The 113697-nt window shown below is 68.6% G+C and carries 101 protein-coding genes, 1 tRNA gene and 1 pseudogene; 49 read left to right on the top strand and 54 right to left on the bottom strand.

All coding sequences use genetic code 11. The annotated features are described in order from the left end of the window. Positions 1-79: 79 nt before the first annotated feature. Entirely contained in the window at positions 80-919 is an 840-nt protein-coding gene (locus KF889_19330; protein MBX3501599.1) for an alpha/beta hydrolase, read from the bottom strand. 12 nt (positions 920-931) lie between these two features. Continuing rightward, positions 932-1705 carry a hypothetical protein gene (locus KF889_19325; protein ID MBX3501598.1) on the bottom strand — a complete coding sequence of 258 codons (774 nt, stop codon included), beginning with the start codon at positions 1703-1705 and terminating at the stop codon, positions 932-934. 181 nt (positions 1706-1886) lie between these two features. Between KF889_19325 and gatC the strand changes: the two genes are divergently transcribed. Continuing rightward, positions 1887-2204 carry an Asp-tRNA(Asn)/Glu-tRNA(Gln) amidotransferase subunit GatC gene (gene gatC, locus KF889_19320; GenBank protein MBX3501597.1) on the top strand — a complete coding sequence of 106 codons (318 nt, stop codon included), beginning with the start codon at positions 1887-1889 and terminating at the stop codon, positions 2202-2204. A 3-nt stretch (positions 2205-2207) separates the two neighbouring features. Further along, positions 2208-3677, top strand: a complete 1470-nt coding sequence (gene gatA, locus KF889_19315) for an Asp-tRNA(Asn)/Glu-tRNA(Gln) amidotransferase subunit GatA (protein ID MBX3501596.1) — start codon at positions 2208-2210, stop codon at positions 3675-3677. 91 nt (positions 3678-3768) lie between these two features. Here gatA and KF889_19310 read toward each other — a convergent pair whose 3' ends face one another. Then, positions 3769-4050, bottom strand: coding sequence for a GIY-YIG nuclease family protein (locus KF889_19310; GenBank protein ID MBX3501595.1), 282 nt, complete (start codon positions 4048-4050; stop codon positions 3769-3771). Positions 4051-4310: 260 nt separating this feature from the next. Here KF889_19310 and gatB point away from each other — a divergent pair, with 260 nt between their 5' ends. Beyond that, complete coding sequence (gene gatB / locus KF889_19305) at positions 4311-5759, top strand: Asp-tRNA(Asn)/Glu-tRNA(Gln) amidotransferase subunit GatB (GenBank protein MBX3501594.1); 1449 nt, start codon at positions 4311-4313, stop codon at positions 5757-5759. Positions 5760-5866: 107 nt separating this feature from the next. Beyond that, complete coding sequence (locus KF889_19300; GenBank protein MBX3501593.1) at positions 5867-6343, top strand: hypothetical protein; 477 nt, start codon at positions 5867-5869, stop codon at positions 6341-6343. On the opposite strand, the gene KF889_19295 is transcribed toward KF889_19300, so the two are convergent. The 3 genes from KF889_19295 to KF889_19285 form a co-directional block, all read right to left on the bottom strand. Continuing rightward, on the bottom strand, positions 6340-6684 hold the full coding sequence (locus KF889_19295; GenBank protein ID MBX3501592.1) for a hypothetical protein: 345 nt from the start codon (positions 6682-6684) through the stop codon (positions 6340-6342). The two genes, KF889_19300 and KF889_19295, sit on opposite strands and share 4 nt — an antisense overlap. Before the next feature lie 18 nt (positions 6685-6702). Beyond that, positions 6703-7263: a DNA-binding protein gene (locus KF889_19290; GenBank protein MBX3501591.1), complete on the bottom strand. Its 561-nt coding sequence runs from the start codon at positions 7261-7263 to the stop codon at positions 6703-6705. A gap of 408 nt (positions 7264-7671) precedes the next feature. Beyond that, positions 7672-8724, bottom strand: a complete 1053-nt coding sequence (locus tag KF889_19285; protein ID MBX3501590.1) for a GTP-binding protein — start codon at positions 8722-8724, stop codon at positions 7672-7674. 183 nt (positions 8725-8907) lie between these two features. Here KF889_19285 and KF889_19280 point away from each other — a divergent pair, with 183 nt between their 5' ends. Next, positions 8908-9999, top strand: coding sequence for a cyclase family protein (locus KF889_19280; GenBank protein ID MBX3501589.1), 1092 nt, complete (start codon positions 8908-8910; stop codon positions 9997-9999). Between the two features lie 276 nt (positions 10000-10275). Here the strand turns inward: KF889_19280 and KF889_19275 are convergent, their stop codons facing one another. Then, entirely contained in the window at positions 10276-10770 is a 495-nt protein-coding gene (locus KF889_19275) for a DNA starvation/stationary phase protection protein (protein MBX3501588.1), read from the bottom strand. 169 nt (positions 10771-10939) lie between these two features. On the opposite strand from KF889_19275, the gene KF889_19270 reads away from it, so the two are divergent. The 5 genes from KF889_19270 (at position 10940) to KF889_19250 (ending at position 14619) form a co-directional block, all read left to right on the top strand. After that, on the top strand, positions 10940-11779 hold the full coding sequence (locus KF889_19270) for an amidohydrolase (GenBank protein ID MBX3501587.1): 840 nt from the start codon (positions 10940-10942) through the stop codon (positions 11777-11779). Further along, positions 11776-12237, top strand: a complete 462-nt coding sequence (locus KF889_19265; protein MBX3501586.1) for a hypothetical protein — start codon at positions 11776-11778, stop codon at positions 12235-12237. Before KF889_19270 ends, KF889_19265 begins: the two co-directional genes overlap by 4 nt. Beyond that, the gene (locus tag KF889_19260) at positions 12234-13430 is read left to right on the top strand and encodes a hypothetical protein (GenBank protein ID MBX3501585.1); all 1197 of its coding nucleotides are present in this window, start codon (positions 12234-12236) and stop codon (positions 13428-13430) included. The genes KF889_19265 and KF889_19260 overlap by 4 nt, the downstream gene beginning before the upstream one ends. A gap of 143 nt (positions 13431-13573) precedes the next feature. After that, a complete protein-coding gene (locus KF889_19255) occupies positions 13574-14191 on the top strand; it encodes a glutathione S-transferase N-terminal domain-containing protein (protein ID MBX3501584.1) in 618 nt (205 codons plus the stop codon). After that, positions 14188-14619, top strand: coding sequence for a DUF3574 domain-containing protein (locus tag KF889_19250; GenBank protein ID MBX3501583.1), 432 nt, complete (start codon positions 14188-14190; stop codon positions 14617-14619). Before KF889_19255 ends, KF889_19250 begins: the two co-directional genes overlap by 4 nt. A 31-nt stretch (positions 14620-14650) precedes the next feature. On the opposite strand, the gene KF889_19245 is transcribed toward KF889_19250, so the two are convergent. Beyond that, positions 14651-15055 carry a hypothetical protein gene (locus tag KF889_19245; protein MBX3501582.1) on the bottom strand — a complete coding sequence of 135 codons (405 nt, stop codon included), beginning with the start codon at positions 15053-15055 and terminating at the stop codon, positions 14651-14653. 123 nt (positions 15056-15178) lie between these two features. Between KF889_19245 and KF889_19240 the strand changes: the two genes are divergently transcribed. After that, a complete protein-coding gene (locus KF889_19240) occupies positions 15179-15952 on the top strand; it encodes a hypothetical protein (GenBank protein MBX3501581.1) in 774 nt (257 codons plus the stop codon). A gap of 39 nt (positions 15953-15991) precedes the next feature. On the opposite strand, the gene KF889_19235 is transcribed toward KF889_19240, so the two are convergent. After that, on the bottom strand, positions 15992-17008 hold the full coding sequence (locus KF889_19235; GenBank protein ID MBX3501580.1) for an AraC family transcriptional regulator: 1017 nt from the start codon (positions 17006-17008) through the stop codon (positions 15992-15994). A gap of 133 nt (positions 17009-17141) precedes the next feature. Here KF889_19235 and KF889_19230 point away from each other — a divergent pair, with 133 nt between their 5' ends. After that, positions 17142-17426, top strand: coding sequence for a DUF4242 domain-containing protein (locus tag KF889_19230; protein MBX3501579.1), 285 nt, complete (start codon positions 17142-17144; stop codon positions 17424-17426). Between the two features lie 64 nt (positions 17427-17490). Here KF889_19230 and KF889_19225 read toward each other — a convergent pair whose 3' ends face one another. The 3 genes from KF889_19225 to KF889_19215 all read right to left on the bottom strand — a co-directional run bounded on the left by KF889_19225 (position 17491) and on the right by KF889_19215 (position 18839). Continuing rightward, entirely contained in the window at positions 17491-18066 is a 576-nt protein-coding gene (locus tag KF889_19225; GenBank protein ID MBX3501578.1) for a hypothetical protein, read from the bottom strand. Positions 18067-18182: 116 nt separating this feature from the next. Beyond that, a tRNA-Ser gene (locus tag KF889_19220) sits at positions 18183-18276 on the bottom strand. A 125-nt stretch (positions 18277-18401) separates the two neighbouring features. Then, complete coding sequence (locus tag KF889_19215) at positions 18402-18839, bottom strand: MarR family transcriptional regulator (protein ID MBX3501577.1); 438 nt, start codon at positions 18837-18839, stop codon at positions 18402-18404. Between the two features lie 48 nt (positions 18840-18887). Here KF889_19215 and KF889_19210 point away from each other — a divergent pair, with 48 nt between their 5' ends. Beyond that, the gene (locus tag KF889_19210) at positions 18888-19310 is read left to right on the top strand and encodes a VOC family protein (protein ID MBX3501576.1); all 423 of its coding nucleotides are present in this window, start codon (positions 18888-18890) and stop codon (positions 19308-19310) included. A gap of 107 nt (positions 19311-19417) precedes the next feature. On the opposite strand, the gene KF889_19205 is transcribed toward KF889_19210, so the two are convergent. The 5 genes from KF889_19205 to KF889_19185 all read right to left on the bottom strand — a co-directional run bounded on the left by KF889_19205 (position 19418) and on the right by KF889_19185 (position 25705). Next, positions 19418-20740, bottom strand: coding sequence for an Hsp70 family protein (locus KF889_19205; protein ID MBX3501575.1), 1323 nt, complete (start codon positions 20738-20740; stop codon positions 19418-19420). 182 nt (positions 20741-20922) lie between these two features. Further along, entirely contained in the window at positions 20923-22449 is a 1527-nt protein-coding gene (locus KF889_19200) for a caspase family protein (GenBank protein MBX3501574.1), read from the bottom strand. A gap of 44 nt (positions 22450-22493) precedes the next feature. Continuing rightward, positions 22494-23915, bottom strand: a complete 1422-nt coding sequence (locus KF889_19195; GenBank protein MBX3501573.1) for a TRAP transporter large permease subunit — start codon at positions 23913-23915, stop codon at positions 22494-22496. Beyond that, entirely contained in the window at positions 23912-24478 is a 567-nt protein-coding gene (locus KF889_19190; protein ID MBX3501572.1) for a TRAP transporter small permease subunit, read from the bottom strand. The genes KF889_19195 and KF889_19190 overlap by 4 nt, the downstream gene beginning before the upstream one ends. A 123-nt stretch (positions 24479-24601) precedes the next feature. Then, positions 24602-25705 (bottom strand): TRAP transporter substrate-binding protein, encoded by a 1104-nt coding sequence (locus KF889_19185; protein MBX3501571.1) that lies wholly within the window; start codon positions 25703-25705, stop codon positions 24602-24604. 196 nt (positions 25706-25901) lie between these two features. Between KF889_19185 and KF889_19180 the strand changes: the two genes are divergently transcribed. From KF889_19180 to KF889_19155, 6 genes are all read left to right on the top strand, one after another. Further along, positions 25902-26843, top strand: a complete 942-nt coding sequence (locus KF889_19180) for an LLM class F420-dependent oxidoreductase (protein MBX3501570.1) — start codon at positions 25902-25904, stop codon at positions 26841-26843. A gap of 193 nt (positions 26844-27036) precedes the next feature. Beyond that, positions 27037-28281, top strand: coding sequence for an ABC transporter substrate-binding protein (locus KF889_19175; protein ID MBX3501569.1), 1245 nt, complete (start codon positions 27037-27039; stop codon positions 28279-28281). Between the two features lie 167 nt (positions 28282-28448). Further along, positions 28449-29342 (top strand): branched-chain amino acid ABC transporter permease, encoded by an 894-nt coding sequence (locus KF889_19170; GenBank protein ID MBX3501568.1) that lies wholly within the window; start codon positions 28449-28451, stop codon positions 29340-29342. 13 nt (positions 29343-29355) lie between these two features. Further along, positions 29356-30783 carry a branched-chain amino acid ABC transporter permease gene (locus tag KF889_19165; protein ID MBX3501567.1) on the top strand — a complete coding sequence of 476 codons (1428 nt, stop codon included), beginning with the start codon at positions 29356-29358 and terminating at the stop codon, positions 30781-30783. Positions 30784-30787: 4 nt separating this feature from the next. Beyond that, a complete protein-coding gene (locus KF889_19160) occupies positions 30788-31525 on the top strand; it encodes an ABC transporter ATP-binding protein (GenBank protein ID MBX3501566.1) in 738 nt (245 codons plus the stop codon). Then, positions 31522-32229 carry an ABC transporter ATP-binding protein gene (locus tag KF889_19155; GenBank protein MBX3501565.1) on the top strand — a complete coding sequence of 236 codons (708 nt, stop codon included), beginning with the start codon at positions 31522-31524 and terminating at the stop codon, positions 32227-32229. The genes KF889_19160 and KF889_19155 overlap by 4 nt, the downstream gene beginning before the upstream one ends. Before the next feature lie 135 nt (positions 32230-32364). Here the strand turns inward: KF889_19155 and KF889_19150 are convergent, their stop codons facing one another. Both KF889_19150 and KF889_19145 read right to left on the bottom strand, forming a co-directional pair. Then, positions 32365-32961, bottom strand: a complete 597-nt coding sequence (locus KF889_19150) for an alkylhydroperoxidase domain protein (GenBank protein MBX3501564.1) — start codon at positions 32959-32961, stop codon at positions 32365-32367. Positions 32962-32975: 14 nt separating this feature from the next. Next, positions 32976-33581, bottom strand: coding sequence for a CMD domain protein (locus tag KF889_19145; protein MBX3501563.1), 606 nt, complete (start codon positions 33579-33581; stop codon positions 32976-32978). Between the two features lie 482 nt (positions 33582-34063). On the opposite strand from KF889_19145, the gene KF889_19140 reads away from it, so the two are divergent. The 3 genes from KF889_19140 (at position 34064) to KF889_19130 (ending at position 43976) form a co-directional block, all read left to right on the top strand. Further along, on the top strand, positions 34064-41218 hold the full coding sequence (locus KF889_19140; protein ID MBX3501562.1) for a filamentous hemagglutinin N-terminal domain-containing protein: 7155 nt from the start codon (positions 34064-34066) through the stop codon (positions 41216-41218). Between the two features lie 97 nt (positions 41219-41315). Beyond that, positions 41316-42035: a hypothetical protein gene (locus tag KF889_19135; GenBank protein ID MBX3501561.1), complete on the top strand. Its 720-nt coding sequence runs from the start codon at positions 41316-41318 to the stop codon at positions 42033-42035. 312 nt (positions 42036-42347) lie between these two features. Next, positions 42348-43976 (top strand): ShlB/FhaC/HecB family hemolysin secretion/activation protein, encoded by a 1629-nt coding sequence (locus KF889_19130; protein ID MBX3501560.1) that lies wholly within the window; start codon positions 42348-42350, stop codon positions 43974-43976. 135 nt (positions 43977-44111) lie between these two features. Here the strand turns inward: KF889_19130 and KF889_19125 are convergent, their stop codons facing one another. Then, a complete protein-coding gene (locus KF889_19125; protein MBX3501559.1) occupies positions 44112-45146 on the bottom strand; it encodes a putative FMN-dependent luciferase-like monooxygenase in 1035 nt (344 codons plus the stop codon). 45 nt (positions 45147-45191) lie between these two features. Next, entirely contained in the window at positions 45192-45575 is a 384-nt protein-coding gene (locus KF889_19120; GenBank protein ID MBX3501558.1) for a hypothetical protein, read from the bottom strand. Positions 45576-45645: 70 nt separating this feature from the next. Between KF889_19120 and KF889_19115 the strand changes: the two genes are divergently transcribed. After that, a complete protein-coding gene (locus KF889_19115; protein ID MBX3501557.1) occupies positions 45646-46185 on the top strand; it encodes a TetR family transcriptional regulator in 540 nt (179 codons plus the stop codon). A 96-nt stretch (positions 46186-46281) separates the two neighbouring features. Here the strand turns inward: KF889_19115 and KF889_19110 are convergent. Further along, positions 46282-47038 (bottom strand): annotated as a pseudogene (locus tag KF889_19110) (SDR family oxidoreductase). A 78-nt stretch (positions 47039-47116) separates the two neighbouring features. On the opposite strand from KF889_19110, the gene KF889_19105 reads away from it, so the two are divergent. After that, positions 47117-47542: a hypothetical protein gene (locus tag KF889_19105; protein ID MBX3501556.1), complete on the top strand. Its 426-nt coding sequence runs from the start codon at positions 47117-47119 to the stop codon at positions 47540-47542. 40 nt (positions 47543-47582) lie between these two features. Here the strand turns inward: KF889_19105 and KF889_19100 are convergent, their stop codons facing one another. The 3 genes from KF889_19100 to KF889_19090 form a co-directional block, all read right to left on the bottom strand. Further along, a complete protein-coding gene (locus KF889_19100) occupies positions 47583-48374 on the bottom strand; it encodes a carbohydrate ABC transporter permease (protein ID MBX3501555.1) in 792 nt (263 codons plus the stop codon). Between the two features lie 22 nt (positions 48375-48396). Then, a complete protein-coding gene (locus tag KF889_19095) occupies positions 48397-49275 on the bottom strand; it encodes a sugar ABC transporter permease (GenBank protein ID MBX3501554.1) in 879 nt (292 codons plus the stop codon). A gap of 136 nt (positions 49276-49411) precedes the next feature. Further along, complete coding sequence (locus KF889_19090) at positions 49412-50755, bottom strand: extracellular solute-binding protein (protein MBX3501553.1); 1344 nt, start codon at positions 50753-50755, stop codon at positions 49412-49414. Between the two features lie 102 nt (positions 50756-50857). Here KF889_19090 and KF889_19085 point away from each other — a divergent pair, with 102 nt between their 5' ends. Continuing rightward, entirely contained in the window at positions 50858-51739 is an 882-nt protein-coding gene (locus tag KF889_19085; GenBank protein MBX3501552.1) for a polysaccharide deacetylase family protein, read from the top strand. Between the two features lie 151 nt (positions 51740-51890). Beyond that, positions 51891-52829 carry a polysaccharide deacetylase family protein gene (locus KF889_19080; GenBank protein MBX3501551.1) on the top strand — a complete coding sequence of 313 codons (939 nt, stop codon included), beginning with the start codon at positions 51891-51893 and terminating at the stop codon, positions 52827-52829. Positions 52830-52943: 114 nt separating this feature from the next. On the opposite strand, the gene KF889_19075 is transcribed toward KF889_19080, so the two are convergent. Next, a complete protein-coding gene (locus tag KF889_19075) occupies positions 52944-53408 on the bottom strand; it encodes a peptidoglycan-binding protein (protein ID MBX3501550.1) in 465 nt (154 codons plus the stop codon). 309 nt (positions 53409-53717) lie between these two features. On the opposite strand from KF889_19075, the gene KF889_19070 reads away from it, so the two are divergent. Beyond that, complete coding sequence (locus KF889_19070) at positions 53718-54869, top strand: helix-turn-helix transcriptional regulator (protein MBX3501549.1); 1152 nt, start codon at positions 53718-53720, stop codon at positions 54867-54869. 124 nt (positions 54870-54993) lie between these two features. Here the strand turns inward: KF889_19070 and KF889_19065 are convergent, their stop codons facing one another. Beyond that, complete coding sequence (locus KF889_19065) at positions 54994-56028, bottom strand: hypothetical protein (protein MBX3501548.1); 1035 nt, start codon at positions 56026-56028, stop codon at positions 54994-54996. Positions 56029-56290: 262 nt separating this feature from the next. Further along, entirely contained in the window at positions 56291-57046 is a 756-nt protein-coding gene (locus KF889_19060) for an MBL fold metallo-hydrolase (GenBank protein MBX3501547.1), read from the bottom strand. 86 nt (positions 57047-57132) lie between these two features. On the opposite strand from KF889_19060, the gene KF889_19055 reads away from it, so the two are divergent. From KF889_19055 to KF889_19035, 5 genes are all read left to right on the top strand, one after another. Continuing rightward, the gene (locus tag KF889_19055) at positions 57133-57711 is read left to right on the top strand and encodes a TetR/AcrR family transcriptional regulator (protein MBX3501546.1); all 579 of its coding nucleotides are present in this window, start codon (positions 57133-57135) and stop codon (positions 57709-57711) included. Positions 57712-57872: 161 nt separating this feature from the next. Next, positions 57873-58403 carry a terminase small subunit gene (locus tag KF889_19050; GenBank protein MBX3501545.1) on the top strand — a complete coding sequence of 177 codons (531 nt, stop codon included), beginning with the start codon at positions 57873-57875 and terminating at the stop codon, positions 58401-58403. A 31-nt stretch (positions 58404-58434) separates the two neighbouring features. Continuing rightward, positions 58435-59169 carry a glutathione S-transferase family protein gene (locus KF889_19045; protein MBX3501544.1) on the top strand — a complete coding sequence of 245 codons (735 nt, stop codon included), beginning with the start codon at positions 58435-58437 and terminating at the stop codon, positions 59167-59169. Positions 59170-59256: 87 nt separating this feature from the next. Then, a complete protein-coding gene (locus tag KF889_19040; GenBank protein ID MBX3501543.1) occupies positions 59257-60441 on the top strand; it encodes an LLM class flavin-dependent oxidoreductase in 1185 nt (394 codons plus the stop codon). Positions 60442-60571: 130 nt separating this feature from the next. Beyond that, positions 60572-61549 (top strand): ABC transporter substrate-binding protein, encoded by a 978-nt coding sequence (locus KF889_19035; protein MBX3501542.1) that lies wholly within the window; start codon positions 60572-60574, stop codon positions 61547-61549. Between the two features lie 67 nt (positions 61550-61616). Here KF889_19035 and KF889_19030 read toward each other — a convergent pair whose 3' ends face one another. The 7 genes from KF889_19030 to KF889_19000 all read right to left on the bottom strand — a co-directional run bounded on the left by KF889_19030 (position 61617) and on the right by KF889_19000 (position 71073). Further along, positions 61617-63404, bottom strand: coding sequence for a peptide ABC transporter substrate-binding protein (locus KF889_19030; protein ID MBX3501541.1), 1788 nt, complete (start codon positions 63402-63404; stop codon positions 61617-61619). Between the two features lie 137 nt (positions 63405-63541). After that, entirely contained in the window at positions 63542-64714 is a 1173-nt protein-coding gene (locus KF889_19025) for a tetratricopeptide repeat protein (GenBank protein ID MBX3501540.1), read from the bottom strand. Then, complete coding sequence (locus tag KF889_19020) at positions 64711-65958, bottom strand: tetratricopeptide repeat protein (protein MBX3501539.1); 1248 nt, start codon at positions 65956-65958, stop codon at positions 64711-64713. Before KF889_19020 ends, KF889_19025 begins: the two co-directional genes overlap by 4 nt. Before the next feature lie 49 nt (positions 65959-66007). Beyond that, a complete protein-coding gene (locus KF889_19015; GenBank protein MBX3501538.1) occupies positions 66008-67312 on the bottom strand; it encodes an NtaA/DmoA family FMN-dependent monooxygenase in 1305 nt (434 codons plus the stop codon). 78 nt (positions 67313-67390) lie between these two features. Next, entirely contained in the window at positions 67391-68785 is a 1395-nt protein-coding gene (lpdA, locus tag KF889_19010; GenBank protein MBX3501537.1) for a dihydrolipoyl dehydrogenase, read from the bottom strand. A 1-nt stretch (position 68786) separates the two neighbouring features. After that, on the bottom strand, positions 68787-70052 hold the full coding sequence (locus KF889_19005; GenBank protein MBX3501536.1) for a 2-oxo acid dehydrogenase subunit E2: 1266 nt from the start codon (positions 70050-70052) through the stop codon (positions 68787-68789). A 232-nt stretch (positions 70053-70284) separates the two neighbouring features. After that, the gene (locus KF889_19000) at positions 70285-71073 is read right to left on the bottom strand and encodes an IclR family transcriptional regulator (GenBank protein ID MBX3501535.1); all 789 of its coding nucleotides are present in this window, start codon (positions 71071-71073) and stop codon (positions 70285-70287) included. A 261-nt stretch (positions 71074-71334) separates the two neighbouring features. Between KF889_19000 and KF889_18995 the strand changes: the two genes are divergently transcribed. Then, positions 71335-72717, top strand: a complete 1383-nt coding sequence (locus tag KF889_18995; protein MBX3501534.1) for an aminotransferase class III-fold pyridoxal phosphate-dependent enzyme — start codon at positions 71335-71337, stop codon at positions 72715-72717. Positions 72718-72753: 36 nt separating this feature from the next. On the opposite strand, the gene KF889_18990 is transcribed toward KF889_18995, so the two are convergent. The 6 genes from KF889_18990 to KF889_18965 form a co-directional block, all read right to left on the bottom strand. Further along, on the bottom strand, positions 72754-73767 hold the full coding sequence (locus KF889_18990) for an alpha-ketoacid dehydrogenase subunit beta (protein ID MBX3501533.1): 1014 nt from the start codon (positions 73765-73767) through the stop codon (positions 72754-72756). Positions 73768-73924: 157 nt separating this feature from the next. Further along, positions 73925-75157 (bottom strand): 3-methyl-2-oxobutanoate dehydrogenase (2-methylpropanoyl-transferring) subunit alpha, encoded by a 1233-nt coding sequence (locus KF889_18985; GenBank protein MBX3501532.1) that lies wholly within the window; start codon positions 75155-75157, stop codon positions 73925-73927. A gap of 327 nt (positions 75158-75484) precedes the next feature. Further along, complete coding sequence (locus KF889_18980) at positions 75485-76360, bottom strand: carboxylating nicotinate-nucleotide diphosphorylase (GenBank protein MBX3501531.1); 876 nt, start codon at positions 76358-76360, stop codon at positions 75485-75487. Positions 76361-76363: 3 nt separating this feature from the next. Continuing rightward, the gene (locus tag KF889_18975; GenBank protein ID MBX3501530.1) at positions 76364-77914 is read right to left on the bottom strand and encodes an L-aspartate oxidase; all 1551 of its coding nucleotides are present in this window, start codon (positions 77912-77914) and stop codon (positions 76364-76366) included. Between the two features lie 185 nt (positions 77915-78099). Further along, the gene (gene nadA, locus KF889_18970; protein MBX3501529.1) at positions 78100-79074 is read right to left on the bottom strand and encodes a quinolinate synthase NadA; all 975 of its coding nucleotides are present in this window, start codon (positions 79072-79074) and stop codon (positions 78100-78102) included. Between the two features lie 98 nt (positions 79075-79172). After that, positions 79173-80132 (bottom strand): hypothetical protein, encoded by a 960-nt coding sequence (locus KF889_18965; protein ID MBX3501528.1) that lies wholly within the window; start codon positions 80130-80132, stop codon positions 79173-79175. A gap of 207 nt (positions 80133-80339) precedes the next feature. Between KF889_18965 and KF889_18960 the strand changes: the two genes are divergently transcribed. Continuing rightward, positions 80340-81326 carry a 2-dehydropantoate 2-reductase gene (locus KF889_18960; GenBank protein MBX3501527.1) on the top strand — a complete coding sequence of 329 codons (987 nt, stop codon included), beginning with the start codon at positions 80340-80342 and terminating at the stop codon, positions 81324-81326. 140 nt (positions 81327-81466) lie between these two features. Here KF889_18960 and KF889_18955 read toward each other — a convergent pair whose 3' ends face one another. The 5 genes from KF889_18955 to KF889_18935 all read right to left on the bottom strand — a co-directional run bounded on the left by KF889_18955 (position 81467) and on the right by KF889_18935 (position 89716). Continuing rightward, positions 81467-82462, bottom strand: coding sequence for a hypothetical protein (locus KF889_18955; protein ID MBX3501526.1), 996 nt, complete (start codon positions 82460-82462; stop codon positions 81467-81469). 16 nt (positions 82463-82478) lie between these two features. After that, positions 82479-84143 (bottom strand): hydantoinase B/oxoprolinase family protein, encoded by a 1665-nt coding sequence (locus KF889_18950; GenBank protein ID MBX3501525.1) that lies wholly within the window; start codon positions 84141-84143, stop codon positions 82479-82481. A gap of 163 nt (positions 84144-84306) precedes the next feature. Beyond that, entirely contained in the window at positions 84307-86373 is a 2067-nt protein-coding gene (locus tag KF889_18945) for a hydantoinase/oxoprolinase family protein (protein ID MBX3501524.1), read from the bottom strand. Between the two features lie 147 nt (positions 86374-86520). Continuing rightward, a complete protein-coding gene (locus KF889_18940) occupies positions 86521-88842 on the bottom strand; it encodes a xanthine dehydrogenase family protein (protein ID MBX3501523.1) in 2322 nt (773 codons plus the stop codon). Positions 88843-88978: 136 nt separating this feature from the next. Continuing rightward, positions 88979-89716 carry a GntR family transcriptional regulator gene (locus tag KF889_18935; protein ID MBX3501522.1) on the bottom strand — a complete coding sequence of 246 codons (738 nt, stop codon included), beginning with the start codon at positions 89714-89716 and terminating at the stop codon, positions 88979-88981. Between the two features lie 219 nt (positions 89717-89935). Here KF889_18935 and KF889_18930 point away from each other — a divergent pair, with 219 nt between their 5' ends. The 5 genes from KF889_18930 to KF889_18910 all read left to right on the top strand — a co-directional run bounded on the left by KF889_18930 (position 89936) and on the right by KF889_18910 (position 94601). Further along, on the top strand, positions 89936-90985 hold the full coding sequence (locus KF889_18930) for an ABC transporter substrate-binding protein (GenBank protein MBX3501521.1): 1050 nt from the start codon (positions 89936-89938) through the stop codon (positions 90983-90985). A 10-nt stretch (positions 90986-90995) separates the two neighbouring features. Next, on the top strand, positions 90996-92066 hold the full coding sequence (locus tag KF889_18925; protein ID MBX3501520.1) for an ABC transporter ATP-binding protein: 1071 nt from the start codon (positions 90996-90998) through the stop codon (positions 92064-92066). Then, on the top strand, positions 92063-92899 hold the full coding sequence (locus KF889_18920; GenBank protein ID MBX3501519.1) for an ABC transporter permease: 837 nt from the start codon (positions 92063-92065) through the stop codon (positions 92897-92899). The genes KF889_18925 and KF889_18920 overlap by 4 nt, the downstream gene beginning before the upstream one ends. A gap of 62 nt (positions 92900-92961) precedes the next feature. Further along, the gene (locus KF889_18915; protein MBX3501518.1) at positions 92962-93696 is read left to right on the top strand and encodes an ABC transporter permease; all 735 of its coding nucleotides are present in this window, start codon (positions 92962-92964) and stop codon (positions 93694-93696) included. Further along, complete coding sequence (locus KF889_18910; protein MBX3501517.1) at positions 93696-94601, top strand: allantoinase PuuE; 906 nt, start codon at positions 93696-93698, stop codon at positions 94599-94601. Before KF889_18915 ends, KF889_18910 begins: the two co-directional genes overlap by 1 nt. An 85-nt stretch (positions 94602-94686) precedes the next feature. On the opposite strand, the gene KF889_18905 is transcribed toward KF889_18910, so the two are convergent. Continuing rightward, positions 94687-95430 carry an aspartate/glutamate racemase family protein gene (locus tag KF889_18905; GenBank protein MBX3501516.1) on the bottom strand — a complete coding sequence of 248 codons (744 nt, stop codon included), beginning with the start codon at positions 95428-95430 and terminating at the stop codon, positions 94687-94689. 105 nt (positions 95431-95535) lie between these two features. On the opposite strand from KF889_18905, the gene KF889_18900 reads away from it, so the two are divergent. From KF889_18900 to KF889_18880, 5 genes are all read left to right on the top strand, one after another. Continuing rightward, the gene (locus KF889_18900) at positions 95536-96789 is read left to right on the top strand and encodes an amino acid ABC transporter substrate-binding protein (GenBank protein MBX3501515.1); all 1254 of its coding nucleotides are present in this window, start codon (positions 95536-95538) and stop codon (positions 96787-96789) included. 103 nt (positions 96790-96892) lie between these two features. Further along, entirely contained in the window at positions 96893-97765 is an 873-nt protein-coding gene (locus tag KF889_18895; GenBank protein ID MBX3501514.1) for a branched-chain amino acid ABC transporter permease, read from the top strand. Between the two features lie 64 nt (positions 97766-97829). Next, positions 97830-98780 (top strand): branched-chain amino acid ABC transporter permease, encoded by a 951-nt coding sequence (locus KF889_18890; GenBank protein ID MBX3501513.1) that lies wholly within the window; start codon positions 97830-97832, stop codon positions 98778-98780. Further along, positions 98777-99505 carry an ABC transporter ATP-binding protein gene (locus KF889_18885; GenBank protein MBX3501512.1) on the top strand — a complete coding sequence of 243 codons (729 nt, stop codon included), beginning with the start codon at positions 98777-98779 and terminating at the stop codon, positions 99503-99505. Before KF889_18890 ends, KF889_18885 begins: the two co-directional genes overlap by 4 nt. After that, positions 99423-100229 (top strand): ABC transporter ATP-binding protein, encoded by an 807-nt coding sequence (locus tag KF889_18880; GenBank protein ID MBX3501511.1) that lies wholly within the window; start codon positions 99423-99425, stop codon positions 100227-100229. The genes KF889_18885 and KF889_18880 overlap by 83 nt, the downstream gene beginning before the upstream one ends. Before the next feature lie 65 nt (positions 100230-100294). On the opposite strand, the gene KF889_18875 is transcribed toward KF889_18880, so the two are convergent. Continuing rightward, positions 100295-101062, bottom strand: a complete 768-nt coding sequence (locus KF889_18875) for an SDR family oxidoreductase (GenBank protein ID MBX3501510.1) — start codon at positions 101060-101062, stop codon at positions 100295-100297. A gap of 73 nt (positions 101063-101135) precedes the next feature. Here KF889_18875 and KF889_18870 point away from each other — a divergent pair, with 73 nt between their 5' ends. Then, positions 101136-101927: a hypothetical protein gene (locus KF889_18870; protein MBX3501509.1), complete on the top strand. Its 792-nt coding sequence runs from the start codon at positions 101136-101138 to the stop codon at positions 101925-101927. Here the strand turns inward: KF889_18870 and KF889_18865 are convergent. Continuing rightward, positions 101911-102864: an LLM class F420-dependent oxidoreductase gene (locus tag KF889_18865; protein ID MBX3501508.1), complete on the bottom strand. Its 954-nt coding sequence runs from the start codon at positions 102862-102864 to the stop codon at positions 101911-101913. The two genes, KF889_18870 and KF889_18865, sit on opposite strands and share 17 nt — an antisense overlap. A gap of 142 nt (positions 102865-103006) precedes the next feature. Continuing rightward, entirely contained in the window at positions 103007-103528 is a 522-nt protein-coding gene (locus KF889_18860; GenBank protein MBX3501507.1) for a hypothetical protein, read from the bottom strand. A 97-nt stretch (positions 103529-103625) separates the two neighbouring features. On the opposite strand from KF889_18860, the gene ppc reads away from it, so the two are divergent. Beyond that, positions 103626-106382, top strand: a complete 2757-nt coding sequence (gene ppc / locus KF889_18855) for a phosphoenolpyruvate carboxylase (protein ID MBX3501506.1) — start codon at positions 103626-103628, stop codon at positions 106380-106382. 26 nt (positions 106383-106408) lie between these two features. Here the strand turns inward: ppc and KF889_18850 are convergent, their stop codons facing one another. The 4 genes from KF889_18850 to KF889_18835 form a co-directional block, all read right to left on the bottom strand. After that, complete coding sequence (locus tag KF889_18850; protein MBX3501505.1) at positions 106409-107440, bottom strand: Gfo/Idh/MocA family oxidoreductase; 1032 nt, start codon at positions 107438-107440, stop codon at positions 106409-106411. A gap of 3 nt (positions 107441-107443) precedes the next feature. Further along, positions 107444-108532, bottom strand: coding sequence for an aromatic ring-hydroxylating dioxygenase subunit alpha (locus KF889_18845; GenBank protein ID MBX3501504.1), 1089 nt, complete (start codon positions 108530-108532; stop codon positions 107444-107446). Between the two features lie 4 nt (positions 108533-108536). Beyond that, complete coding sequence (locus KF889_18840) at positions 108537-109427, bottom strand: NAD(P)-dependent oxidoreductase (protein MBX3501503.1); 891 nt, start codon at positions 109425-109427, stop codon at positions 108537-108539. Between the two features lie 133 nt (positions 109428-109560). Further along, complete coding sequence (locus KF889_18835; GenBank protein ID MBX3501502.1) at positions 109561-110655, bottom strand: LLM class flavin-dependent oxidoreductase; 1095 nt, start codon at positions 110653-110655, stop codon at positions 109561-109563. Between the two features lie 106 nt (positions 110656-110761). Here KF889_18835 and KF889_18830 point away from each other — a divergent pair, with 106 nt between their 5' ends. The 3 genes from KF889_18830 (at position 110762) to KF889_18820 (ending at position 113680) form a co-directional block, all read left to right on the top strand. Beyond that, entirely contained in the window at positions 110762-112072 is a 1311-nt protein-coding gene (locus KF889_18830; protein MBX3501501.1) for a CapA family protein, read from the top strand. 45 nt (positions 112073-112117) lie between these two features. Beyond that, positions 112118-113092: an aldo/keto reductase gene (locus tag KF889_18825; protein ID MBX3501500.1), complete on the top strand. Its 975-nt coding sequence runs from the start codon at positions 112118-112120 to the stop codon at positions 113090-113092. A 75-nt stretch (positions 113093-113167) separates the two neighbouring features. After that, a complete protein-coding gene (locus KF889_18820) occupies positions 113168-113680 on the top strand; it encodes a hypothetical protein (GenBank protein ID MBX3501499.1) in 513 nt (170 codons plus the stop codon). Positions 113681-113697 lie beyond the last annotated feature (17 nt).

Raw genomic sequence — 113697 nt, 5'->3', positions numbered from 1 at the left:
TGGTGCGAGCGGGCACACTGCCGGCGAATGCCCGCGATATCGCAAGGTCCTTCGCTGCGCTCAGGACGACGGCGGGTGTTCAACGCCGCAGCATCGAGGCGCGCCAGGCGCGGCGGCGGTCGAGGTCGCTGAGCTCGATGTCCGGCGGGTTCACGGCGCGGCCGATCCAGTCCTCGACCATGCCCGCGACATCGGCCCAGCCCGGCTGGCCGAGCACCCAGTGGCCCTGGTTGGGGAACTCCTGGTGGACCGCGACATGGGCATAGCGGCGGGCCACGACGCGGGCGATCACCGGCGGCAGGAAGCGGTCGCGGCCGGCGCCGATCACCAGCATCGGCGTGGTGATGTCGCCGGGATCGACATGCGCGGCGCGGCCGGCCTTGTCGAGGAAGGGATAGGCGATCTCGAACAGCGCGCGGCCCGAATCGTGGACCAGGCGCGCGAACTCGCGGCCGGCCTCGAGCTTGTCGGAATAGGTGTTGAAGAAGCCGTGCATCGCCGTGGCGAAGGCCGGGCGGTGCGGCGAGCGCCACCAGCCCCAGCGCGTCTGGCTGCGGATCAGCGGCCGCCAGGCGCTGGGCCGGCGCAGGCCGAGCGCCGCCGGCGGGGTCGGGCAGAGCAGCACGCTGGCGGCGCACAGGCCGCGCGCCGCGAGGATCTGCGCCAGCAGCCCGCCCATGCCATGGCCGACGATCACCGGCGGCGCCGGCAGATGGCGCAGCCGCGTCTCGAGGTCGGCGGCATAGTCGAGCAGCGAGGTGGTGCCCAACCCGGCGGCCGGCTCGAGCGGGGCGTTCTCGTGATGGCGCAGCGGCGGCACGACCACGTGCCAGCCACGCTGCTCGAAATGGCCACGCCAGTGGCGCCACGCGTGCGGCGTGGCCCACATGCCGTGGATCAGGAACAGCAGGCGGCTCATGGACCCTATATGCTACTTGAATTCCTCGAATCCAGCCGGCACGGCGATGAAGGTGTCGAGACGGCGTTCGCTCTTGCCGGTCCTGCAGTCGATGGATTCGTGCTCGATGGCGACGCCATAGGGACCGTTGTCGCCGAGATCGACCAGCGCGGCCTCGGACGAGACCGAGATTCGCTCCAGCCCCATGGCGCGGCCGGCAGCGCAGCCCTGGCCGGTCTGCTGCGTCGGCAGGGAGAGGAAGGTCTGGACCTTGCCGCTCGCGAGGTCGATGGCGCGATAGCCGCGGTAGGTCAGGCCGCGCTCGATCGTCGTCTCCCCGAACACCAGCGACATGCCGCCACCCGGCCGCACGATCACCGCCGGCTCGTCCAGCTTGTTGCTGTGCAGCAGACGCGACGGCGGCGGGTCGACCGCGAGGTCGAGCATGTGCACCATGTGCTTCGGCGGGCCGCCCTTGTCGCGGTCGGCCGGCGCGCCGAGCAGGCCGACGATCAGTCGATGGCGATCGAGCTTGCAGGAGAACTCGACCTTGACCTCCTCGGCCGGACCCTGCTTGCGCAGCCAGAAGGTGAACGACTCGGCCTGGCCGGCATCGACACCGGTCAACCGCTTGGCGCAGCCGATCGGCCGCGGCGTCGGGCCGTGCTTGGGCGTGGGCGGCTGCGGCGCGGGAGCAGCCTGGACCGGGGTGGCAGCGGTCTGCGAGCGGGCCTGCGCCGGGATCGACGACAGGCCGAGCGCAAGCGCGATCGCCAGAGGCAGGCAGGTCCGGAAAATGGGCGACATGAGGGCCTGTGCAAGAGTTCAACTTTTGATGCAATTTTACGCTCTAACCCATCGCGATGTAAGAGAGAAATTGCCCCAAACTGAAGTGTCCCGGGAGCCTGGCCGCGGCCTGCGGCGCGGCTGGACGGATGGCATCAAAACCGCTAGGTGCAGGCCGTCCCGTTCTGGCGGAGTTAAGCGCATGTCGATCGATGCGGCGACCGTGGCGAAGATCGCCCGGCTGGCCCGGCTCAAGGTCCCGGAGGAAGAGCAGGCGCGCCTGGCCGGCGAGCTCAGCGGCATCCTGAGCTGGATCGAGCAACTCAATGAGGTCGACACCGCCAATGTCGAGCCGCTGGCCAGCGTCTCGGACGTCACCCTGCCGATGCGCCCGGACGCCATCACCGATGGCGGCATCGCCGCCAGGGTGCTGGCCAACGCCCCGGGCGGCGCGGTCTATCTCGACCCGGCCGACCCCAACGCCGGCGGCTTCTTCACTGTGCCCAAGGTCGTGGAGTAGGCGATGACCGCGCTCACCGACCTCTCCATTGCCGAGATGGGCACCGCGCTCGCCAGGGGCGAGACGACCTCCGTCGCGCTCGCCGAGGCCTTCATCGCGCAGGCCCAGAAGCACCGCCGCCTGAACGCCTACGTCGTCGAGACCCCCGACCGTGCGATCGAGATGGCGAAGGCCTCCGACGCCCGCCGCGCCCGCGGCGAGGTGGGCCTGCTCGAGGGCATTCCGCTGGCCATCAAGGACCTGTTCTGCACCGAGGGCGTGCAGACCACGGCCGGCTCGAAGATCCTCGAGGGCTTCAAGCCGACCTACGAATCGACGATCACGGCCAACCTGTGGAAGGCCGGCGCCACCATGCTGGGCAAGACCAACATGGACGAGTTCGCCATGGGCTCGTCGAACATGACCAGCTATTTCGGCGGCGTCGAGAACCCGTGGAAGCGCAAGGGCGAGAACCGGCCGTTGGTGCCGGGCGGCAGCTCGGGCGGCTCGGCCGCGGTGATCGCAGCCCGCATGGCGCCGGGCTCGACCGGCACCGACACGGGTGGCTCCATTCGTCAGCCCGCCAGCTTCTGCGGCATCGTCGGCATCAAGCCGACCTATGGCCGCTGCTCGCGCTGGGGCGTGGTGGCCTTCGCCAGCTCGCTCGACCAGGCCGGGCCGTTCGCCCATACGGTGAAGGACACGGCGCTGCTGCTGCAGGCGATGGCCGGGCACGATCCCAAGGACTCGACCTCGGCGCCGCTGCCGGTGCCGGACTTCGCCGCCGCCTGCACCGGCGACGTCAGGGGCATGCGCATCGGCATCCCGCGCGAGTACCGCATGGACGGCATGTCGGACGAGATCGAGGGGCTGTGGGCGCGCGGCATCGACATGCTGAAGGCGGCCGGCGCCACGACCGTCGACATCTCCCTGCCGCACACCAAGTACGCGCTGGCGACCTACTACATCATCGCGCCGGCCGAGGCGTCGTCGAACCTGGCGCGCTATGACGGCGTGCGCTTCGGCCTGCGCGTGCCGGGCGGGAATCTCCCCGAGATGTACGAGAACACCCGCGCCGCCGGCTTCGGCGCCGAGGTGCGCCGCCGCGTGCTGATCGGCACCTACGTGCTGTCGGCCGGCTACTACGACGCCTACTACAAGAAGGCGCAGCGCGTGCGCGCGCTGATCGCGCGCGACTTCAGGCAGGCCTTCGAGACATGCGACGCGATCCTGACGCCGACCGCGCCGAATGCCGCCTTCGCCTCGGGCGAGAAGATGGACGATCCGGTGACGATGTACCTCAACGACGTCTTCACCGTGCCGACCTCGATGGCCGGCCTGCCGGGCATCTCGGTGCCGGTCGGGCTCGACAAGGACGGCCTGCCGCTCGGCCTGCAGCTGATCGGCCGCGCCTTCGACGAGGAGACGGTGTTCCGCGCCGCCAGCGCGCTGGAGCAGGCGGCGAAGTTCACGGCACGGCCGGCGGGATTCTGACACTCCGTCGTCCTGAGCATAGCGAAGGACCTCGCGGTGGATCATTCCGATCACCTGCGGGTCCGTGAAACCGCCGGATCCTTCGCTGCGCTCAGGATGACGCCGAGTGTGGATCGTTCATCGGCATCAGGTCGATCCACGTCGGATTTGCCTCGGCGACGAGCGCGTTCTTGCGCACGCGCTTCCAGCCCTTGAGCTCCTTCTCGCGAGCAATCGCCTCGTCGGCGCGGGCGTACTCCTCTACGTACGCGAGGTGGTGGGCCCGATACTTCTTCACGAAGGCCGATCCGATTCCGGTGCGATGTTCCCAGACTGGGCGCTCCACATGATTGGTCACGCCGATGTAGAGCACGCTGCGCGAGCGGTTGGACATGAAGTAGACGTGGTAGCGGCGTTCATTCACGGCGATGGCAAGTTACACCAATGTCGTCCTGAGCGGCAGCGAAGGACCCGGCGGTATTGCAGCCATACAAGACCGATCAATCGACCGCGGGGTCCTTCGCTGCGCTCAGGACGACAGCGTGCGTCACTTCCGCGGCAAAACACCCGAGAATCAGGACCTTCGCTTGAGGCGTGGACAGCCGGGCGGCGAGTCATTACCTGTGTCAGTCAGTGCTGACTGAAGGTCCTGACATGTCTCTGATCAAGGGTGAAACGGGCGATTGGGAAGTGGTCCTCGGGCTCGAGGTCCATGCCCAGGTCGTCTCCGAATCCAAGCTGTTCTCCGGCGCGCCCACCGCGTTCGGCGCCGAGCCCAACACCCAGGTGTCGCTGGTCGATGCCGCCATGCCGGGCATGCTGCCGGTGATCAACGCGCTGTGCGTCGAGCAGGCGGTGCGCACCGGGCTCGGGCTGAAGGCCAGGATCAACCTGCACTCGGTGTTCGACCGCAAGAACTACTTCTACGCCGACCTGCCCGCCGGCTACCAGATCTCGCAGTACAAGGATCCGATCGTCGGCGAGGGCGAGATCATCCTCGACCTCAAGGACGGCGCCACGCGAACGGTCGGCATCGAGCGCCTGCATCTCGAGCAGGACGCCGGCAAGAGCCTGCACGACCAGCATCCGACGCAGACCTGGGTCGACCTCAACCGCTCGGGCATCGCGCTGATGGAGATCGTGTCCAAGCCCGACATGCGCGACGCGGAGGAGGCGGCGGCGTACCTGACCAAGCTGCGCTCGATCCTGCGCTATCTCGGCACCTGCGACGGCAACATGGAGGAAGGCTCCATGCGCTGCGACGTCAACGTCTCGGTGCGCAGGCCGGGCGCGGCGCTGGGCACGCGCTGCGAGATCAAGAACGTCAACTCGATCCGCTTCGTGAAGCAGGCGATCGAGTACGAGGCGCGGCGCCAGATCGAGATCATCGAGGGCGGCGGCACGATCCGGCAGGAGACGCGCCTGTTCGACGCCAACAAGGGCGAGACGCGCTCGATGCGCTCGAAGGAAGACGCGCACGACTACCGCTACTTCCCCGATCCCGACCTGCTGCCGCTGGTGCTGCAGCCCGACTGGGTGGCGAAGATCAAGGCCTCGCTGCCCGAGCTGCCGGACGAGCGCAAGGCGCGTTACATCAAGGACTTTGGCCTGTCGGTCTACGACGCCGGCGTGCTGGTGGCCGAGAAGGAGACGGCGAATTTCTTCGAGGCCGTCGCCAAGGGCCGCGACGCCAAGCAGGCGGCCAACTGGGTGACCGGCGATCTCTTCGCCATGCTCAAGCGCCGCGGTGTGGGCATCGAGGACTCGCCGGTGAGCGCCGCCGCGCTGGGCAAGCTGGTCGACCTGATCGGCGACGGCACGATCTCCGGCCGCATCGCCAAGGACCTGTTCGTCGCCATGGAGGAGACCGGCAAGGACCCCGCCGTGCTGGTCGAGGAACGCGGGCTGAAGCAGGTCACCGACACCGGCGCGATCGACGCCGCAGTGAAGGCGATCGTCGAGGCCAATCCCGACAAGGTCGCGCAGTACCGCGAGAAGCCCTCGCTGTTCGGCTGGTTCGTCGGCCAGGTGATGAAATCGACCGGCGGCAAGGCCAACCCCAAGGCGGTCAACGAGGCGCTGAAGAAGCAGCTGGACGCTTGAGCTCTTCCCGTCATCCTGAGCGAAGCGAAGGATCTCCTCGAAACCGAGACTCCGCTTCAGGGAGATTCCTCGCTTCGCTCGGAATGACGCCTGGGTTGGGTCGTTAGATGGCCGTCAAGAGCCCCGCCATCCGCTACCTGCGCCTGGGCATCGGCGTCGTGATGGTCGCCGGCGCGGTCGTCTGGACCATCGATGTCTTCGGCTTCCCCGGCAAGCTGCGCCGCGGCGTCAACGAGGCGATCCGCAACACCGAGGGCGTGCTGCGCCTCGACACGGTGACGAACTTCGACTGGGACGAGGTCTCGGTGATCCCCGGCCACGGCGATCGCGAGAAGGCCAGCCAGTGCCTGGGAATCGCCGCCACCGACGAGGCGGTGACCGGCGAGGACATCGCCACCGTCGTCTTCGTGCGCGAGCGCGCGATCGCGCGCAGCTACCGCAGCCCGCGCCCGCCCTTCCTCTATCCGCTGGTGCCGTTCCAGCCCGGCCCGTGTCGCGTGAAGCGCGAGCACGCGCGCTTCAAGGTGACGCTCGATGCCGAGGGCCGCCACCTTCTCGTGCTGGTCGAACCGCCGGCACGTTAGTCCGGCAGCCGGTCGGGAAGCTCGTCGATCAGCCGCAGCGCCTCGCGGCCCATGGTGTCGCAGATGCGCATCGAGTCCTTGCGCGCCTCGATATCGCCCTTGCGGCGGATCTCCTGCAGCTCGGCGCGGCTCATGCCCACCTTGCCCTCGGCATGCGCGATGCCGCGCTCCAGCCTGCGCAGCTGCTCCGGGCTTGCCTTCACGCCGCAGGCGGGGATCGCATAGGAAATCGCGTAGAGCACGCCCAGCGTCATGCGCCAGTCGGTCTGTGCGGCGGCGGGGCGCATGGGGCCGGCGGCCAGCAGCGCGGCGAGAACAATGGCGGCGACGCGAAACGACATCGGCAACTCCAAGGCGATCTACGCATTCCGATAGAACATCATGCGCGCGCCGGGAAGCATCTGCGAGAGGATGTCGAAGTCGCCGATGTTCGCCGTCAGCAGCGTGAGGCCTTCCTTCAGCGCCTGCAGGAACAGGACACAGTCCTGAAGGGCATGCAAACTGTCGTCCTTGCTGTAGCCTTGCAGCCGACACAGGACACCCGACATCAGCGCCGCGCGACCGAGTACGTCGGCGTCGGGCGTGTGGACGCGATGCGGCCGCATCAGCTTGATCTGTGCGCCGACCGCCGCGACGGCGGTCCGCGGATCCGTCGGATCGAGCACGCCTACTGTGTGCATCAGTTCCTGGATGGCGACGGTCGAATGGTGGATGAAGCGCGCCGACATCACGTCGTCCAGCGTCGCCGGCGTGCGATCCTGCATCTGATCGATGTAGACGCAAGTGTCCAAGAGGAGTCGATGGCCGCCGGGCGCGCCAGTCCCGACGAATGGCAGCTGGCGATCGTCGCGCCGCCGCAACGACCCTTTGGCAATTCTTTGCGCCCATCGCCGCGCGGCGTCGAAATCGAGGTCGGCCACTCGGTAGCCGAGCTTCAACGTGGGGTCGACCGTGCCACGGGACTCGATGAACGCCTTCGGGAAGGGATCTTCCAGCGCGATCATCGCCAGGGCGTACTCGATCAGCCGGGTGTCGCTGTCGATGCCGCTCATCCGCTTGGCCTGCTGGACCAGGGCCGGACTCACGCGGCCGCTGATGCGCGCGCCCTTGCCCTCGAGCAGGCCCATTTCCGCCGCCTCCTGGAGGGTGCGATCGACCCTGGCGCGTTCCGCCGCCAGCGGATCCGGCCGCACGCGTTGCGCCCTGTATCCGGCGGATCTGCTTTGCCTGAGTCCGCCACGCGACCTGGCCATGCCAGCCACCCGTGTTCAACAAATTGCCGAGCTGTTGAACATACGTTAGCTGTCAGTCTTCAAGCGCGCTCGCCGTCACGCCATCTCCTTCATCTGCTGCCAGCTCGCCTCGACCGCCTCGCGTGACAGGTCGCGGGTGATGAAGACGATGCGCGAGCGGCGGTCGTCGTCGGGCCAGGCCGCGAGCGTCGTCGGCGGGTGGAAGGTGTTGTGCACGCCGTGGATCACCAGCGGCTGGCTCTCGCCGACCACGTTGAGCACGCCCTTCACGCGCAGCAGGCGGTCGGCCCAGTTGGCGCGCACCGCGGCGAGCCAGCGGTGGAAGGCGTCCCAGTCGAGCGGCGCCTCGAAGGTCAGGCAGAAGCTGCCGACATGCGCGTCGTGGCGGCTGGAGTCGTGGTGGTGGTGATGATGCCCGTGCCCATGCCCGTGTTCGTGCGCCTCGGCCGCCAGCCAGTCGCGCACGCGCTCGGTCTTGCCCTGCGGATCGAATGGCCCGGCATCGAACAGCAAGGCCGGGTCGATGGCGCCATGCGAGACCTCGTGGCGGCGCGCGCCGGGGTTCAGCGCGGCGATGCGCGTGTCGAGCGCGCCGCGCGTGCCGGCGTCGGCGAGGTCGCCCTTGGTCAACAGCAGGCGGTCGGCGACGGCGACCTGCTTGACCGCCTCGACCTGCGCGTCGAGCTGGCGCGCGCCATTCACCAGGTCGACCGTGGTGACGATGGCGTCGAGCCGATAGTCGTGGGCCGTGCCCGGGTTGTTCAGCATCAGGGCCACGATCGGTGCGGGATCGGCCAGCCCCGTGGTCTCGATCAGCACGCGGTCGAAGGGCGGCAGCTCCTCGCTCGCGCGCTTGCGGGCGATGTCGCGCAGTGTCTTCTCCAGATCACCCTTGATGGTGCAGCACACGCAGCCCGATTGCAGCAGCACCATCTCGCCGTCGACCGACTGCACGAAGAGGTGATCCAGCCCGACCTCGCCGAACTCGTTGACCAGCACCAGCGAACGCGCCATGCGCGCATCCTGCAGCACCCTGTTGAGCAGCGTGGTCTTGCCGCTGCCGAGGAAGCCGGTGATCAGCGCCACCGGCATGCGCTGCGCGGAACGATCGGGGTCGAAGAGGCTCATGCGCGCACGCTCCGTCGCTTTGCGGTGAGGGTCAAGCCTCGGGAAGACGACGCGCCACGTGCAGGAAGGCCAGATGTTATACTGTAACCTTCACGCGTTGTTCCGTTGACTGTTCGTTCAACTCGTCGCAGCGTTTGCGCGGTGCCACTGCGGGGACACGCGGGGCCGGCAACGGAGGAACACATGGACTCAAAATACCTGGAGCAGCAGGACGAGTTGAAGGCCGCAGGCAGCGAGCCCGATAGTCCGGAGCGTCGCAGCTTCCTCACTGGCGCCGGCGTGCTGGGCGGCGTGGCCGTGGCCGGCACGCTGATGGCGCAGGCGGCGCAGGCGCAACCGACGAAGGCGGCCGCGGTGGCGCTCAGCGACAAGCCGTGGTGGCCGCATCCCAAGTGGGGCAAGGACGACCAGGCCGGCGGCTCGAACTGGATCACGCCGGCCAAGGTGCTCGACGCCGCCAAGCTGATCAAGGACGGCAAGATCTACAACATGGGCCGGGTCTACGAATCGGCGATGCCCAAGTTCGGCGAGCGCGCCTTCACCCTGCGCATTCCCGGCACGCCCACCGGCGGCCCGTTCGGCGCCAACAAGCTGATCTACCACGACGAGTTCCTGGCCACCGAGATCGGCCAGACCGGCACGCAGTTCGACGGCCTCGCCCATATCGGCATCCAGATGGGCAAGGATGGCGACATGAACGACATGCGCTACTACAACGGCGTCACCGAATTCGAGATGGCCAGCGGCTACGGCATGAAGAAGCTCGGCATGGAGCACGTGAAGCCGTTCTTCACCCGCGGGCATCTGTTCGACATCGAGGCGGTGAAGGGCAAGATGATGGAGGCCGGCGAGGAGATCAAGGTCGCCGACCTGCGCGCGGCGCTGCAGAAGCAGGGCATGCAGGAAGCCGACATCAAGGAAGGCGACGCGGTGTTCTTCAACACCGGCTGGGGCAAGCTGTGGATGAAGAACAACGACAAGTACAACAACGGCGAACCCGGCATCGGGCTCGAGGTCGGCAAGTGGTGCATCGACAAGAACGTCTGCCTGACCGGCGGCGACTGCTGGGCGGTCGAGGTCGTGCCCAACCCCGACAAGAACCTGGCCTTCCCGGTGCACGGCGAGCTGATCACCAAGCACGGCATCTTCAACCACGAGAACCTGAACTTCGAGGGGCTGATCGCCGACAAGAAGTACCAGTTCGTCTACATCTTCACGCCGGCGCCGATCAAGGGCGCGACCGGCTCCAACGGCGCGCCGATCGCGGTCACCTGATCGTTTCGTGATCGGATGATGCCCCGCCGGCGCCAGCCGGCGGGGCTTTTCATTGGGCGCGCCCCAGCCAGGAGCGGCGCGGCCCGAAGACAATCAGCAAGCGATCAGGCGATCATCAACCCGAGCATCACGCGGACAGGTTGAGCTTTCCGTCATCCCGAGCGCAGCGAGGGATCCAGGCGGGCCGTAGATCCCTCGCATTCGCTCGGGATGACAGCCATGACTCAACCCGTCCGGATGGTGCTCAACGGCACACGCCGCGTGGCGCCGGCGCGCCTACTCCTCCAGCAGGCTGCGCAGCATCCACGCGGTCTTCTCGTGCACGTCGAGGCGCTGCGTGAGGAGGTCGGTGGTCGGCTGATCGTTGGCGGCCTCGACCACCGGCAACAGCCGGCGCGCGGTGCGCGCGGTGGCCTCCTGCGCGGCGACCAGGTGACGGACCATGTCGGTCGAGCGCGGCGAGCCCTCGACCTCCTTGATCGAGGCGAGGCGCACGAATTCCTTGTAGGTGCCCGGCGCGTGATGCCCGAGCGCGCGGATGCGCTCGGCGATCAGGTCGAGCGCGTTCCACTGCTCGGTGTACTGGGTCATGAACATCAGGTGCAGGCTGTTGAAGTCGGGCCCGGTGACGTTCCAGTGGAAATTGTGCGTCATCAGATAGAGCGTGTAGCTGTCGGCGAGCAGCGCCGAGAGGCCCTTGGCGATCTCGTCGCGCGCCTTGGCGCTGATGCCGATGTCGATCGGCGGGGCTTTGCCGGTGCTGCGCTTCATCTCACGCTCTCCCTTGTCCTCGTTCGCAGGTCGTGTCCCGCAAGTTAATCCAGTTCTCTCCCGGGGAAAACGGCGACACCTCGATGCGCGTCGAGCGCGGAAGCCGGCCGGCTGGCGGGCATGCGCGCGCCTGGGCTACACTGCGCGCGTTCGCAGCCGCGGAGGGCCCATGATCCTCTCACGACGCACGGTGAGCCGTCTTCTCGGTGCGGCCGCGCTCACGCCCCTGGCGGCGCGTGCCGCCGACGTGCTGCCGATCTTCGATGCGCATCTGCACTACAGCCACGACGCGGTCGAGGTGCTGCCGCCGGCCGACGCCATCGCGCTCTTGCGCAAGGCCGGGCTGAAGCGCGGCATGGTGTCGAGCTCGGACGACGCGGGCACGCAGAAGCTCTACGCGCTGGCGCCCGACCTGATCCTGCCGCAGCTGCGGCCCTATCGCCGGCGCGGCGAGCTGTCGACCTGGTACAGGGACGAGGGCGCGCTGAAGTACGTCGAGGAGCGCATCGCCCGCTACAAGTACGTCGCCATCGGCGAGTTCCATCTCTACGGCGCCGATGCCGACCTGCCGATCCCGCGCCGCATCGTCGAGCTGGCGAAGCGGCACAAGATCTTCCTGCACGCCCATTCCGACGCCGATTGCGTCGAGCGGCTGTTCCGGCAGGATGCGAACGCGCGCGTGCTGTGGGCGCATTCCGGCTTCATCCCGCCCGCGGATGTCGTGGCCGTGCTGCGCCGGCACAGGAACCTGTGGTGCGATCTCGCCTTCCGCAGCGACCAGGGCTCGGGCGGCAAGGTCGATGCCGGCTGGCGCGCGGCGTTCAGCGAGTTCCCCGACCGCTTCATGGTCGGCACCGACACCTTCACGCCGGAGCGCTGGCACTACGTCGTCGAGCACGCCAACTGGTCGCGCGCCTGGCTCGCCGATCTGCCCAGGGAGATCGCCGAGCGCATCGCCTGGCGCAACGGCGAGAGCGTGTTCGGCGGCATGATGTCGGCGGGCGGATGAATACCCGGGAGCGCCGGCGTCCCGCCGGCTTCTGGAAGAAGGCTGGCGGGACGCCGGCGCTCCCAAAGGCATTCCTGCTCTTGGTGCTGGCGTCGTCGCCGGCGATCGCCTGCGATCCGCCGTCGCTGGGCGCGCCGCGGCAGATCGTCGATTCGGCGCGCTACCGCATCGCCTGGAGCACGCGGCCCGATCCGATCGCCGTCGCCGAGCCCTTCGCGCTGGTGCTGTCGGTCTGCGCCCGGCCGGGCGCCGAGGCGGTCGAGGGCATCGCCGTCGATGCCGTCATGCCCGAGCATCGCCACGGCATGAACTACCGGCCCAGCGTGATCGACGGGCCCGGCGAGCGCTTCCTCGCCGAGGGCATGCTGTTCCACATGCCGGGCAAATGGCGCCTGATCTTCGACGTGCGCGCCGGCGGCATCACCGAACGGCTGACCCACGACCTGACGGTCGAATGATGCGCCGAGGCTGGCAGATCCTGCTGGCGATGCTGGGCGCCTGCCTGCCGCTGCTGCTGGCCTACGCCGACACCGACGAATGGAGCCCGGCCGAGCGCCGCGCCATCCTGCGCTTCGGCCCATGGCCGCCGCAGACGCAGCCTGACGCCTCCAACCGGGTCTCCGGCCGCGACGATGCGGCGCTGCTGGGCGAGCGGCTGTTCTTCGACCGCCGGCTGAGCGGCGGCGGCAACATGGCTTGCGACTGGTGCCACCTGCCGCAGCGCGACTGGGCCGACGGCTTCCGCCGCGGCGTCGGCCGGGACGTCGTCGATCGCAACACGCCCAGCCTGTGGAATGTCGGCGAGCGGCGCTGGCTGGGCTGGGACGGCGCGCATGACAGCCTGTGGAGCCAGAGCCTGCGGCCGATGATCGATCCGCGCGAGATGACGTCCTCGCCCGGGCAGATCGCCGCGCGCGTGCGCGCCGACGCCGATCTCGCCTGCCGCTACGAAAAGGTGTTCGGCACCGCGCCGGCATTGATGGACGACGAGCAGGTCCTGGTCGCCACCGGCAAGGCGCTGGCAGCCTTCCAGGAGACGCTGGTCAGCGGCCGCACGCCGTTCGACGCCTATCGCGATGCCGTGCTGCGCGGCGATGCGGCGGCGCAGGCGGCCTATCCCGATGCGGCCAGGCGCGGGCTGAAGATCTTCATCGGCAAGGGCAATTGCAGCCTCTGCCATTTCGGCCCGACCTTCAGCAACGGCGAGTTCGCCGACACCGGCGTGCCGTTCTTCATCGCACCCGGCCGCGTCGATCCCGGCCGCCACGGCGGCATCGCCCAGCTGCGCGCCAGCCCCTATACGCGCCTGGGTCCGCACAGCGACGAGCGCCAGGGCGACGGCACCACGCGCACGCGCCACGTCGAGCCGCAGCACCGCAATTTCGGCGAGTTCGCGGTGCCGCCTTTGCGCAACGTCGCACGCACCGCGCCCTACATGCACGCCGGCTCGCACGCCACCCTGCACGACGTGGTGCGCCATTACTCGGAGCTCGACGAGGATCGCCTGCACGCCGACGGCGAGCGCATCCTGGTGCCGCTGAAGCTCAGCCCGCGCGAAAGCGACGACCTCGTGGCCTTCCTCGAATCGCTCTCCGACTCGCCCACGCCCTTCGTGCGCCGCACCGCCGACGGCGATCCGCCTTGTCGTTGACACGCCCTGTCATCCCGAGCGCAGCGAGGGATCCAGACGGGGCTCAGGATCCCTCGCTGCGCTCGGAATGACAGAGGTTCTATTCGCCCGACGTTTGCTCTAGGGTCGCGCATCGTTCGAACGACTTCGCGGGGAAACGCCAGATGATCGACCTCTACACCTGGTCGACGCCCAACGGGCGCAAGGTCTCGATCATGCTCGAGGAGTGCGGCCTGCCGTACACCGTGCACAAGGTCGACATCACCAAGAACGAGCAGTTCAAGCCCGACTTCCTGAGGCTCAGCCCCAACAACAAGATCCCGGCGATTCTCGATCCCGACGGGCCGGGCGGGCCCTACAGCTGCTTCGAGACCGGCGCGATCCTGCTGTACCTCGCCGACAAGACCAACCGGTTCCTGCCCGCCGACCGCGCCAGGCGCTTCGACCACATCCAGTGGCTGATGTGGCAGATGGGCGGCTTCGGCCCGATCCTCGGCCAGACGCACCATTTCGTGCGCTTCGCGTCCGAGCAGGTGCCCTACGCGATCAAGCGCTTCACCGAGGAGACGGCTCGGCTCTACGGCGTGCTCGACAAGCGCCTGGCCGACAATGAGTGGTGCGGTGGCGCCGACTACGGCGTGGCCGATTTCGCGATCTACCCGTGGGCGGCGCGCCACGAATGGCACCGCATCGATCTGGCGGCCTATCCCAACGTCAAGCGCTGGTACGACACGATGGGCGCGCGCCCGGCGGTGAAGAAGGGGATGGCGGTGCCGGCGTGATACGCGGCGGCGCGATCGCCGCGCTGCTGACCTTCGCGCTCGGCGGTTGCGCGGCGGCGCCGTCCGGTGCGCCGACGGCGCCGGCATGTCGCGCGCCGCTCAAGGCGATGACCCAGGTCGATCTGTATTTCGGCCGCTACATCCCCGGCGGCGGTGGCGAGGTGAGCGACGCGCAGTGGCGCCGCTTCCTCGACGAGGTGGTCACGCCGCGCTTTCCCGACGGTCTGTCGGTGCTCGACGTGCACGGCCAGTGGAAGAGCACGCGCACCGGCACCATCGCGCGCGAGCGCAGCAAGCGGCTCTCCATCATCGTGCCCGACGCCGCCGCCGCGGCGGCGAATGTCGAGGCGATCAAGGCCGCCTACAGGCAGCGCTTTCGGCAGGAGTCGGTGCTGCAGTCGGAGGCCGCGGTTTGCGCGGCGTTCTGAACGCGGATGGCATCGCCACCGGTACGCGCGATCAGAGGCCGGCGTCCTCGCCATCGTCGAGGATGACGGCCTCGTCGTCGTCGGCTTCGACCAGGGCCGGATCCTCGGTGCATTCCAGTCGCGGACGCGACGCATGCTGGCGCCACTTCGCGAGCTCGGCGTGGCACACATCGCGGCTGACGCCGACGCGCAGCGGCATGACCTGGCAGCAGTCGCCAGCCGGCGTGGGTGTGGCGCCGCACAGGATGAGCGAGAGAATCCGGGCGTTCATGGTCGCGACCTCGCCACCGGCCGATAGGGCGGCAACGGTTTTGTAGGCGGCGCGCCGGCGCCTCGCCTTGACGCCGATCAATCTCCGCTGGCGATGTGGCCCGCAGCCGCCATCCAGTGCGTCGCGCACCCTGGATGCGGAATTCGGCAGGGCGGTGCCCGTCACAGAATGGTGCCAGTCCTCCGTGGATATCTTCGACATACGCCTTGATCCCGCCCCACATGCCCGGCTTCCTGCCACCACCTGCGGGCGCGCCGCGGGCAGGCCGGTTTGACCCAAAGAATCAGGATGAGTTTCCACATGTCGTTTGCTCGGCGAATTCTTTGCGCCCCGGTTGTGTTGCTTTGTTTTTCGACAACGGCTCTTGGGCGCGATGTGGATTCCGCCGAAGAGGAACGCGTCACGCTCGAGCAGGCGGCGAGCGCCTTCGACGCCGCCGCCCTGCGGATCAACGATGGCCGCCCGGCCCGCACCGCGCGCTGGACCGACCGGATCTATCTCGCCATCGCCGGATACTCCGGCATGCGTTCCGTTGCGCCCGAGATCGAGGCCGCGGTCCGCGAGGTGGCGCGAACCGCACGGGTTCCGGTGGAGCGGGTGGCCTTCAGCGACGATCGCGCCAACATGCTGTTCCGGCCCAGCGCGGGCGACGTCGGCAATGTGTCGGGATCGTCCTGTCGGGCCGCCGTGAGCTGGACCGAGGGCGCGATGCGCCGCGCCGAGATCACCGTCAACCTCGCCAACGAGAGTCGCATCACGCGCTGCATCAACCACGAGACGATGCATGCCTTCGGCTTGCGGTCCCACGCGCACGCGGCGCTGAGCGTGCTGAGCTACAGCCAGACGCAGCTGACCCGCCCCTCGAAGATCGACCATCTGATGATCGAGACCCTGTACGACGCCCGGCTGCATCCCGGGACGGAGCCGGTAGTGGCGACCCGCCTCGCCTGCGCCATCATGGCCGAGAAGCTCGGCGCGAGCGCCGCCGAGAAGGCGCGCCACTGCGAGGGACGCGACCTGCGCGCGGGCGGCCTGCTCAGCTCGCTGCGTGATCGGCAGTAGAATCACGTCCCGGACAAGTGGCGTGCGATCGGCCTGGTCTCATCTTCCTTCGCGCCTGCGCCACTGAGCGGGGGCGGTGCCGAGATGTCTCTGGAAGGCGCGGCTGAACGCTTCCTCTGATCCATAGCCGACCGTCTGGGCAACAGCCGCCAGTTTCATCGCGCCGTCCCTCATCAGGTCGGCGGCCAGCTGGATGCGCCATTCCGCGAGGTAGCGCATCGGCGACTGGCCAAGCCGTGTGCGGAATCTTTCATCGAGCACCGAGCGTGACGCAGCGGCTTGCCGCGCAAGCTCCTCCACTGTCCAGGGTCGGGCCGGCTCGGCATGGAGCAGGGCGAGCGCCCGGCTGACCACCGGATCGTTGATCGCTGCGAGCCAGCCGGCGTCGCTGGTGTCGTCCTCGCTATGGAGCCTCAGCGCCTCGGTGAGCAGCAGCTCCGCCATGCGTGCGGTCAGGGGCGCGCCCCCGTGTCGCGAATGCGCGCGCTCGTCGACCGCGTAGTTGACGCACGCCCTTACCAGGTCCGCCGTCGGTCCCGCCGGCGGGCGAACACGAAAGACCGCCGGCAAGCGGCGTATGAAGGAATTGAACAGCAGATCATCGCACTTCAGGTAGCCGCAGATGACCTCCGTCTGCTCGCCTCCGCCGTCGAACCGGCAGGTCGGCACGCCGATCCAGGGCGGCGGAGGCAGGAGCTCCGCAATCGGAATGGGCTCTGCTGCCTCAGAAGTGCTGCCCATCAAGTGTCGGTCGGCGTGCGGCAGCACGGCGACGTCGCCCGGTTCAAGCTCGATTCGCGAACTGCCTGCGCTGACCCACGCGTGCCCTTGCCGGACGATGTGAAAGAGGATCAGCCGCTGCGCGCCGGGAGCAAGCATCTCGACCAGATCGCGCGACTCCGGCGAATCGAACGTCCACCCCGCCGAATACTCGCCGCGAAGGAACATCGCGCCGTCGAGCCTGACGCGCGAGAGCACATCCGCCAGCAGTGCGGCCCTGTTGCGTTCTGGCGAAACGTCCGGGGTTTCGATCAGGAATTCCGGTGTCTCGATCATGGTCATCCTGGCCGCTTCGGCCGATCCTGTGCGGCATGGCTGAGGCTGAAGCGAGCAGGGTTCGCACGGCCAGCCAGTTTCCGGGCGTGCAGCTCGGAACCTGCAATCCATACTAACAGAAGGGCGCGACGCCATGCCGACCTATGTCATCGAACGAGAGATTCCCGGGGCCGACAAGCTGAGCGCCCAGCAACTCAAGGAGATCTCGGCCAAGTCGAACGAAGTGGTCGCGGGTCTGGGTGTGCCCTACAAGTGGATCACCAGCTACGTCGCCGGCGACAAGATCTACTGCGTGCATGAGGCGCCGAGCGCCGAGGTCGTTCTGCGGCATGCCAGCGAGGGCGGGTTCCCGGCCAGCAAGGTCACGGAAGTGGCTGCCTTCATCGGTCCGGCTACCGCGAACGGGTCCGGCTCCTGACGTCTGGCATCTGCTGCCCGGCCGGCGCCTTCTGCTGACGGATGGTGCCGGCCGGGTGATGCCATCAAGGGGCGGCGGCATTCGTCGTTCTGTCATCGGCTACGGACGACCGGCGCTCGATGCGGGCCGTCACGTCGTCGACCTCGTGCACAAGGTGCGCGAGGCGCCCCTTGGTGTCGCAGATCAGTGTGCAGGCGGGCCGCCGGAAGCGCCGGACGAATTCGCCCACCGGCGCGCGCCCAATATGGCGGACGGCGAAAGGCCGCAGGCCCTTGCTGGTTTCCGACGCTCGTCGCGCCTCGGATTTGCCTGGGGCGAACCTGAAGTTCTGGCCCGGCCGCGTGTCGCGCATATGGACGAATTCCCGCAGGCGCACGTAGTCGAACTCCAGGCTGAACGGAAAGTGCGCACCACCCGCCACGTTGAGCGGCTCGATGGACACCGCGATCTTGGCCTCGACCGAAGGGCCGGCATACTGCATGGACATGCCGTCGCGATTGCCGAACTGCCAGTACTTGGCGCCGACTGACGCGCCTGCAGCCATGCTGGACTGGAAGACACCGCCCACGGCGCCGACCACGTCGAAGCACGAGAGGGGCGCAGGATGATCGTCTTGTCGAGGCCCGGTCCATGCCGCCACCTCCAGTCTCCGTCAGGTTCATGAGAACTGCGAAGTCCCCTGGAAAACCGAGAACGACCTGCTTCGCCGCAGCGGGCGATTTCCGGTGTCGTCAGCGACTGAAAACGCGGGAAAAGTGGCGGAGGGGAAGGGATTCGAACCCTCGATAAGGCTTTAAGGCCCTATAACGGTTTAGCAAACCGCCGCCTTCGACCGCTCGGCCACCCCTCCGCAGGGACCGCCAAGACCCAAGGGTCGTCAACCACGACGGATGCGCGGCGGTTCTAGCCGGGCGCCGCCCGACCTGTCAATGAAAGTGGCGGATTCGGCAAAAGAATCAACGATTTCCGAGTGCTTCACCGGCGCCCGGCGAGGCGCCACAGGATGGCCAGCACGGCCTCGGCCCGGGCCTCGCCCAGGCGCCCCAGCATGCGCCGCTGGTGCGTCGCGAAGCGGCGCTTCAGTGTCCGCAGCATGCGCTGGCCGTCCCTGGTCAGCTCGATCTGCCGCACCCGCCGGTCGCGCGCGGGCGCGACGCGCAGCACCAGGCCGCGGCGCTCCAGCCGGTCGATCAGCGGCACCATGCGCGGCCGCTCGACGCCCAGCGCCGTCGCCAGCTCGGCCTGGCTACAGCCGGGATTGTCGGCGACCACCGCGAGGACCGAGAACTGCGCGGTGGTGACGTCGAGGCGGCCGAAGGCGCGGTAGATGTCCTCGGTGACGCTGAGCTGCGCGCGGCGGATCGCGTAGCCGATCGTGCCCTCGAGGTAGGAGAGGTCGAGCCTGGTTGCCATGAATAGATAACGCCATTATCTTTCTCTCCGGCGCAACCGGAGACCGACATGGAATTCGCGACCCAGCCGGTCGGGCGGCTTGACCACATCGCCATGGTGGTCGACGATCTCGCCGCGGCGATCGAGAGTTACCGCACGCTGTTCTTCGCCGAGGTCACGGCGACGCAGCACAACGCGCAATACGGCTTCTCCTCGGCCTTCGTCGATCTCGGCTATTCGCGGCTGCGCCTGATGCAGCCCGACGGCCCCGGCGCGACGGTGGTCAGCTTCTTCGGCTGGGAGGCCGGCGGCGGCATCCATCACGTGTGCTACCGCGTGGAGGACATCGCGGCGGCGCGCGAGCGGCTGGAACGCGGTGGCGCGCGCGTCATGGGCGACGGCGGCACCAAGCGTAGCGCCGAGGGCAAGCCGATGCTGTTCCTGCGCCAGGCCGGCGAGGACACGCCGCTGATCAAGCTGGAGCAGATCTAGGAGATCGACTGGGCGCACTGTCATCCCGAGCGCAGCGAGGGATCCAGGCCGGCCGTGGATTCCTCGCTGCGCTCGGAATGACAGCCGAGGCTTGTGCGGACTGCGCCCTAGCGTGCCGCGTCGGCCGGGTGGAGGGCGGCGGGCACGGCGTACCACTGCGCCGGATCGGGCTCCGTGCCGACCAGGGCGAGGCCGCGGGCGATGGATTCGAACTCGTTGCCACGATGGACCTTCAACGGCCCGAAGCGATCGGTGAAGATCGCCCGCACCGCCGGCACGAAGGACGAGCCGCCCGTCAGATAGACCTTGTCGATGTCGCAATCGCCCAGCCCGGCTCGGCGCAGCGCGTCATCGACCGTGTGGCCGATCTGCGCCAGCTCGCCCGCGATCCAGCGCTCGAAATCGCCGCGCGTGATGCGCCGCTCGATGTCGATGGTTCCGGCGCGGAAGGCGAAACTGGTCGCCGGTTCGCTCGACAGCGCCTCCTTGGCGGCGGAGACGGCGCGGAACAGGGCGTAGCTGTAGTCTTTGTCGAGCAGCTCGACGAAGCGGTCGAGCGCCGAGCGCTCGACGGCCTGCCCGGCGAGCTCGCGCAGGTCGCGCATGTCCTTCGACCATTTCATCAGCGCCAGCTGGTTCCAGCGCGCGAGCGCCGCGTAGTAGTGGTTGGGGATGGTCAGCGTCTTGCCGTTCGAGACGTAGCTGCCGCCCATGCCGAGCAGCGGCGAGATTGCGTGGCTGATGATCTGGTAGTCGAACGAATCGCCGGCGCAGGCGACGCCGGCATGGGCCAGCGGCACGGCGCGGAAGCGCCCGCCCTCGCGCTCGAAGCGCATGATCGAAAAGTCGCTGGTGCCGCCACCGAAATCGCCGACCAGGATTGTCGCCTCCTCGTCCACGCCGCGGGCGAAGAACAGGGCCGCCGCCACCGGCTCGTAGACGTAATTCGCCTGCGACCCGAATGCCTGGGCGTAGCGCCGCATGGCCAGGCCGTCGTCGGGATCGGCGCCGGCGAAGGTCACCGGCCGGCCGACGATCGTGCCCGGGCCGTGCGGTTGGACCGCGCCCGATGCGTGCTGCCACAGGTGGCGGAAGTAGGTGCCGACGAGATCCTCGAACTGGAAGGTGCGGCCGAAGATGCGCGTGCCGTCGAAGCGGGCGCTCGCGGCGTAGGTCTTGAACGACTGGATCAGCCTGGTGCCGGCCGGATGGCGCAGGAAATCCTCGATCGCCCATGGCCCGATCTCGGCGGCCGGCAGGCCCCTGTCGCCTTCGTGGAAGCTCAGCACCGAGCGGAAGGCGGTGGCCATGCCGCGCGGCGTCGGCAGACGCAAGGTCGAGATCGAGCCGTCCGCCGCGGCGAGGGCGATCACGGTGTTGGTCGTGCCGAAATCGATGCCGAGCGCACGCGGCCGGGCGGAAAGCTGCATGGGAAGTCCGTGGTCGCGACGGAACGGGGGGCAGCCCTCTAAGGCAAACACCGGCCGAGGTCAAACGATTCGGCGGGCCGGGCGAGTTGTGTTGCCTGTCATCCCGAGCGCAGCGAGGGATCTAGGGAAGCAGCCTGGATCCCTTGCTGCGCTCGGGATGACAGCGGCGACCGGACACAGCTCTACCGGCTCTTGCGCAGCGACAGGTGGTAGGTCTTGGCCGTGCTGCGCACGCGCATCGTACCCGACAAGGTGACGCCCGAGCGCGCCAGCTCGATATCCGAGCCGCCGCGCGTGCGCAGGGTCACGGCACTGTCGGTGATCGCGCACGGAATCGGCACGAAGGCGGCCGCCGCGTCGCGCCACGAGCAGCGCACGACATCGTCGGTCGACTCGACCCTGAGCGTGCGGCCGGCGCGCTTGTTGCGGCCATAGTCGTGGATCTGCCCGGTCCAGACGCCGGTGGCCCAGCGATTGCCGTCGCTCGCCGGCTGCGGCCTCGACAGGTCCGGCCAGCGCACGACGGTGTCGCTGACGCGGGCGAGCTCGATCTTGAACGTCGTTTCCGAGCTCGATCGCAGGTAGGTGCCGGTGAGCTTCTCGCCGGCGCGGCGCAGCCGCACGTTGGGCGTGCCGCCGCCGGTCGCGACCACGACCTCGTCCGAGGTGATCGCGCAACTGGTCTGCTGCTGCGGCGCGCCGCGCATCTGCCAGAAGCACTTCAGGTGGCCGCCGATACTCGCCGCGGCCCAGGAGCGCTGCGCCTCCCAGGCGCGGGGATAGTCGAGGATGCGTCCCTGCCAGGTGCCGACGGCCCACATCAGCTCGGGGCTGGCCGGCTGCGTCGCGAGCTTGCTGGGCCGGCCGACGAGATGGACCTCGCGGTCGATCGGCGAGGCCGACAGCCAGGGCTGCTGCTGGCCGCCGGTCGCGCGCCGCACCCGCACGCCGACCTCGTTGAACACCTGGCGGATCTCCAGGCCCGGCAGGCCGATGGCCTCGGCGAGCGCCTTGCTGTAGGGGCTGTTGCCGCCGCTGCCGTCGAGCGCGACGTTGCCCGGCTGGGTGGCGTAGGCGATCAGCGTGTTGTCGGGCGCGTCCATGCGGCCCAGCCCGCCGCCGGCGCCGCGCGTCGGCGGCTTGGCCTTCGCCGACGCCTTGCCCGCCGGTCGTGGCGACTGGATCGGCGTCGGTGTCGGCGAGCCGGCCGGCGCGACCGGAAACGGGTTGTCGCGGCAGGCATCGAGGATCACGACATTGAGCTTGGCGCGCGCCGCCTTCATCAGCGCCAGCACGTCGTTGGCGTTGATCATCTGGCGCGCGACATCGGCCTCGAAGCGCGGCGCGGCCGAGACCGGCACCAGCCAGTTGACGCCGGCAATCTGCACGCCGTGGCCGGCGTAGAAGAACAGCGCGACGTCGGCGCGGCGGCTTGCCTTGCGGAAGCCCTCCAGCGCGCGCTCGAAGCCGGCCTTGTCGAGATCCATCTGCGGGCCGTCGCCGACCAGCTCGAAGCCCAGCGCCTCGAGCCGCGTGGCGATCGCCAGCGCGTCGTTGGCGGGGTTGGCGAGTCGCTCGATCGAGCGGTAGGCGCTGTTGCCGATGACCAGCGCCACGCGCGGGCCGCCGTCGGGCAGGGGCTGCGCCTGCGCCGCGCCGAGGATCGCCGTCAAGAGGAGGGCGCACAGCGCGCCCGCGACATGACCCATCGCCAGCCTCTCCCCCGAGGTCCGCCAGCCGTCGGGATGCCGCCCTAGCGCCGCGGCCGCGAGTATTCGTCGTCTTCCAGCGACGGCGCCGATTTCTGCTGCTCGAGGATCTTGCGGTGCTCCTCGGGAATGACGTGCGAGCGCGCGGCTTCCTGCAGGCGGTTCGGCAGCCACGTGGCGATGCCCGGGAAGGCGACGATGAGGCCGATGCAGATCACCTGGATGATCATGAACTGGAACATGCCGCGGTAGATGGTCCCGAGACTCCAGTCCCTCACCACCTGTTTGAGGTAATAGGCCGACATCGCCACCGGCGGCGACAGGAAGGCCGTCTGCAGGACCACCGCCACGAGGGCGCCGAACCAGATCATGTCGATGCCCAACGCCTTCACGACGGGATAGAAGATCGGCACGAAGACGAGGACGATGGCGGGCCACTCGAAGGGCCAGCCGAGCAGGAAGATCAGGATCAGCACCATGATCAGCATCATCGAGGGCGGCAGCTGCATTCCCAGCAGCGACTCGGTGAGCCAGTTGGCCGTGCCCAGGCGAGCGAAGACGGCGCCGAAGACGTTGGACGTCACCGCCAGCAGCAGCACCATGCTCGACGTCGTCATGGTGGCGACCAGTGCCCGCTGGAGCCCCGCCCAGCTGAAGCGCCTGTAGGCGATGGTCAGCACCAGCGCGCCGGTGGCGCCGACGCCGGCGGCCTCGGTCGGCGTCGCGACACCGGCGAGGATCGAGCCCAGAGTGAAGGTGATCAGCAGCAGGAGCGGCACCGTGCCGAGCACGACCTCGGTCAGCATGACGCGCATCGAGTGCACACGCTCCTCGACCGGCACCGGCGGGCCGAGCTTCGGATTCATCAGGCTGCGGCCCAGCAGATACACGATGTAGGCGGCGGCGAGCAGGAAGCCGGGGCCGAAGGCCGCCGCGTAGAGATCGGCCACCGACACGCCGAGCACCGGCCCCATGACGATCAGCATCACGCTGGGCGGGATCAGGATGCCCAGCGTGCCGCCGGCGGTGATCGCGCCGGCCGCCAGCTGGGGGTCGTAGTTCGCCTTGTTCATGACCGGCGAGGCCATGATGCCCAGCACCGTGACCGCGGCGCCGACGATGCCGGTGGCCATGGCGAAGACGGCCGCCGTCAGGATGACGACCAGGAACAGCGCGCCGCGCAGAGGCGCGAGCAGCATGCGGAACGCCGTGAACAGTCGTTCCATCAGGCCCGCCTGCTCGGTCAGGAAGCCCATGAAGATGAACAGCGGCACGGCCGCGAGCAGCTCCTCCTTCATCATGCCGATGGTCTGGAAGTAGGCCAGGTCGACCACAACGCTGCCCATCCCGGCGAAGCCGAAGGTGAAGGCGAGGAAGAGGAGCGTGAAGGAGATCGGCACGCCGATGAAGATGGCGCCGATCAACGTCACCAGCATGATCAGGCCGAGGAGGGCGTCCGGCGTCATACTTCGATCTTGTCCTTGTGCTCGAGCTCGACGCCGGTGCGCGCCATGTAGATGCTCTTCAGCAGCTCAGAGACGCCCTGGATCATCAGCAGCAGGCAGGCGATCGGGACCACGAACTTGAACGGCCACAGGATCGGCCGCCACGGCGTCTGATCGGATGTCTCGTTGATCTGCAGGGCGTAGGCGGCCTCGTTCCAGCTGATGACAAAGAGCATGGCGAGGCTGGGAAAGAAGAAGACCGTGTAGGAGATGGTGTCGATCACGCCCTTCCTGCGGATCGAGAACCGCTCCCAGAAGAAGTCCGTCCTGATGTGCGCGCCCTTGTGCAGCGCGAACGCCGCCCCCAGCATGAAGATCGTGCCGTAGAGCATGTAGGTCACGTCGAACGACCAGATCGTCGGCGAGTTGAAGGCGTAGCGCGACACGACCTCGAAGGTGACGGCGCCCACCATCGGCACGGTGAGCCAGGCGATCACCATGCCGGTGCGATCGGTGAACCTGTCGATGACGCGGATGGTCCTCGCCAGCGCGGGCGACGGCCTGCCGCCGGAGACATCGGTCAAGTGGGGCACTCCAGGTTTCTCGCCGGCGTCGAGCCGGTCAGCGCGGCGCGCACAAGCGGGCGCGGCCACACGGGCCCGACGGGAGCGGGGGCGGCCGGTCGGCCGCCCCCGATCGATTGCAGCCTACCGCTTCTCGGGGAAGTAGTAGTTCGCCATGAACGAGTAGGGCGGGAAGTAGAAGCGCTTGTAGGGCACGACCTTCGCGGCGTACTCCCTCTGGGAATCGTGCACCTTCTTGAAGAAGGGATTCTTCGCCGCTTCGGCGGCCGCGATCTCGTCCCACTTCTTGATGAAGGCCAGCAGGATCTCGACGGGCGTGCGCAGGATCTGCACGCCGTGCTTCTCCTGCATCTCCTTGAGCGCGTCGGCGTTCTGCAGCTGCCACTTCGACCACCAGATCAGGAAGGTCTCGTTGGCCGCCGACTTGATGATCTCCTGGTGCGTCGCCGAAAGCTCCTTCCAGACGTCACCGTTGATCACCAGCTCGCCGATGGTGACGTTCTCGTGCACGCCGGGCGAATAGTGGTACTTCCACACGTTGTGGAAGCCGAGCCTGAGATCCTCGATGCCGCCCACCCACTCGGCGCAGTCGATGACGCCGCGCTGGGCCGACGGGATGATCTCGCCGCCGGGCATGTTGACGACGGTGAAGCCCAGGGCCTGCCAGACCTCGCCGGCGATGCCGGTCTGGCGGCACTTCATGCCCTTCATGTCCTCGACGGTCTGGATCGGCCTCTTGAACCAGCCGAAGGCCTGCGGCCCGGCCGGAAGGATCGGCAGCACGACGAGGTTGAGCTTCAGCTCCTTCTGGTAGAACTCCTGGTAGAGCTCGAAGCCGCCGCCATGGAACATCCAGCCCATGACGTCGGTGTAGTCCATGCCGAACGTGCCGCCGGGGCCACCGGTGAACAGGATCGCGGTCTTGTTCTTGCCGGTCCAGTAGCCGGCCCAGGCATGCGCGCCGTCGAGCACCTTCTTGTGCGTGGCGTCGAGCACCTCGAAGGCCGGGACCACCTGGCCGGCCGGCATGGTCTCGATCTTCAGCGTGCCGCCCGAGAGCTTGCTGACCCGCTCGGCAAAGTAGGTGAAGTTGTCGTAAAGCGTCAGCGATGCCGGCCATGTCGCCTGCATCTTCAGCACTTTTGTCTGCGCCAGCGCCGGCTGCGCGGCGAGCGAGCCGGCCGCCATGACGGCCGCACCGAACATTGCCATGAACAACTTTTTCATCGAACGCCTCCCATGTCTGGCGGGCGACGCCTCTTGTCGGGCGATACTGCACCGCAGAAGACTCAAACTAAGCGGAGCAAACTGAGGGAGTCAAAAGTATTCGACGCCGGCGCGCCGGGTTTGTCGGCGAGGCGCGGAGCCGGTGGCGGCGGCAGCCCGTTCGGGGCACAGTCGGCGCCCGACCCGGAGAGCGACGATGCGCTACGGCTTTTACCTGCCCACCCGCGGACCTACGGCGACGCGCGAGGGTGTCGTGTCGCTGGCGCGCGAGGGCGAGCGGCTGGGTCTGCATTCGGCGATGATCGCCGACCACGTCGTCTTCCCGGTCGAGAGCAAGTCCGACTATCCCTACACGCTCGACCGCAGGCATCCCGGCGGCGGCGACGCGCTGGACGCGCTGTCGATCCTCGGCGTGGTGGCCGGCGCGACCGAGCGGCTGCGGCTGGTGACCTCGGTGCTGGTGCTGCCCTACCGCAACCCCGTGCTGACGGCGAAGATGGTGGCGACGCTCGACGTGCTCTCCGGCGGGCGCGTCACGCTGGGCGTCGGCGTCGGCTGGCTGAAGGAGGAGTTCGAGGCGCTGGGCAGCCCGGACTTCGAGCGCCGCGGCGCAGTCAGCGACGAGTGGATCGCCATCTTCAAGCAGTTGTGGACGCAGTCGCCGGCCAGCTTCAAGGGAGCGTTCTACAGCTACAGCGACATCCGCGCCGAGCCGTTCCCGCTGCAGAAGCCGCATCCGCCGATCTGGGTTGGCGGCCATTCGCGCCCGGCGCTCAGGCGCACCGCGCGGTACGGCGACGGCTGGCATCCGGTGGGCGCCATCGCCGCCTCGCCGCTGCCGCCACAGGAGATGCGCACGCATCTGGCGACGCTCAGGCAGATGACCGAGGCCGAGGGCCGCGACTTTGCCAGGCTCACGATCTCCTACAAGGCGCCGCTCTACGACACGGCGGTGCCCGATCGCGACGGCACGCGGCGCAGCTTCTCGGGCACGCCCGACGAGATCGCCGGCGACATCCGAGCCTTCGCCGCCATCGGCGTGCACGAGCTGATCTTCGACTTCCGCAGCGAGAGCACGGCGCAGAGCGTCGAGCGCCTGCAGCGCTTTGCGTCGGAGGTCATGCCGCTGGTGCGGTGATTTCGCTGAGCAAGGCCGTCGCTATTGTTCTGGCCGCCGCGCGTCGGTATGGTGCCCGCATGGCTGCATTGCACGGTCGGACGCGCGTACGCCCGATCATGGAGGACGCTTCACCGGAACACAGTTGAGCAGATTACGGCGTAACGCTGGCGTGGCTTCGAGTTGTTTTTCCAATAACAAATGGGAGGCAACGATGCGCAGACGCGTAGTGTCCACAGTCCTTACCGCCGCCGCCGCGCTGGCCTTTGCCAGCGCCCCGGCATTCGCCGAGCCCAAGCCGATCAAGATCGGCCTGCTCTACTCGCTCTCGGGCATGGCCGCCGTCTACACCAAGGGCACGGTGATCGGCCATCAGATCGCCGCCGAGGAGATCAACGCCGCCGGCGGCCTGCTCGGCGGACGCAAGATCGAATACGTCATCCGCGACGACAAGCTGAAGCCGGGCATCGCGGTGGAGGAATTCCGCCGCATGGTGACGCGCGACCAGGTCGATTTCGTCATGGGCGTGATCAGCTCGGGCGTGGCGCTGGCCGTCTCCGAGGTCGCCAAGGAATCGAAGGTGCTGTTCGTCGACACCATCGCCCAGACCGCGGCGCTGACCGAGGAGCAGGGCCACGACTACGTCGTGCGGCTCAACACCAACAGCGTCACCTTGGGCCGCACCGCGGCGCTGGCCGCCGCCAAGGGCAAGTGGAAGAGCTACTACTTCATCGGCCCTGACTATGAGTGGGGCCACAGGGTCAACGCCGATTTCTGGTCGTTCCTGCAGAAGAAGAAGCCCGACGTCAGCAAGATGGGCGATCTGTGGCCCAAGCTCGGCGAGCGCGACTTCTCGGCGCACATCACGACCATCCTCAACGCCAAGCCCGACGCGGTGTTCACCTCGCTGTGGGGCGGCGATCTGATCGCCTTCATCAAGCAGGCCAATGCCTACGGCTTCTTCGAGAAGACGCAGTTCATCGCCACCGGCGCCGGCGATCTCGACATCCTCGAACCGCTGGGCGCCGAGATGCCCAACGGCATCATGGCGACGTTCCTCTATGCCTTCGACTATCTGCCGGTCAAGAAGGAGCAGAACGAGAAGTTCATCGCCGAGTTCAAGAAGCGCGCCGGCTACCTGCCGAAGTCGGGCGACATCATCGGCTATGTCTCGACCCATATCATGGCCGAGGCGATCAAGAAGGCCGGCTCGGCCGACAGCGCCAAGGTCAACGCCGCGATGCGCGGGACGCAGTACCAGACGCTGCTGGGCGACATCACCGTGCGCGACTTCGACGGCCAGGCGACGTTCCCGTACAACACCGGCTACACCGTCGCCGACCCCAAGTACCCGTTCAAGCGCCTCAAGGACATCACGCGCGCCAACGGCGAGGACGTGCTGTCGACCAAGGAAGAGGTGATGAAGGCGCGCGACGAGCACAAGAAGAAGGCCAAGTAGGCCCCGATCTACCTTCCCCCGGAGGGGGAAGGTGCCCGAAGGGCGGATGGGGGATGTCGAAGCCGGTCACCGGTGTCGTTGAAGCATCCCCCATCCGTCAGCGCTACGCGCTGCCACCTTCCCCCTCCGGGGGAAGGTAGAGATCGCTCAGTCAGGGGAACCCCGCGATGGCCAACATCACCGCCGAAGTGCTGCTGGTGCAGCTGCTCAACGGCCTGTTCATCGCCGCCGGCATCTATCTCGTGGCCTCCGGGCTGTCGCTGGTCTTCGGCGTGCTGGGCGTGCTGAACTTCGCGCACGGCTCGTTTTACATGTACGGCGCCTTTTTCGTCTTCACGTTGGTCGGCTACAAGTTCGGCGGCTTCTGGCCGGCGCTGCTGATCGCGCCCTTCATCGTGGTGATCCTCGGCGTCTGCACCGAGATCCTCTTCCTGCGGCCGATCTACAAGGCCGATCCGCTCTACCAGCTGCTGCTGACCTACGGCCTGGTGCTGATGTTCGGCGATACGGTGAAGCTGATCTGGGGCGCCGAGAACCAGTCGGTCAAGCGGCCGCCGGGGCTGGAGGGCACGGTCGACGTCTTCGGCGCGCTGTTTCCCAGCTACCAGATGTTCGTGCTGCTGCCGATCGGCCTGCTCACCGTCGTCGGGCTTTATCTGCTGCTCAACCATACCCGCATCGGCAACGTCGTGCGCGCCGCGACGCAGGATCGCGAGATGGTAAGCGCGCTGGGGATCAACGTGCGGCTGCTCTACACCGGCGTTTTCGCGATCGGCGCCTTCCTCGGCGGGCTGGGCGGCGCGGTGCTGGCGCCGATGGGCGCGCTCTATCCCGGGATGGACTTCGACGTGATCATCGAGGTCTTCCTCGTCGTCGTGCTCGGTGGCCTGGGCAGCATGGCCGGCACGGCGCTGGGCGCGCTGATCTACGGCATCCTGAAGTCCTTCGGCATCCTCTGGGTGCCGATTCTCGAATCGGTGTTCATCTACGTCCTGATGGTGGTCGTGCTGCTCGCCAGGCCGCAGGGCCTGCTCGGCAAGCGCCTCGAGACCAACCGCTAGCCGGAGGCGCGCAATGACCAGTTTGCAGGACACCGCCAGCAAGCCGGACGCCCTGTCGCGGCCGGCCGCCGCGAGCGCGCGCGATCCGATGATCTGGGCCTTCCTGGCGGCGCTGGTGCTGCTGTTCTGGCTGCCCGAGCTGATCCTCTACATGGGCTGGGCCCGGTTCTGGATCCAGTTCACCACCCAGGTCTTCATCTGGTCGCTGTTCGCCATGGCCTTCAACCTGCTGATGGGCTACACCGGCATGGTCTCGTTCGGCCAGGCGGCCTATCTCGGCATCGGCGGCTACACCGCGGGCCTGCTGCTGAAGAACATCCCGGGCCTGAGCTTCTATCTCGGCCTCGCCGCCGCGCCGGTCGGCGGCGCGCTGGCGGCACTGATCATCGGCTGGTTCTGCGTGCGCCGCACGCACATCTACTTCGCCATCCTCACGCTCGCCTTCGGCCACATCGTCTACCTGATCGTCTTCAAGTGGTACGACTTCACCGGCGGCGACAACGGGCTGATCGGCATCCCGGTGCCCAAGTGGATCACCGAGCCGACCTTCGCCAACTACTACAAGTTCGTGCTCGTGATCGTCGTCGCGGCGATCTACCTGCTGTGGCGCATCGTCAACTCGCCCTTCGGCAAGGCGCTGACCGCGATCCGCGAGAATCCCGAACGGGCGGATTTCATCGGCATCCCGGTCGATCGCTATCGCCTCTACGCCTTCGTCATCGTCGGCGCCTTCTCCGGCCTGGCCGGCGCGCTGATCATGGTCAACGAGCGCAGCGTCTATCCCGACCTGGCGCACTGGACGCAATCGACCCAGGTGCTGCTGATGGTGCTGCTGGGCGGCATCTACACCTTCTTCGGCCCGATCGTCGGCGCGCTCCTGCTGCGCACCATGGACGCCGACATCACCCAGAACTATCCCGAGATCTGGCAGCTCTTCCTCGGCGGCGTGCTGGTGCTGATCCTGTTCGGCCTGCCCGGCGGCATCGTCGGCTTCATCCAGGGCCGCGACATCTCGGCCGGCGACGATCCGGCGACGCGCCGGGCCAAGTCGCTGCGTGTGCTGGCGCGCAAGACCTCGATGTTCTTCGCCGGCGCGGTGCTCTTCACCGCCTTCTTCGCCGTCCTGCAGCAGCCGGAAGCCTGGCTCGAGCCCAGGGCGCGCAACTGGTCGATCTGGGCGCCGGTGACCTGGGGCGTCGTGCCCTGCGCGCTGGTGCAGCTGGCGCTGTTCGGCGGCGCGCTGTGGCTGCTGCTGCGCCGCGCCGAGCGCTTCGTGCTGCGCGACGCGGTCCTGCTGGTGGCGCTGCCGGTGCTCTTCCTGGCGCTGCACGCCTACCTGCAGACGCCGCTCTCCGGAATGCTGATCGCGCTGTTGTGGGTGATCCACACGATCCACGCGCTGGCGCAGCCTGACCTGCGCCGCGCCTTCGCGAAGGGTTGAGGCCATGCTGCGCATCGAGGGCCTGTCAAAATCCTTCGGCGGTTTCGTCGCCGTGCGTGACGTCAGCCTGTCGGTCGAGCGCGGCCGCACGGCGTGCGTCATCGGTCCCAACGGCGCCGGCAAGTCGACCCTGTTCAACCTGATCACCGGCCATATCCAGCCGACGCAGGGGCGCGTGCTGTTCGAGGAGCGCGAGATCACCGGACAGTCGCCGCACGCGATCTGCCGCATGGGCATCGGCCGCTCGTTCCAGCGCACCAACATCTTTCCCAAGCTCACGGTGTTCGACAACGTGCAGGTCGCGGTGCTGGCGCACCAGGGCCGCACGCTCAACATGCTGACCCCGGCGCGGGCGCTGGCGCGCGAGGAGACCATGGCGCTGCTCGAGGCGGTCGGCCTGGCGGGCGAGGCGCTATCGACCAGCGGCACCTTGTCCTACGGCCTGCAGAAGCAGCTCGAGCTCGGCATCGCGCTGGCCAGCGAGCCGCAGCTGCTGCTGCTCGACGAGCCGACCGCCGGCATGTCGCCGCAGGAGACCGCCGACTCGATCGCGCTGATCGGCCGCATCCAGCGCGAGCGCGGCCTGACCCTGCTCTTCACCGAGCACGACATGGACGTGGTGTTCTCCATCGCCGAGCAGATCACCGTGCTGCACCAGGGCGCCGTGCTGGCCGAAGGCACGCCGCAGGAGGTGCAGGCCAACGAGGACGTGCAGCGCATCTACCTGGGCGAGGCCGAATGATCCTGGAAGTCGACGAGCTCTACACCGCCTACGGGCTGAGCCAGATCCTGTTCGGCGTCTCGCTGTCGGTCGGCCGCGGCGAGTGCGTCGCCCTGCTGGGCCGCAACGGGGTGGGCAAGACCACGACCTTGCGCTCGATCATGGGGCTGACGGCGCCGAGCAGGGGCCGCGTGCGCTACAACGGCGCCGACATCACCGGCCGGCCGGCCTACCAGGTGGCCAAGCTGGGGCTGGGCTTCGTGCCCGAGGAGCGCCGCATCTTCCCCGACCTCACGGTGCGCCAGAATCTCGACGTGGCGCGCAAGAACGCCGCCACGGCGCACGCCAGGGCGTGGACCATCGAGGCGGTGTTCGAGACCTTCCCGGCGCTTCAGCCGATCAGCGAGCGCAAGGGCGGCTACCTGAGCGGCGGCGAGCAGCAGATGCTGACCATCGGCCGCACCCTGATGGGCAATCCCGACCTGCTGCTGCTCGACGAGCCCAGCGAGGGCCTGGCGCCGATCATCGTGCGCGATCTTGGCCATCAGATCCGCCGGCTCAAGGAGCAGGGCCTGACCATCCTGCTGTGCGAGCAGAACGCCAAGTTCGCCGCCCGGCTCAGCGACCGCGCCTACGTGCTGGAGAAGGGCCACGTGCGCTTCGCCGGCACGATCGACGAGCTGCACGCCAACGAGGAGGTGCGGCAGCAATATCTCGGGTTGTAGCATCTTGCCTTCCCCCGGAGGGGGAAGGTGGCGCGCAGCGACGGAAGGGGGATGTCGAAGGCGAACACGGGAGTCTGTCTTCGACATCCCCCTTCCGCCCTTCGGGCACCTTCCCCCTCCGGGGGAAGGTAATGATCAGCGCGCCGGCTCGCCCAGCGACAGCATCAGGCGGTTGGCCCAGTTGAAGAACGACGCGGCCTGCACGACGTCGGCGATGGCGAGGTCGTCGAGGCCGGCGGCGCGCAGGCGATCGACATGCGTGGCGTCGAACGCCATCGGGATCGACGTCAGCGCCACCGAGGCGGCGACGATGGCGCTCCAGCGCTCGTCGAGCGCCGCCCCGGTGCCCTCGGCGAGCAGGCGGTCGACGTCCTCGACGCGCTTGGAATAGGTCGCGGCGAAGCGCGCATGCACCGAGGCGCAGTAGATGCAGCCGTTGAGCCGCGACGTCGCGGCGGCGGCGAGCTCGCGTTCGGCGCGCGGCAGGCCGGCATCGGTGCTGTAGAAGATGTCCTTGTCGGTGCGGGTGCGCGCGCCCAGCACGTCGGGATCGCGCGCCAGCAGGCGGAAATAGGCCGACTTGGCGCGCGCGGCGTCGACCAGGCCCGCCATGTGGCGCGGCGTCAGCTCGGCTTCGGCCAGCGGCTCGAGCCAGGGCAGCCAGTCGAGCATGTCGCGGGTGAAGGCGAGCGGCGGGGTGTGGCCGGTGGGCGTCAGCGTCTTGTCGGTCATGGCGTCCTGCGCGATCAGGCGGGTCGGCCGGCCAGCACGCGCAGGCCGGCGACGACGCGGATCTGGAAGGAGAGGAACGAGACGAGCTGCGAGATTACGACGATGTCGGTCGTGCTCCAGCCGGCGTCGAGCATCGCCTGCAGCGAGGCCGGCGCGGCGTCGCGCGGATGCAGCACCAGCATGTGCACGTGCTCCAGCGCTGCCGCCAGTCGCGCGCCCAGCTCGGCGCGCGCGCCCTCGGCGACGCGGTGGACCGGCCCGGCCTGGTCCTCGGCGCTGAGCGGCCCCGCCGGGTAGCTGCCATAGGGGCCGACGGCTCGGGCGGCGGCGACCTGCGCGGCGATCGCGGCGCTGAGCCTGTCGGACGCGCCCGAGGATCGCAGCCCCTCGGCGTAGAACGCGCCGGTCTGGGGCTCGCCGTGCAGGCCGGCGACGAAGGCGGCGATGGCGAAGCGCTCCGGCAGGCTCACCCCGCCGGGATCCCCGGGCACCAGCAGGCCGTCGTAGCTCGCCTGCGCGTGCCGGCGCGCCTCCGGCCGCCGCGCGCGGATCGCGTCCAGCGGCGTGCCGGGCATGATGCCGACCAGGGTGTCGATGACGTCGTGCGGGGTATCGGGCATCGAGGCGGGGTCCGTTGCTGACACGCGGGTTGGCTGGCGAAGCCGGTCCCCGCCAGCAGACAGGCCGGGGACCGAATGGTCAAGAAACGCCGGCGTGCGCCAGGGCAATCCCGAGGGGGACTTGAGAGATCACGTTAACTTCGTCGCGCTAGCATCACGATCAACTACCATACTCTCTGGTAGTTAAAGTAATTCCATAAGATACATCGTGTCGCAATGTGTCATTCGACACTTGTTCTTTGGAAGCGGGCACGGCACGGTGATATATAAGTCTTGTCTTGAGGCGCGATTTTTGTCGGTCCATTGAACGTCAAAGTAATGATCCAGGAAATATTCGAAAGCTGATTGTCGCGCCCGTCTCGGGGGAATCGGGTGGTTCGGGGGAAGCAATGAACAGCAGGGTCAAGGCCTGCCGGCGCTCCGCGAGGCGCGCCGCGCAGCAGGTTCGTGCGTGCGCGCCGGCGTGGAGGCCCCGTGACTGGATGGGTGGCCAGGTTTCGCTGCTCGCGCTGGCCGTCGGACTGGGGCTGGTCGCGGTCCAGGCGCGCGCCCAGACGCTGCCGACCAATGGCACCGTGGTGTCGGGATCGGCGAGCATCACGCAGCCCGGCGCCGGCCAGATGACGATCACGCAGTCGACTGATCGCGGCGTCATCAACTGGCAGTCCTTCTCGATCGGATCGGGCGCCGCCGTCACCTTCCAGCAGCCCTCGGCCTCGTCGGCGACGCTCAACCGCGTCACCGGCGGCATGACCTCGACCATCGCCGGCAGCCTCACGGCCAACGGCCAGGTGTTCCTGGTCAATCCCAACGGTATCCAGATCACGCCCACCGGCACGGTGCGCACCGGCAGCTTCGTCGCCTCGACGCTCGACATCCGCACCGACGACTTCATGGCGCGCAACCTGACCTTCCAGGGCGGCGGCGCCTCGGCCGGGGTGGTCAACCAGGGCACCATCGAGGTGGTGCAGGGCGGCACCGTCGCGCTGATCGGCGGCCGCGTCGTCAACGACGGTTCGATCGTCGCCGATGGCGGCCGGGTCGGGCTGGCGGCGGCCGAGCGCGTCGTCGTCGACATGCAGGGCGACGGCTTCCTGCAAGTCTCGATTCCCACCGCCGATGCCGATCGCGCCACCGCGCTGATCAGCCATGCCGGCCGCATCCGGGCCAATGGCGGGCGCGTCGAGATGCGCGCCGCCACCACCGCCGACGTGGCGCGCAACGCCATCAACGTACCGGGCACGATCGAGGCGCGCACCGTGGCGCGCACCTCGGGCGGCGTGGTGGTGTTCGGCGACGCGCCGACGCCGGCCGGCGCCACGGTCGAGCGCGGCCGCGTCACCATCGACGGCGGCGCGGGCGGCGCCGTGCAGGTCGCCGGCCGTATCACCGCCAGCGGCGGCACGGCGCGCGCGGGCGGCGCGGTGTCGATCGCCGGCACCTCGGTGGCGCTCGCCGGCATGGTCGACGTCTCCGGCGCCAGCGGCGGCGCGATGAGCGCGGCGGCGACCGGCACGCTCAGCCTGACCGGCACGGTCGATGCGCGCGGCCTGGCCGGCGCCGGCGGCACGGTGCTCTACAATGCCGCCGCGCTGGTGGCGTCGGCGAGCAGCGTCACCGACGTGAGCGCCACGACCTTCGGCGGCGCGATCAGCGCCGACGGTGGTCTGTCGCTCAACGTCTCCGGCACCTGGCTGGCCGATGGCGGCGCCAATGGCGGCCGCATCGACCTGACGGCCGACGACGTGCGCGTGACCTCGGCACTCCTGTCGGCGACCGGCGGCGACAGCGGCGGCCTGATCCGCATCGGCGGCGCCTTCCAGGGCGGCGCCGAGCGCGAGAATTCGCCCGAGCTCGAGGCGACGTTCGTGACGCGCTGGGCCGATGCCCCCGACATGCGCAACGCCACCGAGACGCGGGTCTACGGCACGACGACGATCGACGTCTCCGGCGGGGCCACGGGTGGCACCGCCGTTGTGTGGGCCAATGGCGCGACGTGGATGGCCGGCACGGTCAATGCCGGCGGCCCGATCTCGGCGGGCTCGATCGAGATTTCGGGCAAGGAGAACCTCGCCTATATCGACCTGACGACCTTGACTCTCGGCGCCGGCGGACACCTGCTGCTGGATCCGAAGAACATTACGATCGCCGCCGGTAGCGGCGACCCAATCGCAGCCAATGACGAGTTCGGCGAGAACGGCACAAAGTCTGTCAGCATCAAAGCAGGCAATCTAGAAACGCTTCTCAATGCCGGCACGGATGTCACTTTGCAGGCCAACAACGACATCACCGTCAGCAAAGGCTGGACGACCAACAACGGTGGCGGCGCTGGCGGCGATATAACCTTGGAGGCAGGCCGTAGCGTCACCTTCGCATCCGGCGTTTCGATTACCACCGACGACGGCAGCTTCACCGTCATCGCCAACACGAACAACGCCAGCCTTGTCGCCGCTCAACGAGACGCCGGCGCCGCCCTGATCGACATGCGTGGCCTGACGCTCAACGCGGGCACGGGCGCGGTCTCGATCACGATGAGCTCGGGAACGACCACCGGCGACATCCGCCTTGGTGTCGTCAGCAGTTCCGGCTCGATCACCGTGGCCGCCGCCTCGACATCGAACTTGGTCGAGCTGAACGGAAATCTGACCACGGGCGGCAGCATCGTCCTGCCGGACCGCAACCTCGTGGTCCGCGCCAACAGCGTGCTCACCAGCGGCGCCGGCAAGAGCGTCACCTGGACCGGCGAGGCGACCAGGACCATTCTCGGCGCGGCGGGCGGCGAGACGATTCGCTTCGTCGAAGGGACCACCGTGACCCGCATCGGCGTCATGGACACCGCCGATGCCGCGCGGCTCGTGCTCGGCCCGACATCGGCATCGCGCATCTACGGCGACGCCAATCCGGATGTCGGCGTGCCGGCGCTGACCTCGGGCGCGCTGCGCGGGGCCGACACGCTGTCGAGCCTGCTGGTCGCGGGCTCGACCGCCGTCAACTATCCCGGCGGCACGCCGACGGCGACGAGCAATGTGGGGGACTACGCCTACACGGTGAGCGCCACCGGCTCGACCGCCTTCGCGGCCGGAAAGACGGGCTATTTCCTGACGACCAGCACGGTCAACGGCACGCTGAGCGTCACCGCGCGCCCGATCACGGTCACCGCCGATCCCAAGACCAAGGTCTATGGCGACGCCGATCCGGCGCTGACCTACCAGATCACCTCGGGCAGCCTGGTCGGCGCCGACACGCTGAGCGGCGCGCTGACGCGCACGCCTGGCGAGACGGTGGCGGGCGGGCCCTACGCGATCCTGCAGGGCACCCTGGCGGCCAGCTCGAACTACGCCCTGACCTATGTCGGCGGCGATCTGACCATCACGGCGCGTCCGGTGACGGTGACCGCGGATGCCAAGACCAAGGTCTACGGCGACGCCGATCCGGCGCTGACCTTCACCACCAGCAGCCTCGGCACCGGCACGGCGATCGTCGGCGCGCTCGACCGGGCGCCGGGCGAGACGGTGGCCGGCGGTCCCTACGCGATCCTGCAAGGCACGATCACCAACGCCAACAACCCGAACTACGTCATCACCTATGTCGGTGCTGACCTCAGCATCACGGCCCGTCCGGTGACGGTGACCGCCGATGCCAAGACGAGGGTCTATGGAGATGCCGACCCGGCGCTGACCTTCACCACGAGCAGTCTGGGTGCCGGTACGGCGATCGTGGGCGCGCTCGACCGGGCGCCTGGCGAGACGGTGGCCGGCGGTCCGTACGCGATCCTGCAAGGCACGATCACCAACGCCAACAACCCGAACTACGTCATCACCTATGTTGGTGCGGACCTGAGCATCACCGCTCGGCCGGTGACGGTGACGGCGGATGCGAAGACCAAGATATATGGCGATGCCGACCCGGCGTTGACCTTCACGACCAGCAGCCTGGGCAGCGGCACGGCGATCGTCGGCGCGCTCGACCGGGCGCCCGGCGAGACAGTGGCGGGTGGCCCGTACGCGATCCTCCAGGGCACGATCACCAACGCCAACAACCCGAACTACGTCATCACCTATGTCGGTGCTGACCTCAGCATCACGGCTCGTCCGGTGACGGTGACCGCCGATGCCAAGACGAAGGTCTATGGCGACGCCGACCCGGCGTTGACCTTCACCACCAGCAGCCTCGGCACCGGCACGGCAATCGTCGGCGCGCTGGATCGAGTGGCCGGCGAAACCGTCGCGGGTGGTCCCTACGCGATCCTCCAGGGCACGATCACCAACGCCAACAATCCGAACTACATCATCACCTATGTCGGCGCCGACCTCAGCATCACCGCGCGACCGGTGACCGTGACGGCGGATGCGAAGACAAAGGTCTATGGCGACGCCGACCCGGCACTGACATTCACCACGAGCAGCCTGGGCACCGGCACGGCGATCGTCGGCGCCCTCGACCGGGCGCCGGGCGAGACGGTCGCGGGTGGCCCGTACGCGATCCTGCAAGGGACGGTGACCAACGCCAACAACCCGAACTACGTCATCACCTATGTCGGTGCGGATCTGACGGTGACGGCTCGTCCGGTGACGGTGACCGCCGATGCGAAGACCAAGGTGTACGGCGATGCCGATCCAGCACTGACCTTCACCACCAGCAGCCTCGGCACCGGCACGGCGATCGTCGGGTCGCTAGACCGGGTGGCCGGTGAGACAGTGGCGGGTGGCCCGTACGCGATCCTGCAAGGCACGATCACCAACGCCAACAATCCGAACTACGTCATCACCTATGTCGGCGCGGACCTCAGCATCACCGCGCGACCGGTGACCGTGACGGCGGATGCGAAGACAAAGGTCTATGGCGACGCCGACCCGGCGCTGACCTTCACGACAAGCAGCCTGGGTTCGGGCACGGCGATCGTCGGCGCGCTCGACCGAGTGGCAGGGGAGACGGTGGCCGGTGGTCCGTACGCGATCCTCCAAGGCACGATCACCAACGCCAACAATCCGAACTACGTCATCACCTATGTGGGCGCGGACCTCAGCATCACAGCTCGTCCCGTGACGGTGACGGCAGATGCCAAGACCAAGGTCTATGGCGACGCTGATCCGGCGCTGACGTTCACCACGAGCAGCCTCGGCACCGGCACGGCAATCGTCGGGTCGCTAGACCGGGTGGCCGGCGAGACGGTGGCGGGCGGTCCGTACGCGATCCTTCAGGGCACGATCACCAACGCCAACAACCCGAACTACGTGATCACCTATGTCGGTGCGGATCTGAGCATCACTGCGCGTCCCGTGACCGTGACAGCGGATGCCCAGACCAAGGTCTATGGCGACGCTGATCCGGCGCTGACGTTCACCACGAGCAGCCTCGGCACCGGCGTCGCGATCGTCGGCGCGCTGGATCGTACGCCCGGCGAGACGGTCGCCGGTGGCCCGTATGCCATCCTTCAGGGCACGATCACCAACGCCAACAATCCCAACTACGTCATCACCTATGTCGGCGCCGACCTGACGGTTACCGCGCGACCGGTGACGGTGACCGCCGATGCCAAGACCAAGGTCTACGGCGATGCCGACCCGGCGCTGACGTTCACCACGAGCAGCCTGGGCTCCGGCACGGCGATCGTCGGCGCGTTGGATCGTACGCCCGGCGAGACGGTCGCCGGTGGCCCGTACGCGATCCTGCAAGGCACGATCACCAACGCCAACAATCCCAACTACTTGATCACCTATGTCGGTGCCGATCTGACCATCACCGCGCGACCGGTGACGGTGACGGCGGATGCGAAGACCAAGGTCTACGGCGATGCCGATCCGCCGCTGACCTTCACCACCAGCAGCCTCGGTTCAGGCACGGCCATCGTCGGGTCGCTCGACCGGGTGGTCGGCGAAACGGTGGCGGGTGGCCCGTACGCGATCCTGCAAGGGACGGTGACCAACGCCAACAACCCGAACTACGTGATCACCTATGTCGGCGCGGACCTGACGATCACCGCGCGTCCGATCACGGTGACGGCCGATGCAAAGACCAAGGTCTACGGCGACGGCGATCCGGCGCTGACCTACCAGGTCACGTCGGGCAGCCTGGTCGGTCTCGACACGCTGAGCGGCGCGCTGACGCGCACGGCGGGCGAGACGGTGGCCGGTGGTCCCTATGCGATCCTTCAGGGCACGATCACCAACGCCAACAATCCGAACTACGCCATCACCTATGTCGGCGCCGATCTGAGCATCACCGCCCGACCAGTGACGGTGACGGCCGATGCCAAGACCAAGGTGTACGGCGACGCCGACCCTGCGCTGACGTTCACGACCAGCAGCCTGGGCACCGGCACGGCAATCGTCGGGTCGCTCGACCGGGTGTCCGGCGAGACGGTCGCGGGTGGCCCGTATGCGATCCTGCAAGGCACGGTGACCAACGCCAACAACCCGAACTACGTCATCACCTATGTCGGCGCCGATCTGAGCATCACCGCGCGATCGGTGACGGTGACCGCCGACGCGAAGACGAAGGTGTATGGCGACGCCGACCCGGCGCTGAGCTTCACCACCAGCAGCCTGGGTACCGGCACAGCGATCGTCGGCGCGCTCGACCGGGTGGCGGGCGAGACGGTGGCCGGTGGTCCCTACGCGATCCTGCAAGGCACGATCACCAACGCCAACAACCCGAACTACGTCATCACCTATGTCGGTGCGGATCTGACGGTGACGGCGCGACCGGTGACGGTGACCGCGGATGCCAAGACCAAGGTCTACGGCGACGCCGATCCGGCGCTGACCTTCACGACCAGCAGCCTGGGCAGCGGCACGGCGATCGTCGGCGCGCTGGATCGAGCACCGGGCGAGACCGTCGCGGGCGGTCCGTACGCGATCCTGCAAGGCACGATCACCAACGCCAACAATCCGAACTACGTCATCACCTATGTCGGGGCGGATCTGACGGTGACGGCGCGGCCGGTGACGGTGACGGCCGACGCGAAGACCAGGGTCTACGGCGATGCCGACCCGGCATTGACCTTCACCACCAGCAGCCTGGGCAGCGGCACGGCGATCGTCGGCGCGCTGGATCGCGCGCCGGGCGAGACGGTGACGGGCGGGCCGTACTCGATCCTGCAAGGCACGGTGACCAACGCCAACAACCCGAACTACGTCATCACCTATGTCGGCGCGGATCTGACGATCACGCCGCGGCCGATCACGGTGACGGCGGATTCGCACACCAAGGTCGAGCTGCTGCCCGATCCGGCCTTCACCTGGCAGCTGACCTCGGGGACGGTGGTGTTCGGCGACCTGCCGACCGGCGTCCTGACGCGCGATCCGGGCGATACGCCTGGCACTTACGCCATCACGCAGGGCAGCTTCACCTACGGGGCGAACTACGCGCTGACCTTCGTCAACGGCCAGCTGACGATCACGCCGCGGCCGACCAACCCGCTGCCCGCCATTGCCGGCGGCACGCCGGGCGATGGCGGCAACGGCGTGCTGGGCGGGCTGTACGCGCCGTCCGGTGGCGGCACGGTCAGGTCGGGCATCTTCCGCGACATCGACGAGAGCGGGGTGGCGGACCCCGACGCGCCAGTCCGTCAGACCTCGGCCGCCTGCCTGATCAGTCCGGCCGGCACGTTGATCTGCCCGCAGACGACGCCGTAAGAACACAGCCTCGACCCCCGGGTTGATCGACCCGGGGTTCGGGCGCATCACTGTCGCTCGACCGGGCGCAGGTCGCGTACCGGAGGAGGAAACGCCTGTGTTTTCCAAAGTCAGCATCTCGGGCGTGATCGCGGCGAGCGTAGTGATCGCCGGATGGGCGATGGGCTCGGCGGCGTGGGCCCAGGCGCCTGCGCCGGCGCCCGGCACCACGGCGGCGCCGCCCGCCGCACCGGGGCCGAGCAAGGCGGCCTACGAGGTCGCGGGCTTTCGCGGCGCGCGTTTCGGCATGGACGAGGCCCAGGTGAGGGCCGCCATCCAGGGCGATTTCCAGGCCAAGCCGGAGGCCATCCGGCTGGTGCCCAACGCCATGGAGCGCACCACGGCGCTGATCGTGTCGCTGCCGACGCTGGATCCCGGCCCCGGCCCGGCCAGCGTGGTCTACATCCTCGGCTACCAGACCAAGAAGCTGATCCAGGTCAACCTAGTGTGGTCGCAGAACGCCGCGGCGGACAAGACCGACGGCGGCCCCTTCCTGGTGGCCGGCGTCCAGCTTGCCAACTACTTCAACGGCTTCGCCTGGCGCGACGGCAAGGTGAGCATGGGAGTCCCGGCAGGCCCGAACACGCTGCTGCTGTTCGCGGCGGAGGATGCCAAGACCGGCGCCGTGCAGGTGATCGTCGACGGCGTCACGCTGGAGAACAAGGGCGGCAAGGTCGAGACCAAGCCGCAGAGGCCGGGCAGCCTCAGCCTGCGGGTGTCCTACATCGCCGACCGTCTGAAGCCGGACATCTTCAAGCTGGAGCCGGGCAAGTTCTAGAGCGACGAACGAAAAGGCGGAATCGCACGTCTTTGGGAGCGCCGGCGTCCCGCCGGCTCATGATGGCGGCGCAAGGCGCCGCCTGCCGGCGGGACGCCGGCGCTCCCAGGAAGACGGCTGAGTTCGTTTTGACGCTCGATGCGCTGGCGGACGCCCCAGTAGACGGATTCACTGGGTCAGCGCATAGTTGGTCAGCCCCAGCACCCTGAACAAAGAAGTATGAACCGCGTCCGGCCCCTCGTCCTTCTGACCCTCCTCGCATCGCTTCCCCTGGCGGGTGCCCTCGGGCAGACACCCTCGCCGGGCCAGCTCGTGCCGCCGCCCGGCCAGCGCCCCGACGTGCCGGCGCCCGGCGCGATCTCGATCCCGCAATCCGTCCCGGCGGCGGTGCCGCCCGGCGCCGCCACGGTCGAGCTCGTCGTCGGCGGCATCCGGGTCGACGGCGAATTCCTCGAGCTCGATGCGGCCACCCGGGCCGAGATCGACGGCGCCGCCGGCAAGCGGATGCGCATCGCCGACGTCTATGCGATTGCCGCCAGCGTCGAGCGCTATTACGGGTCGCAGGGCTATTTCCTCGCCAGGGTGGTGATCCCGCCGCAGCAGGTGCGCGACGGCGGCACGCTGGTCTTCCGCGTCGTCGACGGCTTCATCGAGGCGATCGACGTGTCGTCCGTGCCGTCCGCGATCCGCGGCCGGGTCGAGGGCGTGGTCTCGGAGCTGGTCGGCAGGCGGCAGCTGCGCCTGCCGCTGCTCGAGCGCAAGCTGCTGCTGGCCGGCGACACGCCCGGTGCGACGCTGCGCTCGACCATCGTGCCCGGCCGCGATGTCGGCGGCGTGCGCCTGGTGCTGAGCGGCGAGCACCGGCTGGTCGAGGGCGAGATCGGCTTCGACAACGCGCTGTCGGCCGAGCTGGGCATCGTGACGGTGACGACCAGCCTGGCGGTCAATTCGCCGCTCGGCTTCGGCGAGCAGGTCTATGCCAGCGTCGGCGGTCCGCCGCGCCATGGCTTCATCGGCTCCGACAGCGCGCGGCGCTTCGGCGTGATCGGCGCCATGGTGCCGCTGGGCTTCGACGGCTTGCTGCTGAACCTCGAGGGTGTCGGCTCGACGACCAGGCCGCTCGTCGCGCCCGGCACCCTGCAGACCGAGAGCGACTATTGGCGCTTCTCGGTGCGCCTGCTGTATCCGTGGATCCGCACCCGCCAGGAGAATCTGAGCCTGCGCCTGGGCTTCGAGGTCATCAACGAGAACCAGCGGGCGCCGGGCTTCGCCACGACGCTGTACGAGGACCGCATCCGCCCGCTGCGCGCCGGCGTCACCTGGGCGCGGCAGTTCGACACCGGCACCACCATCACCCTGGCCGGCGACCTCTCGCGCGGCCTGGGCATCTTCGGCAGCCGCGGCCGCAATGACGCCACCGTGGCGCAGCCGATCTCACGCGCGGCGGCCGACGACGATTTCACCAAGGGCGAGATCCGCGCCCGCGTCCACCAGCGGCTGTTCCAGGGCCTCGCCGTCGAGGGCAGCTTCCACGGCCAGTACGCGTTCAACGGATCGCTGGTGAACGCCGAGCAGTTCACGCTCGGCGGCCCGCGTCGGCTCAGCGCCTACGACCAGTCGACCTTCGCCGGCGATCACGGCTGGCTCGGCCGGTTGGAGCTGCAGTATTCCGAGCTGTTCGACGTCGGCAAGATGCGCGTGCTGCTGACACCCTACGGCTTCGCCTCGCGCGGCGTGGTCTACCTCGACAGCCCGACGGCGACCGAATTTTCCAGCACCGGCGCCACTTCGGTCGGGCTCGGCGTGCGCAGCGTGATGTCGAACTTCCTGACGGTCGCGCGCGAGGGCGAGCTCGGCTTCGAGGTCGCGCGGCAGATTTCCGATCGGGGGGGCGCGCTCGACACCTGGCGCATCAACGTCAACGGCGCGCTCAGATTCTGAGCCGCGTGCGGCCACTCAAACGCACCTGTCATTCCGAGCGCAGCGAGGGATCCAGGCAGCTTCCCTGGATCCCTCGCTGCGCTCGGGATGACAGGGTGGCGCAAATTGCGTGCGTGTCGCTCCAGACCGCAGCCGTCAGGCCACGCGGCGCTCTTGCGATGCCGCGCCGCGCACCCAGCCGAGCGCCGGCGCCACCACCTCGGCGACCAGCTCGATCGAGCGCAGGATCCACGGATGCGGCGGGTCGATGGAATGGACCTGCACGGTGAGATCCGTCGAGCGGCTGAGCGTGTCGTCGGCCTTCAGCGATTCGATCACCTCCTCGGGTGTGCCGACATGGGCGTCGAAGGCTGTGATCAGATCGCCGACCAGACGGCCGCCCGACAGATCGCCGGTCTCGGCCAGGCGGTGGCGCAGGCGGGCCAGGCCGGTCTCGGCGAAGCGCAGCGACTCGGCGCGATCATCGCCGACATAGACCGAGCGCGAGGCGAGGATGCGCGGCTCGCGGCCGGGCGGCAGGGCCGCGAGATAGGCGTCGATCATCGGGTTCTGGATGTCGGCGAGCGAGGCGCGCGGCTGGCCCGGCGTGCGCGGCTGGGTGCGCGAGAGCATCAGCCCGTCGCCGGCCAGGCCGGCGCGGCGCGCGCCCTCGACGGTGAAGGTCGCCTGCCAGATGCGCTCGACCAGCGTCGGGCTGGCGGGATAGAGCCGGTCGCCGCCCGCGAGCTGGCCGCCCGACCACGCCGTGCGCAGCACATCGAGATGGGCGGAGAAGAGCTTGTGCCGCTGGGCGGCCTCGAGACCGAAGGCGGTGAAGGCGGTGAGGTTGCCGCCCGGCCCGACGCCCAGCTCCAGCCGGTGCCCGCACATCAGATCGAGCACGGCGGCGTCCTCGGCGACGCGGATCGGCAGCTCCAGCGGCAGGGTCACGATGCCGGTGCCCAGGCGGATGGTCCTGGTGTGCGCCGCGACATGGGCGAGGAACACCATGGGCGCCGGCAGGCCGCCTTCGCCCTCGTGGAAATGGTGCTGGGCGATCCAGGCGGAATCGAAACCGCAACGCTCGGCATGGACGATCTGCTCGGTGCAGAGGCGATAGCGTTCGGCGGCGGTCGCCTCGTCGAGAAGGCGGGAGAAGAAGCCCAGACGCTTGATCGGAAAGACTGTCATGCCCCATCGTAGACCGGCGTGCGCCGGTCTGGAAACGGCGTCGATTCAGCCGCTGACACCGAAGGCGATGAGCCCGAGCGCCAGTGCCAGCAGCATCCAGCCGGGATGCCGCCCGCGCGTGCCCCAGAAATTGCCCAGCACGCCGAACAGATAGAGGCTGCCGACGAAGAGCCCGGTCGCCAGCCTCAGGTCGCGCTCGAGCCACAGCGCGGCGGCGATCAGGGCGAGGCCGCCCAGGAACCAGGCGACGGTGCTGAAATGCAGCAGCACCGGCACGAGCCGCCTGATCGGCCGGCCGATGCGCGGGTTGGCCCCGAGAGCCGCCGCGATCGGCCGCACCATCAGCCGCTGGGTCAGCACGCCGTGCACCACGGCGACGGTGCCGCCGATCAGCCCGGCCATCGCCAGGGCGGTGGTTTGCCAGCTCATGACCATACACCTCTGTATGGATAATGGGCCGCAAGCTGGCGCGAATCAATACACAAGTGTATGGTGCGACATGGACGACCGCCTGACTAGGCCGGACTGGATCAAGCACGGGCTCGACACGCTGACCGCCCGGGGTGCCCCAGCGCTGAAGGTCGGCGCGATGGCTGAGGCGCTGGGCGTGTCGCGCGGCAGCTTCTACTGGCATTTCCGCGACATCGGCGATTTCCGCGCGCAGCTGCTGCAGGCCTGGCGCGAGCGCGGCACCGACCGGGTGATCCGCGACCTGGAAGCGGGCAAAGGCGGGCCGGATCGCCTGAGGCGGCTCATGCGCGGCGCCTTCGGGCAGCGGCGCGGGCTGGACGAGGCCATCCGCGCCTGGGCGGCGCAGGATCGCGATGTCGCCGCCGCCGTCGCGACGGTCGACGCGCGGCGCATCACCTATATCGCCCGCATGCTCGCCGCGTCGGGCGTCGAGGCCCGCGCGGCGCGTTCGCGCGCGACCTTCATGTACTGGGCCTATCTCGGCCGCAGCATCGTCATGGATCGGCGCCGCGCGACGCTGCCGGCACCCGCGATCGACGCGATCGCCGACCTGTTCGAGAGACGCTAGCGCGAGGTCGCAGCACGCCGCTTTCCTCTCATTCCGAGCGCAGCGAGGGATCCAGGCCCTCGCTGGATTCCTCGCCGCGCTCGGAATGACAACGCGCTAGATCACGTAGCCGCCGCCGGCGGCGTCGAGGATGGCGCCGGTGATGAAGGATGCCTCGTCCGACAGCAGCCAGAGGATGGCCTCGGCGATTTCGCCGGGCCGGCCGACGCGGCGCATCGGGATCGAAGCCTCGATACCGGCGCGGAAGGTCTGGTCGTTCAATCGCGCCTCGGTCATCTCGGTCAGCACCATGCCCGGGCGGATCGCGTTCACCCGGATGCCCTCGTCGGCGACCTCGCGGCCAAAGGCCTTGGTGAAGGAATCGACCGCGCCTTTGCTCGCCGCGTAGGCAGACGCGCCGGGCCGGCCGCCCAACGTCGCGGCCATCGACGAGACGTTGACGATCGCGCCGCCCTGGCCGCCGTGCCTGCTCGACATGCGCTTAGCCGCCTCGCGGCAACACAGCATCAGGCCAGTGACGTTGACGGCGAACAGCCGCGCCAGCGCCGCCGCATCGTAGGCCGCGACGCGCGCGCCGTCACCGCCCAGCGCGGCGCTGTTGACGAGGTGGGTGATCGGGCCCAGCGCGCGCGCTCGCCTCGAACAGCCGCACGATGTCGTCCTCGCGTGCCATGTCGGCGGGCAGCGCCACCGCGTGACCGCCGGCGCGCGCGATCTCGGCCGCCAGCGCCCGGGCCTGCTCGGCGCGCGAGCGGTAGTTGACCACCACACGATAGCCGCGTGCGGCGGCGCGACGCGCCGTCTCGGCGCCGATGCCGCTGGCGCCGCCGGTGATCAGCAGGTTCTTCGTCATGTCATGATTCCTTGCCTTGCGAAGGGCATCGCCGATGCCATCTGTGTGGGGGAGTCGTGTGAGCGAGGGAGGGACGCGATGGAGCGTGACAATGTGACGAAAGTCTACGAGTCGATGCAAACCATGCTGCAGCCGATGGCACCGAACGCCGAGGCCGCGAAGGGCCGCGCCTGCGAGTTCTGGCGCGGCCAGGACAAGGTCCTCGACAGCATGCAGGCCTTCGCCGGCGGCTGGTTCGAGCGACGGCATGCCGGAACGCGCGCGGCGCTGGAGGCCACGCAGCGCATCTATGCGGCGAAGACGCCGCTCGACGCGGCGCGCGAGTACCAGGATTGGCTCAGTGGATCGCTGCAGCGCATGGCGGCCGACAGTGTCGCCCTGCAGCGCGAGCTGATGGAGATCGCCGAGGCCGTGATCGCCGCGCCGCCGGTGCCGGCGATGACCACGCCGTCCCAGCCCGTGGGGATTGCGCCGGCGCCCGACGCAAGGCAGGCGGCCGAGTGATCGCGCGACGCCGGGCCGGTTCGCGCGATCCGGCCCGGCGTCAGCCCTTCAGCGCGCCGCCGGTCAGGCCGTGCACCAGGTATTTGCGCACGACGAAGGAGAACACCAGCACCGGCAGCATGATCATGGTGCCGCCGGCGGCGATGCGGCCCCATTCCCAGCCCTCGTAGTTCATGAAGTTCACCACCGCCACCGGCGCGGTCATCGCCTCGGTGCGCGTCAGGATCAGGGCGAAGAAGAAATCGTTCCAGGCGAACAGGAAGCAGAGGATCGCCGTGGCCGCCAGGCCGGGGCCGGAGAGCGGCAGGATGATGCGCCAGAAGCCCTGCCACATCGTGGCGCCGTCGATCCACGCGGCCTCCTCCAGCGCACGCGGCAGCTGGTCGTAGAACGGCCGCATCATCCAGATCACCAGCGACAGGTTGAAGGTGAGGTAGATGATGACCAGGCCGGGCAGCGTGTCGAGCAGCTCGAGATGGCGGTAGACCAGGAAGTAGGGGATGGTGAAGGCGATCGGCGGCGCCATGCGGCTGGCGAGGATCCACAGCGTGATCGCGCCGCCGCCGCGCGAGGTCCAGCGCGACAGCGCGTAGGCCGCCGGCACGCCGATCAGCAGCGACAGGAAGGTCGTGGCGACGCTGACCACCAGGCTGTTGGTGAAGGAGCCGCGGAACTCCGAGGTCCACAGATGGGCGTAGTTGTCGAGCGTCGCCTCGAACAGCAGCCGCGGCGGGAAGCGGAAGATCTCGGCGTTGGTCTTGAACGACATCACCAGCAGCCACAGGAAGGGCGCCAGCGCCAGCAGCGCCAGCAGCACGGCCAGTGCCTGCATCAGCAGGCGGTTGCGGCGCGTCCTAGTCGACACGGGCGCCCCACCCGACGACGCGCACGATCAGCCAGGAAAGCGCCACCGAGGCGGCGAGCAGGGCGACGGTGATGGCGCTGGAGAAGCCGAGATAGGAGAAGTTGAAGGCCTGCAGGTAGGAATAGTAGTTGGTGACCTCGGTGACGTTGCCCGGCCCACCGTCGGTCAGGATGAAGATCAGCGGAAAGGCCTTGATCGAGTCGATCAGCCGGAACAGCCCGGCGACCAGCAGCACGCCCTGCAGGAAGGGCAGGGTGACGTAGAAGGTCAGCTGCAGCGGCGAGGCGCCGTCGACCTTGGCGGCGTCGAGGATCTCCTGCGGCATCATCTGCAGCGCGGCCAGCACCATCAGCATGGTGAACGGGAACCACTCCCAGGTGTCGGCGATGATGATCGCGGTCAGCGCCCAGTCCGGATCGGTGATCAGCGCCGGCACGTTCCAGCCGATGGCGCGGAAGATGCCGTGCATCGGGCTGATGTCGGGCGTGTAGATCACCTTCCAGATGATCGCCACGACGATCGGCGGCAGCACCATGGGGATCAGGAACACCGTGCGCAGCGCCTCGATCAGGCCCGAGCGCATGTTGAGGAGCAGCGCCAGCAGCAGCCCGATCAGCAGCTGCAGGGTCACGGTCCAGAACGAGAGCTTGGCCTGGACCCACAGCGAATGGTGCAGGCGCGTGTCGGCCAGGATCTGGCGATAGCTCTCGAACGGCTGCGAGAAGTTCCACTGCGTCTCGGGGCGGGTGAGGTTGAGCTGGGTGAAGCTGGTGATCAGCAGGTAGAGCGAGGGCAGCAGCGTGATCAGCGCCAGCACCGCCAGCGAGGGCGCCACGCACCAGACGAAGAAGCGGTGCTGGCCCTTCATCTACCTTCCCCCGGAGGGGGAAGGTGGCGCGCAGCGCCGGATGGGGGATGTCGAAGACGAACGCAGGAGTCCGTCTTCGACATCCCCCTTCCGCCCTTCGGGCAACTTCCCCCTCCGGGGGAAGGCGAGTTCCAGCTCAGCCGTCAATCTTGATCCCGGCCTTCTGCAGATCCTGGATCGCCTCGGCCTGGGCCTGCTTCATGGCGTCGGCGGCGCCCTGCTGCTTGGTCGCGATGCGCTCGATCGCCTTGTTGATCTTGTCGCCGACCTGCGGGAACACCGGCACGGTGCGGTACTTCATGTAGCCGGTCTTGCCGCCCAGCTGCAGCACCTCGAGATAGATCGCCGCGACGTCCTGGTCGTTGAGCGTCAGCGCGCTCTTGAACTCCGGGCTCTGGATCACCGAGAGCCGGCAGACGCCGGGATAGCCGTGGTCCTTCACCAGCCGGGCGATCATCTCCTTCGACACCGCCCACTTGATGAACTCCCACGCCGCCTCCTTCTTCCTCGAGCCGGCCGGGATGCCGAGCGCATGGCTGTTGGAGCCGGGGAAGTTGCCCGCCGGCCCCGCCGGCATCAGCCCGTAGCGCACCGTCTTCTGCACCGTGCTCTCGGCGTGCTTGAACAGCGGCACCAGCCACGCCGTGTCCTGGGTGCGGATATTGGCGCGGCCCGACATCTGCGAGCGCATCGCCTGGTCGTCGGAATAGGACAGCACGCCGTCGGGCCCGTACTTGGACAGCAGATCGGCGTACCACTGCGCCGCCTGGGCGGCCTGCGGCGTGTTGAGCGTCGGCGTCAGGTTCTCCGGCGGCGCCTTGAAGACGTTGCCGCCCATGCCCATCAGGTAGGGGATCCAGTTCCAGTGATGCAGCCGGTCGGCGGTGAAGGCGGCCATGCCGTCCTTGCCATGGATCGCGTCGCAGACCTTCAGCAGGTCGTCGAAGGTCTTGGGCATCGAGAGCCCGGCGTTCTCGATCAGGTCGTAGCGCGCGGCGCCCATGATCATCGCGCCGGCCAGCCAGGCGTAGCCGAAGGTCTCGCCCTTGGCGTTCTGCATCGCCGATTGCGGGCCACCGACGAAATCCTCCGGCGCCCATTCGGCCGGCGTCAGCTTCGCATCCTTGGTGAAGGTGTCGAGATTGGTCAGCCAGCCGGCGCCGATCCAGCGGCCCGAGTAGATGAAGGTGACGTTGATCACGTCGAGCGCCGAGCCCTTGGTCGACAGCTCCAGGTCGGTGCGCTGGTTGTAGACCGGGAAGGCCTGCATGGTGAAGTTCACCTTGATGCCGGTCTTCGCCTCGAACTCCGGAAAGTATTTCCGGAGATAGTCGAAATAGGTCGTCTGGAAGCACGCGCCGTTGATCGTCGTGCCGGCGTAGGGCTTGCCGGCCTGCGCCAGCACCGCCGGTGCCGAAAGGCCGATGGCGGCGGCCGCGCCGGCGCCCTTGATCAGCGTGCGTCTTTGGAAGCCTGTCATGACGGGTCTCCTCCCCAGGAGCGCTGTCGTCATCATAGCTGCCCCGGCGCGCGGAGAAAGGTCCTTCGTGCTAGCGTCCTCGCATCACGGGAGGGTTGCGCCATGAGCACGGCTGCCGAGCTCGACCAGGACATCGCGGCGCTGAAGGCGAGGGCCGCGGAGTACGGTGCGCGTCACAGCGTCGTCGAGCGGGTGACGTGGCCTGAGGGCGTGCGCGTGGCGGTGAACTTCACCGCCGATTTCGACGCCATGCTGCTGCGCCGCGTGCTCAACGAGCCGCCGATGCAGCTGGCCAAGGGCGAGTTCGGCGGCCGTGTCGGCATCTGGCGGCTGATCGAGCTGTTCGACAGCCACGCCATCAAGGCCACCATCTTCACGCCCGGCCGCATCTGCGAGCTCTATCCGCAGGCGGTGAAGGCGGCGTCGAGGAGCGGCCACGAGATCGCCGACCACATGTGGGAGCATCGCGTGCCGGCCGAGCCCGAGCTGGAGCGCGACCATCTGCGCAAGGCCAGGGCGGCGATCGAGCGGCTCACCGGCAGGCCGCCGGTGGGCACGCGCAGCTGGCACACGCAGAGCCTGCTGCTCGAGGAGGGCTTCATCTACAACTCGCACGACACGGCAGACCACCGCCCGCACTACATCAGCAAGCCGGACGGCTCCGGCCCGCTGCTGAACCTGCCCTTCCACTACGTCATCGACGACGCGATGTTCTTCAGCTTCGCCTGGCTCAGCAGCGAGAACGAGGCGCAGCGCATGATGGATCCCGACCACGTCGAGGCGATCTGGTGGGACGCCTTCATGCGCGAGTACCGGCAGGGCGGCTATCTCAACATCTGCATGCACCCCTTCGTGTCGGGCCGCGCGCTGCGCATCGCCATGCTCGACCGGCTGATCGGGCGCATGAAGGCGCTGCCCGGCGTGTGGTTCCCGACCGTCGAGCAGGTCGCGCGCCACGTGCTGAAGACGCATCCGCCGACATAGGCATTCCCTTCCCCCGGAGGGGGAAGGTGGCGCGCCGCGCCGGATGGGGGATGCCTCAACACACTGGGTGTCCGTCTTCGACATCCCCCATCCGCCCTTCGGGCACCTTCCCCCTCTGGGGGAAGGAGGAACAGACACGGGAGATCACTCAATGCCCTGGAAGGACCGCTACACGATCAGCGACGAGCGCAGCCTCGGCGACAGTGAGATCCGCTGGCCGGACGGCAAGAGCTGCTGCCTGCGCATCGTCGTCGACCTCAGCCCGCCCTGCGGTCCCGCAGGCATCACGGCGAAGGACCTGACCACGCCCGATGCCTATTTCGCCATGCATGGCGGGCTGGCCAATCTGCGCGACGTGCTGAAGCGCTACGATCTGCGCGCCACCTTCGCCGTGCCCGCGGTGATCGCCGAGATCCACGCCGCCACCATCCGCGGCCTCGGCGAGGAGGGCCACGAGATCGCCGCGCACGGCTTCAAGCACGAGGACGTCAGCCAGCTCGAGCGTGCCGAGGAGCGCGCGCGGCTGGAGCGCACCACCGCGATCATCGCGGCGGCGACGGGCGCGCGCCCCTCGGGCTGGTTCTCGCTGCCGCGTCCTTCCGACAAGTTCGCCGGCGGCGCGGTCAGCCCGCACACGATCGACCTGCTGATCGAGGCCGGCTACGAGTATTTCGGCAACGGCCTGGCCGACGACGCGCCGCACTACTGGGTCAGCGATTTCGCCAGCCGGCGCGCGATCCTGACCTTGCCGTACTACTACCATTTCGACGACCAGTACTTCCTGCTGTTCCCGAAGAAGGGCACCGGCCTGGAGAATCCCGAGGGTCTGTACCGCAACTGGAAGGCCGAGCTCGACGCGCAGTACAGGCGCGGCCGCCACTTCTCGATGGTGCTGCATCCGCACGGCATCGGCTGGCCCAGCCGCATCCCGGTGCTGGAGCGCTTCCTCGACCACGCGCGCGGCCTGCCGCAGCTGTGGAATGCGACAAGCGCCGAGTGCGCGCGGCATTGGCTGACACATTATCCGGCGGCGACTCACCTCAAGCTCGAGCCGTCGATCTGGCAGGACCATCCCGGGAGTTTGAGCTAGGAGGTCGGAGTTGGGTTTCCTGTCATGCCGAGCGCAGCGAGGGATCCAGGCGGCGTCCCTGGATCCCTCGCTGCGCTCGGCATGACAGACGATCCAACCTGCCCGGACCTTGCCCTAATACGGGTCTGGCGCCTGTACACGCTTGTAGCCGCTGAGATTGAGCCTGATGAAGGCGAGCATGTTCTCGCGAATCCCCCGCTCGTTCTCGCGAACAAACGCGTCGCTTCGCCCGATATCCCAGATCACGCCCATTGTCTGCTTGCCGACGATGCCGTCGACCGTCAGGTGATGAAGATGCTGGAAGGCAATGACACGATTGTCGGTTCTCGAACCGAAGTAGAAATCGTACTTGCCGCGCACGACCTTGGGGTCGCTGATAAGGCGCGGCCGCATCTTGAGCACGTGATCGAGGGTCAGCTTGAGAAACGCGACGGCGAACGGGCGATAGGTGAAGGACGCGGTGCGACCTATCTTGCGGCCGAAGCCTTTGTAGTTCTCCCAGAAATCGCCGATCTCGCCGGATCCGATCATCAGGATCCAGGGACTGCTGCTGTACTTGTGCCAGGGATTGTCTGCCATGAGCTCGTACCCTTGAACTGCCCTTGTTCATCGCACCACGCCTGACTTGAGAGAACGGGCCTCGATTGCGTCTTCGATGGCCCCGTGGTGATGCAACGGCCGGGCATCGCGTTCACACGAACGCACCTTCAATCCGCTCCCGGACTCCCGCCGGGAATCGATGTGATGCCGACCTGCGGTGCACATTGGTCCCTACGGCCGCTTTGCGCGTCCGACGTTTGTCGGATAAGTTGTGGGATTGGTCGGGCGCGGCGAGGCGAATTGATCCGCCGGGATCGCCGCAGCCTCTGCTGGCAGACGGGCTATGCCATGGCGGTTGCCATCGAAGAAGCCTCGGCGCTGATCGGACACATCTATGACGCGGCGTTCGACGCCGCGCTCTGGCCTGACGTGCTGATTCGACTGACGGACGCGATGGGCGGTGCCGACGCCACGATCGCGGTCGATGATCGTGCAAGCGGCATCGTCACCATGATCGCACCCCGCACCGATCCCGCATCCCTGCGCAGTTACCGCGCCTACTGGGTGGACCAGAACGTCGTGTGGCAGCGCCGCCGGCGACTGCCCGTGGGCCGGGTGGTGACGATCCGCGATCTTGCGCCCGCGGACTTCACCCGTTCGCCCTTCCACAATGAATGGTGGCGCCCGCAGGGGTTCGGCCTGGGGGGCATGGGCGTCAACCTCCTCGCCGAGGGAAAGGCGTCGGCGACATGCGCCATTCAGTCCCGCGCCGGAAGGGATGCGTTCGGGAGGAAAGAGGCGGCCCTTTTCACGCTGCTCGCTCCTCATCTCGTTCGCGCCATCTCGGTCCAGCGCCGGTGGTGGCATATCGAGCTGAAGGAAGAACTCGCGCTCTCGCAGTGGGAGCGACCGTCCAGGGGCATCGTGCTCGTCGATGCGCGTGCCCATGTCGTCTACGCCAACAGGTTTGCGCGAGCCGTCCTCGACGCTCGTGACGGTTTATTCGTCGGCGCGGGCGCTCTGTCGGCGTCGGATCCCGAGGCAGCCTCGGTGCTGTCGCGGCTCATCGCGGGATGCGCCAACCGCGGCATCCGCGATGGCGGCCCTGGCGGAACGCTGCGGGTCGCTCGCGCCGGCCGTGCGCCGCTCGGCGTTGTCGTCGTGCCCTTTCCGAGCCGGGAACGCCAGGCGGACCCGCGCTGGCTCGGGCTTGCGTGGCCGACGGCGATCGTCATCGTCACCGATCCGCAGCGCGAGCGGCGGCACCAGAGGGATCGGCTGATGCGCCGGTTCGACCTCACGCCCACCGAGGCCGAGCTGGCCCTCGAGATCACCAGGGGAAAGGGACGCGAGGCCGCGGCGCGCCGCCTGAACATCACGTTGGGCACGGCACGCACCCATCTTGAGCGCATCTTCAGCAAGGCGGGCGTGCATCGCCAGGCCGAGCTGGTGGGTCTTGTCTCGGCGATTGTCAGGGATGCCGGACCGACCGCGGATTGAGCCGGCGATCGCGCAGGGTTGCTCGAGGAACGTCGCGACGGGCTTTCTGTGCTCTACCAGCCGGGCCAAGCTCGAGCCGTCGATCTGGCAGGACTGTCCAGGCAGCCTGAGCTGATCCGCGGCGCTACACCGGCCCGGGCCCCGCGCTGGTGATGACGCCTTCGTACATGACGTAGGAGATGCCGACGCCGACCGACACCGGCGTGTCGATCAGGGTGACGATGACGTCGCTGCCGCGCGACATGTAGGCGTTGCTGCCCCAATACAGGCCCTTGATGGCGGTCCACGCCTTGTCGATCTTGTCCGCCGCCACGCGCTCGCCGGCGCGGATGGCGTTGACCAGCTTGATCAGCCGCCAGTACTCCGGCGCCTTGGCCAGCTTGCCGACAGCGGCGCCGATCGCGATGTTGACGTCCTCGCCGCCGAACTTCACCCCGTTCAGCCTCTCGGGCTTGTCCAGTCCGAAGATCAGAACGATCGTCCAGCCGGCCCCGACGTCGGCACCGATGGTCTTCGTGCGCAGGATGTCGGCCGAGAACACGACGGAGCGCTTGTCGGTGGCCTTGGACAGCGAGGATTGTCCGACATTGAACGCGATGCCGCCGGTCGCCTCGCCGCCGCGGCTCGACTGGCCGACGCCGCCGCCGATCCCGCCCTTGCCGGCCAGGCCGAGCCAGGTGGTGAACGGGTCCATCGTGACCTGCTTGTAGTAGGTCTCCCGCCGCCACAGGCTCCACCACGAATCGTGCGCGTAGACGGCGATCGGCACGCGCGGTTCGCCCATCACCGTCCGGTAGTTCCGCCCGTCGGGGACGAGAAACTCGCTGCAGGCCCAGTCGGAGTCCGGGCCCGATCCGCCGAACTGGTGCTTCGGGATCTTGCTGCGAAAGATCGGCAGGCTCGATCGGCCGTAGGCATCCACGTCGTAGACCGCGTTGCGATCCATCATCAGGCGCCGCAGGTCCTTCCACGACAGGGCTGCGGGACAGGGATTGCCGATCTGCTGCACCGGAACGAAGCGGACCTGGGTACGGCCCGTGGCGTGCACCGCGCGCTCGGCGAGGATGCACGGCGGCTCGCCCTCGGTCGTGCCGTTGGCCTTCTCGACGCAAGCCTTGCACACCGGGATGAGGAACGGTCGAGGCTGGTGGGCGCCCATGACATGAACCCCTGCGAACAAAGCGGCGGGTACGCGGCGAATACTTTGGTCGCAGAGTTTCTTTTCTCGGGTCGACTGAGACAAGCCGGGTCATGACTGCCTAGGGCGCGTCGATGCAGGAAAACCGGGCTCGAACTATTCAAATGAATAGGGAAAGTGTGGCGTGCCGGCCACAGCGGGCGAACATTCGGCATGTCCGCCGCGCGGGCCGCGTCGAGCGAGCCGTTCGCCGCCGCCGCGCGCCGGCAGGGCTTGGCAGGTGCTACGCCGCCTGCATCGTCGGCGGCGCGACGTTCCGGTCGGCCGCGCGCCGGTCATAGTCGTCGGCCAGCGCGCCGAGCGCGGCGGCGCCGTCGCCCGCGAAGGACGGGCCGTGCATCAGGGCCAGGGTGCGCGGCGCCAGCCCGGCAAGCTGGCGGATCGTGGCGCCCATGGCCGGGTTCAGGCTGGAATACCTGAACATGTCCTCGGCGGCGATCGCCGGGCCGACGATGTCGCCCTGCGTCAGGGCCGGCCCGTTGCCGACCTGTGTGAAGAGATCGCCGCACAGCAGCGTGCCGGTCGACTGCTCGAAGAGCACGCCGGCGTCCCAGCCGTGCGGGGTGTGCGGCGTGTCGAGGTAGCGGATCGTCCGGCCGCCGCCCAGCGCGATCGTCTCGCCATGCGCGAGCGCGCGCGGCGCGCGGTCCGCCAGGTCGTCGAGCTGCACGCCGCAGGCGGTCTGCCCATGCGCCACCTGCGCGCGCGGCGCGACGGCGAGCCACTCGTTCATCGATCCGCACTCGTCGGCCTCGACATGGCCGAAGGTGATCCAGCGCAGTCGCTCCACGGGGATGAGCCGGCCGACCGCCTCGCGCACCAGCGGGAACATCCGGCGCGGGCCGGTGTGGAACAGCAGCGGCTCCTCGTCCGTGACCAGGAACTGGTTGAAGGTGAAGCCGGCCGGCGCGGCGATCTGCGGCACGAAGGTCGAGAGCCGGAAGATGCCCTGGGCGATCTCGTCGATTTTGGTCTGCATTGCCATCCCCATATTGACAGTACATAAGCGTGTACTGAATCATGAGGAGTCTGTCAATATAGATACACACAGATGTGCAACGAAATATGACCCGACCCTATACCCTCGGCAAGCGGGCCGACCAGCAGGCGCGGACACGGCGGCGCATCGTCGAGGCGGCGGTCGAGCTGCATACCGCCATCGGTCCGGCGGCGACGAGCTTCAGCATGGTGGCCGAACGCGCCGGCGTGCAGCGCCACACGCTCTACGCCCATTTCCCCGACGAGCGCAGTTTGCTGCTGGCCTGCTCGGCGCACGCCATCGCCGGCGATCCGACGCCCGACGCCGAGGCGTGGCGCGCCATCGCCAGTTCTCGCGAGCGGCTGATGGCGGGGCTGACGACGATCTACAGCTGGTACGAGCGCAACGCGCAGCTGATGGCCAGCGTGCTGCGCGACGCCGAGCATCACGCGCCGACGCGCGAGACCATGGAGCTGCGCTACGGTCCCTCGGTCGCGGCCTGGCACGACGTGCTTGGCGCCAGGCTGCGCGCCCGGCAGCGCGCGCTGCTGCACCTCGCGCTGGGCTACCACGCCTGGCGCGCTCTGGTCGTCGAAGGCGGCCTCAAGCCGGCCGCCGCCGTCAGGCTCATGGTCCAGGCGATCGAGCGCGCGGAGGAGGGGTGAGCAATTCTACCTTCCCGCGGAGGGGGAAGGTAAGAGGTGTTGCCACAACGAGCACGGCTAGGAATCCAGAGAATCCCTGTCGCGCTTGAACTTACAGGGCGTCGGCGACTCGCGTAGGGGTGGAAATCGACTTCGGCGACGGAGCGCGTAGTCTCGTCGCTGTGAGCACACGAATCACTACGCGCCTATCACCCCGTCACGAGCGCTTCGTCCTGGAGTTCCTCAAGGACGGCAACGCCACCCAGGCCTATGTCCGCGCCGGCTATTCGCCGCGCGGCGCCCAGCCCAGCGCCTCGCGCCTGCTGCGCGACCCCAGGATTGAGGCCGCCATCGCCGCTGGCCGCGCGCGCATGGCCCAGGCGCTGGAGGTCGACGTCACCCGCCTGGCCCGGGAATGCGCCAGGATCGCCTTCGCCAGTATCGAGGACTTCATCTCGATCGACGAGACCGGCCACCCGCGCATCGACCTGATGAAGGCGACCCAGGCGCAGTGCGCCGCCATCGTCGAGCTGAAGGTCAGCAACCATGGCAAACAAGAGCAGACCGTGACCCTGAAGCTGGGCAAGCTGCAGGCGCTGAGCATGCTGACCAGGCAGGTCGGGCTGCGGGTGGGGGAAGGCAGGAACAATGCAGGTCAGCCATATGTGAACTTCCTGCCTCCGCGGAGGAAGGTCGACAAAGGCGAACCATGATAGCGTACCATTGCAAAGAGGAGACGCGCGGATGGCGTTGCCGGTGTTGCACCATGCCTGGAGATCGAGCGCCTCGCGCCGGGTGCGGCTGTGCCTGGCGGAGAAGGGCGTCGAGTTCGAGAGCGTGCTGGTCGACCTGACGCGCGGCGAGCACCACACGCCGCAGTACCTGAAGATGAATCCGCTGGGCGTGATCCCACTGCTGGTGCTCGACGACGGCCGCTCGCTCTACGAGAGCGGCACGATCTGCGAGTACCTCGACGAGACCATCGCCGATCCGCCGCTCAGGCCCGAGGGCGCCTTCGATCGCGCCACCATGCGCAACTGGATCCGCCACGTCGACGGGCTGATCGGCAACCTGATCGTCTTCAACTGGAAGCACAGCATCGCCAAGGTCGCCGCGCAGTGGAGCGATGCCGAGCTGGCCGAGAAGCTCAGGAGCATTCCCAGCAAGGAGCGCCAGGAGGCCTGGCTGCGCGCGGCGCGCAAGCCCTATACCGAGGCGGAGCAGGACGAGGCGCGCGGCAGGCTGGTGGCGCTGCTCGATCGCATGGAGGCGATGCTGGCGGCGAATGGCGGCTGGCTGGTCGGCGGCCGCTACTCGATCGCCGATATCGCGGTAGTGCCGTTCGTCAAGCGCATCGACGAGGAGATCGCGCCGCACGAGATGAGCGAAGCGAAGCATCCCCGCGTGCACGACTGGTGGCAACGCATCCAGGCGCGCCCGGCGTTCACGACGGCGCGGATCGGGAGTTTCTATGACTAGGGCCTGTCATCCCGAGCGCAGCGAGGGGTCCAGGATGCCGCCTGGATCCCTCGCTGCGCTCGGGATGACAGAGTGGAGGAACCCGCCATGATCACCAAATTCGACAGCTCCTATGTCGGCACGGTCGACATGGAGAACTGCGGCTATCTCGGCACGCCGATCAACGATCGTCGCTACACCAACCAGCAGCTCGCCGACGTGCTGCACAACGCGGTGGCCTATGCGAGGAAGATGGACGGGCTGGGTTACGACACGTTCTGGATGGCCGAGCATCACTTCCAGCCCGAGGGCACGGAGTGCATTCCCAACCTGCTGATGATGGCGATGCACCTGGTCAACCAGACCAGGAACCTCAGGATCGGCTGCGGCTTCAACATCGTGCCGATGTGGCATCCGCTGCGCCTGGCCGAGGACTACGCCATGGCCGACATACTGAGCGGCGGGCGCGTGATCTTCGGCGTCGGCCGCGGCTATCACACGCGCGAGGTCGAGACCTTCGGCTCGCCCCTGCTCGACCAGGACGCCAACCGCGAGATGTTCGAGGAGGGCGTCGACGTCATCTTCAAGGCGTTCAACGAGGAGCGCTTCGCGCACAAGGGCCGCTTCTTCACCATCCCGCCCGCGGTCGAGTATCGCGGCTACACGCTGAAGGACATCACCCTGGTGCCGCGGCCGCTGCGCCTGCCGGTGGAATGCTGGCAGCCGATCCAGAGCGGCTCGGATCGCGCCTTCGATTTCATGGCAAAGCATGGCATCTGCGGCGTGATCGGCGGCGGCTCGGCCGAGGGCGGTGCCGTGGAGCGGCACATGAAGGGCTTCCAGGCCGCCTATGCGCGGCGCGGCCGGCAGATCGCGCTGGGCGAGCGCCTGTCGCTGGGCTTCCAGTTCCACATCGCCGAGAGCCGCGAGGCGGCGATGAAGGTCGCCGGCAAGTACTACGAGGAGAACATGAAGATGTTCGGCGAGCTGCGCCTGGTGCGCGCGCTCACCGAGGAGCAGATCGCGGCGATGCGCGATCCGGCGCTGGTGCCGGGCACCAAGCTGCCGCGCATCGAGGACGCGGTGAAGGCCGGCGGCTTCCTCGCCGGCACGCCCGCCGACATCATCGAGCAGCTCAAGGCGGTCGAGGCGCGCTATCCCGGGCTGGAGCGCATCGGCTGCGCCATGCCGCTGGGCACGCCGCTGCCGATGGCGCTGGAGCAGCTGGAGCGGTTCGCCAGGGAGGTCATCCCCGCCTTCCGCACGAGCCGCGCCGCCGCGGCCGCGGAGTAGCTCCCTCTCCCCGCGCGCGGGGAGAGGGTCGGGGTGAGGGGTCGCTTCAGGGAGCGGCCGCCGTGGGATTGATTTGCCCGCGCCGCCGGACGATGCTCATCCGATCGCATGTCCGGGGGGAGTGCAGCGCATGATCGGGGTCGGACGGCGCGGCGTGATCCTCGCTGCGGCGGCGTTGCCGGCGGCGGCGGGCGCGCAGCCGGCGCGGCGGCGCCATCGTCTTGCCTATCTCAGCGGCGGCTCGCTCGCCGCGCGGCAGAAGTGGATCGACGCCCTGCTCGAAGGCCTGGCCGCGCTGGGCTACGAGCGCGGCCGCAACCTCGAGCTCCTGCTGAAGGGCGCCGAGGGCCGCTTCGAGCGACTGCCGGCGCTGGCCGCCGAAGTGGTCGCATGGAACCCCGACGTCATGGTGGCGTCGACGACGCCCGGCGTGCTCGCGGCCAAGGCGGCGACGACGCGCATTCCCATCGTCATGGTGGCGCAGGGCGATCCGCTGGGCGTCGGCATCGTCAAGAGTCTGGCGCGCCCGGAGGCCAACGTCACCGGCTACTCCAACGCCACCGTCGAGCTGGTCGGCAAGCGGCTGCAGCTGCTGAAGGAGCTGCTGCCGCGCGCGCGGCGCGTCGCGGTGATCGTCAACCCCGACGACAGCAACGTCGAGCGGCAGATGGCCAATGCCCGCTCGACCGCGCGGGCGCTGGGCATCGAGCTGGCGCCGGTCGCGCAGGTGCGCGCCCTGGCCGATCTCGACGCTGCCCTGGCGCAGGCCGCCACGGCCGACGGCGCGCTGCGCTTCGTCGATCCGCTGACCTCGATGCTGCGGCCGGCGATCCAGCAGGCGGCGGCGCGCCACCGCGTGCCCGTGAGCTACCCGTTTGCCGAGGATGTCGCGCTCGGTGGCCTGATCGGCTATGGCGCCAACCAGGCGCACATCTACCGTCGGGCGGCGCAGGCCGTGCACCGGCTGCTGCAGGGCGCGACGCCGGCCCAGCTGCCGGTCGAGATGCCGACGGTCTTCGAGCTGGCGATCAATCTGCGCACGGCGAAGGCGCTGGGCATCACCGTCCCGCAGACGCTGCTCGCCGGCGCCACCGACGTTTTCGAGTGAACGCAAGCGGCGCCGGAGGACGTCCGGCGCCGCTTCCGTCGCTTCGCTTGCGCTCAGGGCGGGAAGATCACGCCTCGCGGTACCAGTTGGCGAGGTCGAAGGTGTTGTTGTCCCAGCCGCTGAGCTCGAGCTTGAGGTTGTGGGCGACGCCGGCGGCGCCCAGCCGGGCGACGACGGGGATCTGCACCTGGTCGTTGACCGTCAGGTCGTTGAGCTTGATGAAGAGCGCGGCGCGCTTGATCGGATCGAGCTCGACGACGGCGGCGTTGAAGGTGTCGTCGAACTCCTTGCTCTGCCAGCGCGTGGTGTTGCGGCCCTGCCACTTGTTGGCCTTGGTGCCGGCCTCCCACGACAGGCCGCAGCGCCAGAAGCGCTCCGGGTCGACGCCGGTGTTGGTGGTGTACATCTGCAGGTCGGCGTAGAACTTGGTGTAGGTGTCGGGGTTCGCCACATCGGAGCCGAAGAACACCGAGGCCGTCACCGCCTTGACCTCGATGTCGATGCCGGCCTTCTGGCAGGCCTGCTTGACGATCGCCTGGGTCTTCTGGCGCGGCTGGTTGATCGAGGTCTGGTAGACGAACTTCAGCTTCTTGCCGTCCTTCTCGCGGATACCGTCGGCGCCCTTCTTCCAGCCGGCCTTCTCGAGGATGTCGCTGGCCTTCTCGACGTTGAACTCGAACTTGGCATTCGAGCGGAAGCGCTTCGGGTTGTTGACGATGTGCGCGGTCGCCACGCCGGTGCGGCCGTAGATGTGCTTCTCGACCGAGGTGCGGTCGACCAGCAGCGCCAGCGCCTGGCGCACCGCCTTGTCTGAGAGCGTCGGATGCTTGGTCTTCAGGCTCGAGCGCTCGCCGTCGACCTCGGTCCACGGATCGGTGCTGTTGAGCTGGATGCGCTCGATGCCACCGCCCTCGGTCAGCACGACGCGGCCCTTGCCGCCCTTCTCGAGACGCAGCAGCACCTCGTCCTCGACCTGCAGGTTCCAGGCGAAGTCGTACTCACCGGTCTGCAGCACGGCGCGCGCCGCCGACACCGCGTCGCCGCCGCCCTTCATCTCGATCGAGTCGAAATGCGGCCGGTTGGGCTGGTGGTAGTCGGGATTGATCACGCCCTGCACCATGTCGCCGGGCTTGAAGTCCTTGAACATGTACGGACCGGTGCCGACCGGCTTGAGGTTGGTCGGCGCCTCGCGCGACTTCGCTCCCGTGTAGTCGGCGAACAGGTGCTTGGGGATGATCATGCCGAAGGAGCCGACGAAGGCGTCGGCCCAGAACGGCGTCGGCTGATTGAATTTCACCACCACGGTGTGGCTGTCGATCTTCTCGACCACGACGTCCTTGTAGCTGCCGCTGGTCAGCGCCGCGGTCGCCGGATCCCTGGCGTACTCCCAGTTGAAGACCACGTCGTCGGCGGTGAACGGCTTGCCGTCATGCCACTTCACGCCCTGCTTGAGCTTCCAGGTCACCGACTTGCCGTCGGCGGCGATCGTGCCGTCCTCGCGGCTGGGAATCGACGCCGCCAGGACCGGGCGCAGGTTGCCCTCGCCGTCCCAGCCCGCCAGCGGCTCGTAGAAGATGCGCGAGCCGTCCTGGTCCTTGGTGCCGACCGCGAAATGCGGGTTGAGCAGCGTGGCGCCCTGCCACCACAGGACCTTCAGCGCGCCGCCGCCGCCGCGCTTGGTCGGCTTGTAGACCGCGGCCCTGGTCTGGGCCATGGCCACGCCGGCATGCGCCAGCAGCTGCGCCGCCAGCGGCGCGCCCAGGCCGACCGCCGCCATGCGACGCACGAAGGTGCGGCGCGACAGCCGACCGTGCTTCACTCGATCGATCAGATTTCGCAGGTCTTGCTCGTTCATGGATGCCCCCGTCCGAAAGTTAAGCCCTGTCCGTCACAACGCTTGCAGACGATCCGCATGCAAGAAGCGGACAAATGGCCCATGCCTGTCAAGGCCCAGCGACCCTCGGCGCCGGACAAATTCCCAGAACTGGGCGGTCAGCGCAGGGTGTGCAGGCGCTGGCGGGACTCGCGGTATTCCCACGTATCGATCAGGCCCAGCTCGAGCACGTGGCGGAAGGCGGTCGTCGCGCCGGCGCGATCGCCCTTCACGCGCAGCGCCTCGCCGATATAGAACCAGGCCCAGGTCTCGCGGCCCCGCTCGCGCGCCGCCTCGACGATCTGCTCCACGGTCACTGCGGGATAATACGGCTCCTGCCGATCGCGCGCGGGGAAAGTCGAGGCGAGCAAATGCGCCAGCGGCAGGTGCCATGCCTCGGTCCCCGGCTTCTCGGCGATCGCGACCAACGCGGCGGCACTCAGGGTCGGCGACGTCTCGCGCGCGATCAGGAAGCGCAGCAGGCTCACCTCGAATTCCAGCCAGGCGGAGGGCGCGGCGACGCGCTCGAGACGTCGCAGGCCGCCATCCCAGTCACCGGCGACGAAATGCAGGCGCGAAACATGGAAGCGCAGGGCCATGTCGCGCGGCCACTGCCGTTCCGCGCCACGGGCTGCGGCCACCGCGCCCAGGATGTCGCCGGTATCGAGCCGCGCACGCGCCAGAGCGAAGAGGACGGCGACGTTCTGGGGATGCTGTCGGCGCGCCTCGTCGAGCGGCGCCACGGCTTCCTCGGCGCGGCCCAGGCTGATCAGCGCCACGCCGCGGCCGATTCGGGCAGCGAGCAGGGAGGGCGCTAGCTTGTGCGCGCGATCGAAGTCCCGCAGCGCTTCCTCGGCGCTGCCCAGCATGTAGAAGGCGTCGCCGCGCCAGACCAGCATCTCGACCGAGTCGGGCGAGTGCGACAAGGCCTCGGAGAGCGCCGTGATGGTCAGCGACGGGTTCCCTTCGGCGCGGGCCACTGCGCCCTTCACGAACGCGACGAAGCCGGGCGAGGGGTTGAGCATCGCCGCCTGCGTGTAGTCGCGCCGCGCTTCGTCCAGGCTGCCCGATCGCACATGCAGGGTGGCGCGCGCGAACAGCACCATCGCCAGCTGGCGATCGTCGAGCTCGCCGGAGTTCACGGCGAGCGTGCAGGCCTTGACCTGGCCGAGCGGCGCGGGTTCGGACTCGTGCACGCTTTGCACGCAGGTCTTGACGTCGTCAGGCACCGCAGCAGCGGCCGGCGCGCAGCCAAACGCGAGCGCGGCCAGCAGGCATACGCGCTTCATCATCGCGGTACCACGGCCTTGTAGGCGACGCCGCGCTGGCGGGCGAGCTCGGCCCTGGCGCCCATGCTGCACCACGCCCGGTGCTCGCCCCGGGCGGCTTCCTCGAGCGATGCCAGGCCGGCGGCGCGTTGGCCGAACCGGATCTGGAACACCCCTACCTTGAAGAGAGTGGAACAGCCGCGCAGGCCTGGCATGGTGCCGTCCGCGTTGCGCGCCTCGGCGATCACCGAGGCCGCCGTCATCGTCGGTGCGGGGTTGCGGTCCAGCCGCTCGCGCCACAGCGCGATCATGTGCTTGAGATGCACGGCCCGGTTCGGCACACGGCGCGCCGCCTCGGCCATCGTTCGGGAGGCCTGGTGCGGGTCGCCGCCGTGGGCCGCCGACATCGCCAGCCACAAGGCGAAGTAGCCGGCGTGCTCGGTGTTGCCGGTCATCTCGGTGGCGCGCTTCATGCGCGCGAAGGCGCGCCTGTGATCGCCCATCAGCCATGCCAGCCGGCCCTCGTTGGCCACCATCATGGCCCGATCGGGGTCGACCTTCTGGCCAGCCATCGCGTAGGTCATCGCCTTGGCGAACTCGCCGCGGCGCGCCAGCAGCACGATGCGCGCGTCCAGCACATCGATGTTCTCGGGTGCCAGCGCATGGGCGCGCTCGATGTCGGCGAAGGCTTGGTCGAATTCGCGCTGATGCTCGCGCGCAATGCCGCGCCAGAGCAGGGCGTCGATGGTGTCGGGCGCCTGGCGGATCGCGACGTCGAGGTCGGCGATGCCCAAGGTGTGCTCGCCGGCGCGGATCAGCATCACGCCGCGCAGCGTGCGCGCCACAGGCTCGTCGGGCTTGAGCTCGATGGCCTTGCTGTAGTCCAGCAGCGCCAGTTCGCGCCGGCCAATTCGACTGCGCACATAGCCGCGCTGCACATAGGCGGTCCAGGAGCCCGGGTCGATCCTGAGTGCCTCGGTGAAAGCGGTATGGGCGCTGCCGGTGTCGCCATTGGCGCTGAAGCCCATGCCGCGGCCGATCAGGGCGGTCACTCGCGCCTGTGGCGGCAGGCCTTCCCTCTTCAGCGCCCGCCCGCACAGCGCGATGGCCAGATCGTAGGCCTGCGCGTCGACGGCATTCAGGCAATTGCGGACGTCGGCATCGTCGCTCGCGGCGGTCGCAGGCTGTGCCGAGGCGCCCTGCCATGCTGCCGCGAATAGACCAATGACACTCGCGAGTACGGACCCAGTAAATGTATTGTTTCTCATCACTTTAAGTACGAATCTAAATGTATAGTGCAAATTACCATATACTCCCTCAGAACTCCATCAGGTTGTCGCGCAGGTGTTCGTGCGCATAGCCCTTCCGCACCAGGCCGCGGCGCTGCAGTTCCGGCACCAGGCCCTCGCAGACTTCCATGATGTAGCGCCGGTCGAAATAGCCGTTGAAGATCAGGAAGCCGTCGCCGCCGACCTCCTGCATGATCTCCTGCATCATGCCGGCGACGTGCTCGGCGGTGCCGGTGTAGTCGATGCCCGACTTGGTCGCCCAGGTGGTGACGATCGAGCGCGGCGTCTTCCCGATCCACTTGGCGAGCGCCGACTGGTGCCCATTGGTGCTGAGCGTGTCGGGCAGCGGCTCGTCGAAAGGCAGCTTGGAGAAGTCGATGCCGGTCAGCCGCGACATGCTGGAGAGCTGCATGTCCATGTGCTCGAGCGCGGCTGCCTGCTCGAGCCGCTGGCGCTCGCGCGCCGCCTCCATCGTGACATCGATGATCGGGTGGGCGAGGAACAGCACCTTGATGCGGTCGGGATCGCGCCCCATCGCGGCCGCGTCGGCGCGCACCTTGTCGCGATAGGCCTTCATGCTCGCGGCGCTGCCGCCGCCTTCGGTGATGATCGTGTCGGCCCAGCGCGAGGCGAAAAGCTGGCCGCGCGGCGAGCCGCCGGCCTGGCAGATCGGCACGCGGCCCTGCGGCGAGCGCGGCGCGTTGATCGGCCCGCGCACCTTGAAGTACTTGCCCTCGTGGTTGATGGGATGCACCTTGCTGCCGTCGGCGAACATCGGCCGCTCGCGGTCGAGCACGACGGCGTCGGGCTCCCACGCCTCCCACAGCCGTGTGACGACCTCGCAGAACTCGTCGGCGACGTCGTAGCGCTCGTCGTGCGGGCGATGCTTGTCGTGGCCGTAGTTCTGCGCCGCGCCGTCGTTGCTGCCGGTGACGCAGTTCCAACCGATGCGGCCCTCGGTCGTGTGGTCAAGGGAGTTCACCAGGCGGGCCAGCAGGTAGGGCGGATACTCGCTGACCGACAAGGTCGGCACCAGGCCGAGATGCTTGGTGTGCTGCGCGAGATAGGGCACCAGCACGGCGGGATCGAGCTTGGGCGTCGAGGCGGCGTACTTCAGGTAGGTGTCGTGCGAGCCCTGGTAGGTGTAGGGCACGTTCGAGGAATCTTCGATGATCATGTAGTCGAAGCAGGCGCGCTCCATGCCCTTGGCCAGGTCGATGAACAGGTCGGGCATCATCCAGCGATTGACGTCGGCACCCGGCCACGCCGTGCGCCACGTCTTCGGGCCGTAACCCTGCGAGAGGAACCAGGCGAGGTGGAAGGGTTTGGTCATGGCGCTCCCCTTGTCATCCCGAGCGTAGCGAGGGATCCAGGTCCGGCCTAGATCCCTCGCTACGCTCGGGATGACAGGTTAGATATGCAGCGCCTCGCCCAGCGCGCGCAGGCTGGCTTCGTGGAAGGCCTCGCCCAGGGTCGGATGTGCATGGATCGTGCCAGCGATGTCCTCGAGCCGCGCGCCCATCTCCAGCGCCAGCGCGAAGCTGCCGGCGAGCTCGGAGACCTTCTGGCCGACGGCCGCAATGCCGAGGATCACGTGGTTGTCGGCGCGCGCGATCACGCGCACGAAGCCGTCCTCGGCCGCCATGGAAAGCGCGCGGCCGTTGGCCTGGAAGGGGAAGCTCGCGCTCAGCACCTCGCGGCCGTTCTTGCGCGCGTCGTCGGGCGACAGGCCGACGGTGACGATCTCGGGATCGGTGAAGCACACCGCCGGGATCGCCTGGGCATCGAAGACGCGGCGCTGGCCGGCGATCTGCTCGGCGACCACCACGGCGTGCGCCATGGCGCGATGCGCCAGCATCGGCTCGCCGGTGACGTCGCCGATCGCCCAGACATTGCGCATCGAGGTCATGCAGTGCTCATCGATGCGCACGGTGTCGTTGCCGTTCATGGTCAGGTCAAGCCGCTCCAGCCCGAAGCCTGAGATGCGCGCGCGCCGCCCCGTCGCGACCAGGATGCGGTCGGCGGCAATGGCGCGCTTTCCGACCATGACGGCATCGCCCGAGTCGCTCAGCCCCGAGGCACGCGTCGCGGTCAGCACCTCGACGCCCAGCGCCTTCAGCCGCCGCGCCACCGGGCGCACCAGCTCGGCGTCATAGGCCGGCAGGATGCGGTCCTCGGCTTCGAGGACCGTCACCTTCGCGCCCAGCTTGGCGAAGGCGGTTCCCAGCTCCAGGCCGATATAGCCGGCGCCGACGACGACCATCCGTTCGGGGATCGAGGTCAACGCCAGCGCCTCGGTCGAGGAGATCACGCGGCCGCCGAAGGGCAGGGCGGGCAGCGAAGCGGGCTGCGAGCCGGTGGCCAGCACGACGTGCTCGGCGCGGATGCGGTCGGTGCCGGTGTCGGTCTCGACCTGGCAGGTCTTGCCGTCGGTCATCGTCGCGCGGCCCTGCACGATGCGCACGCGATGGCGCTTGAGCAGCGCGCCGACGCCGCCGGTCAGGCGGCCGACGATGCCGTCCTTCCACTCGATGGTGCGCGCGAAGTCGATGCTCGGGCGCTCGATGCGGATGCCGAAAGACGCGGCCCTGGATTGCTCGACCGCATGCGCGTAGGCCTCGGCGGCGTGGATGATCGCCTTCGAGGGGATGCAGCCGACATTGAGGCAGGTGCCGCCCAGCCCGCCGCCGACGCCGCCCTGCTCGACCAGCACGGTGTCGAGACCGAGCTGGCCGGCGCGGATAGCGCAGACATAGCCGCCGGGTCCGCCGCCTATGACCAGCACCCTGGTGGTGAGCTCGGCCATCTCAGGACTCCATGAAGATCGTCGCCGGCGTTTCCAGCAGCGCCTTGATGCGCTGGATGAACTGCGCGGCGACGTAGCCGTCGATGACGCGATGATCGAAGGACGAGGAGAGGTTCATCATGGTGCGCGGCACGAACTGGCCGTCCTGCCAGACCGGGCGCACCACCTGCTTGTTGACGCCGATGATCGCCACCTCGGGCCGGTTGACCACCGGCGTGGTGACGATGCCGCCCAAGGCGCCGAGGCTGGTGATGGTGATGGTCGAGCCGGAAAGCTCGGCGCGGCCGGCGCGGTTCTCGCGCGCCGCCTCGGCCAGCCGGCGCACCTCCGACGCGCAGTCCCACAGGTCGCGCGCCTCGCAATGGCGCACGACAGGCACCATCAGCCCCGCCGGCGTCTGCGTGGCGACGCCGATGTGCACGCCGCCGTGCCGCTCGATGGTCTCGGCCTCGTCGTCGTACAGCGCGTTCATGTCGGGGAACTCGGCCACCGCCTTGACCAGCGCCAGCATCAGGAACGGCATCAAGGTCAGCCGCGGCCGATCGCCCTGCGTGTTGAGCGAGGCGCGCAGCTCCTCCAGCACCGTGACGTCGACCTCCTCGACGTAGGAGAAGTGCGCCACCCGCCGCTTGGAGTCGGCCATCTTCTGCGCGATGCGCCGGCGCAGGCCGATCACCTTCACCGTCTCGACATCGGTGTTGGCACCGCGCCCACCGGCCTTCGCCGGACCCGACGCGCCGCGCAGGAAGACGTCGAGGTCCTCATGGCCGATGCGACCCGCCGGCCCCGATCCGCGCACCTGGCGCAGATCGACGCCGGCATCGCGTGCGCGCCGGCGTACAGCGGGCGAGGCCAGCGGCTTCTCGCCCGCCGCACGCGGCGGCCCCAGCGGCGCGCGCGTGGTCACCACAGACGCAGCCGGGGCCTCGCGCTCGGGTGCTGGTGTCGGCATCGCGACCGGCGGCTTCGGTGCCGCAGGCGGCGCGGCCTCGCGCGGCGCGGCGGCGACCTCGCTGTCGCCCTCGCCGGCGACTTCGAGGCGCACCAGCTCGGCGCCGACGGCGAGCACACCGCCGACCTCGGCGCCCAGCGCGATCACCTTGCCGGCGACGGGCGAGGGGATCTCGACCGTGGCCTTGTCGGTCATCACGGCGGCGAGGATCTGGTCCTCGAGCACCGACTGGCCGATCTCGACATGCCACTCCACCACCTCGGCTTCGGCGACGCCCTCGCCGACATCGGGCAGCTTGATGATGCGGATGCCCATCTCAGAGGCCTGGCTGGAAGAAGGGACGAGTGACTTTGGGAGGCTGTGAATCCCTCGAATCTGCGGGATTCGAAGGAGAGCACGATGACCTGGACCGCAATCCCTCAATCGCGACATTCACCCGAAGACCTGCGCTACGCAAGCGATCTGACGGATGCGCAGGGTACGCCGATTCATGCCGAGCTGGCGCGCGAGGCGACCGGTCGCGAGGACCCGAGGGGGCCACAGACTCCTAGATGGGCCGTGCCGGTCCTACCGCCAACCGCTGGCTGCGCACGGACAGCCCTGACCATTCTTCGGCAATGGCCTCGGCCGTGCGCCGTGCCGCGGCACTCAGCCGTGGCAGGTCGCCCACGCCGCAGCGCTGCATCGGCGCCGCCAGGGTGACCACCGCGGAAACCCGCTGCTTCGGATCGAAGATCGGTGCGGCAGCGCCGACAACGCCTTCGAAATAGCTGTCTTCGGCCCAACCCGCGCGCTTCGCGCGAATGTGGGCCAGTCGCTTTTCCAGGACCACGACGTCGGTCAGTGTGCGCGGTGTGTACCGTCGCAGGCCGGCAGCATAGACCACATGTCGATCGGCCTCGGCAAAATACGCCAGCAGCACCTGGCCACCCGCCGACGCGTACAGTGGCGCTCGTTCACCGATATCGTAGCCGACACGCACCATGTGCCTGCTTTCGACTACCGCCAGGCACACCGACTCGTGTCCGTCCGCGACGAGGATCGCAACAGTTTCGCCGATTTCATCCCGCAACCGCTCGAGGTGCGGCGGCGCGATGTTGAGCAGCCCATGCTGGCTGAGCCGCACGGCGGCGACGTCGAGCACGCCGAAGCCCAGGCGATATCGCTGCGTCTCCGGGTCCTGCTCGATGAAACGCTCGAGCATCATGGCGCGCAGTAGACGATGGACGCCGGCCCGATCCATCTCCAGGCGGCGCGCAAGCTCGCTGACACCGAGGTCAGGCTCCTCGCGGGTGAACTGGCGAAGGAGTCGGATCGCCTTCCGTGCCGTCTTCATGCAGCGTCCACGGATGTTGTTATATTTGCAACACTATCTCAACTAGTGCCAATTTGACAACGGCCTGCACCGGACCTACCGTCCCAATGCTTGGGTGCCGTGTTTCTTTGGGCGGTCAGTCAGATAGCTCGTCTCACGTGCAGGACCACGCCGGGTGGCGGAGAAGCGAGGCTAGGCGCCCTCGACACCAATTCGACACGTCTCAGCCGCAGCGCACCACCCGCGCCGGGCCACATCCGCTAGCCGAATCGCGAGGGAGCCATGTCACTCACCAACGCACCCGACCCTGCCATCCGACAGGCCGTTGTGAACCGGGATCTGAGCAACGTTCTCCATCCCATCGTCCAGCACAAGGCGCTGGAGGCCAAGCAGATCGTGGTGACCGGCGCTGAAGGCTCGACGATCTACGATGCCGATGGAACCGCCTATCTCGATGCCATGGCCGGCCTGTGGTGCGTCAACATCGGGTACGGCCGCACCGAACTTGCCGAGGTTGCGGCGGCGCAGCTGCGGGAGCTCGCCTATTTCCCACACACCGCGATGAACGTGCCGGCCGCGGCGTTGGCCGAGAAGATCAACGAGCTGATGGGCGGCGGGTATCACACCTACTTCGTCAATTCGGGTTCCGAAGCGAACGAGGCCGGCTTCAAGATCGCCCGCCAGTACATGAAGCACGAGCACCCTGGGCACTATCGCTTCAAGACGATCAGCCGCTACTTCTCCTATCACGGCACGACTCTCGCGACCCTGGACGCCGGTGGCATGGGTGAGCGCAAGGCGAAGTTCGAGCCCTACTCGGGCGACTTCGTGCATGTCGCCCATCCCCACTGCTATCGCTGCCCGTTCGGCCTCGACTATCCGAGCTGCGGCTTGGCCTGCGTCAAGAACATCGAGAACACCATCCTGGGCGAAGGTCCCGAGACGGTCGCAGAAGTGCTGATCGAGCCGATCATGAGCGGCGTCGGCGTCGCCGTGCCGCCCGACGAGTACCTGCCCGAGGTGGAGAAGCTTTGCCGCAAGTACGGCATCCTTCTGCACATCGACGAGGTGATCAACGGCTTCGGCCGAACCGGCAAGATGTTCGCTCACCAGCACTATGACGTCGCGCCGGACATTGTCGCGATCGCCAAGGGCATATCGAGCGCCTATCTGCCGATCGCCGCGACGGTGGTGAAGAACAACGTGTTCGACAGCTTCTACGGCGAGGCGTCGGAAAACCGGCAGGTCGGTCAGGTCAATACCTACGGCGGGCATCCGGTCTCGGCCGCGGTCGCCGTCCGCAACATCGAGATCCTGGAAGCCGAGAAGCTCGCCGACCGCGCGGCCGAGATGGGCGCCTATCTGCAGGACGGGCTGCGCACCTTGATGAAGCACAAGGTGGTCGGAGATATCCGCGGCAAGGGCCTGCTCATCGGCGTCGAGCTGGTGAAGGACCGCGCCAGCAAGGAGCCGGTCAGCCCGCAGGCCATCACCGCGGTCCATGAGTACTGCCGCGACAACGGCCTCCTGGTCGGGCGGTCGGTTGGCGGGCGGCGCTACGGCAACACGATCACCATGTCGCCGCCGCTGGTCATCACCCGCGCCGAGTGCGACCGGATCGTCGCTACGCTGGACCGCGCCTTGTCGACGGTGAAGTTCGATTGACGCCAGTGATGCGAGGAGCAGAGGGCGCACCTGCTCTCAGGCCTCCATCACGGCCTTGAGCGTGCGACCGACACGCTGCGGTCCGGGGAAATAGTCCCACTCCTGGGCATGCGGATAGGGCGTGTCCCAGCCGGTGACGCGCATCACCGGCGCCTCCAGATGGTAGAAGAAATTCTCCTGCACCAGCGCGCTGAGCTCGGCGCCGAAGCCCGAGGTCAGGGTCGCCTCGTGCACGACGACGCAGCGGCCGGTCTTGCGCACCGAGGCGGCGATGGTGTCGAGGTCGTAGGGCACCAGGGTGCGCAGGTCGATGATCTCGGCATCGATGCCGGTCTCTTCCGCGGCGGCTTCACTGACATAGACCATGGTGCCGTAGGCCAGCACCGTCACCGCTGTACCGGGACGGCGCACGATCGCCTTGCCCAGCGGCACGGTGTAGTGGCCGTCGGGCACCTCGCCCAGCGCATGACGCGCCCACGGCGTCACCGGCTTGTCGTGATGGCCGTCGAACGGGCCGTTGTAGAGGCGCTTGGGCTCGAGGAAGATCACCGGATCGTTGTCCTCGATCGCGGCGATCAGCAGGCCCTTGGCGTCGTAGGGGTTGGACGGCACCACCGTCTTCAGGCCCGAGACATGGGTGAACAGCGCCTCCGGGCTCTGGCTGTGCGTCTGGCCGCCGAAGATGCCGCCGCCGGTCGGCATGCGCACCACCATCGGCACGGTGAACTGGCCGTTGGAGCGATAGCGCAGCCGCGCGGCTTCCGAGACGATCTGGTCGTAGGCCGGATACATGTAGTCGGCGAACTGGATCTCGATGCAGGGCCGCAGGCCATAGGCCGCCATGCCGACGGCGGTGCCGACGATGCCCAGTTCACTGATCGGCGTGTCGAAGCAGCGGCTCGAGCCGAATTTCTGTTGCAGGCCCTGGGTGCAGCGGAACACGCCGCCGAAATAGCCGACATCCTCGCCGAACACGACGACGTTGTCGTCGCGCTGCATCGAGACATCCATGGCGTCGCGGATCGCCTCGACCATCGTCCTGCGCGGCATGGCTACACTCCCTTACCTTCCCCCGGAGGGGGAAGGTGCCCGAAGGGCGGATGGGGGATGTCGAAGCCGAACTCCCGCGTTCGTCTTCGACATCCCCCATCCGTCGCGCTGCGCGCGCCACCTTCCCCCTCCGGGGGAAGGTAAGAACAGGAAGTCATCACACGCCTCCCTGCTGGCGCTGGCGGCGCAGATGCGGCGGCATCTCCGCATAGACGCCCTCGAACATGTCGCGCGCCGAGGGGTGCGGGCCGGAGTGGAGGGTGCCGTGGCTCTCGGCTTCCTTCTGCACCGATATCACGGTCGAAAGGATCTCGGCCTCGGCCTGCTTGTGGCGCTCCTCGCTCCACGTGCCCTCGCGGATCAGGTGGTTCTTCAGGCGCAGCACCGGATCGCCCAGCGGCCAGGCGTCGGACTCGGTCTTGGGCCGATAGGCCGAGGGATCGTCCGATGTTGAATGCGCGCCGACGCGGTAGGTGACGTACTCCACCAGGGTCGGCCCGAGATTGGATCGCGCGCGCTCGATCGCCCATTTCGCCACCGCGTGCACGGCGAGGTAGTCGTTGCCGTCGACGCGCAGCGCCGGAATGCCGAAGCCCAGGCCGCGCGCGGCGAAGGTGCCGGAGCCGCCGCGGGCGATGCCCTGAAAGGTCGAGATGGCCCACTGGTTGTTGACGATGTTCAGCACCACCGGCGCCTTGTAGGTCGAGGCGAAGACCAGCGCCGAATGGAAGTCGGACTCCGCGGTCGAGCCGTCGCCGATCCAGCCGGCCGCGATCTTCGTGTCGCGCTTCATCGCCGAGGCCATCGCCCAGCCCACCGCCTGGACGAACTGCGTCGCGAGATTGCCGGAGATCGAGAAGAAGCCGTGCTCGCGCGAGGAATACATCACCGGCAGCTGCCGGCCCTTCAGCGGATCGAGCTCGTTGGAATAGATCTGGTTCATCATGTCGAGCATGGGATAGCCGCCGGCAATCAGCAGGCCCGCCTGCCGATAGGTCGGGAAGTTCATGTCGCCTGGCGACAGGGCCTTGCGGAAGGCGCAGCTCACCGCTTCCTCGCCCATGTGCTGCATGTAGAACGAGGTCTTGCCCTGGCGCTGCGCCATCTGCATGCGCGCATCGAAGGCGCGCAGGGTCATCATGTGGCGCAGGCCCTCGAGCAGCGCCTCGTGCGTGAGCAGGCCGGCCCATGGCCCCACCGCCTCGCTGTTGCGGTTGAGCACGCGGATGATGTCGAAGGCGAGGTCGCGGATGTCCTCGGGCGCGACATCGATCTCGGGCCGCCGCACCGCGCCGGCGGGCGAGATCTTCACGTCGCTGAAATCCGGCGTGCCGCCGGGCCGCACGGCCGGTGCCGGCACGTGGAAGGTCAGCGGCCTGGTTTCCGGCATGGCGGGCTCCCGCTCTGGCGCGATCGATTGCGCGATATCACGCTACTCCATGAGCAGTGGCAAGAACGCCCGCACTCGGCTCTGCTTGTGGCGCCCGGCACGGCGCGCACGCACGATCGTGGCTGGCGGCGCCGCGCGGCCGGCAACAAAGATGCCGGCCCCATCGAGCACTCGAATCAACGTCCTTCCCCCGGAGGGGGAAGGTGGCGCGAAGCGACGGAAGGGGGATGCTTCAACAACACCGGTGTTCGTCTTCGACATCCCCCTTCCGCCCTTCGGGCACCTTCCCCCTCCGGGGGAAGGAAGTGGGAATGCTTTGATGCTGCCTCAAGCCGCCGCGCGTCGGCCGTCCTGTGCGAGCCAGTCCAGTCCGATGTCGAGCACCTGGGCGCTGTGGGTCAGCCAGCCGGCCGAGATCAGGTCGACGCCGCTGGCGGCGATGGCCGGCGCCGTCGCCGGCGTGATGCGGCCGGAGGCTTCGGTGACGGCGCGGCCGGCGACGCGGCGCACCGCCTCGGCCAGCATCGGCGGCGTCATGTTGTCGAGCAGCACGGCATCGACGCCCACCGCCATCGCCTCATCGAGCTGCTCGAGCGAATCGACCTCGACCTCGATCTTCACCAGATGGCCGACGCCGTCGCGCGCGCCACGGATCGCGTTGCCCACGCCACCGGCGGCGGCGACGTGGTTGTCCTTGATCAGCACGGCATCGTCGAGGCCGAAGCGGTGGTTGACGCCGCCGCCGGCGCGCACGGCATATTTCTGCAACGCGCGCAGGCCGGGCAGCGTCTTGCGCGTGCAGCAGATGCGCGCCTTGTGGCCGGCCACGGCCGCAACGAGAGTGGCCGTCGCCGAGGCCACGCCGCTGAGATGTCCGAGGAAGTTCAGCGCCACGCGCTCGGCGGTGAGGATGCCGCGCGTCGGACCCGAGATCACGGCGATGCCATCGCCCGGTTCGACCCGCGTGCCATCGGCACGGGCGATGCGCGTTTCGATCGTCGGATCGATCAGGCGGAAGGCGAGCGCGGCGACGTCGAGGCCGGCGACCACGCCCGGCTGGCGCGCCACCAGCGCCGTCTCGGCGCGCGCCTCGACCGGAATGATCGCCGAGGTGGTGATGTCGCCGGCGCGGCCGAGGTCTTCCAGCAGCGCGGCGCGAACCGGCGCTTCGATCATCAGGGCGGGCAGGGGAGGGAGCGTCATGGTTCAGTCTCCGGCGGCAAGAGTGCGGGATGCGTGCGACGGCATCATGCGACAGACGACATGCGGGCCGCCGTCGTTCACGCGCTGCGTCAGGCGATGGGCCCAGGCGGGCGAGGTTCGCGGGAAGTCGCGACGCCAGTGGCCGCCGCGGCTTTCGGTGCGGGCCAGCGCCGCCGTCGCGATCAGCAGGCCGACCAGCGCGGGATCGGCCGCCGCCGTCGCGCCGAAGGCCAGGGGCTGCAGGCGCTCCATGGCACGCTCGATGCCGGCACGCTCGCGCACCACGCCCAGGGCTTCGCTGATCGTCGCGCGCACGTCGGTGGGATCGGGCGCCGGCGGCAGCATCGCTGGCTGTGGCGTTGTGGCTCGCGCGGTCATGGTCCCGGAAACGCTGCGGGCCGCGCGTTGCGCCGTGACCACGGCTTCGAGCAGCGAGTTGCTGGCGAGGCGATTGGCGCCGTGCAGGCCGGTCGCGGCGACCTCGCCGCAGGCCCACAGGCCGTCCACCGTGGCGCGGCCATCGTCGTCGACGGCGATGCCGCCCATCTGGTAGTGGGCCGCCGGCCGCACCGGGATCGGCTGCGTCACGGGATCGATGCCCGACTCGCGGCAGAGCGCGGTGATGGCCGGGAAGCGTTGGGCGAAGCGTGCGCCCAGCGCTTCGCGCGCATCGAGGAAGACGCGATGGCCGGCGGCGAGATGCGCCGCGACGCCGCGGGCGACGACGTCGCGCGGCTCGAGCTCGGCACGGCCCTTGCCCTCGAGGAAGCGATACCCGGTCTCGTCGACCAGCACGGCGCCCTCGCCGCGCACCGCCTCGCTGACCAGCGGCATCGGATCGCGCCCGACATCGAGCGCGGTGGGGTGGAACTGCACGAATTCCATGTCGGCGACGGTCGCGCCGGCGCGCGCCGCGAGCGCCACGCCGTGACCGATGGCGCCCAGCGGATTGGTCGTGTGGCGGAACAGCCCGCCCAGCCCGCCGGTGGCGAGCACGACCATGCGCGTGGGCAGGACGCAGGCGCCCGATCCTCCCGCCGCCAGCACGCCCGATGTGCCCTGCTCGTCGACCAGCAGGCGGCGCGCCTGCATCGCTTCGACGACGGCGATCGACGGCGTGCGGCGCACGGCGTCGATCAGCGCGCGCATGATGGCGGCGCCGGTGCCGTCGCCGGCGGCATGCACGATGCGGCGGCGGCTGTGCGCGGCCTCCAGGCCCAGCGCCAGGCGGCCCGTCGCGTCGCGGTCGAAGGCGACGCCGAGATCGACCAGACGGGCGATGGCGGCGGGGCCCGCCGTGGCGATGCGCGCGGCGACCATCGGATCGGTGAGTCCGTCGCCGGCGGCGCAGGTATCGGCGGCGTGCAGCGAGGCGCGGTCGTCGTCGCCCAGCGCGGCGGCGATGCCGCCCTGCGAGAGTTGCGACGCCGCGCCATCGCCCAGCGCCGCGCGGGCGAGCAGCACCACCGGTTGCGGCGCCAGCAGCAGCGCCGTCATCAGCCCGGCGAGACCGTCGCCGATGATGACGGGTTGATTGCGGAGGATGGGGTTCATGGTTGGTGTCTTGTGTGTTCTTCCCTTCTCCCCGCGAAGGCGGGGAGAAGGTGCCGAGCGTTAGCGAGGCGGATGAGGGGCTTCTTCGTGCAACAACTCATGCCGCCGCTGTTGAGACTCTGCGAAGCCCCTCATCCGCCCTTCGGGCACCTTCTCCCCGCCTTCGCGGGGAGAAGGAGAAGCGGTCACCGCACCTCCAGCATGCGCTCGACCGAGCGGCGGGCGGCGGCGGCGACGGCGGGATCGATCGTCACCTCGTGCCTGAGCGTCTCCAGCGCGCGGCGGATCTTGGGCAGCGTGATGCGCTTCATGTGCGGGCAGAGGTTGCACGGCCGCACGAAGTCGAGCTCGGGATGCAGCGCGGCGATATTGTCGCTCATCGAGCACTCGGTCATCAGCACGACGCGGCCCGGCCGCTCGCGCGTGACGTACTCGGCCATGGCCGCGGTCGAGCCGGTGAAGTCGGCTTCGGCCACCACTGCGGGCGGGCATTCGGGATGGGCGAGCACGACCACGCCGGGATGGCGCTCGCGCAGGCTGCGGATGTCGTCGGGGGTGAAGCGCTCGTGCACCTCGCAGTGGCCGGCCCAGGCGATGATCTCGACCTCGGTTTCCCGGGCAATGTTCTGCGCCAGGTACTCGTCGGGCAGCATGATCACCTTCGGCACGCCCAGACTCTCGACGATCTTGCGCGCGTTGCCGGACGTGCAGCAGATGTCGCACTCCGCCTTCACCGCGGCGGAGGTGTTGACGTAGGCGACGATCGGCACGCCGGGCCAGCGCCGGCGCAGCAGGCGCACGTCCTCGGCGGTGATCGAGGCGGCGAGCGAGCAGCCGGCCCGGGGATCGGGGGTCAGCACCGTGCGCGAGGGGTTGAGCAGCTTGGCGGTCTCGGCCATGAAGTGCACGCCGGCCAGCACGATGATGTCGGCGTCGCTCTTCATCGCCTCGCGCGCCAGCGCCAGGCTGTCGCCGACGATGTCGGCGACGCCGTGGAAGATCTCCGGCGTCTGGTAGTTGTGCGCCAGAATGACGGCGTTGCGCTCGCGCTTCAGCCGATGGATCGCCTCGATGTCGGGCGTGAACATCGACCACTCGGCCGGCAGGATCACCGAGCGCACGCGGTCGTAGAGCTGGGCAATGTCTGGTTGGACTGTCATGGCCATCCTCTTATGCTCTAAATGAGCAATAATGAGGTTATGCTAGCCCTGAGCATAAGAATGGTCAAGTGACCGCGCGGTGGGTATTTCGCAGGCGATCAGGCGGGGCGGGCGAGCGGCAGCTTGCTGCCGGCGACGGCGCGCTCGAGCAGGATCTCGCGGCGGAAGCGGTAGAGCTTGGCCGGCCTCCCGCCGGTTTCCGCCGTCGTGGCGCCGGTCTCCTCGACCAGGCCCTGCTGCTCGACCAGGCGGCGAAAGTTCTGCTTGTGCAAGGGCCTGCCGGCCAGGGCCTCGACGGCGGCCTGCAGCTGGCCGAGCGTGAAATCGGGCGGCATCAGCTCGAAGACCACCGGCCGGTACTTGATCTTGGCGCGCAGCCGGGCGATGCCGGTGGCGAGGATGCGGCGATGGTCGTGACGCATCGCCATGCCGCCCAGGGATGGCGGCAATGCGTGGGTGACCGGCCGACGGGCGCGGCCGGCGCGGGTGGCGATGGCCTCGGGCACCAGGCCGGCCTCGTAGAGCAGCTCGTAGCGCTGCAGCACCAGGTCCTCGTTCCACGAAGTGGCGTCGAAGTCGATCTCGATGCGCTGGCGGCGCTGGCGCTTGCTCGCCGCATCGGGCGCGGCCTCCGCCCAGTGCTGCAGGCCATTGAGCAGGGCGCGCACCAATGGCGCGGCGCCGCCGGCGCGCCAATCCTCCCAGGGGAAGTAGCGATACCAGTCCTGCCAGCCCGGCTCGCGCCGTCCGGCCTCGACATGCTCGCGGGTCAGCGCGAGGTAGGAGATCGACACGATGCGTCGGCCCGAGGCGTCGGCGCGGCTGCGGTCGGCGAAGGTATAGAGCTGCTCGGTGTAGCCCAATGGGTGGCGCGTCTGGCGTTCGACCCAGGCGCGCAGGCCGGTCTGCAGGGTCGGGTGGTCGCTCTCGAACGGACCGGAGGGCAGCAGCGCGCCATCATCGAGCGTCAATACGTGCGGCGCGCCGTCGATCAGGGCGACGACGACCGCGTTGAGCTCGATCGTGACGTTCCTGACGTGATCGGCGGATGATGGCATGTCCGTCGATAGTATTGTTCCGGCGCGTGTCGTAGCAACCACACAGAGCCGCTTGTACGTTCCTGCCTTCCCCCGGAGGGGGAAGGGCGATCGAGTATTGCGTTTCGGGGGCGCCGTCACTCCCTCTCCCCGCAGGCGGGGAGAGGGAGGATGACGCCCCGTGCGATCGCCCTGCCCTCCGGGGGAAGGGAGAGAAAGGCAAGAGTCATGCGGATCTGCGTGTTCGGGGCGGGCTCGATCGGCGGCAATTTCGCCACGCGCCTGGCGCTGTCCGGCAACGAGGTGTCGGTCGTGGTGCGCGGCCCGCACCTCGAGGCGATCAGGGCGCGCGGTCTGACGATGATCAGCGGCGATCAGCGCCACGTCGTGCAGGTCGCGGCCAGCGACCGTCCGGCCGGGCTCGGTCCGCAGGATGCGGTGCTGGTGACGATGAAGGCCTGCAGCCTGCCGGCGATCGCCGAGACCATCGGTCCGCTGCTGCGCGCCGACACGCCGGTGCTCTTCGTGCAGAACGGCATTCCCTGGTGGTACGGCCACGGGCTGGGCGCCTCGCGCCCGCCGGCGCCGGATCTGTCGCGCCTCGATCCCGGCGGCGCGCTGGCCCGCGCTGTCGGCTACGAGCGCGCGGTGGGCGCCGTGGTCACCTCGTCCAACCACGTCATCGAGCCCGGCGTGGTTCTGAACATTTCGCCCGAGCGCAACGTGCTGTGGATCGGCGAGACCGACGACCGCCAGAGCGCGCGCATCGATCGCCTGCGCGCCACGCTGATCGGAGCCGGCATCGCCTCGCCGCCGACGCGCGACATCCGCTACGACGTCTGGCACAAGCTGATGGCCAACCTCACCGGCTCGACCGTCTGCCTGATCCTCGGCCAGCCCAACACCATCCAGGCGACGCCGATGGTCAATCGCCTGGTACGGCGCGCGCATGCCGAGGCGCTGGCGGTCGCCGCGGCGCACGGCGTGGTGCTCGACGATTCGCCGGACAAGCGCTACGGGCCCGGCCGCGTCTATCCCGATCACCGGCCGTCGATCCTGCAGGACTACGAATACGGCCGGCCGATGGAGGTCGAGGCCATCGTGCGCGCGCCGCTGGCCTTCGCGCGCAGCGCCGGCCTCGAGACGCCGACGCTCGACGCCATCGAATCGCTGTGCGTCAGCCTGGCGGCGTCGAAGGGGCTGTATGCGCCGTAGCGTGGCGAGCGACAAAATAAACGCAACTGTCATCCCCGGGGCCGTCCGCGGCCCCTGTAGCGCAGCGAGGGATCCACGGTCGGCCTGGATCCCTCGCTGCGCTCGGGATGACAGGTGACTTCGAATCTTCGCTCGCTGCTCTAGGCGATGACGCCGATACCGATGCTGGCGATCGGCGTCGTGCCGTCGGGGCCGACGATCATCAGGCGCGCCGGCTGCAGCAGGAGCGCGGCGGGCGTGCGCGCCTCGAGATCGACGCTGGCGCCGAACTCGTCGGACACCCGGCCTCGGCCGCCGGGCAGGGCGCGCGGCGCCGCCGAGCCGAAGATCGCGCGGTGGTGCGCGGCGCTGCCGATGCGCAGCCCGAACAGATCGGTGAGCGCATTGCCTCGCGTGTCGATGGTGCAGGAGCCGTGATAGTTGGCGCGCGCCGGCGCCTCGGCCCGGTCGCCCTTCTCGACGGTGACCGAGAACCACAGGCTGACGCGCATGAACTCGGCGGCGGCGGTCTTCTCGGCCCGCGCCCGCAGGTTGGCGAGGCCCTCATCGGCGCCGATGCTGCCGCTCCACGCGGCGCGCACCATCGCCTCGCTGGGCAGGTTGAAGGCGCCGGTGCTGGAGTGCGGCGCGTCGAAGCCGATCGCCGCGCGGCTCGGAATGGCGATGTCGGTGTCGCGGTCGGTCGGCCGGCTGCCGTACCACAGCACGGCCGCCTCGCGCGTGAACTCGCCGTGGCTGTAGGTGCGATAGCCGAACATCGGGCTGGTGTTGTCGGCGTAACCGGCGAGCCCGGCTCCCTTCCAGTCGACGAAGACCACGGTGGAAGAGGCGTTGCGCACGCAATGGGAGATGAAGTGCTGGCTCTGGCCCGCCACTGTGCCAGTACCGCGCGGCACCAGGCCGGACCATGACTGGTACTGCAGGCGGTACTGGTGCATCGCCACGTGGCGGTCGAGCTCCTCCGGGCAGGGAGCGGAGGCGCGCGCGAACGAGGGGATCGCCGCCGCGGCGCCGATGCCGGCCAGCAGCGCCCGGCGCGGCAGGCCCGCCGTCAAGTCGCGTCGTCCGTCCCATGACGCCATCGCCACCTCCGCCGCATGCGGCCGGTCGTGCCGCACGCGGAGCGAGTCTAGCACGCGTGGCGTCCCGGCGTTACGTCCCCTTGAAGCCGTAGATCGCGCGCGCCGCCTCGGGGCTGACCAGGCCGTATTCGACGTCGCGCGCCACGAGCCTGGGGTCGCGCGCACCCGGATCGCCGTAGCCGCCGCCGCCGGGCATCTCGATGATGATCCGGTCGCCGGGCGGGACAATGTGCAGGCCTTTCTCGGGAAATTCCCTGCCTGATTTCAGCCTGAGCAAGCCGGTGGCGCCGTCCCTGCCGCCGGCGCGGCCGCGTGCGGGATACTTCACGCGCTCGAAGCGGTGGAAGACGCCCATCGGCGAGGCCTCGCGGTTGCTGACCTCCATCACCTGGCCCAGCCCGCCGCGCTGCCGGCCTGCGCCGCCGGAATCGGCGCGCAGCTCCTTGCGCCAAACAACAATGGGCGTGATCGACTCCGTGACTTCCACCGGCACGTTGCGCACGCCGCTGGGGAAGGGCGTCGCCGACAGCCCGTCGAGATGCGGCCGCGCGCCGACGCCGCCGGAATGGAAGGTGGTGACGTTGAACGGCGTCTTGATCTCGGACGCATGGCCGGTCTGGCCGTGCGCCGCCACCAGCGAGAGGTTCCACAGCGAGGACGTGCCCTCGGCGGGAAACGTCTCGGGGATCGCCTGGTCGAGGCAGCCGAAGACGATGTCCGGCAGCATGTGGCCCAGCACCGAGCGGGCATAGACCGCGGCCGGATGCGGCGCGTTGAGGATGCAGCCCTCCGGCGCGCTGACGACGATCGAGTCGAGCGTGCCGGCGTTGTTGGGGATCCACGGCGCGATGGCGCACTTCACGCCGAAGGCCGTGTAGGCGTCGGTGTAGCAGAACGGGCAGTTGATGGCGTAGCTCGAGATCCCCGACGTGCCGGTGTAGTCGACCTTGACGACGTCGGCCTCGATCGTCAGCGTGCCCTTCAGCTCGACCGGCGCCTCGAAGCCGTCGACGGTCATGCTGGCGCTCCAGCTGCCGCGCGGCAGCTTGGATATTGCCTCGACCATGGCCTGCCGGGAGCGGCCGATGATGGTCTCGCTGAGCTCCTCGATGTCGCTCAGCCCGAACTCCTCCATCATCTCGATCAGCCGCGCGCTGCCGGTGTCGTTGCAGGCGGCCAGCCCGTAGATGTCGCCCACCACCTGCACCGGCTCGCGCACATTGGCGCGCACGATGCCCAGCAGGTCCTCGTTCATCCTGCCTTCGCGCGCCAGGTACATCAGCGGGATCTGCAGGCCCTCGTGATAGACCTGCCTTCCCGACGGGCTCGCGCCGATGCCGCCGATGTCGACGACATGCGTGGTGCTGGCGAACAGCGCCACCGCCCTGCCGTCCTTGAAGGTCGGGCTGACGACGGTGAGATCGAAGAGATGCCCGGTGCCCTTCCATGGATCGTTGGTGATCAGCACGTCGCCGGCCTTCAGCGTCTCGATCGGAAATGCGTCGAGGAAATGCCGGACCGCGCGCGCCATGGTGTTCACATGACCCGGCGTGCCGGTGACCGCCTGCGCCACCATGCGTCCCTGGCGATCGAAGACACCGGCGGAGATGTCGCCGGCCTCGCGCGCCGCGGTGGAGAAGGCGGTACGCACCAGGGTCAGCGCCTGCTCCTCGACGACGGAGATCAGGCGGTTCCACAGCACCTGGCTCTCGATCTCGCCCAGACGGTTGTTCATGGGTTCATCTCCAGCTCTTCCTCCCTCTCCCCGCGAGCGGGGAGAGGGTCGGGGTGAGGGGTTGATTGTGGTTGCGCAGAATGGTGGTGCGCCACTCGATGCAGCCCCTCACCCCAACCCTCTCCCCGCTCGCGGGGAGAGGGAGAAGAGACGAGAAGCGCGCTCATGCCGCGTTCCTTTCGACGACCACGTGGCCCGCGCCGTTGAGCGTGGCGGTGAAGCCCTGTGGAACGAGCGTCGACGTCTCCGACTCGGCGATGATCGCCGGGCCCTGAACCGGTGCGCCCGGCGCCAGCGTGTCGCGGGCATAGACGCCGGCATCGACAGGCATGCCGCTGACCGGGTCGATCAGCGCGCGCGTGCCGTTGCGCGCCGGTGCGGGCTTCGCGGCGACCGACGGCTCGCGCCCCGGCAGGCTGCGCGCTTCGCTGAGCGACAAGGTCCAGCTCACCACCTCGATCTCGAGCTTGGGGATGATGCGGCCATAGAGCGCGCGGTAGACGTCCTCGAAGGCCAGCCGCAGGGTCTCGGACGAGGTGTCGGCGATCGGCACGCGCACCTCGTGGCCCTGGCCGCGATAGCGCATATAGGCGGTGCGCTCTTCGTGCAGGGCGGCGTCGGGCGCGCCCAGGCGCACGACGCCCTCGGCTTCCGCGCGCATCGAGGCGAAGAGCTCCGTGACGAACGCCGCATCGTAGGCGGCGAGCGACACGAGCCGCGAGCGCACGACTTCGTAGGAGATCGGCGCCTGCAGGAAGCCATGCGCCGAGCCGACGCCGGCGCCGACGGGAATCACGACGCGGCCGATGCCCAGCTTCTGCGCCAGCCGCGCGGCGTGCAGCGGCGCCGCGCCGCCGAAGGCGATCAGCGTGCGGCCGACCATGTCCTTGCCGTTCTCGACCGCGTGCACGCGCGCGGCGCTGGCCATGGTCTCGGTCACCAGCTCGGCGATGCCGTAGGCGGCGCGCGTGCGTTCCAGCCCGACCTTGCTGCCGACGAAGGACTCGACGGCGCTCTCGGCGGCCGACGGCGTCAGCTCGATATGGCCGCCGGCGAAGCCGCGCGGGTCGAGCCAGCCCAGCAGCAGGTCGGCGTCGGTGACCGTGGGCAGGGTGCCGCCGCGGCCATAGGAGGCGGGGCCGGGCACCGAGCCGGCGCTGTCGGGTCCGACGGTGATGCGGCCCAGCGCGTCGGTGCGCGCGATCGAGCCGCCGCCGGCGCCGATCTCGACCATGTCGATCACCGGGATGCGTACGGGAATGCCGCTGCCCTTCACGAAGCGTGCGGCGCGCGCCACCTCGAAATGCCGGCTGTATTGCGGGCGCAGGTCGTCGATCAGCGTGATCTTGGCCGTCGTGCCGCCCATGTCGAAGCTGAGCGCCTTGGCGATGCCGTTCTGCGCCGCCACGCCCAGCGCCATGACCACGCCGCCCGCCGGCCCCGACTCGGCCAGCCGCACCGGGAAGCGGCGCGCGGTCTCGATGGTGGTGATGCCGCCGGAGGACATGATCATCAGCAGAGGCGCGCTCGAGCCGAGATCGCGGAAGCCCTGCTCGAGCCGGCGCAGGTAGCTCTCGACCACCGGCAGCACATAGGCGTTGGCGACGGTCGTCGACGTGCGCTCGTACTCGCGGATCTCCGGGCAGACCTCGCTGGAGATCGCGATCACCGCCTCCGGGATGCGCCTGGCGATGATCTGCCGCGCGCGCCGCTCGTGCGCGTCGTTCTGGTAGGCGTGCAGGAAGCAGATTGCCACCGCCTCGATGCCGTCGGCGACGAGGCGGTCTGCGAGACGCTCGACGGCGGCCTCGTCCATCGCCAGCAGCGCCGAGCCGTCGGCCGCCATGCGCTCGGCGACCTCGTAGCGCAGTGGCCGCGGCACCAGCGGCTCGGGCCGCTCCATGTAGATGTCGTACTGCTCGAAGCGATGCTCGTAGGCGATCTCCAGCGAATCGCGGAAGCCCTCGGTGGTCACCAGCGCGGTGCGCGCACCCTTGCGCTCGATCAGGGCGTTGGTGATCAAGGTGGTGCCGTGGATGATCAGGCCGAGATCGGCGGGCTTCAGCCCGGCCTGCTTCAGCACCACGGCGGTTCCTTCCAGGACGCCGCGCTCCGGCGCGTCGTGCGTGGTGAGCACCTTGGCGGAAAGGGTCGGTCCACCGAGGTCGAGCACGAGATCGGTAAAGGTGCCGCCGATATCGACGGCGAGGCGGGTGGAGGTGCCGGTCATGCTTCTATCTCCCTCTCCCCGCGCGCGGGGAGAGGGTCGGGGTGAGGGGGAGTCTCAAGTTGCGCAGGGCGGCGGTGCGCCACTTGGCGCAGCCCCTCACCCCAACCCTCTCTTCGCTTGCGGGGAGAGGGAGTGAAGAGAAGAGCGTCATGATGAGCGCGCCGCGCGGATCGCCTGCCACACGGCCTGCGGCGTGGCGGGCATATCGAGGTGTTTCACGCCCAGCGGCCGCAACGCGTCGAGGATGGCGCTCATGATCGTCTGTGGCGCCGACATGCAACCGGCCTGGCCGGCGCCCTTCACGCCCAGCAGGTTCGATGCGGTGGGCGCTGACGGATCGAGATGTCCGGCGAAGCTCGGCAGGTCGGCGGCACGCGGCAGGGCATAGTCCATGAACGAGGCGCTCAGCATCTGGCCGCTGTCGCTGTCGAAGACGGTGTGCTCGAGCATCGCCTGGCCGATGCCCTGCGCGAGGCCGCCATGCACCTGGCCGAGGGTCAGCATGGGATTGAGCAGGCGGCCGTAGTCATCGACCAGGGTGTAGCGATCGAGCCGCACCGCGCCGGTTTCCGGATCGATCTCGACTTCGGCGACGTGGCAGCCATTGGGGAAGTCGAAGCGGTCACTGGAATTGTTGGCCAGGACATCGAGCCCCGGCGTCACGCCTTCCGGCAGGTTGGCGGCATCGCGCGCGGCCGCCGCCACGTCGAGCAGGCCGATGCCGCGGTCCGTGCCATCGACGATGAAGCGTCCCTCGACGAAGCGCACGCCCTCGACCGGCGCCTGCAGCAGATGCGCGGCGATGCGCCGGCCTTTCTCGAGCACCGCCTCGATCGCCATCACCAGCGCGGTGCCGCCCATCTGCATCGAACGTGCGCCGCCGTGGCCGTTGCCGCTGGGCAGCAGGTCGGTGTCACCCTGGCGGTATCGAAAAGTCTCGATCGGCAGGCCCAGCATGTCAGCGGCGACCTGCGGGTAAGTCGTCTCGTGTCCCTGGCCGTTCGACATTGTGCCCAGCGCCAGGCTCACGCCGCCGTCGGCGTCGAACGAGACACGCGCCACCTCACCCGGCGCGCCGCGCGCCGTCTCGAGGAAGCACGACAGGCCCCAGCCGCGCAGCATCCCGGTCGCCGCCGAGCGCTTGCGGCGCGCCTCGAAGCCCTGCCGGTCGGCGACGCGCAGCGCATCGTCGAGGTTGGCGACGAAGCGGCCGCCGTCGATCTGCATGCCCGTGGGCGTGCGATGCGGGAAGGTCGCGATCAGGTTGCGCCGCCTGAGCTCGACGGCGTCGATGCCGGTCTGCTCGGCCGCCTGATCGACAAGGCGCTCGATGAGATAGTTGGCCTCGGGCTTGCCGGCGCCGCGATAGGCGTCGATCGGCGGCGTGTTGGTGAAGGCGCCGCGCACCTCCATCGCCACCGCGGGAATGGCATAGACGCCGCCCATCGCGTTACCCGCCGACACGGTCGAGCTTCCCGGACCGTTGCCGGAAAGGTACGCGCCCATGTTGGCGATCGCCTGCACATCGAGCGCGAGGAAGCGGCCGGCCTCGTCGAGCGCCAGGCGCGCCCGCGCGCGGAAATCGCGGCCCTGCGCCGAGGTCAGGAAATCCTCGACACGCTCCGACACCCAGCGCACCGGCCGTCGCAGTTTGCGCGCGGCGTAGAGCACGTGCACCCATTCCGGATAGACGAAGTTCTTCATGCCGAAGCCGCCGCCGACATCCGGCGCGCTCACGCGCAGGCGATCCGGCGGGATTCGGAAGACCGACTCGGCGAGCTGGCGGCGGATGCCGTGCACGCCCTGGCCGGTCAGGATCAGGTGCATGCGATCCTGCGCCGCGTCGTAGGTGGCGATCGCCGCGCGCGTCTCGATCGGCGCGACCACGACGCGGCTGTTGAGCAGATCGGCGGCGACGATGTGCTTCGCCGCCGCCATCGCCTGGTCCACCGCCTCCTTGTTGCCGCGACGATAGAGATAGGCGGAGTTGCCGGGTACCTGCGGCCACAGTCGCGGCGCATCAGGCGCCAGCGCGGCGGCGGCGTCGACGACGGAGGGCAGCGGCGTGTAGTCGACCTCTATCGCCTCGGCCGCCTCGATGGCCGCTTCGACCGTCTCGGCGATGATGCAGGCCACCGGATCGCCGACATGGCGCACCACGTCCTTGGCCAGCGCCGGACGCGGCGGCACGATCAGCTTCTCGACGAACTCGATCGCCGCGGCGCAGGGCAGGTTGCCGATGCCGTCGGCGGCGAGGTCGGCCTCGGTGTAGATCGCGGCGACGCCCGGCAGCCGGCGCGCGGCGCCGGCGTCGAGCCGGTCGATGCGTGCGTGACCATGCGGCGAGCGCAGCACATGGGCGTGCAGGCACCCGTGAGGAATCGCGTTGGCGACGTAGGACCCGCGGCCGGTAAGAAACCGCGCATCCTCGAGGCGACTGAGCGACTGACCCTGGTATTGATCCGGCACTACGGGGTTCCCTGGCGATGGCTGGGCGGAGGCCAGTCTAGTCAATCTTCGTCCTCTTGGGAGCGCCGGCGTCTCGCCGGCTCATGATGGCGGCGCCAAGCGCCGCCTGCCGGCGGGACGCCGGCGCGCCCAAAGATCAGGCGCGCAAGGACTCCGTCTCCTCGCGGGCGCGGCGCCAGGCGGCGACTTCCTCGATCAGGATGTCGTCGACCGAGGGCGCCTCCTCGGCGGCGATCAGCGGGCGCAGGCGGGTCTCGACCAGCGACAGATGCTGGCTCATCGCCTTTACCGCCTTGGCGCGCTCGCCGGCGGCCAGCGCGCGGAAGATCGCGCGATGCTCCTCGCAGCCGCAGGCCGAGCCGACACTGGTCTCGTAGTGCGTCACCAGCATGATGGTGCGGCCCACCAGTTCGCGCGCCTGGCGCTCGACGATCGGATTGCCGGTCATCGCCGCCAGCACGTAGTGGAACTCGGCCGACAGGCGCTGCCACGTCGCGCGATCGTCGCGGCGCAGCGCGTCGGCCTCGCTGTCGACGTGGGCGCGCAACCGGGCCACCTGCTCGTCGGTGAGATGGTCGGCGAGATGGGCGGCGATGCCGGCCTCGAGGATGCGGCGCGCCTCATAGACCAGATGGCCTTCGCGCAGGTCAGGCTTGATGGTGAAGGCGCCGCGGTTCTTCACCAGCATCAGCAGCCGTTCGTGGCCCAGCCGGTGCAGCACCTTGCGCACGCGCTCGCGGCTGACGCCGAAGATCTCCGCCAGGCGCTGCTCGCGCAGCTTCACGCCGCCGGGCAGCCGTCCGGCCAGCAACAGGCGGGACAGCAGCGCGTGGATCTCCGACTCTTCCATGGCCCGGAGGGTATCGCTTCTCATCGCCGGATTGCCAGCATGGACCGTGCCAATCGCTTGAGAATCACGCACAAAAAAGTATGGATTGTGCACAAAAATGGCGCTGAGGGCTGGTCTATGTCTGGGCTGAATAGGGCCATATGATTGATTCTAAAGGAAACTTTTTTCGACTCGCGCTTGGCACACTCATTGCGACCCGTATCGCCAATGCCGCATTTCTGCGGCGGGCGAGAGGGGCGAGAGATGGACAAGCTTCAATCGACAAGGCCGGGCCGGCGCGCCGTCCTGCGGGCGGGTGCGGGCCTCGTGACCTTGCTGGCGGCGCCCGCGGTGGCGCGGGGGCAGGCGAAGGAACTGGTCGTCGGCGGCGCCGCCGGCCACAAGCCGTGGGTCGAGGCGACGGTCGCGCCGCTGTTCGAGAAGAAGTACGGCGCCAAGATCATCTTCGAGGGCACGCGCTCGCTCGTGAACCTCGAGAAGATGCAGAAGAACAAGGGCAAGCAGTACATGTCGGTCGTGCAGATGGACGATCCGGTCATGATCCTGGCGGTGAAGGAGGGGCTGCTCGAGCCGCTGACGGCGGCCAAGGCGTCCAACCTGCCCGACCTGCTGCCCGGCTCGACCCACATGGACGGCATGTGGGCCAACTACCTGCAGCCCTGGCTGGGCGTCGCCTACAACAGCAAGGTGATGAAGACGCCGCCGACCTCGTGGGCCGACATCTTCGACGCGAAGTACAAGGGCCGCATCATCATCCCCTCGCTGCAGAACACCGAGGGCCTGCCCAACCTGTTCGCCGCCGGCATGCTGGCCGGCGTATCGGTCGCCGACGCGCAGAAGGACACCGACGCCGGCTTCAAGAAGCTGGCGACGCTGAAGCCCAACCTGCTGACGATCTACACGCAGCAGCCGCAGGCCTTCAATCTGCTGGAGCAGGGCGAGGCCTACATGATCGCGCCGGCGATGTCGTCCTATGCGCTGGAGCGCAAGGCGGCCGGCGCGCCGATCGATCTCGCGGCGCCCAAGGAGGGCGTGTTCGCCATGCCCTCGGGCATCGCCGTGATCAAGGACTCGCCGAACCAGGAGCTGGCCTTCGCCTACGTCAACGAGATGCTGGGCGTCGAGCTGCAGAGCAAGCTCGCCGGCCCGACCTTCTCGCTGGCGACCAACAAGGTCGTTCCGCGTCCGGCCGGCCTGTCGACTGACGTCAGGATTCACCAGATCGACTGGGCCAACGTCGCTGCCAAGCGCACCGAGTGGGTGACGCGCTGGGACCGCGAGATGGCGCGGTAGGCGCACGCCAGTGGCGCCGGGCTTCCTCTCGATCACGGGTGCGGCCAAGACCTTCGGGGCCGCGACCGTGCTCGACGGCGTGGACCTGTCGGTCAGCCGCGGCGAGTTCATCTCGCTGCTGGGCCCGTCGGGCTGCGGCAAGACCACCTTGCTGCGCATCGTCGCCGGGCTGATGACACCGGAGCGGGGCCGGGTCGATCTCGACGGCGAGGACATCACGCGCCGCCCGCCGCACCGGCGCGACGTCAGCGTGGTGTTCCAGAACTACGCGCTCTTCCCGCATCTGAGCGTGGCCGAGAACGTCGCCTTCGGGCTGAAGGCGCACGGGGCGAGACGCGAGGACATCGCGCCGTCGGTCGCACGTTTCCTCGATCTGGTGCAGATGGGCGCCTTCGCGTCGCGCTCGGTGAAGGGGCTGTCGGGCGGCCAGCAGCAGCGCGTCGCGGTGGCCCGCGCCCTGGTGGTCGGCCCCAAGCTGCTGCTGCTCGACGAGCCGTTCTCCGCGCTCGATCGCAAGCTGCGCGAGGCGATGCAGATCGACCTCAAGCGCCTGCTGCGCGACGTCGGCACCACCGCGATCTTCGTCACCCACGACCAGGACGAGGCGCTGACCATGTCCGACCGGATCGCGGTGATGCATGCCGGGCGCATCGAGCAGCTCGACACGCCGGCGGCGATCTACGAACGGCCGGCGACACCCTTCGCGCTGGACTTCGTCGGCCTCTCGACGCGGCTCGGCGGCAGGGTGGCGCAGGCGGCCAACGGTATGGTCGTGGTCGACACCGAGATCGGTCCGGTGCGCGGCAGGGCGAACTTCCTGCCGGGCAGCCCGGTGCTGGTCGGCGTGCGGCCCGAGCGCATCGCCATCGGCGAGACGAGGGAGAACCGCATCACCGCTTCGTTGCGCGACGTCGCATTCCAGGGCGCGCGCGTGCAGCTGCACTTCGACGCGCCGGCGGACGGCCGCATTCTCGCCGAGGCGCCCAGCCTGCCGGCCGCCGCCGGGCCGGGCACGACAATGACGCTGTCGTGGTCGGTCGAGGACACGCTGGTCTATCCGGCGGCCCAGGCCGCTTCATGAGCACCCTGCGCCGATTCGATCCGGTCCTGCTGCTGGCCGTGCCGGCGGTGGCCTACCTCGCGCTGATCTACGGCGCGCCCTTGCTGATGCTGCTGGGCCGCAGCGTTCTCTCCGACGGCACGCCTTCGCTGGCGCCGTTCATCGGCTTCTTCGGCGACGCGTTCAACTGGGCGGTGATCGGCAACACATTGCGCATCGCCCTGCTGGTGACCCTGGTCTGCCTGGTCATCGGCTATCCCACGGCGCTGGCACTGACGCGCGCGCGCGGCGCGGTGCAGATCCTGATCCTGATCGCGATCATCCTGCCGCTGTCGGTCGGCGTCGTGGTCAAGGCCTTCGCCTGGCAGATCGTGCTGCGCCGCGACGGCGTGGTATCGCAGTTCATGATCGGCACCGGGCTGTGGGACGAGCCGCAGCGCCTGCTATTCACCGAGGCGGGTCTCGTCATCGGCGCCGCCAACGTCTTCGTGCCGTTCATGATCCTGCCGATCTACTCGGTGCTGAAGCTGATCGATCCGCGGCTGGGCGAGGCGGCGGCGACCCTGGGTGCCTCGCCGGTACGCCGCTTCTTCACCGTCGCCCTGCCGCTGTCGCTGCCGGGTATCGTCACCGGCATCGCCTTCGTCTTCTCGATGGCCGCCTCGATGTACGTCATCCCCAGCCTGCTGATCGGCGACCGCTTCCAGACGCTGGCGACGCTGACCGGCCGCTCCTTCCTGTTCATGCGCAACGAGCAGCTCGGCTCGACCACCGCCGTGGTGCTGCTGGTGCTGACCGTCGCCATCGTCATGCTGAGCGCCACCCTGTCGAAGCGGCTGGGAGGCGGCACGTGACGGCGACCGAACGCATCGCCGGCGCCGTTGTCTGGGCCCTCGCCGCCGCCACCATCGTCTTCATGCTGACGCCGCTGGTGGTGACGGTGGTGGTGTCCTTCGGCTCGAGCCCGGTCTTCACCCTGCCGGCGCCGAGCTGGTCGCTGCGCTGGTACGAGGCGCTGGGCCGCTCGCGCGAGCTGTGGCCGGTGGCCGCGACCTCGCTGCAGCTCGCCGCGCTGTCGACGGCCGTGGCACTGGTGTTGGGCACGCTGTGCGCCATCGGCCTGCTGCGCGGCGGCTTCCGCGGCCGCGAGGCGGTGGTGACCTTCCTCGTCTCGCCGCTGATGCTGCCGGGCCTGGTGATCGGCATCGCCATGCTCGAGGCTTTCCGCGGCATGGGGCTGCGCAACGTCTGGGCCAGCCTCGCCATCGCCCATGTCGTGATCACGTTGCCCTATGTCGTGCGTACCGTGTACGCAGCCCTTGCGCTGTTCGACTTCACCCTGATCGACGCGGCGCGCACGCTTGGACTGTCGTACGGTAGGGCGATCCTGAAGGTGCTGGTGCCCTCGCTGGCGCCGGCCTTCCTGACCTCGGGCATGTTCGCCTTCCTCGCCTCGATGGACAATTACCCGATCTCGATCTTCTTCGCCGATGCCTGGACCAAGACGCTGCCGATCCAGATGCTGCAATATGTCGAGGAAAGTCCGGATCCGATGATCGCGGCGATCTCGACCCTGCTGATCCTGCTGGCCGCGTCCGTGCTCTTTGTCGGCGACAGGCTGGTCGGGCTGCGCCGCATGGTGGACCTGTGATGCTCCCGGGATTCAGTACCGATCGCGACTATCTCGGCTATGGCGGCACGCCGCCACAGGTGCGCTGGCCCAACGATTCGCGGCTGGCGGTCTCCGTCGTGGTCAACGTGGAGGAGGGCGCCGAGCTTTCGCTCGGTCACGGCGACGAGCGCAACGAAAGCGTCTACGAGGTCGTGGAGAATATCGAGGGCGTGCGCGACCTGTGCATGGAGTCGCATTTCGAGTACGGCACGCGGGCCGGCTGGCCGCGAATCCGCGCGCTGCTCAGGAGCCACGGCGTGCGCGCGACCCTGAACGCCAACGGTCGCGCGCTCGCCTTCTCGCCCTGGCTGGCGCGCGAGGGCGTCGCGGACGGCCACGAGGTCGCCGCCCATGGCTGGCGCTGGGAACGCCACGCGCACATGAGCGAGGCGCAGGAGCGCGACGCCATCGCGCGCACGGTGGCGGCGATCACCGCGGCGGCCGGCACGCCGCCGCTGGGCTGGCACACGCGCTCGGCGACGTCGGTCAACACGCGGCGCCTGCTGCTGGAGCATGGCGGCTTCCTTTACGACTCCAACGCCTACAACGACGACATGCCGTACTTCGTCGATGTCGGCGGCAGGGCGCATCTCGTGCTGCCCTATGCCTTCGATACCAACGACATGCGCTTCACGCGCCAGGGCGGCTTCGTCTTTGGCGACGACTTCGCGCGCTACTGCATCGATGCCTTCGACCGCCTGTACGAAGAGGGCGCGCACGCCCCGCGCATGATGTCGGTCGGCCTGCACCTGCGCATCATCGGCCGCCCCGGCCGCATCGGCGGGCTGGAGAAGCTGCTGACCCACATGACGTCGAAGCCCGGCGTCTGGTTCGCCCGCCGCGAAGAGATCGCCCGCCACTGGCTGGCCAATACCCAGCGCTGAACGACCCAGCCAAGCCGTCATCCCGAGCCCGGCGAGGATCTTTCCGCAGCATAGGGATCCCTCGCTGGGCTCGGGATGACAGCAGTCAACGATGCTCGATACGGGCGGCGAGTGCCGGTGCGAGGCCTTGGGTCGGCTTGGGCGCGGGGCGGCGGAAGGCGCCGGCGCTTGCCTTGCGCGGCTTCAACGCCACCAGTGCCTCGGCGAGCTTCAGCGCCGCCTGCGCCTGGTCGACCACCGGCACCGGGATGCGGTCCGCGACCTTCGCGGCGAGTCCGGCCAGCGGCGCGCCGGCGAGGATCACCGCATCCGCTTCGTCCTCGATCACGGTACGCCGGGCGAGCGCGACGATCACGTCCTCCTTCTCGTCCTGCACGTCGGCGATGTCGGTGAAGCTCTCGTCGAGCATGCGGATGGCGGCGCAGCGGCCGCTGAGCCCATGCATGGCGACGCATTCCTCATACCAGGGGCCCAGCGCGCGCGCGAAGGTGACGATGGCGAAGCGGCGGCCCAGCATGCAGGCGGCCAGCATGGCGGCCTCGGCCAGGCCGACGATCGGGATGTCGAACAGCTCGCGCGCGCCCATCAGGCCGGGATCGCCGAAGGCCGCGATGATCGCGGCGTCGGCCTTGTCGTGGTGCTCGGCCAGCATCTCCAGCGCCACCGCGCCGCCGATCTGCGCCTCGGCACGGGTGGCGATGTAGGGCACGCCGCGCGGCGCGGTCAGCGGCACGATCTCGGTCGTCGATTGCGCGACGGTCTGGGCCGCCGCGCGCAGACGCCCGGTGATCGCCAGGCTCGTATTCGGGTTCAGAAGCAGGATGCGCATGACTCCTCCCGTGGGACACATGGCAAGTCCCGGGCCAATGGACGCGGCGCGGCCGTGCGCCTATGCTGTCGGACGAAAAATGAAGATGTCGTGGAGGAAGCTGCCATGGGAATGGGTCGCATTCGTCGCCGTACCGCCGTTGCCGGCGCCCTCGCCGCCGGCCTGCCGCTGCCGGCGCTGGCTCAGGGTGGGCCGATCAAGATCGGCATGAGCATGCCGCTGACCGGCGGCCTGGCGGCGGGCGGCAAGTCGGCGCTGCTCGGCATCGAGGTCTGGCGCGACGACATCAACGAGAAGGGCGGGCTGCTCGGCCGCAAGGTCGAGATGATCGTCTACGACGACAAGTCGAGCGCGGCGGAGACGCCGGCGATCTACTCCAAGCTGCTCGACGTCGACAAGGTCGACCTGATCTTCGCGCCCTATGCCACGGTACCGACGGCGCCGATCATGCCCATGGTCAAGCAGCGCGACCTGCTGCTGATGGGCAATTTCTCGTTCCAGGTGAACCGCACGGTCAAGCACGACAAGTGGTTCAACAACGCGCCCTGGGGGCCGGCCGATTCCTGGGCGCGCGCCTTCGTCGAGCTCGGCATGAAGTCGGGCGCGGAGTCGATCGCGCTGATCGGCGCCGACCAGGAATTCGCGCAGAACCTCCTGAAGATCGCCAAGGCGATCGCCGAGGAGAAGAAGCTCAAGGTCGTCTACGAGCAGAGCTATCCGCCGGCCACCGTCGAGTTCTCCGCCATGGTGCGGGCGATCCGCGCGGCGCGGCCCGGCATGGTCTTCGTCTGCTCCTATCCGCCCGATTCGGCGGGCCTCCTGCGCGCCGTCAACGAGATCGGCGTCGGCGAGAGCGTCAAGGTGTTTGGCGGCGGCATGGTCGGCCTGCAGTTCAGCGCCGTCGCCGAGGCGATGGGCTCGCTGCTCAACGGCGTGGTCAACTACAATTCCTACCTGCCCGAGAAGTCGATGGAGTTCCCGGGGTCGAAGGAGTTCTTCGCCAAGTACCAGAAGCGCGCGGTCGAGGCGAAGGTCGATCCGCTGGGCTACTACCTGGCGCCCTTCGGCTACGCCATGGGCCAGATGATCGAGCAGGCGGCGGCCGCGACCAAGTCGATCGATCACAAGAAGCTCGCCGACTTCCTGCGCAGCAGCGAGATGCCGACCATCGTCGGCCCGATCGCCTTTGCCGCCGACGGCGAGCGCAAGGAATCGGCGACCCTGATGGCGCAGTACCGCGGCGTCGTCGACAAGAACCTCGAGCAGTTCCGCAATCCCGGGAAGCAGATCATCCTGTTCCCCGAGAAGTGGAAGACCGGCGACCTGGTGCAGCCCTTCGAGAAGGCGCGCAAGGGCTGACGCATTGTCCACTGCAGCGAGATTGTCATCCCGAGCGCAGCGAGGGATCCAGGGTCGGCCTGGATCCCTCGTTGCGCTCGGGATGACAGCCGTGGCCTAGCCGATGTTCTCCTGGGAATTGCTGCTCGACGCCATCGTGCTGGGCGCGATGGTGGGCTGCTTCTACGCCGCCGTCAGCATCGGGCTGTCAATCTCGTTCGGCCTGCTCGACGTGCCCAACGTCGCGCATCCAGCGCTGCTGGTGCTGGCGTCGTACGGTGCCTGGCTGCTGGGCGACTTCGGTATCGACCCGATCGTCGCCGGCCTGATCCTGATGCCGCTGTTCTTCGTGATCGGCGTCGCGCTCTACCGCTTCTATCACGAGACCTTCGAGAGGCGCGGCAGCCAGGCGGGGGTGCGCGGCCTGGCCTTCTTCTTCGGCGTCGTCTTCATCATCGAGGTCTGCATCATCATCGCCTTCGGCGTCGATCAGCGCACGGTGCAGGCCTTCTACATCGGCAAGAGCGTCGAGATCCTCGATATCCGCATCCCCATGCGCATGCTCGCAGCCTTCGCCATCGCGCTGCTGTTGTCGCTGGCGCTGGCGGTGTACTTCGCCAGGACCTTTCTCGGCCGCGCCATTCGCGCCGTGGCCCAGGACGAGGAAGCGCTGCGGCTGATGGGCGCCAATCCCGTGCGCATCAAGCAGTGGGCCTTCGGCATCGCCACCGCGGTCGCCGCTCTCGCCGGTGCCCTGCTGATCATCGTCCAGCCAGTCGAGCCGACGCTCGATCGCGCCTATATCGGCCGCACCTTCTGCGTGGTGGTGATGGCCGGGCTGGGCAGCATGTCCGGCACGCTGGTCGCCGGCCTGATCCTGGGCATCGCCGAGACCATCGTGCTGACGCTGTTCGGCGCCTCCTGGGCGCCGGCGATCTCCTTCACGCTGCTGCTGCTGATCCTCGGCGTGCGCCCGCAGGGGCTGTTCGGGCGATGAAGGGGGCAATCGCCGATACCTTCCCTTACCTCCAGTCGCGCAAGCGCGCCCTTGGGGGGAAGATATGAGTTCCCGCGCCCTGCCATTCATCATCGGCGCCGGCGTCTTCCTCGCGCTGGCCATCGTCGCGGCGTTCACGATTGGCAACGAGTACGTCTTCTTCGCCGGCTTCGTGATCCTGCAGTTCGTCGTGCTGGCGACGGCATGGAACATCCTCGGCGGCTACGCCGGCTACGTGAATTTCGGCACGGCGGCCTTCTACGGCATTGGCGTCTACACCGCCGTTGCGCTGGTCAAGTTCGTCGACGCGCCGCTCTATCTGCAGATCGGGGCCGCGGCGCTGGTCGGCGCCGCGCTGGGGCTGGGTGTCGGCCTGCTGACATTGCGCCTGCGCGGCATCTTCTTCTCGATCGCCACCGTCGCCATCATCATCATCGCCGAGACGCTGATCACCAACTGGAAGTTCGTCGGCGGCGCCACCGGCGTGCAGCTGCTGCGCCCGCCGCCGACGGCGCCCTTCGACTCCTACGTCAAGATGCTGTTCGTCGTGGCCGCCGTCCTGGTGGTCATCGCGGTGAGCCTGGCGCGCTACATCCAGGTCTCCGGCATGGGCCGCGGCCTGCGCGCGGTGCGCGACGACGAGATCGCCGCCGAATGCTCGGGCGTGCCGACCCTGAACCTGAAGCTGCGCGCCTGCGCGCTGTCAGGCGCGCTGATGTGCGCCGCCGGCGCACCGTCGGCGATGTACCTGCAGTTCGCCGATCCGGCGTCGGCGTTCAACCTCAACTATTCGGTCTCGGCGCTGGCGATGTCGCTGATCGGCGGCACCGCGCACTGGATCGGCCCGGTGGTCGGCGCCATCCTGCTGGCGACGACGCAGCAGCTGCTCACGGTTACCATCTCCTCGGAGATCAACGTGCTGGTGCTGGGCGTGATGCTTGTGCTGTTCGTGGTCGCGGCTCCCGAGGGCATCATCGGCCTGGTGCGCCGGATCTGGCGGCGGGGCCGGCCATGAGCGAGGCGCTGCTGCAGGTCGACAACGTGTCCAAGCGCTTCGGCGGATTCACGGCGCTGCAGGACATCTCGCTGGCCATCCGGCCGGGCGAGCGCTTCGGCCTGATCGGCCCCAACGGTTCGGGCAAGACGACGCTGATCAACTGCATCTCGGGCGTGCTGGCGAGCGACAGCGGCTCGATCCGCTTCCTCGGCCAGGAGATGCGCTGGCTGCCGGCGTACCAGCGCACGCGCCGCGGCATCGCGCGCAGCTTCCAGGTGCCGCGGCCGTTCAGGTCGATGACCGTGCTCGAGAACCTCCTGGTGGCGATCGACTTCGCGGTGATCGGGCACGGCCTGTCGAGCCGCCAGGCCGACGACGAGGTCATGGTGATCCTCGAGAAGATCGGGCTGGCCGGCAAGGCGCAGGCGCTGTCGAGCCAGCTCTCGCAGGTCGAGCTTCGCAAGCTGGAGCTGGCGCGTGCCATGGCGGCGCGGCCCAAGCTGCTGATCTCCGACGAGGCGATGGCCGGACTGGCCGGCGCCGAGGTCGAGGAGGTGCTCGAGGTGCTGCGCAAGCTCAACGCCGAAGGCATCACGGTGATCATGATCGAGCACATCATGCAGGCGGTGATGCGCTTTTCCGAGCGCGTGATGTGCCTCGATGCCGGCCGCATCATCTGCGAGGGCACGCCGCAGGAGGTCATGGCCGACAAGGGCGTGCAGGAGGCCTATCTTGGCGCTTAGGCTGGTCGCCTCCGGCATCGACGCGCGCTACGGCGCAGTGCGCGCGCTCAACGGCGCCTCGATCGAGGTCGGCGGCGGCGAGACCGTGGTGCTGCTGGGCACCAACGGCAACGGCAAGAGCACGCTGATGAAATGCCTGATGGGGCTGGTGCGGCCGGTGTCGGGCTCGATCACGCTGGAGATCGAGGGCGCGACGCACGATCTCACGCGCATGCCACCAGAACAGGTAGTCGGGCTGGGCGTGGCGCTGGTGCCGGAAGGCCGCCGCCTGTTCCCCAAGCTGACGGTCGAGGAGAACCTGATGCTGGGCGCCTATCGCCGCAGCGCGCGCGCCCAGACCGCCTCGAACATCGCCTTCGCCTACGACGCCTTCCCGGTGTTGTCCGAGCGCCGCCGCCAGCTCGCCGGCACCATGTCGGGCGGCCAGCAGCAGATGCTGGCGATCGCCCGCGCCCTGATGTCCTCGCCACGCCTGCTGCTGATCGACGAGCCCTCGGTCGGCCTGTCGCCGCTGCTGGTGAGCCAGACCATCAGCAAGATCGAGGAGCTGAAGAAGAAGTTCGGGCTGACCGTGCTGATGGCCGAGCAGAACTTCCACCAGGCCGTGCGCATCGCCGATCGCGGCTATGTCATCGTCCACGGCGAGATCGCCTTCGAAGGCAAGACCGTCGAGGAGCTGCGGTCGAACGAGATCGTCAAGCAGCTGTATCTCGGCGGTGCGTAGAGCCTCCCCTGTCATCCCGGACGCAGCGAGGGATCCAGTCATCTTCCCTGGATCCTTCGCTTCGCTCAGGATGACAGCGGAAGGCCGACCCGCCTGCGCAGCGCCTCGTCGCGCGTCGAGGCGTCCTGGCCGATCAGGTCGTCGGCGGCGGGGTCGCACAGGTACATCAGCGCGCGCACCGCGTGCTCGACCGGCGCGAGGTTGGCGCGCGGGATCTGGCTGATCATGTTGATGCCCGAGGCGCGGATCTTGACCTGCATCGCGGTGTCGATCGTGCCGGGCGAGAAGCCGAAGACGCGGATGCCCTTGCCCTCGCTCTCCAGCGCGATGGCGCGCGTCATCATCGCCAGCCCGGCCTTGCCCGAGCAATAGGCGCTCCAGCCCTCGAGCGGCCGGTAGGCGGCGCCGGAGGAGACGTTGACGATGGTGCCGCCGCCGCCCTCCAGCATGCCGCCGATCACCGCGCGCACGACGTGGTAGGCGCCGACCAGGTTGATCTGGATGTTCTGTGCCCAGAGGGCGGGGTCCGACGTCGCCAGCTCGGCGATCGGCTCGATCACGCCGGCGTTGTTGACCAGGATGTCGAGCCCGCCCAGCTTCTGCCGCGTCGCCGCCACGACGCGCTCGACGGCGGCGTAGTCCGACACGTCGCAGGCCATCGCCTCGGCCTTGCCGCCCGATGCGGTGATCTCGCGCGCCACCGCCTGCACCGCCGCCGCATCGCGCGCGATCAGCATCACCGCAGCGCCCTGCGCGGCCATCGCGCGCGCCACGCCTTCGCCCAGGCCGCGGCCCGCGCCGGTGATCAGTGCCGCCTTTCCGTCGAGTCGAATCATCATCAGGTCCTCTGTCGCGTCCGTGCGATCACCTTATACTCGACCCGTGTCGCCTGAGGGGTTGGTTGTGATGCAGAACGACAACTGGGGTACGCGCGCGCGCATCGGCCTGTTCATCGTCGGCGTCGAGGCGGTGCCGGAAGCCGAGTGGTGGGCGATGGCACCGCCTGGCGTGTCGATCCATGCCGCGCGCATCACCGCCAACACGCCCTGGGCGCGCTGGCGCGCGGACAGGAGTGGTGTCGAGCTGGCCGACGATCTCGCGAAGGGTTGCCGGCAGTTCGCCGGCATGCGTCTGTCGGCCGTGGTGCTGGCGCACACCTCCAGCAGCGTCGTCGGCGGCAAGGGCTGGGACGATGCCGCCGTGACGGCGATGAGCCAGGCGCTGGGCGGCGGCGCGCTGGTGACGACCAATGGCCAGGATACCCTTGCAGCACTCGCGGCCAGCGGCATGAAGCGGCCGTTCCTCGTCGTGCCGCCGTGGTTCCCCGACGGCACGGTGCAGGCGGCGCTGGGCTACTTCCGCGACCACGGCGTCGAGATGGCCGGCCATCTGCGCATGGATCCCGGCCCGACCTGGCGCGAGGTGCCGCCCGTCGAACTCTATCCGCGCGGCTTCGGCTTCGAGCAGGACGTCGAGTCGCTCTACGAGCAGATCAGGGCGGCGTGCCCGCCCACCGCCGACGGCGTGCTGATCGGCGGCACCGGCTTTCGCTGCGTGGGCATCATCGCGGCGCTGGAGAAGGAACTGGGACGACCTGTCGTGACCGCCAACCAGGCCAGCCTGTGGCGCTGCCTGCGGCACGCCGGCGTGAAGGATCCGATCGAAGGATACGGAGCGCTGCTCAGATCTTCGCGATGATCTCGGCCTTGAACCGGCGCATCTCGGCGATCACCTCGGCGGCGCTCGGGCGGCCGAAATCGATGTCGATGGCGGTGACGCCCAGGTCGCGCAGCGCGCGCAGATCGGCGGTGACGTCGGCGTCGCTGCCCGAGAACAGTCGGCGCTCGCCGTCGCTGGCCAGCGGCGGCACCGCCGCGCCGTAGCGCTTCACGCGATAGGCGACGCCGATGGAGTGCGGATCGCGGCCGCGCTCGGCGGCGAGCTTGCGCAGGCGCGCGATGCCGGCGCGCAGGCGCGGCAAGGTGTCGAGCAGGTGCTGGTTGTTCGAGCCGATCGGATACCACGCATCGCCGACACGCGCGGCGCGGCGCATCGAGGGCCCGCTCTCGCCGCCGACCCAGATCGGCGGATGCGGGCGCTGCAACGGCTTGGGCTCGAGCACGACGCCGTCGACATTGACATAGCGTCCGGCGAAGCGCGGCGAGGGTTCGCGCCACAGCACGCGGAAGGCGTCGATGTACTCGTCGGTCACCGCACCGCGTTCCGCGAAGGGCGTGGTGACGACGGCGTCGAACTCGGACTTGAGCCAGCCGGCGCCGATGCCGACGACCAGCCGTCCGCCCGACAGCACGTCGAGCGTCGCCAGCATCTTGGCCGCCAGCACCGCCGGACGATGCGGCACCACCATGACGGCGGCGACCAGCCGGATGCGCTGCGTCCTGGCCGCGACGTAGGCCATCGCGATCAGCTGCTCGTGGCGCTCGATCGGCGCGCTTTCGTAGAACTCGCCGGTCTCGGAGTAGGGGTAGCCGGGCACCTTGGTGTCGGGCAGCACGACGTGGTCGGTGAGCGTCAGGTAGTCGAAGCCCAGCGCCTCGCCGGCGGCGGCGATGTCGAGCATCGAGCCGACCGCCGACAGCGGACCGGAATTCGGCAGGTTGAAGCCGATCTGCATGCGTCCTTCCCCTTACCTTCCCCGGAGGGGAAAGGTGGCAGCGCGAGGCGCTGACAGATGGGGGATGCCTCAAGGCACTCCGAGTCCGTCTTCGACATCCCCCATCCGCCCTGCGGGCACCTTCCCCCTGCGGGGGAAGGCTTTACTTGGCCGGCGCTGGCGTGGCCGCCTTGATGTTGGAGCGTTTGATGTGGTCGAGGTTGCTGCCCTCGATGCGCACCAGGCGGGTGAGCCCGTCGCGCTTGGGCGAGTGCACGACGCCGACGTCGTAGAAATGCGCGTCGCCCGGCTTCATCACGTAGGTCGTCGTCGGCTCGACCAGCGAGGGCGAGGTCTCGTCGCCCTGCTTGACGATGCGCCAGTCGGTCATCTCGGTGTCGCCCTCGGCCAGCCCATAGATCGCCCAGCTCGGGCCGTGGTCATGTGGCGCGCCGTGCGCCGGCTTCTCGTAGACGTGCCCGCAAATGCAGAAGCCGAGCTCGGGGTCCTCGTAGAGCACCTTGCGCGGCTTGCACTGGTCGGCCGTCAGGTGCCGGGCGATGAACGCATCGTCGCGCAGCACCTTGGCCACGATGGCGCAGACCGCCTGCTTGCCTGCCGCGCCGGGATCGGCCTTCAGGGCGGCGCGAATCTCGGCGCCGATTTGCTCGAGCGTATGGGTCATGAAACGCCTCCTTGCCATTGAACGTTAGTTCAGCGCCTGTGATCGCGCTAGCATGAAGCTTGCAGGGAATGCTCCCGAGGGAACGGAGACGGTGCCGATGGAACCGAACCAGGCCGTGACACCCGAGAAAGACCTCCCGCTGCGCTACGACATCCGGCTGCTGGGCCGCATCCTGGGCGATACGGTGCGCGCCCAGGAGGGTGATCAGGTGTTCGAGCTGGTCGAGCGCATCCGGCGCACCGGCGTGCAGTTCCACCGCGAAGCCGACGAGGCCGCCCGCCGCGAGCTGCAGGCGATCATGAGCAACCTGCCGACGGGGCAGGCGATCCGCATCATCCGTGCCTTCGGCTATTTCTCGCACCTCGCCAACATCGCCGAGGACCAGCACCATATCAGGCGCACGCGCACCTATGCGCTGGCCAAGGCGCCGCCGCGGCCGGGCTCGATGGCCTATACGCTCGGCCGGGCGCGCGAGGCCGGCGTGTCGCGCGAGCGGCTGCAGGCGTTCTTCGAAAGGGCGCTCGTCGGTCCGGTGCTGACGGCGCATCCCACCGAGATCCGCCGCAAGAGCTCGATCGACCGCGAGATGGAGATCGCGCACCTGCTCGACGAGCGCGACCGCATCCAGTTCACGCCCGATGAGCTGACCGCCAACCGCCGCGCGCTGCGTCGTGCCGTGCTCACCCTGTGGCAGACCAGCATCCTGCGCGGCTCGCGCCTGCGCGTGATCGACGAGGTCGCCAACGGGCTGGCCTATTACGACCACACCTTCCTCCACGCGCTGCCGGCGTTCTACGCCGACCTCGAGGACCGACTGGCCGCCGTCCCCCAGTGGCAGGACATCGAGGTGCCGTCCTTCCTGCGCATGGGCAGCTGGATGGGCGGCGATCGCGACGGCAACCCCTACGTCACCGCCGAGGTCACGCGCCAGGCGCTGTCGATGCAAAGCCAGCGCGCGCTGCGGTTCTATCTCGACGAGCTGCATCGCCTGGGTAGTGAACTGTCGCTCGACGGGCGCGTCGTCGCGATCTCCGATGCCCTCGGCGCGTTGGTCGAGGCCTCGCCTGATCGCGCGCCGGAGCGCCAGGACGAGCCCTACCGCCGCGCCATCGTCGGCATCTACGCCCGGCTGGCGGCGACGGCGCAGGCGCTCGACGGCATGGCGGCGCCGGTACCGCCGGTCGCGCCGGCACCGCCCTACGAATCGGCCGCCGCGCTGAAGGCCGATCTCGACGCCATCGACCAGTCGCTGAGCGGGCACGGCTCGCTCGGTCTGGCGCGCGGCCGGCTGCGCGCGTTGCGCCGTGCGGTCGACGTCTTCGGCTTCCATCTCGCGGCGCTCGACATCCGCCAGAATTCCGACGTGCACGAGCGTGTCATGGCCGAGCTGCTCGAGGCGGCGGGCACGTGCGACGACTATCTGGCGCTCCCCGAGCCCGAGCGCGCGGCGCTGCTGGTGGGCGAGCTCGCCAGCATGCGGCCACTGGCATCGGCCTATCAGGCCTATGGCGAGGATACGGCCACCGAGCTCGACATGCTGCGCGTCGCCGCCGATGCGCACCGGCGCTACGGCGCCGCCGCCATGCCGCACTACGTGATCTCCAAGGCCGACAGCGTTTCGGACATCCTGGAGGTCGCGGTGCTGCTCCGGGAGGTCGGTCTGCTGCGGCCGCGCGAGGGCCGCCTCGAGGTCGATATCGTGCCGCTGTTCGAGACCATCGGCGATCTGCAGCGCTGCGGCCCGATCATGGACGAGCTGCTCGGCCTGCCGGCCTATCGCCGCCTGCTGGTCTCGCGCGGCGGCGTCCAGGAAGTGATGCTGGGTTACTCCGACAGCAACAAGGATGGCGGCTATCTCACCTCGACCTGGGAACTCTACAAGGCAGAGCTGGTGCTGGTCGACCTCTTCAAGCGCCACGGCGTCGGGCTGCGCCTGTTCCATGGCCGCGGCGGCTCGGTCGGGCGCGGCGGAGGGCCGAGCTACGAGGCGATCCTCGCCCAGCCGCCGGGCGCGGTGCAGGGTGCGATCCGCATCACCGAGCAGGGCGAGGTGATCGCCGGCAAGTACTCCAACGCCGAGGTCGGCCGGCGCAATCTCGAGACGCTGGCGGCGGCAACGCTCGAGGCCAGTCTGCTCGACGCCGACCAGCCGCCGCCGGACGAGCATATCGCCGTCATGGAAGAGCTGTCGGCGCACGCCTTCGGCGCCTATCGCGCGCTGGTCTACGAGACCGAGGGCTTCGACCGCTATTTCCGCGAATCGACCGTGCTGGGCGAGATCGCCAATCTCAACATCGGCAGCCGTCCGGCATCGCGCTCGCAGAAGCAGCGCATCGAGGATCTGCGGGCGATTCCGTGGGTTTTCAGCTGGGCGCAGTGCCGGCTGATGCTGCCGGGCTGGTACGGCTTCGGCGCGGCGGTGCAGGCCTTTGTCGCGGCGCATGCCGACGGCATGGCGCGGCTGCAGGCGATGCACGCGGATTGGCCGTTCTTCCGCACCGTGCTGTCGAACATGGACATGGTGCTGGCCAAGAGCGACATCGCCATCGCTTCGCGCTACGCCGAGCTGGTCGCCGACGAGGCGCTGCGCGGCTCCATCTTCGGCCGCGTGCGGGCCGAGTGGCGGGCCGCGATCGACGCGGTCTGCACCATCACCGGCCAGAAAACCCTGCTGGAGCGCAATCCCCTGCTGGCGCGCTCGATCCGCAACCGCTTTCCCTATATCGATCCGCTGAACCACGTGCAGATCGAACTGCTCAAACGCCACCGCGCCGGCGACAACGATCCCGCCACCGTGCAGGGCATCCACCTCAGCATCAACGGCATCGCGGCGGGGTTGCGAAATAGCGGGTGAGCAAAGCCCGTCGTCCTTCGCTGCGTTCAGGACGACGGAGTGTTCCAGTCCAGAGGGATCGCCCGGCGCTCGCGGATGGCGCGTTCGATCTCCAGGCAGATCACCTGGCTGGGCAGGGCGGCGCGGGCGGAGACCAGCGGTGCGCGGCGCGGCACATCCGCGATCAGGCGGCGCATCTGCTCTTCGAGCTCGTAGACCTCGCCGGATTTCTCGATCGGCACGATCTCGGCGTCGCCGCTGCCCTTGCGGCGCAGCTTGAGCTCGAAATCGGCGGTCGGCGTGCGGTCGGTGGCGCCGGCCCACCAGGTCCGAATCGCACCGTCGGTGCCGGCGATCTCGGTCACCAGGGAATGCTCGAAGCCGCCGAGGCATTGCGAGAACGAGGCATAAGCGCCATCGCCGAAGCGCATGGTGCAGGTGAAGGAATCGTGCATGCCCTCGCCCAGCGGCGAGAGGTGGCCGTCGGCCGACAGCTCGACCGGCAGGCCGCTGCCCTGGAAGTACAGCAGCAGCAGGTCGATGTAGTGCACTGCCTCCTCGAGGACCCATGAGCCGACCTGTGCGCCGGTGAGGCGCCAGTTCGCGGCGCCGCCGCGGAAGGGGCGACGGAACAGCAGGCTGTTGGCATAGCGCGGCTGGCCGATGGCGCCCTCGTCGACGAGGTCGCGGATGCGGCCCCATTGGCGCGAGGTGTGCAGCTGCAGGCCGACGCCGACATAGCGATCGGAGCGCTCGGCCGCGTCGACGACGCGACGCGCATCGGCCAGCGTGGTCGCCATCGGCTTCTCCAGCAGCACGTGCTTGCCGGCTTCGAGCGCCGCCAGCGTCATGCCGGCGTGCAGGTGGTTGGGCGTGACGATGTCGATCAGGTCGATGCGTGGATCGCGCAGCAGCGCCTCGTAGTCGCGATGCACGTCCACGCCAGGCAGCGCGGCGGCGGCGCGGGCCGACTCCTCGTCGCCGCAGACCACGGATGCGAGCGTGAGTTCGGGGATGGCGGCGATCACCTGACCGTGCACGCGGCCCCAGGCGCCATATCCGACCAGTCCGATGCGCACGGTTCAGCCCTCCAGCGCCCGCGTCACCAGGCGATGGAAGTGGTGCACCGCAGCCTCGCCGTGATGCGGGTTGGCGGCGTCGTGGACGATGCGGCCGCGATCGTAGCCCAGCGAATTCAATCCGCGTTGCACGCTCTCGCAGATCGCCACGTCCTCGGGGCCGAAGACCTCGCGCTCATAGGCCGCGCGCGCCGAATCCAACCCGGCTCCCGACGGCGCGAAACGCTGGAAGCGGCGCACGGTGTGGCCCGTGCCGTCGGGCAGGATGGTGCCGACAGCGACCTCCGGCGTGCCCGGCATCACATTGATCACCGTCGAAGGAAACAGCCACCAGAAGAGCGCGCGCTTCTCACCGGCGTCGTCGGCGACCGGGTAGGCGGCGTTGTTGCCGCTGCGCAGTGCGCCCTTTTGCGACGACCACAGCCCTTGCACCGTCATGCGATAGCTCGCCATGTCGACCAGGTCGCAGAAGCCCGGATGTGCCGGCGCGCAGTGGTAGCATTCGAGGAAATTGTCGACGACGACCTTCCAGTTGGCGGCGATGCGCCTCGGTTCGCCGAAGGGGCGGGCCCTGTAGCTTGGCAGGGCCGGCAGCATGGCGCGCAAATCGGCGTCGAGGTCGCCGGCAAGCGCGGTGAGCGACGTCGCGTCGGGATCGAGGTTGAAGAAGACAAAGGCGTCGGCCAGCACGTCGACGCGCACCGGCTTGAGGCACAGGCGGGCTGCGTCGAAGTCGGGCTGACGCTCCAGCCCGCGCGCACTCAGCAGGCGGCCGTCGTCGGCGTAGGACCAGGCGTGGTAGGGACAGACGATGGTGCGCGTATTGCCGCGTCCGTCGAGCAGCTCGTGCGCGCGGTGCTGGCAAACATTGTGGAAGCCGCGCAGCACGCCGTCGCGTCCGCGCATGACGATGACGTTCTGATCGAGCAGTCGGGCGGTGACGTAGTCGCCGGTCCGCTCAAGCTCGCTCAAGCCCCCGGCATAGTGCCATGCGCGGAAGAAGAGCGCCGTCCGCTCGCGCGCGAGAACGTCCGGGTCGACATAGAAGCGTCCCGACAGCGTGGTCGAGCGGGCCGGTTCGTCGTGCGGCATGTCGTCAGTCTTTCACCGTCACGCCGGCGAGCCGCTCGAAGATCTTCACGACGGCCGAGCCGTCCTGCTTGTTCAGGCCCTGGGCGCGCGCCATCTGATAGACCTGCTGCGTGACATTGGCCAGCAGCAGCGGCACGCCCAGGCGCTTGGCGAAGGCGGTCTCCAGCTCCTGGTCCTTGTAGGAGATGTCGACCGTGCCGCCCGGCGCGTAGTCGCCGGCGAGAATGCGCGGCACGCGCAGCTCCCACGCCGCACTGGCGCCGGTCGAGACGCGCACGACCTCGTAGATGGTCTTCGGATCGAGCCCGGCCTTGACGCCCAGCACCAGCGCCTCGGCGACGGCGACCGTGTTGACTTGCACCAGCATGTTGTTGATCAGCTTCATCGCCAGCCCGCTGCCCAGCGGCCCGACATGGAAGGCGCGGTTGCCCATGGCATCGAACAAGTCCTGGCACTTGGCGAAGACCTCCGCTGCGCCGCCGACGATCACCGACAGCTCACCCGACTGCGCGCGGCCGGTGCCGCCGCTGACCGGCGCGTCGAGCATGCCGATGTCGAGCGCGGCGAGGCGATCGGCGAAGCCGCGTGCCGCGAAGGGATCGATGGTCGACATGCAGAGCACGATGTGCCCGGGTTTGGCGCCGCGGATGATGCCGTGCGCGCCGATGATCACCTGCTCGGCCTGCTCGGTGGTCTCGACGATGACGATGGTGCGCTCGACCGCGGCGGCGACCTGCTCCGCCGTATCGGCAACCTCGGCGCCCTTCGCTTTCAGCGGTTCGGTCTTGGTCGCGTCGATGTCGTTCACCACCAGCGCGAAGCCGGCCTTCGCGAGGTTCAGCGCCATCGGCCCGCCCATCGCGCCCAACCCGATGAATCCGACCTTGCCGGCCATGGTGGTCTCCTGGTTGGTGTCGTCCTGAGCGCAGCGAAGGACCTGGCGGTGGAACGATCAGTCAAGACGCCGTTGTGTGGCCGCGATACCGCGAGGTCCTTCGCTGCGCTCAGGACGACGGGGTAGGAAACGCCTATTCCGCCGCCTGGGCCACCGCCGCAGGCTTCCACGACTTCACGACCGGCAGCACCTCCCTGGCGAAGAGCTTCAGGCCGCGCTCGCAGACCTCGAAGGGCGTGCCGCCGAAGCGGAAGGCGACGTTCATCTCGAAATCGCCCACCACCTTCCGCCGCGCCTCCAGCCCGCGCAGGATCTTGTCCGGCGTGCCCCAGCTCGCGGCCTGCATGAAGCCGTTGACCGCGCCTTCCAGCCCGCTCTTGCGCGCGATCTCGGCCTTCTGCTGGTAGGCGTCATAGCCCTTCACCGTCTTGAAGTGCTCGCCGAGGAACTCGTAGTGGTGGAAGTTGCTCTCGACGAACTTGCCCTGGTACTGGCGCGCCTCTTCCTCGGTTTTGGCGAGGTCGGTGCCACAGACTACGAATTCGGTAAGCAGCACGGTGGGCGGCGTGGTGCCGTGATACTGGCGGTGCAGCTTGCGGCCGTGCTCGATCATCGGCAGGCGCATCTCCCAGGGCCGGTCGGCGAACATCACGATATGCGCGCCGAGCTTGGCGGCTGAATCGATGGAGTCCTCGCTCGACGCCACAGCGTAGATGCGGCCGTCGAAGGAGTGCTGCGGCCGCGGGCGGATCTCGATGCGCGGTTGCTTATAGTAGGGGCCGTCGCCCTCGATGAAGCCGGTCTTCAGCGCGTTGATGATCATCGGTGCTGCTTCATCGAAGCGCCCGCGCGACTCGTCCATGCTCAGCCGGAAGGCGGCGAACTCGCGCCGCGCCAGGCCACGGCCCAGGCCCAGCCGCAGGCGGCCCTTGCTCAGCATGTCGAGCACGGCGGCATTCTCGGCCACGCGCAGCGGATCGTGCCATGGCAGGATCACCGCTGCGGTGCCGACATCGATGTTGGGGCAGAGGGCCGTCAGATACGTCATCAGCGACAGATTGTCGGGCACGAAGGAGTAGTCGTTGAAGTGATGCTCGGCCGACCACAGGCAGTCGAAGCCGAGATCGTGCGCCAGCCGGGCCAGCCGGATCTCCTCGTCCCACACGCGCTGATCGGAGCAGTTGTCCCAGCCGTAGCTGGCGAACACCATCATCATGCCGACGTCCATGGCGTGCCTCCTGGTCGTACTTCGTGTTGCCGCAATAGTGACAGCGGCGGCTCAGGAGTCGAGGCCCGGTGGCGGCATGGCAGGACTTTGCGCTAGACAGGGGTTCATGTCCGCCCAGCCGCTCCGCATCCTCCTCACCGGTGACAGCATCCTGCAGCGACGCCTGCAAAGCCGCGCCGACGATGTCCTCAGCCCACTGTTCGATCGCGTGCGCGCGGCCGACGTGGCCTTCACCAACCTCGAGGTGCTGGCCAACGACTACCGCGGCGATCCGGTGCTGGAGAGCGGTGGCTCGCATTTCGGCGCGCCTTCCTGGGTGCTCGACGAGCTGGTCGAGGCCGGCTTCGACCTGTTCGCCACGGCCACCAACCACAGTCTCGACTATGGCGTGGCGGGGCTGCTGCACACCCTGCAGGCGATGGAGGCGCGCGGGCTGTCTTTCGCCGGCATCGGCCGCAACCTCGAAGATGCGCGGCGGCCGGTCTATCACACCCATCCGCACGGCACCGTGGCGATGCTCTCGTGCACCTCGTCCTTCGCCAAGGGCCAGGAGGCGTCGGCGCAGCGGCCGGATCTGCCGGGCCGGCCCGGCCTCAATCCGCTGCGCTTCGAGACGGTGCACGAGGTGACGCCGCCGCAGCTCGAGGCGCTGCGCGAGATCGCCGACCAGCTCGGGCTGGAGGCAGAGCGCCAGCAGAAGATCAAGATGGGCTTTGCCTTCGCGCCATCCGATCCGGCGCTGTTCCCGCTCGGCACGATGAATTTCCGCGCCGCCAATCGCCCCGCGGTGCGCATGACGGCGAACCGCAAGGACATCGACGGCATGACGCGCTGGATCAGGGAAGCGCGCGGCCTGTCGGACGTGGTGCTGGTCAGCCTGCATGCGCATGAGCAGGCCGAGAGCAAGGAGATCCCGGCCGAGTTCATCCCGGTCTTCGCGCGCGAGATGATCGACGCGGGCGCCGATCTCGTCGTCGGCCACGGGCCGCATCTGCTGCGCGGGCTGGAGCTCTACAAGGGCAAGCCGATCTTCTATTCGCTCGGCAACTTCATCGGCCAGAACGAGCTGGTGCCGAAGATACCGGCCGACGGCTACGAGCGCTTCCGCGCCGAGCCCGAGCTCACGCCGGGGCAGGTCTATCAGAGGCGTGTCCAGAACGACCAGGTCGGCTTTCCCGCCGACCCGCGCTACTGGGAGTCGGTGGTGCCGGTGCTCACCTACGAGGCCGGCGCGCTGAAGGGCATCGAGCTGATGCCGATCAGCCTGGGCTGGAAGGAAGCCCGCCACAAGCGCGGCCGGCCGCGCTTGGCCAAGGGCGAGGAGGGTCGCGCGATCCTCGAGCGCTTTGCCGCGCTGTCGAAGCCCTTCGGCACAACAGTTGAGATCGGGACGCAGTCGGCGACCGTCGCGCTCTGAGCTATCGTGGAGTCTCCCGCCACCGTCACATGAAGGCGAACCGGCATGAAATTCGTGGCACTCGGAAGGACCGGACTGCAGGTTTCCCAGCTCTGCTTCGGCACCATGTCCTTCGGCGGCGACGCCGACGAGGCGATGGCTGCCGCGATGTACAAGGCGGTGCGCGACGCCGGCATCAACTTCTTCGACACCGCCAACGAGTACAGCAAGGGCAGGTCCGAGGAGATCCTCGGCCGGCTGATGAAGGGCGAGCGCGACGATCTGGTGATCGCCACCAAGTGCTTCAACCCGACCGGTCCCGACATCAACGCGCGTGGCGCCAACCGCCGGCATGTCGTGCAGGCGGTCGAGGCCAGCCTCAGGCGGCTGGGCACCGATCGCATCGACGTGCTGTTCCTGCACCGCTTCGATACCCGCACGCCGATCGACGAGATGATGCGCGCGCTGGAGGACGTGGTGCGCTCGGGCAAGGTGATCTATCCGGCGGTGAGCAACTGGTCGGCGTGGCAGACGCAGCGCGCGATCGATATCCAGGAGCGCCACAACTGGGCGCGCCTGCAGGTGATGCAGCCGATGTACAACCTGGTGAAGCGCCAGGCCGAGGTCGAGATCCTGCCGATGGCCGAGGCCAACGGCATCGGCGTCATCCCCTACAGCCCCGCCGCCGCCGGCCTGCTGTCGGGCAAGTACGCCAGGCAGGGCGTGGGCCGGCTGAAGACCAACAAGATGTACGAGGCGCGCTACGGCGATGCCTGGATGTTCGAGGTCGCCGAGGAGTACGTCGCCTTCTGCCAGGAGAACGGCCTGCATCCGGTGAGCACGGCGATCGCCTGGGTCGGCGCGCATCCGGCGGTGACCGCGCCGATCATCGGCGCGCGCAACACCGACCAGCTCAAGGACTCGCTGGCTTCCGTCGACATCGCGATGACGTCGGAGCTGCGGGCGAGGATCGCCGATCTGTCGCGCACGCCGCCGCCGGCCACCGACCGCTCGGAGGAACTGAAGGTCGCGCGGCCATGACTGCCGGTCGGGCCACTGGCCCCGATATGCCGTTGTGCTAAGGTTTTCTGCCAATCGACTGGCACGGGGGGAGCCATGGCTCGATGGGGAGCGCTCGCGTTCGCGCTGGCACTTGTGGCGATCGCGGTCAGTGCATCCGCGGAGACAAAGACGCTTGCTCGCTCGGGAAGCTGGGAGGCGTTCGGCGGGACGGCCACAGACGGTACGGGCGTCTGCGGCATTTCGGCCGAACCTGGCGGTCGCTATTTCGGGTTGAAGCTGTTCGGCGGCCAAACGACTTTCGACATCCAGATGGGCACGTCTCAGTGGAAGATCGAGAAAGGCGCCAAGGTGCCTCTGACCATGCGCTTCGACGGCCATCCGATCTGGCGGGCTACCGCTACGGGCTTCCACTTCGATGACGGGGATGCCGGGCTGCAGTTCGCAGTCCACCGCAATCAGATGGAAAACTTCGCGCGGGAGTTTCGCGACAGCAGCCAGTTGCGCATCGACTTCAAGGACAACCAGTTCCCGGCCTGGATCCTGGGATTGCAGGGCACCGCGACGGTGAATGGAGCGTTCCAGAGCTGCCTCCGCAAGCTGGGATAGGATCCGCCTTGGCGGAA

This window comes from Alphaproteobacteria bacterium (assembly GCA_019635875.1).
In the GTDB taxonomy this organism is placed as follows: Bacteria; Pseudomonadota; Alphaproteobacteria; order Reyranellales; family Reyranellaceae; genus JAFAZJ01.
Note: the sequence above shows the minus strand (reverse complement) of the source record. Positions and strands in the feature narration are given on the sequence as shown.

Coding starts and splice junctions, on each gene's coding strand:
- KF889_19330 (MBX3501599.1), bottom strand. CDS start 919: ATGAGCCGCCTGCTGTTCCTGATCCACGGCATGTGGGCCACGCCGCAC.
- KF889_19325 (MBX3501598.1), bottom strand. CDS start 1,705: ATGTCGCCCATTTTCCGGACCTGCCTGCCTCTGGCGATCGCGCTTGCG.
- gatC (MBX3501597.1), top strand. CDS start 1,887: ATGTCGATCGATGCGGCGACCGTGGCGAAGATCGCCCGGCTGGCCCGG.
- gatA (MBX3501596.1), top strand. CDS start 2,208: ATGACCGCGCTCACCGACCTCTCCATTGCCGAGATGGGCACCGCGCTC.
- KF889_19310 (MBX3501595.1), bottom strand. CDS start 4,050: ATGTCCAACCGCTCGCGCAGCGTGCTCTACATCGGCGTGACCAATCAT.
- gatB (MBX3501594.1), top strand. CDS start 4,311: ATGTCTCTGATCAAGGGTGAAACGGGCGATTGGGAAGTGGTCCTCGGG.
- KF889_19300 (MBX3501593.1), top strand. CDS start 5,867: ATGGCCGTCAAGAGCCCCGCCATCCGCTACCTGCGCCTGGGCATCGGC.
- KF889_19295 (MBX3501592.1), bottom strand. CDS start 6,684: ATGTCGTTTCGCGTCGCCGCCATTGTTCTCGCCGCGCTGCTGGCCGCC.
- KF889_19285 (MBX3501590.1), bottom strand. CDS start 8,724: ATGAGCCTCTTCGACCCCGATCGTTCCGCGCAGCGCATGCCGGTGGCG.
- KF889_19280 (MBX3501589.1), top strand. CDS start 8,908: ATGGACTCAAAATACCTGGAGCAGCAGGACGAGTTGAAGGCCGCAGGC.
- KF889_19275 (MBX3501588.1), bottom strand. CDS start 10,770: ATGAAGCGCAGCACCGGCAAAGCCCCGCCGATCGACATCGGCATCAGC.
- KF889_19270 (MBX3501587.1), top strand. CDS start 10,940: ATGATCCTCTCACGACGCACGGTGAGCCGTCTTCTCGGTGCGGCCGCG.
- KF889_19265 (MBX3501586.1), top strand. CDS start 11,776: ATGAATACCCGGGAGCGCCGGCGTCCCGCCGGCTTCTGGAAGAAGGCT.
- KF889_19260 (MBX3501585.1), top strand. CDS start 12,234: ATGATGCGCCGAGGCTGGCAGATCCTGCTGGCGATGCTGGGCGCCTGC.
- KF889_19255 (MBX3501584.1), top strand. CDS start 13,574: ATGATCGACCTCTACACCTGGTCGACGCCCAACGGGCGCAAGGTCTCG.
- KF889_19240 (MBX3501581.1), top strand. CDS start 15,179: ATGAGTTTCCACATGTCGTTTGCTCGGCGAATTCTTTGCGCCCCGGTT.
- KF889_19235 (MBX3501580.1), bottom strand. CDS start 17,008: ATGATCGAGACACCGGAATTCCTGATCGAAACCCCGGACGTTTCGCCA.
- KF889_19230 (MBX3501579.1), top strand. CDS start 17,142: ATGCCGACCTATGTCATCGAACGAGAGATTCCCGGGGCCGACAAGCTG.
- KF889_19215 (MBX3501577.1), bottom strand. CDS start 18,839: ATGGCAACCAGGCTCGACCTCTCCTACCTCGAGGGCACGATCGGCTAC.
- KF889_19210 (MBX3501576.1), top strand. CDS start 18,888: ATGGAATTCGCGACCCAGCCGGTCGGGCGGCTTGACCACATCGCCATG.
- KF889_19205 (MBX3501575.1), bottom strand. CDS start 20,740: ATGCAGCTTTCCGCCCGGCCGCGTGCGCTCGGCATCGATTTCGGCACG.
- KF889_19200 (MBX3501574.1), bottom strand. CDS start 22,449: ATGGGTCATGTCGCGGGCGCGCTGTGCGCCCTCCTCTTGACGGCGATC.
- KF889_19195 (MBX3501573.1), bottom strand. CDS start 23,915: ATGACGCCGGACGCCCTCCTCGGCCTGATCATGCTGGTGACGTTGATC.
- KF889_19185 (MBX3501571.1), bottom strand. CDS start 25,705: ATGAAAAAGTTGTTCATGGCAATGTTCGGTGCGGCCGTCATGGCGGCC.
- KF889_19180 (MBX3501570.1), top strand. CDS start 25,902: ATGCGCTACGGCTTTTACCTGCCCACCCGCGGACCTACGGCGACGCGC.
- KF889_19175 (MBX3501569.1), top strand. CDS start 27,037: ATGCGCAGACGCGTAGTGTCCACAGTCCTTACCGCCGCCGCCGCGCTG.
- KF889_19170 (MBX3501568.1), top strand. CDS start 28,449: ATGGCCAACATCACCGCCGAAGTGCTGCTGGTGCAGCTGCTCAACGGC.
- KF889_19165 (MBX3501567.1), top strand. CDS start 29,356: ATGACCAGTTTGCAGGACACCGCCAGCAAGCCGGACGCCCTGTCGCGG.
- KF889_19160 (MBX3501566.1), top strand. CDS start 30,788: ATGCTGCGCATCGAGGGCCTGTCAAAATCCTTCGGCGGTTTCGTCGCC.
- KF889_19155 (MBX3501565.1), top strand. CDS start 31,522: ATGATCCTGGAAGTCGACGAGCTCTACACCGCCTACGGGCTGAGCCAG.
- KF889_19150 (MBX3501564.1), bottom strand. CDS start 32,961: ATGACCGACAAGACGCTGACGCCCACCGGCCACACCCCGCCGCTCGCC.
- KF889_19145 (MBX3501563.1), bottom strand. CDS start 33,581: ATGCCCGATACCCCGCACGACGTCATCGACACCCTGGTCGGCATCATG.
- KF889_19140 (MBX3501562.1), top strand. CDS start 34,064: ATGGGTGGCCAGGTTTCGCTGCTCGCGCTGGCCGTCGGACTGGGGCTG.
- KF889_19125 (MBX3501559.1), bottom strand. CDS start 45,146: ATGACAGTCTTTCCGATCAAGCGTCTGGGCTTCTTCTCCCGCCTTCTC.
- KF889_19120 (MBX3501558.1), bottom strand. CDS start 45,575: ATGAGCTGGCAAACCACCGCCCTGGCGATGGCCGGGCTGATCGGCGGC.
- KF889_19115 (MBX3501557.1), top strand. CDS start 45,646: ATGGACGACCGCCTGACTAGGCCGGACTGGATCAAGCACGGGCTCGAC.
- KF889_19105 (MBX3501556.1), top strand. CDS start 47,117: ATGGAGCGTGACAATGTGACGAAAGTCTACGAGTCGATGCAAACCATG.
- KF889_19100 (MBX3501555.1), bottom strand. CDS start 48,374: ATGCAGGCACTGGCCGTGCTGCTGGCGCTGCTGGCGCTGGCGCCCTTC.
- KF889_19095 (MBX3501554.1), bottom strand. CDS start 49,275: ATGAAGGGCCAGCACCGCTTCTTCGTCTGGTGCGTGGCGCCCTCGCTG.
- KF889_19090 (MBX3501553.1), bottom strand. CDS start 50,755: ATGACAGGCTTCCAAAGACGCACGCTGATCAAGGGCGCCGGCGCGGCC.
- KF889_19085 (MBX3501552.1), top strand. CDS start 50,858: ATGAGCACGGCTGCCGAGCTCGACCAGGACATCGCGGCGCTGAAGGCG.
- KF889_19080 (MBX3501551.1), top strand. CDS start 51,891: ATGCCCTGGAAGGACCGCTACACGATCAGCGACGAGCGCAGCCTCGGC.
- KF889_19075 (MBX3501550.1), bottom strand. CDS start 53,408: ATGGCAGACAATCCCTGGCACAAGTACAGCAGCAGTCCCTGGATCCTG.
- KF889_19070 (MBX3501549.1), top strand. CDS start 53,718: ATGGCGGTTGCCATCGAAGAAGCCTCGGCGCTGATCGGACACATCTAT.
- KF889_19065 (MBX3501548.1), bottom strand. CDS start 56,028: ATGGGCGCCCACCAGCCTCGACCGTTCCTCATCCCGGTGTGCAAGGCT.
- KF889_19060 (MBX3501547.1), bottom strand. CDS start 57,046: ATGCAGACCAAAATCGACGAGATCGCCCAGGGCATCTTCCGGCTCTCG.
- KF889_19055 (MBX3501546.1), top strand. CDS start 57,133: ATGACCCGACCCTATACCCTCGGCAAGCGGGCCGACCAGCAGGCGCGG.
- KF889_19045 (MBX3501544.1), top strand. CDS start 58,435: ATGGCGTTGCCGGTGTTGCACCATGCCTGGAGATCGAGCGCCTCGCGC.
- KF889_19040 (MBX3501543.1), top strand. CDS start 59,257: ATGATCACCAAATTCGACAGCTCCTATGTCGGCACGGTCGACATGGAG.
- KF889_19035 (MBX3501542.1), top strand. CDS start 60,572: ATGATCGGGGTCGGACGGCGCGGCGTGATCCTCGCTGCGGCGGCGTTG.
- KF889_19030 (MBX3501541.1), bottom strand. CDS start 63,404: ATGAACGAGCAAGACCTGCGAAATCTGATCGATCGAGTGAAGCACGGT.
- KF889_19025 (MBX3501540.1), bottom strand. CDS start 64,714: ATGATGAAGCGCGTATGCCTGCTGGCCGCGCTCGCGTTTGGCTGCGCG.
- KF889_19020 (MBX3501539.1), bottom strand. CDS start 65,958: ATGAGAAACAATACATTTACTGGGTCCGTACTCGCGAGTGTCATTGGT.
- KF889_19015 (MBX3501538.1), bottom strand. CDS start 67,312: ATGACCAAACCCTTCCACCTCGCCTGGTTCCTCTCGCAGGGTTACGGC.
- lpdA (MBX3501537.1), bottom strand. CDS start 68,785: ATGGCCGAGCTCACCACCAGGGTGCTGGTCATAGGCGGCGGACCCGGC.
- KF889_19005 (MBX3501536.1), bottom strand. CDS start 70,052: ATGGGCATCCGCATCATCAAGCTGCCCGATGTCGGCGAGGGCGTCGCC.
- KF889_19000 (MBX3501535.1), bottom strand. CDS start 71,073: ATGAAGACGGCACGGAAGGCGATCCGACTCCTTCGCCAGTTCACCCGC.
- KF889_18995 (MBX3501534.1), top strand. CDS start 71,335: ATGTCACTCACCAACGCACCCGACCCTGCCATCCGACAGGCCGTTGTG.
- KF889_18990 (MBX3501533.1), bottom strand. CDS start 73,767: ATGCCGCGCAGGACGATGGTCGAGGCGATCCGCGACGCCATGGATGTC.
- KF889_18985 (MBX3501532.1), bottom strand. CDS start 75,157: ATGCCGGAAACCAGGCCGCTGACCTTCCACGTGCCGGCACCGGCCGTG.
- KF889_18980 (MBX3501531.1), bottom strand. CDS start 76,360: ATGACGCTCCCTCCCCTGCCCGCCCTGATGATCGAAGCGCCGGTTCGC.
- KF889_18975 (MBX3501530.1), bottom strand. CDS start 77,914: ATGAACCCCATCCTCCGCAATCAACCCGTCATCATCGGCGACGGTCTC.
- nadA (MBX3501529.1), bottom strand. CDS start 79,074: ATGACAGTCCAACCAGACATTGCCCAGCTCTACGACCGCGTGCGCTCG.
- KF889_18965 (MBX3501528.1), bottom strand. CDS start 80,132: ATGCCATCATCCGCCGATCACGTCAGGAACGTCACGATCGAGCTCAAC.
- KF889_18960 (MBX3501527.1), top strand. CDS start 80,340: ATGCGGATCTGCGTGTTCGGGGCGGGCTCGATCGGCGGCAATTTCGCC.
- KF889_18950 (MBX3501525.1), bottom strand. CDS start 84,143: ATGAACAACCGTCTGGGCGAGATCGAGAGCCAGGTGCTGTGGAACCGC.
- KF889_18945 (MBX3501524.1), bottom strand. CDS start 86,373: ATGACCGGCACCTCCACCCGCCTCGCCGTCGATATCGGCGGCACCTTT.
- KF889_18935 (MBX3501522.1), bottom strand. CDS start 89,716: ATGAGAAGCGATACCCTCCGGGCCATGGAAGAGTCGGAGATCCACGCG.
- KF889_18930 (MBX3501521.1), top strand. CDS start 89,936: ATGGACAAGCTTCAATCGACAAGGCCGGGCCGGCGCGCCGTCCTGCGG.
- KF889_18920 (MBX3501519.1), top strand. CDS start 92,063: ATGAGCACCCTGCGCCGATTCGATCCGGTCCTGCTGCTGGCCGTGCCG.
- KF889_18915 (MBX3501518.1), top strand. CDS start 92,962: ATGCTGACGCCGCTGGTGGTGACGGTGGTGGTGTCCTTCGGCTCGAGC.
- KF889_18910 (MBX3501517.1), top strand. CDS start 93,696: ATGCTCCCGGGATTCAGTACCGATCGCGACTATCTCGGCTATGGCGGC.
- KF889_18905 (MBX3501516.1), bottom strand. CDS start 95,430: ATGCGCATCCTGCTTCTGAACCCGAATACGAGCCTGGCGATCACCGGG.
- KF889_18900 (MBX3501515.1), top strand. CDS start 95,536: ATGGGAATGGGTCGCATTCGTCGCCGTACCGCCGTTGCCGGCGCCCTC.
- KF889_18895 (MBX3501514.1), top strand. CDS start 96,893: ATGTTCTCCTGGGAATTGCTGCTCGACGCCATCGTGCTGGGCGCGATG.
- KF889_18890 (MBX3501513.1), top strand. CDS start 97,830: ATGAGTTCCCGCGCCCTGCCATTCATCATCGGCGCCGGCGTCTTCCTC.
- KF889_18885 (MBX3501512.1), top strand. CDS start 98,777: ATGAGCGAGGCGCTGCTGCAGGTCGACAACGTGTCCAAGCGCTTCGGC.
- KF889_18880 (MBX3501511.1), top strand. CDS start 99,423: ATGCCGGCCGCATCATCTGCGAGGGCACGCCGCAGGAGGTCATGGCCG.
- KF889_18870 (MBX3501509.1), top strand. CDS start 101,136: ATGCAGAACGACAACTGGGGTACGCGCGCGCGCATCGGCCTGTTCATC.
- KF889_18865 (MBX3501508.1), bottom strand. CDS start 102,864: ATGCAGATCGGCTTCAACCTGCCGAATTCCGGTCCGCTGTCGGCGGTC.
- KF889_18860 (MBX3501507.1), bottom strand. CDS start 103,528: ATGACCCATACGCTCGAGCAAATCGGCGCCGAGATTCGCGCCGCCCTG.
- ppc (MBX3501506.1), top strand. CDS start 103,626: ATGGAACCGAACCAGGCCGTGACACCCGAGAAAGACCTCCCGCTGCGC.
- KF889_18845 (MBX3501504.1), bottom strand. CDS start 108,532: ATGCCGCACGACGAACCGGCCCGCTCGACCACGCTGTCGGGACGCTTC.
- KF889_18840 (MBX3501503.1), bottom strand. CDS start 109,427: ATGGCCGGCAAGGTCGGATTCATCGGGTTGGGCGCGATGGGCGGGCCG.
- KF889_18835 (MBX3501502.1), bottom strand. CDS start 110,655: ATGGACGTCGGCATGATGATGGTGTTCGCCAGCTACGGCTGGGACAAC.
- KF889_18830 (MBX3501501.1), top strand. CDS start 110,762: ATGTCCGCCCAGCCGCTCCGCATCCTCCTCACCGGTGACAGCATCCTG.
- KF889_18825 (MBX3501500.1), top strand. CDS start 112,118: ATGAAATTCGTGGCACTCGGAAGGACCGGACTGCAGGTTTCCCAGCTC.
- KF889_18820 (MBX3501499.1), top strand. CDS start 113,168: ATGGCTCGATGGGGAGCGCTCGCGTTCGCGCTGGCACTTGTGGCGATC.